Source organism: Streptomyces sp. O3 (genome assembly GCF_054788135.1).
In genome coordinates, this window is the sequence record NZ_JBTVYK010000031.1 from 1 (window position 1) to 81793 (window position 81793).

The following is an 81793-nucleotide window of genomic DNA, read 5'->3' on the forward strand; positions in this document are numbered from 1 at the left end:
GGGTCGGGGGGGCTGGTTTTTGTTTAAAACACCCCCCCGCCGCCGCGCCCGGGGCGGGCGCCCCCTTCGCGGCCCGCGCGCCGCAGCGGCTGCCCAGCGCCCGCGCCTGGGCCGCGGAGGCCGCCGCCGGGATGGACACCGGCGTACGGATCTCGCTGCGCCTGGACCTGTCAGGCACCGAGCTCTTCGACCGCGCCGACGACGGCCGCGCCGACGGCCGCGCGGCGGGCGCCGCGGTCGTCCAGGTGCACAGCCTGGCCGACCCCACCCTCGTCATCGACGCCGCCGCGCTCTGGGCGGGGGACGGCGACCCGGTTTTCGGACCGCGCGCCCAGGTGGACGCGGCGCTCGCCCTGCGCCGCGCCGCCCGCGTCTGGCCGCCGCTGGAACGACTCCTGGACCAGGACGTTCCCGCCGTACTGCCGCTGTCCGAACCGGAGCTGTACGAGCTGCTCGGCACGGCCGCGAGCAGGCTCGGCGCGTCCGGGGTGGCCGTGCACTGGCCGCGCGACCTGGCCCAGGACCTCTCCGCCGCCGCGGTCGTACGGCCCGCGCCCGGCTCCGCCACGGACGGCACGAGCTTCTTTGAAACCGGGCGGCTGCTGGAGTTCCGCTGGCAGCTGGCGCTCGGCGGGGACCCGCTCAGCGAGGCGGAGATGGACCAGCTCGCCGAGGCGCACCGCCCCGTCGTACGGCTCAAGGACCGCTGGGTCCTGGTCGACCCAGCCCTGGTCCGCAAGGCCCGCAAGCGCGAGCTCGGCCTCCTCGACCCGGTGGACGCGCTCTCCGCCGCCCTCACCGGCACCGCGGACGTGGACGGCGAGAGCGTCGAAGCGGTCCCGGTCGGCGCGCTCGCCGCGCTGCGCGACCGGCTCAACCAGGGCCTGCCCCCGGCCGACCCGCCGCCGGGCCTGCGGGCCCAGCTGCGCGACTACCAGCTGCGCGGGCTCGCCTGGCTCGACCAGATGACGTCACTCGGCCTCGGCGGCTGCCTCGCCGACGACATGGGCCTCGGCAAGACCGTCACCCTGATCGCCCTGCACCTGCGGCGCGCCCGCCCGGAGCCGACCCTGGTGGTCTGCCCCGCGTCCCTCCTCGGCAACTGGCAGCGGGAGATCGCCCGGTTCGCCCCCGGAGTCCCGGTGCGCCGCTACCACGGCACCGGCCGCACCCTGGAAGACCTCGACGGCGGCTTCGTCCTCACCACCTACGCCACGATGCGCGGCGCGGCGCAGCGGCTCGCCGGGCAGCGCTGGGGGCTGGTCGTCGCCGACGAGGCCCAGCACGTCAAGAACGCCTACTCGGCGACCGCGAAGGCGCTGCGCACCATCCAGGCACCCGCCCGCGTCGCGCTCACCGGCACCCCCGTGGAGAACAACCTCTCCGAGCTCTGGGCCCTGCTGGACTGGACCACACCCGGACTGCTCGGGCCGCTGAAGTCGTTCCGCGCGCGCCACGCGCGGGCCGTCGAAGGCGGCGCGGCCGACGGCCAGGACACCGAGGCGGCGGACCGGCTCGCCCGGCTGATCCGCCCCTTCCTGCTCCGCCGCAGGAAGTCGGATCCGGGCATCGTCCCCGAGCTGCCGCCCAAGACAGAGACGGATCACCCGGTGCCGCTGACGCGTGAACAGGCCGCGCTCTACGAGGCCGTGGTGCGCGAGTCGATGGCCGCGATCGAGGCCGCCGACGGGATCGCCCGCCGTGGTCTCGTCCTCAAGCTCATCGGCGCGCTGAAGCAGGTCTGCAACCACCCGGCGCAGTACCTGAAGGAGGGCCCCGCCGCCCGTCTCACCGGCCGCTCCGGCAAGCTCGCCCTGCTGGACGAGCTGCTGGACACCCTCATCGCCGAGGACGGCTCCGCGCTGGTCTTCACCCAGTACGTCGGCATGGCCCGGCTGATCGGCGAGCACCTCACCGCTCGGGCGATCCCCGCCGAGCTGCTGCACGGCGGCACACCGGTGACCGAGCGCGAACACCTGGTGGACCGCTTCCAGAGCGGGGCCACACCGGTCCTGGTCCTCTCGCTCAAGGCGGCGGGCACCGGCCTCAACCTCACCCGAGCGGGCCATGTCATCCACTTCGACCGCTGGTGGAACCCCGCGGTCGAGGAACAGGCGACCGACCGGGCGTATCGCATCGGCCAGACCCAGCCGGTCCAGGTCCACCGCCTGATCACCGAGGGCACGGTCGAGGACCGCGTCGCCGAGATGCTCACCGCCAAGCGCGCCCTGGCCGACGCCGTACTCGGCTCGGGCGAGGCGGCCCTCACCGAGCTCACGGACCGCGAGCTCGCCGACCTGATCTCGCTCCGGAGGTCCCCCGCATGACCCCGGCCCCAAGCCCCGCCGACCGCGCCCGCGCGGCTATCCGCGGGCGACCCGCCGCGAACGATCCGGGGCGCGCGCCCGACCCCCCGCTCAAGCCAGCCGACCGACACACGGGGGATACGGACACCCATCCGGCGGACGCGGCCAGGCGGGCGCTGCGTGACCGCATGGCGGAGCCGTCGCACAGCCCCGAAGGCGACGACGCGCCAGAAGAACGGGAGGCGGCCGCGCGTCCGACCGCATCCGGCGACGGGCCCGCGCGAGCGCCCGAGCCCTCCGGGCGGCGACCCGCGGACGTGGCACGGGAGGCCTTGCGCGTCGCACGCCAGGGCACGGCCAGCGAGGACCCACCACCCCGCACCGACACCGGAGCACACCCAGGGCGCGGCCCAGGGAGCGTCTCGGGGAGACGCTCCCCAGCCACCGGGCGACGCCGTGGCGGCGCCAAGGGGACAGCCGCCATATCTCGACAGGGCCCCGGCGCCGGACAGCGGCCCGCGAGTGCGGCCGGGGACGCGCGGCGTACCTTCCCCGCCCGCGGCGGAGGGCGGCGGGCGGCGGACGGCGCCCAGAGCTGGTGGGGCCGCGCCTGGGTCGCGGCGCTTGAGGACTCGGCCCTGGACGCGGCCCGGCTGGCCCGCGGCGACCGGTACGCGCGCCAGGGCCTGGTCGACGCGATCACCGTCACACCCGGCCAGGTCCAGGCGTATGTGCACGGCAGCCGCCCCCGCCCGTACCGCGCCCGGATCGAGCTGCCGACCCTGTCCGACACCGCGTGGGACCGACTGCTCGACACCGCCGCGCGAACCCCCGGCCATATCGCGGCGCTGCTCGACCAGGACCTGCCACCGTCACTCGGCCCCGACCTGCTGCCTGGACCCGGCGACCTCGAACCGTTCTGCTCCTGCCCGGACTCCGGCCGCCCCTGCGAGCACGCCGCCGCGCTCTGCTACGAGACGGCCCGGCTGCTCGACGAGGACCCGTTCGTCCTCCTGCTGCTGCGCGGCCGCGATGAGCCCCGGCTGCTGGGGCGTGTGTCGGAAGTCCCGCACTCCGGGCGGACGGAGGGACCTCCGACACACGCCCTAGACGAGCTCTCCCGCCGCAACGCCACCTTCGCGGCGCGCGCGGGCCAGGAGGGCGCACACCGCCCCCGCATACCCGGCGTCCGGGCGCGGGACGCGCTCGCCCCGCGCCCGCTCCCGCTGCTCCCCGCGCCCCCGCCGCCCCTCGCGCACCCCGAGCAGCCTCCGGCCTACCCCGCCGCGCCCGGTGGCCCCGACCCGTTGGCCCTGGACCAGCTCGCCACCGACGCGGCCGCCCGCGCGCACGCCCTGCTGCGCACCGGCGAGGACCCGGTCGCGGGCCTGACCCTCTGGCAGGACGCCGTCCGGCTGGCGGCCGCCCGCCCCGGATCGGGCCTCACCGCGGCCACCCGGACCCTGTACGCGGCACTCGCGTCCGCCACCGGCCGCGGCACCAGAGACCTGGCCCGCGCGGTCGCCGCCTGGCGGCAGGGCGGTCGGCCGGGCCTCGCCGTACTTGAAGAGCCCTGGGATCCCCCGGCCGGTCCCTTCGACCAGGCCCGGCCCGCCCTGCTGGCCGCGGAGTTCCCGCCGTTCCGCCCCGCCCGCAACCGCCTCACCCACCCACGCGGCCACCTTCAGCTCCGCTTCGGCCGCGACGCCCGCTGGTACGCCTACGAGTCGGAACCCGGCCGCGAGGACTGGTGGCCGCGCGGCACCCCGGACCGGGACCCGGTGGGCGCACTGTCGGGACTGGCCTGACCCAGGTCTCTCACGAGGCGCAGCAGGAGAGTTCGGTGACGTCGCGGTCGAAGGCCTGGGCGGTCAGCTTCAGCGCCTCGGCCATGGTCAGGTAGGGAGACCAGGCGGCGGCCAGCTGCTGGACCGTCAGCTGTGCGTCGAGCGCGAGTACCGCGGTGGCGATCAGGTCCCCCGCGCCGTCGGCGACGGCGTGCGCGCCGAGCAGGCGGCCGGTGCCGCGCTCGGCGACCAGCTTGACCAGGCCCCGGTGCTGCCGGTCGGCCAGCGCCCTGGGCACGTACTCCAGCGGCAGCACCCGGCACTCGCGGGCGATCCCCGCCTGTCCGGCCTGGGCGTCGGTCAGGCCGACGGAGGCGATCGCGGGGGAGGTGAAGGTCACCCGAGGCAGCTGGCGGTAGTCGAGGGTGCGCCGCGCGCCGCCGAAGGCGTTGTCGGCGACTAGGGCGCCGTGCGCGCCCGCGACGTACACGAACTGCGGGTGGCCGGTGACGTCTCCCGCCGCCCAGATCCGCTCGTTGGCGGTGCGCAGATACGCGTCGACGACTACCTCGCCGCGCCCGCCGGTCCCGACCCCGACGGCGTCCAGGTTCAGTCCGGCGGTGACCGGGCGACGTCCCGTGGCCACCAGCAGCTGCCGCCCGCGTACGTCGACGCGCTGCCCGTCGGCGCGGGCGGCGGTGAGTGTGTACCCGGACGGATCGCGCCGGACCCGAGTGGCCGCGGCGGCCGTGTGCACGGCGATGCCCTCGTCGGCGAAGGCCGCCTCGATGGCCGCGGAGACCTCCGGTTCCTCGAAGGGGGCGAGCCGCTCCAAGGCCTCGACCACGGTCACGCGTGTGCCCAGCCGGGCGAAGAGCTGGGCCTGCTCAAGGCCGATGGCGTTGCCGCCGACGACGATGAGCGTCTCGGGCGGTTCGTCGAGTTCCATGGCGGTGGCCGACGTCAGGTGACCGGCCTGGGCGAGGCCGTCGACGGGCGGCGACCAGGGGGCGGACCCGGTGGCGATGAGGTAGTGCTCGGCCTCGATCCGCCGGGTGCCGCCGTCGGTCAACTTCACCCGCAGGGCCGGGCCCTCGGTGAAGGCGGCGGTGCCGGGCACGATCCGCCAGCCGTACTCGGCGGCCAGGTCGACGTACTTGTGGTCTCTGAGTTCCGTCACCAGCCGCCGCTTGCCGTCGATCAGGGCGGGAAAGTCCACGGCAGGAGCGGTGGCGGCGATGCCGGGGAAGCGGCCGGACAGCGCGGTGTGCCGGGCCTGTGCGGCGGCCAGCAGCGCCTTGGAGGGCACACACCCGGTGTTCACACACGTCCCGCCGACGGTGCCGCGTTCGACTGTCACCACGCTTCTGCCCTGACGGCGGGCACCGATCGCGGCGGCGAACGCGGCGCTCCCGGAGCCGATGACCGCCAGGTCGTAGCGCGTCTCGTAGCGCGTCTCGGATGGCTCATCGGCCACTGCACCGCTCCTCGCCATGCGCATTGCCGAATAACGGAACCCCAGCATACTATGCGGATAGGCGAATAGTTCGATCGGAGAGCTCACGGGATGAACCGGAGAGAGGCCGCATGAAACCCGCCGCAGTGTCCACCACTGCACCCACCGCCACCGCCACCGCCGGCACGCTCGGCGCGGCGGCGTCCGATGTGCCGTGCCTCCACCTGGACACCACGGCGCGGTTCTTCCGGGCCCTCGCGGACCCGACCCGGCTGAGCCTGCTGCGGTTCATCATCGGCGGCGAGCGGACGTCCGCCGAGTGCGTCGCGTACGCGGGGATCTCCCAGCCGCGGGTGTCGGTACACCTGTCCTGCCTGGTCGACTGCGGCTATGTGACCGCGCGCCGAGACGGCCGGAGACTGCGCTACTCGGTCGGCGACCCACGTGTGGTCGATCTGGTCGCCCTGGCCCGCGCGCTGGCCGCCGACAACGCGACGGCCCTGGACTGCTGCCCCCGCGTCCCCGGCGCGGAGTGAGCGCGATGACCTGCCCGGCCGACCGCCCCGACCGCCCAGGCGCCACTTCGGGAACCGGCCCGGCGGCGACCCCGGCGCTCGCCGGAGCGGCGGCCCGCGCGGCCCCCTGGCGGGAGTCGGCCTCGTACGGGTGATGAACGCCTGCTGCGCGGGGCCGCTGCTGCTGGCCAGCGGCGCGCTCGCCGGACTCGGCGGCGTACTGGTCAGCCCTGGCTGCTGGTCCCGGCCCGCCGTACTGCTCGCGGGCGGCGGCCTGCTCTGGCGGCGGCGTCCTTCTTCCGTGACGTCGTCGGCTGCGCCCACAGCGTCACGGCGCACCTCGTCGACCAGGACGGTCACCCCACCGCGCAGGCCCGGAACGAGATCGTCGCCTTCCTGGCCGAGCTGCTCGGGACCCGCCCGGAATGAGCCCTTGGCGCTCCGGCGTCCTGCGGCGCATCCCCCGGACTTTCTGGCCCTGCCAGTAGCTCCGCGGGTGACAGATGAGAGGGTCGGGCGGGTGAGTGAGACGTCGACGAACACCCTGCAATACCGCTTTGACGGGCCAGAAGACGCCCCGGTCCTGATCCTGGGTCCCTCACTGGGTACCACCTGGCACATGTGGGACCGGCAGATACCGGAGCTCTCGCGCACCTGGCGCGTGTTCCGCTTCGACCTGCCGGGCCACGGCGGCGCTCCCGCCCACCCCACGGACTCCGTCGCCGGACTCGCCGACCGGGTGCTGGCCACCCTCGACGCCCTGGGCGTCGACCGGTTCGGCTTCGCGGGCTGCGCGCTCGGCGGCGCGATCGGCGTCGACCTCGCGCTGCGTCACCCGCACCGGGTGGCCTCGCTGGCGCTGATCGCAACCTCGCCCCGGTTCGGCACGGCCGACGAGTTCCGCCAGCGCGGCGTCGTCGTGCGCACCCATGGCCTCGACCCGATGGCCCGCACCGCGCCGGAGCGCTGGTTCACCGCCGGGTTCGCGGCCAACCAGCCCGCGATCACCGAGTGGGCCGTGCAGATGGTGCGCACCACCGACCCCGGCTGCTATATCTCCGCCTGTGAGGCGCTCGCCGTCTTCGACGTCCGCTCGGAGCTCGGCCGGATCGCCGTCCCCACCCTGGTCCTGGTCGGCTCGGACGACCAGATCACCGGCCCCGCCCAGGCCCGTACGCTGGTCGCCGGGATCCCGGACGCCCGGCTCGCCGTGGTGCCGGGCGCTTCCCACCTCGCGCCCGTCGAACAGCCCGCCGCCGTCACCGAGCTGCTGGTACGCCACTTCTCCACCGCCTGGTCCGACGGCCAGCCGCCGCCCGTGACGCCGCCCGCCGGGCCCGCCCCCGCCGTCAGGGCCGCGGGCACGGGCGCGCTGCCCGGAGCGCGCGGCCCGGTCGCGGAGCTCGCCCCCGCGGCCGAGCCCGAACCGGCGGTGCGCCCCGACCCGTACGCGACCGGGCTGAAGGTACGCCGCGAGGTGCTGGGCGACGCGTACGTGGACGGCGCGCTGGCGGCGGCGGACGGCTTCGGCGCGGAGTTCGACCAGTTCCTCACCCGCTACGCCTGGGGCGAGGTCTGGGCCAGGCCGGGACTCGACCGGCGCACCCGAAGCTGCGTCGCCCTCACCGCGCTGGCCGCCGGCGGCCACCTGGACGACCTCGCCGCGCACAGCCGCGCCGCCCTGCGGGGCGGACTCACCCCCGACGAGATCAGGGAAGTGCTGCTGCAGACCGCCGTCCACTGCGGCGCACCGGCCGCCGAGGCGGCGTTCCGCGTCGCCCAGGAGGTCATCCGCCAGGAGACCACGCTCCAGGAGTAGCAGGATGGGCACGGACAGGGCCGCGACGGCCCACGAGGGACACGCAGACGGAGAGGCGCAGGGAACCGCCATGGCACTGGAACTCACGAAGAAGTCGCACGCCTGCGTGCGTCTGCGCAAAGACGGCCGCACCCTGGTCGTCGACCCCGGCGCCTTCAGCGAACCGGACGCCGCGGTCGGCGCCGACGCGGTCCTGGTCACCCACGAGCACCCGGACCACTTCGCCGAGGACCGCCTGCGGGCGGCTCTCGACGCCAACCCGGCCGCCGAGATCTGGACGCTGCGCGCCGTCGCCGAGCAGCTCTCGGCGGCGTTCCCCGGCCGGGTCCACACGGTCGGCCACGGCGATACGTTCACAGCCGCCGGGTTCGACGTCCAGGTGCACGGCGAACTGCACGCGGTGATCCACCCCGACCTGCCGCGGATCACCAACGTCGGCTTCCTGGTCGACGGTTCGGTGTTCCACCCCGGCGACGCCCTCACCGTCCCCGACCACCCGGTCGACACCCTCCTCGTCCCGGTGATGGCGCCCTGGAACAAGGTCGCCGAGGTCATCGAGTACGTCCGTGAGGTCAAGCCGCAGCGCGCCATCGACATCCACGACGCGCTGCTGACCGACCTCGCCCGTCCCATCTACGACACCCACATCGGCAACCTCGGCGGCGCCGACCACACCCGGCTGGCGTCCGGGGACGCCACCCGTGTGTAGCCACGGCCGCCCGGTTGTCAGACCCGCCCGGTAGGTTGTGAGACATGCGCATCGCCACCTGGAACGTGAACTCGATCACCGCCCGACTGCCCCGCCTGCTGGCCTGGCTGGAGAACACCGGCACGGACGTGCTGTGCGTCCAGGAGACCAAGTGCGCCGCCGAGCAGTTCCCGGCCGACGAGCTGCGCGAGCTCGGTTATGAGTCGGCGGTCAACGCCACCGGCCGGTGGAACGGCGTGGCGCTGGTCTCCAAGGTCGGTCTGGAGGACGTCGCGAAGGGCCTGCCGGGCGACCCCGGCTACGACGGCGAGGTGGAGCCCCGCGCCGTCTCGGCCGTCTGCGGCGGCGTCCGGGTCTGGTCGGTCTATGTGCCGAACGGCCGCGAGCCGGAGCACCCCCACTACGCCTACAAGCTCCAGTGGCTGGACGCCCTGCGGGCGGCCGTCACCGCCCAGGCGGCGGACCCCCGGCCCTTCGCGCTGCTCGGCGACTTCAATGTGGCGCCCACGGACTCCGACGTCTGGGACATCAGCCTCTTCGACGACTCCACCCACGTCACCCCGGCCGAGCGCGCCGCCCTCGACGCCCTGCGCGCTGAGGGCCTGTCCGAGGTGATGCCGCGCGCCCTCAAGTACGACGTCCCGTTCACTTTCTGGGACTACCGCAACCTCGGCTTCCCCAAGAACCGCGGCATGCGCATCGACCTGGTCTACGGCAACGCGCCCTTCACCAAGGCGGTGCGGGACGCCTATGTGGACCGCGAGGAGCGCAAGGGCAAGGGCGCGTCGGACCACGCCCCCGTGGTGGTGGACCTGGACATCTGATCCGGGACAGCTGTCCTGGGGCACGAGACAGCTGATCGGCCCCGACGCTCCGGCGGCCCCGCCGGGTCAGTCGGCCCGCAGCAGGCGCAGATCCACCGAATCCGCCAGCGCCGCGAGACCCGCGTCGCCGGGGTGCAGATGGTCGCCGCTGTCGTACGCGGGCAGCATGCGGGCGGGCCGCGCCGGGTCCCGCAGCACCGCGTCGAAGTCGAGCACGGCGTCGAAGACGTCGGCGCCGCGCAGATACGCGTTCACCGCCGCGCGCTCCGCGTCCACCGCCGCCGTGCAGCGCGGCTCGCCCGCGCAGGGCACGATCGTCGCCGCCACCACCCGCAGCCCCCGCGCGTGCGCCCGGTCGGCGATCTCCCGCAGCCCGGCGATCACCCGCTCCGCCGATGCGCCCCACCGCAGGTCGTTGACGCCCTCGAACACGATGACGGTACGTGCCGACGGCTGCGCCAGCACATCGCGCTCCAGCCGGTGCACGGCGCTCACCCCGCCGGTGCGCCGGGACACCCCGTCACCTGGATAGACGTCGGCGGCCACCCGGTTCGCGGAGATTCCGTGGTTGACGACCCCGTAGCGCGGAACCTCGTCCTGGGCGAGCAGCCGCCGCGCCAGCACGCCCGGCCAGCGTCGGGCGGCGTCCGGCGTCGACCCCACCCCGTCCGTGATCGAGTCGCCCAGCGTCACCACCGAACCCGGCCCGCCGCCCACATCGACCCCCGTGAGAAACGGCCAGACGGAGAGCGTCGAGGTGTACGCGTCCGGCGAGCCGTCCGCCGTGTGGTCGCCGGGCTCGCTGAGATACGAGCGCCGCAGCGCCCGGTGGTGCACGGGCGCCGCCGCCACGGCGCCCGGCAGATGGAAGCTGACCAGCAGGTCGCTGTCCGCGGGCACGTCGAAGCCCAGCGGATCGCTGACCACCTGGGCCCCGGCCGGGATGTCCGCGCCGGGGCCGCCCCCGAAGGAGAGCGGCACGGGCCGCCGCCGCGCGGCCGCCCCCGCCGCCCGCACCGCGACCGTGGCGCGCGCGACACGGACCGGGGAACCCGCGAAGGTGTTGGCCAGCCGGATCCGCACCCGCGGGCCGCCCACCGACGTACGCACGACCAGGCGCAGCGTCCGGTCGGTCCACGGCCCGACCGCCGCGTATCCGGAGGTGGACGCCGACCAGGTCCCGGTCCAGCCCCGCGCGGCCGCCCGCACGGCGAGCGCGAACACATGGAGGTCGGCCCCGGCCGGATCCTCGGGCAACGCGACCGAGGCGACCTGACGCCCCGCGGCCAGCGGCACGGACACCACATACAGCCGTGCCTGTTCGGCGCGTTGGCCGCCTGGGGTGTTGATGTGCGGCAGGGCCACCGCCTTGGCGGCCAGCGGGCCCGTGCGCCAGTCGGGCGCCGTGAGCCGGTAGCGGCTGACCGACCCGTCGCGGTAGCGCACGGTTCCCGTTCCGCTGGCCGTGCCGCCGGTCCCGGCGACCAGGAAGGACAACGCGGTGCCGCGCCCGCCGACGCGCACCAGCTGGCCGTCGGACCGTACGTTGTCGGGTTCGCCCGGATCCCAGTCCGGCAGGCGTAGCCGGGTCGCGTCGACGGACAGCCAGCGTCCGGGCGTCCAGCCCGCCGCGCTCAGGTCCCGCGCGGACAGGGACGCGCCCGAGCCGTCGAAGTCGGCCGCGCCGGGCCGGGCGTCGTCGCTCACTGCCCGGTTGTCGAACAGCAGCTCAAGGGGCAGCGCCCACGGCCCGGCCGCGCTCCCCGTACCGGCTCCGCTCCCCGTACCGGCCGCGGTGGGCGGCGCGGCCCCCGCCAGCAGCGCCAGCGCCGCCGCTCCACCCCAGACGCCCCTATGACCTCGCCGCACGCCCACTCCTTCCGGTGTCCTCCGGGCAAGTTAGAGCGATAACAGCACAGGAACGAGGAAAGATGGGACAATTCAGGGCTATCCGCCGCCTGCCGCCCGCCCGCACACGCCACCCTGTGAGGTCACCTATGCATATCCCGTTCCTGGATAAGTGGCGCAACCGGCAGACCGCGGACCGGGCCGAGGGGGACGAGGGGCTCGCGGGGGCGTTCATGGCGGACCCCGACGCGGTCGCCGAGCTGCTGTCCGAATGCGAGCTGCTGCGCTCCCAGGCCGCGGACGCGGGCCTGGAACTCGACGACAGCCCCGCCTCGTTGGAGGCGCTGGACCAGCTGCCGCCGCGCTGGCGCGACGATCCGGAGCTGCTGCCCTGGATCGGCAACGACGCGGGGCTCTACCTCGGCACGGTCGTGGTGCGCACGGTCCCCGGAGCCGCCTGGCATGTCTGGCCCGGCGGCCACCCCGTGGTCAGGCTCGCCTCGGGGCGCGAGATCCAGGTCGTGGAGGCCGGTCTCGACTGGGCGGTGGGCGGCGCGCCGGAGCTCTCCCAGGTCTACGCGGAGGCCTCCGAAGGCTGAGAAATACGGTTAATGGTCAATTAGTGCGTGTCGCCTGTTAAGTCCCATATGGGTACGGGACGCTGCTGCCGGGCGCGCAGTAGCTCAACAGGGGGCCAGGTCGGCCCGGCAGCAGCCGGTGATCACTTCTCGCGCAGCGGCACCGACACATACGACGGGTCGGTCGCGGGCGAGGAGAAGGTCAGCTGCGCGCCGGTCGGGTTGTGCTCGATGTAGAGCGGGTCGACCGTGTCGATCACCAGTGCCAGACGGTGCCCCGCCGGGACGTCGTAGGCCGTGGAGAACAAGTCCAGGTCCACACCGAACGGCTGGCCCGGCGTCTGGCCGTGGAAGGTGTACGGCGCGTTGCTGACCAGCTTGCCGAGGCCGAGCGGACCCACGTCGTAGAGGTATGCGACGAGGGTGCCGCTCTCCTTGGTGCTGGTGACCGTGGTGTGCAGCTTGGCCGTTCCGCGCACCCGCTGGGCGGTCGGGTACCGCTCGGACTTCCAGACGGCGGCGAAGCCGCGCGGCAGCAGCGGTACGTACGCCATCGGGGGCAGCTTGAGGAACTGGTCCAGGGTGTTGGACAGGAGCGTCACCCCGCCGTTCGCGCCCGAGTCGACGTTCGCCCAGACCTTCTGGGTCGAGCCCAGCGCGAACTTCTTCCGGTCGGCGCCGACCGACTTCCAGTCCGGGTAGCCCTCGTAGCCGCCTCGCGAGCGCGACGTGAGCTGGACCGGCTGCTCGCGGTCGATCCCGTTGTCCGCGCCCTTGAGGTAGTGGTCGAACCAGCGCTGGGAGTTGGTCCATACGTCGTTGGGCAGCCCGAGCAGCCCGGTCGCCTCGGCGGTGGCGTGGTCGCCGGGGCGGAACTCCAGGCGCTTGGGTCCGGTGAGCTTCTCGTAGAACGACGCGTACTGATTGGGCGGGAAGATGGTGTCGCCCCAGGCGTTGCCCAGCATCACCGCGGTGCCGTTGCGGTTGATCGCGTCGACGTAGGCCGCGGGGGAGCGCTTCTCGCCCCAGTCGATCATGTGCTGTTCCCTGGCCAAGTCAGAGCCGAGGAAGTCCTTCATGATCTGCTGGAGTTCGGCGCTCGGGCGGCCGGTCAGATACCCGGCGCCGGTGAGCAGGCCCGCGGCCTGGACGTGCTGGGTGCGCCCGCTGTAGATCGAGTCGACCAGATCGGCCCAGCCGCTCATCGCGACCACGGCCTTGATCCGCTTGTCGTGCGCGGCGGCCAGCAGACCGATGCCCGCCCCGTACGACACGCCCGCCATGCCGACCTTGTCGGGGTCGGCCGGGGTGTTCGCCAGCGCCCAGTCGATCACTTTGGAGGCGTCGGCGATGTCGGGCGGGCCCGCGACCTCGATCTCGCCGCCGGACTGCCAGAAGCCGCGGGAGTTGTAGCTGACCACCACATAGCCGGAGCCGGCCAGCTTCTTCGCCTGGGCGAGGTATTCGATCTGCGGCATAGCCCAGCTGGTGGGCAGGACGATCACCGGATGTCTGTCGCCCGCCGCCGCGCCCGCCGGAGTGAAGACGTTGGCCTTGAGCACGGTGCCGCCGTCGCCGGTGATGTCGACGAAGCGCACGTCCGCCGCGTCGGTGTACTGGGCTGCGGGTCGAGCGGCCGGGGCAGCGAGCGCGGTGGGGGCGAGGCTGAGGGCCGTCCCGGCGGCCAGGGCCGCCGAGACGGTGCCGATCGTGGTGGTACGCAGAGCCTTGCGCGGGTGTGCCACGGGTCACTCCTCACTCATGAGGTGAAAGTGACCCGACGGTAACCGGCACCCCTTACTGGAGGTAACCCGCCGGTAAGTTACGTACAGGTAACGAAAAGGGGATTCGCTGGCGGGCTCAGGCCAGGGCGCTCTTCGCCTGCCACTGGTCGTAGCTGAGGTTCCACGCGCCGTAGCCGTTGCCCGGCGCCGGAGCGCCCTTGTCCCCGCTGCCCTCGACCGTGAACGGGTCGCCGACCTGCACCTGGTCGTACACCCACGCGGCGTCCGCGTCGCTCATGCCGACGCAGCCCGAGCTGCGGTTGGCGTTGCCGAAGTAGGCGGCGTTCCAGGGCGCGGCGTGCGCGTACATCCCGGACCAGGTCAGCCGCATCGAGTAGTCGACCATCTTGTCGTACGCGTCGCCGAGTCCGACCGTCTCGGAGTTCATCCTGATCGTGCCCTCCTTGGCCATCAGGACGCTGGTGCCGCCCCAGGACGCCTTCTCGCCGCCGGGGGTGCCCGCCGACATGGGGACGGTCTTGACCTCCTGGCCGTCCCTGATCAGGGTGAGCTCCTTGGCGTCCAGGTTGACCCTGGCGCGCTGGTCCTTCCCGATCGTGAAGTGGGTGGCGTAGTCGCGGACGAAGAAGCCGCCGCCGTCGCCCGAGTTCACGCCGTTCAGGTCGGCGTTGAGCTTCACCTCGGTGCCGGGCTTCCAGTACTCCTTGGGCCGCCAGTCGACGCGGTCCTTGCCGGAGTAGTCCTCGATCCAGCCCCAGGAACCCTCGGTGTCGTTCGATGTGGTGACCTTCAGCTGCCTCTCCACGGCGGCCTTGTCCGTCACCGGGTTGTCGAAGACGATCGACAGCGGCTGGGCGACGCCGACGGTGGTGGCCTTGCCGGGTGCCAGTGTCAGCTTGTTGACCTGCCCGGCCTTCGCTGTCGTGAACGATGCCTTGGCGGTGCGACTCTGGTCGTCCCGCGCGGTCACCGTGTACCGGGTGCCGGGGGACGTGACGCGCTCCGAGGCCCAGGACGTTCCGTCGGCGGATATCCGGCCCGTCAGCTTCCCGCCGTCCGGGTCCGCGACCGTGACGTCCGCGAGCTTGCCGTCGGCGAGCGACACCTTCACCGGCTCACCGGCCTTCGCCTGGTCGCCCGTCAGGTTCACCGATATTCGCGCGCCCTTTTCGCCCTCATTGTTCGCTTTGCTCGCCGCCGATCCGGCATCCCCGGCCTTGCCCGAGCCGGAACCGCCGCCGCAGGCGGTGAGCGCGAACGCCAGGAGCGCGGTGCCCGCGACAGCGACGGTACGGCCCCGGCGGCGGGGCGTGGTGTGGCGGCGTATGCGGCTCAACTGGAGACCTCCCGTGACGAACTCTGTCCACACGGGATAGAGGGCGAAGAAGCCTCCCAGGTTGCGTGAAATAGGAAAATACTCCCGGCGTGCCCCGTCGCGTGCGCTCGCTGAGCGCTTCGCGCCCTTGTCGGGCGGGGGAGTTGGCGTCACCGTGGTGAGCCCACACCTCTCTCGGGACGGAGAAACCGTGGCACCCTTCACGCTTCCCCACACCCTGCTCGGCGACGGACCCCACCGGGTCTTCGCCGTACACGGCTGGCTCGCCGACCGCGGCGCCTACGCCGCCGTGCTGCCGGACCTCGACCTGGAGTCGTTCACGTACGCCGTCGTCGACCTGCGCGGATACGGCCAGGCCAGGGACGCCGTGGGCGACCACACCACCGGCGAGGGCGCCGCCGACCTGCTCGCGCTCGCCGACCACCTGGGCTGGGACCGGTTCTCGGTCATCGGGCACTCCATGGGCGGCGCGGTCGCCCAGCGGGTCGTGGCGGCCGCACCCCACCGGGTGCGGCGACTGGTCGGCGTCTCGCCCGTCCCGGCCTCCGGGCTTGAGCTGCCGCCCGAGCAGTGGGAGGTCTTCACCGCGGCGGCCGACCGGCCCGAGTACCGCCGCGCCATCCTCGACTCCACCACGGGCGGCAACCGTCCCGCCGCCTGGCTCGACCGCATGACGCGCCAGTCGCTCGACACCAGCGACCCCAAGGCCTTCCGCGCCTGGCTGGACTCCTGGGCGGGCGACGACTTCCACCCCGAGCTGGAAGGCTGCCGGGTTCCGGCGCTCGCCGTGACCGGGGCGCTGGACCCGGCGCTCAGCGCGGAGCTGATGCGGCAGACCTGGCTGCGCTGGTTCGTCCACGGCGAACTGGCGGACATCCCGAGCGCGGGACACTACGCGATGGACGAGACCCCGCTCGAACTGATCCGTACCGTGGAGGACTTCCTGCGCGCGGACGAAGAAGGCGGCGTGGTGGCCTGACCGTATGAGCGACGTACCGGACATCTTCGACCCGCGGATCTACGCCGCCGGAATCCCGCACCAGGCCTACCGGGAGCTGCGCGAGCGGCACCCGGTGTCCTGGCAGGAGGAGTACGAGGTGCTGGGCTGGCCCGCGGGCCCCGGCTTCTGGGCCGTCGCCCGGCACGAGGACGTCGTACGCGTCCTCAGGGACCCCGGCGCGTTCTCGTCGTACATCGGCGCCACCCAGATCCGCGACCCGGCCGCGGCCGACCTGCCCTTCATCCGCCGCACCATGCTCAACCAGGACCCACCCTGCCACGGCCGACTGCGCCGCCTGGTCAGCCGCGCCTTCACACCGGGGCGGATCGACCGCTTCGAGGACCGGGCACGCGCGCGTGCGGGCGAGCTGCTCGGCGCGGCCCGCGCGCGGGGCCCCGTCGTCGACCTGGTCGCCACGGTCACCGACGACTACGCGCTGCTCAACCTCGCCGATCTGCTGGGCGTGCCGAAGAGCGACCGCGCGCTGCTGCTGCGGTGGACGGAGCGGGTGATCGGCTACCAGGACCCGGACGAGGCCGACGCCGTGGTCCGCGGCGCGGACGGACGCCCCCGGAACCCGCGCTCGCCCGAGCTGCTCGGCGAGATGTTCGCCTACGCGCGCGACCTCGCGGCCTACAAGCGGCGTCACCCGAGCGACGACGTCATGACCGCGCTCGCGCACGCGACCGCCGACGACACCCGGCTGGCCCCCGAGGAGCTGGAGATGTTCTTCTTCCTGCTCACCGTCGCGGGCAACGACACCGTACGCGGCGCCGCGCCCGGCGGCCTGCTGGCGCTGGCCGAGCACCCGGCCGAACAGCGCGGGCTGCGCGACGGCCGGGTGGCCATGGCCGACGCCGTGGACGAACTCCTGCGCTGGCACCCGCCCGTCCTCACGTTCCGGCGCACCGCCGCCCGCGACACCGAGCTGGCGGGACAGCGGATCAGGGCGGGCGACAAGGTCGTGGTGCTGCACGCGTCGGCCAACCACGACGAACGCGTCTTCCGCGACCCCCACCGCCTGGACCTGGCCAGGACCCCGAACCCGCATGTCTCCTTCGGCGACGGCCCCCATGTCTGCCTCGGGGCGCACTTCGCCCGGCTCCAGCTGCGGGTGCTGTACGAGGAGGCGCTCCGGCTGCTGCCCGCCCTGGCCCCCGCGGGGCGGCCGCGCCGCCTGGTCTCCAACTTCATCAACGGAGTGAAGGCGCTCCCGTTGCGGGTGGAGGTGGAGGTGGAGGGCGAGGGCTGACCCGGTCAGCCCCCGGCCCGGTGTGAGGCGCGCGGCGTCGCGGCGGCGGGTATCGGGGTCTGCGCGGCGCGGGTGACGTCCGCGACCAGCTCGGCCACATCGGGGCCGTACGCCTGGGAGTTGACGACCTTGAGGAGCAGGACGAAGGAGTTGCCGCCGTACTTGCGGGCCAGCCGCGCGTGATGCCGTGCGAGATAGCGGGTCGCCGCCTGGTTGCAGATGGACCGCTGGCCGCAGAACAGGAACACCGGTCGCGTGCCGTGCGCCTGCCCCGCGGTCAGCCGGGCCAGCAGCACGTACTCGGTGCGGCCCGCCTCCATGCGGTAGCGCTCGCCGCCGACCTGGAAGGCGCCGCGGTCCGGCCCCGGCTCCGGGTCGACGTTGACCCGTATGCCGGGCAGCAGCGAGTGCAGATGCGCGGTCATCCGGCGGTTGGCGGCGGGCCCGCCCACACAGAACTCGGTGCGCTCGCCGAACCCCTGCTGGGCCGTGTCGTGCGTGATGATCTGGGCGTGCGCACCGCAGTCCTTGATCAGTGCGGCGAGTTCGAGGAGCGAGAACACGTCGTTGCGGGCGACCGAGTTCTCCGGGCCGCCCGGATCCCGGCTGACCACGAGGAGCGACTCGGAGTGGTGCGGCAGCCCGAGGAAGGCCTGCTTGCGGCGGAGCTTGCGCCTCCACAGATACGTACGGGTGAACCAGCCGAGCGAGGTGGTCACCCCGGCGGCGATCACCCCGAGGATGATGTTGCGCAGGTCTTCATTCATGGGCGCGCATGGTAGTGGCCGCCGCCGCGGAGAAGGTGCGGCCTGGCGGAGGTTCGGCGAGGGTGGTGTTCCCGAGCTCGTGATCGTCCTGCCCCGAGGTGCCTCATGCGCGCACTGGTCCCGGCCGCCGCCGCTGCCCTGTCCTCCGTCCTCCTCTACAACGCGGTGCCGTCCGGTACGGCGGACGGCTCCACGGCGGCGGCGCTGCTGGCCAAGACGCGGAGCTGCGCGCAGATCTCGTACGGCCTGTACCGCGCCGACTCCCAGGCGCCCGCCGAGATCCCGGTCTGCGCGCTGAACGGCGCGGTGTTCTTCACGGCCGACCTGGACGTCGACTGCGACGGTCGGCCCAGTCGGGCCTGCGACGCGCGGACCGACCCGCTCTACCAGCCGACCACCGCCTTCCAGCAGTCGGACGGACGGCAGCTGGACGCGGCGCGGCTGCCGTATGTGGTGGTGCCGGGGGCGAGCCGGATCTGGGACCACAGGGAGTCCGGGATCGAGGGCGGCGCGGTGGCCGCCGTCATCCACGAGGACCAGGTCCTGTACGCCGTGGTCGGCGACACCGGGCCCGAAGACCTCGTGGGGGAGGCGTCCTACGCCGCCGCCGACGCGCTGGGCATCGACCCGGACCCGGTGCGCGGCGGCACGGCGGCCGAGGTGACGTACATCCTGTTCCAGAACTCGCGGGCGAAGCCGATCGAGAGCCACGAGGCGGCGGTGACCGAGGGCAGGTCCCTGGCCCGCCGCCTGCTGCGTGAGAACTAGGTCCTGTCCGGAAAGGGCCGCCAGTGCGCGGCCCGCGTCAGGAGTAGTTCCAGCGCTGGCCGCTGGCGCGCTCCTTGCAGTAGATGATCCGCCCGTTGGCGTCGTGGGTCCGCATGCCGACGTGCTTGTTCGCGCAGAACTGTCCGGCCCGGTAGCAGTTGCCCGCCGGAGAGGTCAGCTCGCACTGCCCGTTCCATCCGCCGGTGCCGCCGGATCCACCGCTGCTCGCATCGCCGCCGCTGGTGCCGCTCCCGCTGGTGCCGCTCCCGCCGGTGCCGCTTCCTCCGCTCGTGGCGGTGCCGCCGCTCGTGGTGCCGCCGGAGGTGCTGTCCGCGGGCTTGGACGGTGGCGGGGGAGTGTAGGCGGGGTCGTTCGTCTTGTCCTTGTACGTGCCTTTCTCCGACGGGCAGGAGCCGCCCTCGACCAGGTCCAGCGCGGCCTTGGTGTCGGGTTTGACGTCGGCCCCGGGCTCGGGTGACTGGAAGCAGACCGTGTAGTCGGTCGGGCTGTCCGCCACGTCGGCGGGGGACACGGACAGGTCCTCGTACGCCGAGCCGATGCGGACGGCCTCCTCGTCCACACCCGCCTCGGTCAGCGTCGCGACGGCGCGGGCGTAGGTGTGGCCGGTGACGTCAGGGATGTCGGGCCAGGTGAGCGGGCCGCCGTCCTTGGCAGGGCAGAGCGCGCCCTCCTGGACGGCTCCGAAGTCGACGGCGCCGTCGCGGACGGTCTCGAAGCACACCTTCCAGGTACCCGACGGTGTGCCCGCACCCTCGCTGGCGTTGTGGGCGGAGGTCGTGTACCCGGCGGCCTCGGCGGTGTCCTGGGCCGCCCGGAGCGTGGCGCCCTTCTGGGAGTCCAGCTCGGCCAGGGTGACGGTCGGCGTCGGCTTCGCCGTGGCCGCTGTCCCGGCGCCCTTGTCGTCGGTGCTTCCGTCCGAGCACGCCCCGAGCAGAGCGACGCTGAGCGCCGCGGCGACCAGGCCCCAGGGCCTCGGCCGCCGGTGCGTCCGCCGGGTCCGCTGTGCCAGCGGTATCCGTGTGGTCCGTGGTTCCGTGTGAAGGTCTGTCATACCGCCCCTTGGCCGTGCCGTTCGTGGAGGGCAGGCTAGCGGGACAGGACAGCGAAAGTCGGATGATCCGCCAAATGGGCAGCCGGCGAGGTTGCGTGCGGGGCGCGCACGCCCCCGCGTCTCGGCGTGCGGTGCCGTGCGGCAGGGTCCACGCTGCGGACATGGCCCGACCACACGCCGTGCTCCGCCTCGCGCTCGCCGTCGCGCTCTGCGCGCCGCTGCTGACCGCGCTCGCGCCGCCGCCTCCCGGCCCGCCGGACTTCCGGCACCCCGGAGTGCTCAACAGCCGCGCCCAGCTGGACGCCGTGCGCGAGCGGGTGCGCGCCGGGGCCGAGCCCTGGGCGTCGGCGTACCAGGCCATGCGGCGCAGCCGGTACGCGGACCCCGGCTACCGGGCGCGCCCGCACAAGGTCGTGGCCTGCCCGCCGTACACCAAGCCCGTCGCCTGTACGGCCGAACGCGAGGACGCGATCGCCGCGTACACCCAGGGGCTGCTCTGGTACATCACCGGCGACCCGGCGCACGCCCGCAAGGCGGTGCGCATCATGGACGCCTGGTCCGCGGTGCTCACGGACCACACCGAGGGCAACGCGGGACTCCAGGCCGCCTGGTCGGGCTCGACCTGGGCGCGCGCCGCCGAGCTGGTGCGGCACACCTACGACGGCTGGGACCCCGCACGCGTACAGCGCTTCGGCGCGATGCTCGAACACGCCTACCTCGGCGAGTTCGCCGACGACGTGGCGGACTACAACGGCAACTGGGACCTGGCGTTCGCGGACGCCTCGCTCGCCATCGCGGTGTTCCTGGACGACCGCGAGGCCTTCGACCAGGCACTCGACCGCTTCCGCCAGCGGGTGCCCGCGTACTTCTACCTCAGCTCCGACGGGCCGCTGCCGCTGCCGCCGCCCGGCGGGACCGTCCGCGACCCCGAGGAGATCAGGGAGTACTGGTTCGGGCAGCGGACCTTCGTCGACGGGCTCGGCCAGGAGAGCTGCCGCAACTTCGAGCACGTCGGCTACGCGCTCGCCGCTGCCGCGCACATCGCCGAGACCGCCCACCACCAGGGCGTCGACCTCTACGGCGAGGTGAGCGAAAGGCTGCGCGCCGCCGTCGAGTGGCACGCCCGGCACCAGCTGGGCGAGCCGATGCCGCCCGACCTCTGCGGCGGGCAGCCGGAACTGACCCTGGGGCCCGATCTGGAGGTCGTACTCAACCACCTGTGCGACCGGCTCGGCCTGCCCGTACCGCAGACCCGGCGCCTGGCGCGACGGACGCGGCCCGCCGGTACGGACGACCTCTTCGTGGCCTGGGAGACGCTGACGCACGCGGGCAACCCCGGCTGACCGAGTGCGCCACCCGCTGTCCTGACCGCGCCCGCCGCGCGCCCGCTTCTCACCCGCTCGGGTGCGAAACATGATCGACTCAGCCGGTTCACGACGATGGTCTTGCCCAGCGCTGTGCCGGGGCTTACGTTCGTCCCTCAACGCCTTGACTCTACGGGCGTAGAGGCTCTCTGACGTCCCGTCGAAGGAGCAGCTCATGGCTGACGTCGTACGCGCCGCACTGGTTCAGGCGACCTGGACCGGCGACACCGAGTCAATGATCGCCAAGCACGAGGAACACGCCAGGGAGGCCGCCCGGCAGGGGGCGAAGGTCATCGGCTTCCAGGAGGTGTTCAACGCCCCGTACTTCTGCCAGGTGCAGGAGGCGGAGCACTACCGCTGGGCCGAGCCGGTCCCGGACGGCCCCACCGTCCGCCGGATGCGGGACCTGGCCCGCGAGACCGGCATGGTCATCGTGGTCCCGGTCTTCGAGGTCGAGCAGTCCGGCCTCTACTACAACACCGCGGCCGTGATCGACGCCGACGGCTCCTATCTCGGCAAGTACCGCAAGCACCACATCCCGCAGGTCAAGGGCTTCTGGGAGAAGTACTACTTCAAACCGGGCAACCTCGGCTGGCCCGTCTTCGACACCGCCGTCGGCAGGGTCGGCGTCTACATCTGCTACGACCGGCACTTCCCCGAGGGCTGGCGGCAACTCGGCCTGAACGGCGCCCAGCTGGTCTACAACCCCTCGGCGACCTCGCGCGGCCTCTCGGCCTACCTCTGGCAGCTGGAGCAGCCCGCGGCGGCCGTCGCCAACGAGTACTACATCGCCGCGATCAACCGCGTCGGCCAGGAGGAGTACGGCGACAACGACTTCTACGGCACCAGCTACTTCGTGGACCCGCGCGGGCAGTTCGTCGGCGAGACGGCGAGCGACAAGACCGAGGAACTCGTCGTCAGGGACCTGGACTTCGCCCTCATCGACGAAGTGCGCAACCAGTGGGCGTTCTACCGCGACCGCCGACCCGACGCCTACGAAGGGCTGGTGCGGCCGTGACCGACCTGTACGCCCGGCACCGGGCCGTCCTGCCGGACTGGCTGGCGCTCTACTACGAGAACCCCGTCGAACTCACCCACGGCGAAGGCCGCCACGTCTGGGCGGCCGACGGCACCAGGTACCTCGACTTCTTCGGCGGCATCCTCACCACCATGACCGCGCACGCGCTGCCCGAGGTCACCAAGGCCGTCGCCGAACAGGCGGGCCGGATCATCCACTCCTCCACGCTCTACCTGAACCGCCCCATGGTCGAGCTCGCCGAGCGGATCGCCGCCCTGTCCGGCATCCCCGACGCGCGCGTCTTCTTCACCACATCGGGCACCGAGGCCAACGACGCCGCCCTGCTGCTCGCGACCGAGTACCGCCGGTCGAACGCCGTCCTGGCGATGCGCAACAGCTACCACGGCCGCTCCTTCAGCACGGTCGGCGTCACCGGCAACCGCTCCTGGTCACCGACCGGCCTCTCCCCGCTGCAGACCCTGTACGTACAGGGCGGCGTGCGCACCCGCGGCCCGTACGCCGCCCTGTCCGACGCCGACTTCATCGCGGCCTGCGTCGCCGACCTGGAGGACCTGCTGGGCCACGGACGGCTCCCCGCGGCCCTGATCGCCGAACCCGTCCAGGGCGTCGGCGGCTTCACCTCGCCGCCCGACGGGCTGTACGCGGCGTTCCGCGAGGTGCTCGACCGGCACGGAATCCTGTGGATCTCGGACGAGGTGCAGACCGGCTGGGGCCGCACCGGCGACCACTTCTGGGGCTGGCAGGCACACGCGGCGAGCGGCCCGCCGGACATCCTCACCTTCGCCAAGGGCATCGGCAACGGCATGTCCATCGGCGGAGTCGTCGCCCGCGCCGAGGTGATGAACTGCCTGGACGCCAACTCCATCTCGACCTTCGGCGGCTCCCCGGTCACCATGGCCGCGGGCCTCGCCAACCTCGGATACCTCATCGAGCACGATCTGCCCGGCAACGCGCGCCGGGTCGGCGGGCTGCTCCTGGAGCGGATGCGGGCGATCGGCGCGGGCACGGACCGCGTACGCGAAGTACGCGGCCGCGGCCTGATGATCGGCGTCGAGCTGGTCCGTCCCGGAACCGACGAGCCCGCACCCGAACTGGCCTCAGCGGTGCTGGAGGCGGCCCGCGAAGGCGGCGTCCTGATCGGCAAGGGCGGCGGCCACCACACCAGCGTCCTGCGGATCGCGCCCCCGCTGTCGCTCACCGTCGCGGAGGCCGAGGAGGGCGCGACCGTGCTGGAGCGGGCCCTGCACAGCGTGTAGGCCCGCCCCGCCGGACAAGGCCATGGCTCCTCCGCACCGGCCCTAGTCCCCCCGCACCGGCTCTAGTTGCTACGAAAGGGAGCGCACCCCATGAGCACCCGCACCCTGATCCGCGGCGGACTCGTCATCACCGCCGCCGAGGAGACCCACGCCGACGTCCTGATCGAGGACGGCCGGATCGCGGCGCTCGCCGCCCACGGCACCGACGCCGCGGCCGCCTGGACCGCGGACCGGGTGATCGACGCGAGTGGCCGGTACGTCATCCCCGGCGGCGTCGACGCCCACACGCACATGGAGCTGCCGTTCGGCGGCACCTTCGCGTCCGACACCTTCGAGACCGGCACCCGCGCCGCCGCCTGGGGCGGCACCACCACCCTCGTGGACTTCGCGGTACAGAGCGTGGGCCACGCCCTGCGCGAGGGCCTGGACGCCTGGTACGCCAAGGCCGACGGCCGGTGCGCCATCGACTACGGCTTCCATATGATCCTCTCGGACGTCAACGAGTCGTCCCTGAAGGAAATGGACCTCCTGGTCGAGGAGGGGATCACCTCCTTCAAGCTGTTCATGGCGTATCCGGGCGTCTTCTACAGCGACGACGGCCAGGTGCTGCGCGCCATGCAGCGCTCGGCCGCCAACGGCGGGCTGATCATGATGCACGCCGAGAACGGCATCGCGATCGACGTCCTGGTCGCCCAGGCACTCGCCCGCGGCGAGACCGACCCCCGCTACCACGGCGAGGTCCGCAAGGTCCTCCTGGAAGCCGAGGCGACGCACCGCGCGATCCAGCTCGCGCGGGTCGCGGGCGCCCCGCTGTACGTCGTCCACGTCTCGGCCGAAGAAGCCGTCGCCGAACTCGCCGCCGCCCGCGACAAGGGGCTGCCCGTGTTCGGCGAGACCTGCCCGCAGTACCTGTTCCTGTCCACCGACAACCTCGCCGAGCCGGACTTCCAGGGTGCCAAGTACGTGTGCTCGACGCCGCTGCGCCCCAAGGAGCACCAGGCGGCGCTGTGGCGCGGGCTGCGCACCAACGACCTCCAGGTCGTCTCCACCGACCACTGCCCGTTCTGCTTCACCGGCCAGAAGGAGCTGGGCCGCGGCGACTTCTCGAAGATCCCCAACGGTCTGCCGGGCGTCGAGAACCGCATGGACCTCCTTCACCAGGCGGTGGTCGAGGGGCGCCTCACCCGCCGCCGCTGGATCGAGATCGCCTGCGCCGCCCCGGCCCGGATGTTCGGCCTCTACCCGAAGAAGGGCACCATCGCGCCGGGCGCCGACGCGGACGTGGTGATCTACGACCCGGCCGCCGAGCAGACCCTGTCGGCCGACACCCACCACATGAACGTCGACTACTCGGCGTACGAGGGCAAGCACGTCACCGGCCAGGTCCAGACGGTGCTCAGCCGAGGCGAACTGGTCATCGACGGCCGGGAGTTCACCGGCCGCGCCGGACACGGCGTCTATGTCCCCCGCGCCACCAGCCAGTACCTGAACTGAACCAGGAGGTCCCCACGTGGACTTCGGACTCGTCCTGCAGACCGACCCGCCCGCGTCCGCCGTCGTCGGACTGATGCGGCGCGCGGAGCGCAACGGCTTCCGCCATGGCTGGACCTTCGACTCCGCGGTGCTCTGGCAGGAGCCGTTCGTCATCTACAGCCGCATCCTGGAACACACCGACAAGCTCACCGTCGGCCCGATGGTCACCAACCCCGGCACCCGCACCTGGGAGGTCACCGCCTCCACCTTCGCCACCCTGAACGACATGTACGGCAACCGCACGATCTGCGGCATCGGCCGCGGCGACTCCGCCATGCGCGTCGCCGGACGCAAGCCGAACACCCTGGCCCGCCTGGGCGAGGCGATCGACGTCATCCGCGACCTGGCGGAGGGCAGGGAGGCGGACGTCGGCGGCCAGCCCCTGCGGCTGCCCTGGGTGCGCGACGGCAGACTGCCCGTCTGGATGGCGGCGTACGGCCCCAAGGCCCTCGCCCTGGCGGGCCAGCGGGCCGACGGCTTCATCCTCCAGCTCGCCGACCCCTTCCTCACCGAGTGGATGATCAGGGCGGTACGGGACGCGGCCGAGGCCGCCGGACGCGACCCGGCCGCGGTGAAGATCTGCGTCGCCGCGCCCGCCTACGTGAGCGACGACCTGGCCCACGCGCGCGAACAGTGCCGCTGGTTCGGCGGCATGGTCGGCAACCACGTCGCCGACCTGGTCGCCAAGTACGGCGAGCACTCCGATCTGGTGCCCGAAGCCCTCACCGACTACATCAAGGCCCGCAAGGGCTACGACTACAGCCATCACGGCCGCGCCGACAACCCCGACACCGCCTTCGTGCCCGACGACATCGTGGACCGCTTCTGTCTCGTCGGCCCGGTCTCGGCACACATCGAGAAGCTGCGGGCGCTGCGCGACCTCGGCGTGGACCAGTTCGCGGTGTACGCGATGCACGACGCGCGCGAGGCGGTCATCGACGCGTACGGCTCGGACATCATCCCCGCACTGAGCTGAACCCACTGTTCCCCGAACCGAGTTGGGCTGCCCATGACCGACCCCGCTCCTCCAGGACCCCCACCCGCCACCGGGATATCCCAGTCCACCGCCGCCGACGGCCGGGTCGAACTGCGGCCCGGCGCCTATCCGCCCGACAGCCGCTACGCCAACGCCGACCTGCACCCCGTACCGCTCGCCGAGCGCCGCTGGACGACGTACAACTTCGCCGCCCTGTGGATCGGCATGGCGGTCAACATCCCCTCCTGGACCCTCGCCGCAGGTCTGGTCGCCCTCGGCATGGACTGGAAGCAGGCCGTCCTCACCATCGCGCTCGGCAACGTCATCGTCCTGCTGCCGATGCTCCTCACCGGCCACGCGGGCCCGAAGTACGGCATCCCCTTCCCGGTCCTGGCCCGCGCCTCCTTCGGCATCGTCGGCGCCAACCTCCCGGCGCTGCTGCGCGGCCTCGTGGCCTGCGCCTGGTTCGGCATCCAGACCTGGATCGGCGGGGCGTCGATCTACTTCCTCGCCGGAAGGATCTTCGGGGCCGGAAGCTGGTGGACCGACGCCGACCGGATCGGCGGCTACCCGCTCACCCAGTGGCTGTGCTTCCTGCTCTTCTTCGCCATCGAGATCCTGGTGATCCTGCGTGGCATGGAGGCCGTACGCCGCCTGGAGAACTGGGCCGCGCCGCTGATGCTCGCGGGCGCGGTCGCCCTGCTGGTGTGGATCGCCGACAAGGCGGGCGGCTTCGGGCCGCTGCTCGACCAGCCGTCCGAGCTGGGCTGGGGCGCCGACTTCTGGAAGGTCTTCTTCCCGGCCTTGATGGGCATGATCGGCTTCTGGTCCACGCTGTCCCTCAACATCCCCGACTTCACGCGCTTCGGGGCTGGGCAGCGCGCGCAGGTTTGGGGCCAGAGCCTCGGGCTGCCCACCACCATGGCGGCCTTCGCGCTGCTCTCGGTGCTGGTGACCTCGGGTTCGCAGGCGGTGTACGGGGAGCCGGTCTGGGACCCGAGTGAACTGGCGGCCCGGATGGACAGCACGGCCGGGGTGATCTTCGCGCTCCTGGTGATCCTGCTGGCGACCCTCTCCACCAACATCGCCGCGAACCTGGTCAGCCCCGCCTACGACCTGTCCAACCTCGCTCCCAAGCTGATCGACTTCCGTACGGGCGCGCTGATCGCGTGCGTCATCGGCGTCGTGATCTTCCCTTGGAAGCTGATCGAGAACCCCGATGTCTACATCTTCACGTGGCTCGGCACCGTGGGCGGGCTGCTCGGCACGGTCGCGGGGATCCTGATCGCCGACTACTGGCTCCTGCGCCGCACCCGCCTGGACCTGGCCGACCTCTACACGCAGGGGGGCCGGTACTGGTACGCGTCCGGCTGGAACTGGCGGGCGCTGGTCGCGTTCGGCGTGGGCGCGGTGCTCGCGGTGGGCGGCTCGCACTCGGAACCTGGCAAGGGGCCGTTCCCGCGGGACGGGCTGATCCCGCCGCTCGAACCGCTGGCCGACTACGGCTGGGCCGTGGGTCTGGCGGCCTCGCTGACGGTCTACGCGGGCTTGATGCGGCTGGCGAAGGAGCGCACCGACTCCTGAGCCACGCGCAGCGCCCCCGTGCGGACGGCGTCCGCCTCCGGGGCTTTCCGGGACTCGAAGTTGCTTCCGTTGTGGGTGACGGTGATCAGCGCGTTCCGGGACCGTACGAGCACGACCGCCTCTCGGGTCTGCTGCTTGTCCTCGGTGGTCAGGGAGACCGCGACGGAGGCCTGGTCGCCGAGGCCGTCGGCGTCCTCGCCGGTGGCCAGCAGCCGCTTGCGGTAGGTGGCGCGGGCCGCCTCCGCGCTGTCCAGGACGTCGTACGACACGTCGAGCCACCGGTAGTCGAAGCCGTCCAGCGCACTCCAGGAGCAGGTCCTGCGCCGCTTCGGGTCGGTGAGGGCGAGTTCCCTGCCCGCGGCCTCGGCGCCGGGGACGACGTCCTTGACGGTGTCCGCCTCGACCGCGGCGCAGGGGTCGGGCGGCGGTCCGTACGCGGGCGCGGTCCGGGTCGGGCCGGGCTCGGGGCGCGGCGCGGCGGCGGGGCGCGGGTCCGGGGCGTACGGGCCCGTCGTCCAGGCCCAGCCCGCCGTGGCGAGCATCACGACCGGCAGGAGGCGCACGGTGAGCAAGAGCGGCAGCGGACGCACGGCGCGCACCTCCTGCGGATGGCGAGTGGCAGGTGAGGGACGAGAGTGTCACACAGGGCCCGCCCGGCGACAGGCTTGAGGCCTGGGGCGTCGCCCCAGGCCCCGGAGAACAGCCCGTGCGGGTCAGCCTTCGACCACCAGCGCGGGTGTTTCCTGGGTGAGCACGTCGCCGCGGAAGAACGCCGGGCTGCGGCGCTGCATCACGATCATCAGGACCACGCCGAGGAGCAGCAGCCCGACGCCGATCACGAAGACCGAGCCGATGCCGAAGACCGACGAGCCGCTGCCGTACGCCGGGTCCCACATGTCGAACATGGTCTGGACGAAGACCGCGGCGAGCATCACGCCGCCGAGGCCCGGCAGGACGCCCTTGACCAGCAGGTCGCGCCCGGAGCGGCGCAGTTCCCCGCGGAAGAACCAGACGCAGGCGAACGCGGTGATCGCGTAGTAGAAGCAGATCATCAGGCCGAGCGCGTAGATGGTGTCCAGCAGGACGTTCTCGCTGAGCAGGGTCATCACGGTGTAGAAGACGCCGGTGGCGACGCCCGCCGCGACGGTGGCGCGGCCGGGGGTCTTGAAGCGCGGGTGCACCTCGGCGAAGGAGGCGGGGAACGCCTGGTAGGTGCCCATCGCGAGGGCGGTGCGGGCGACCGGGATGAAGGTGGTCTGCAGGCTCGCGGCGGCGGAGGCGAGGACCGCGACGAAGAGCAGGACGCCGAGGCCGCCGCCCATGACGGGCTCCGCGAGTACGGCGAAGACGTTGTCCGCGGTGTCCGGGTTGCCGAGCCCGGTGCCCTCCTCGCCGATGCCCGCGTACATCTGCGAGGCGATCGCGACGAGCAGGTACGAGGCGACGATCACGACGATGGCGAGCAGGGCGGCCCGGCCCGGAGTCCTGGCGCTGCCGACGCTCTCCTCGTTGACGGACAGGCAGGTGTCCCAGCCCCAGTAGATGAAGATCGACAGAGACAGGCCCGCGGTGAAGGCCGCGAAGGACTCGACCGCGAAGGGGTTCATCCAGGACCAGGAGAAGTCCAGCGAGCCCGCGACCTGGTCGGCCTTGCCGATCGCCATCACGACGAAGACGACGAGCACGGCGAGTTGGAGGCCGACCAGCGCGTACTGGACCCACTTGGTGGCGGTGATGCCGCGGTAGCTGACCGCGGTGGCGATGGCGACGAAGGCGAGGGTGGTGAGGATGTGCACGGCCTTGTCGCCGTCCAGCGCGGCGACCGAGTCGCTGCCGGTCACCTCGCCGGCGAGCAGCCAGAAGAAGGAGGTGGCGACGCCCGCGAGGTTGGACAGGACCACGACGGTGGCCACCAGCAGGCCCCAGCCGCACATCCAGCCGACGCGGGGGCCGAAGGCCTTGACCGACCAGGTGAAGGAGGTGCCGCAGTCCGGCACGGCCTTGTTCAGCTCGCGGTACGCGAACGCGACGAGCAGCATCGGCAGAAACCCGGCGAGGAAGATCGCGGGCATCTGCAGGCCGACCTCGCTGACGGTCGGGCCCAGCGTGGCGGTCAGGCAGTACACCGGCGCCACGGTGGAGACGCCGATCGTGGCGCTGCCGAGCAGCCCGAGTGAGTTGCTGTTGAGGCCCTTGCCGCGGGTTCCGCCGTCAGCGGAGACGCCCTCGGCGAGGGCGTCCCTGTCCTGGCCTCCGGAGGGAGGTCGCGTGTCCACCTGAGTCATGAGGACGACGGTAAGTCCTACGGTTTCCATATCCGGAGGATCAGGCTCCGGACGCTCGACCTTAGGAGATGCTGGTCAGAGCGGCCATTGACCTTTGGTTCATAGTTGATTCTGAAACTATGAGACGCGATCGCTGGCGCTGGATCCCATCTTCCGCATTGCGGGAACCGCAGCTGTGCCTGTTTTGCCCCTTTTGAAATTTTCCCGTGGGCGCATGGCGCACGGCAATTCATCACGATTCCATCCGGCGTACCCGGCCCCGGTAGGGATTGTCAGTGGCGCATGCTCTGATGGACACATGATCGAAGAGTTCCAAGACTTCCTCGTGACCGGTCAGGCCGACGTCGAGGAGGCGATCCGCAAGGCCGCCGCCGCCGAGATCATGCCCCGCTTCCGGCAGCTCGCCGCACACGAGATCGTCGAGAAGAACGGCCCGCACGACCTGGTGACCGTCGCCGACCGGCTCGCCGAGGAGCACCTCACCGCCTCGCTCACCAAGCTGCTGCCCGGCTCGGCGGTGGTAGGCGAGGAGGCCGTGCACGCTGACGCGTCGGTCTACGACCGGCTCGGCGGCGACGCCCCGGTGTGGATCGTCGACCCGGTGGACGGCACCCGCCAGTTCGTCCACGGCGACCCCGGCTTCTGCACCCTGGTCGCCCTCGCCCAGGGCGGCGAGCTGCTCGCCTCCTGGACCTACGCCCCCGCGCTCGACGAGCTCGCCGTGGCCATACGCGGCCAGGGAGCCAGACTGGGCGGCCGGGTGCTGGACTCCGGCTCCCCGGAGCCCGGCCAGGTGCTCGAAGTGGCCACATCCCACCCGGACTTCACCACCCCCGACCAGAAGCGCGCCCTGCTCGGGCTGCGCACGGAAGGCGTGCAGCCCAGGCCGTGCGGCTCGGCGGGGCTGGAATACCTGGCCATCGCCAAGGGCGAGTTGGACGCGCTCGCCTTCTCCTGGGAGAACGCCTGGGACCACGCGGCGGGCCTGCTCCTGGTGTCCGAGGCGGGCGGCGCGCACCGCACCGTCGCGGGGGAGCGGTTCCGCCTCGCGGGCGGGAACGCGCTGCCGTTCGCGGCCGCGCGCGACGAGGCCACGCTCGACCGGGTGGTACGGCTGCTGTCAGGGGCCGCCGCCTAGCCGGGGCGGGGGCCGTCGGCGGCCCGGCTTATCCTGGGCGGCACAGGCCGTCGGCTGACAAAGGAGTCCGAAGGTGCCGTCGATGCTCGATGCCGTCGTCGTGGGGGCGGGACCCAACGGACTGACCGCCGCCGCCGAGCTGGCCAGGCGCGGCCTGTCGGTGGCCGTCTTCGAAGCCAAGGACACCGTGGGCGGAGGCGCCCGCACCGAAGAACTCACCCTGCCGGGCTTCCGGCACGACCCCTGCGCGGCCGCCCACCCGCTCGGCATCGGCTCGCCCGCCTTCCGGGACCTGCCACTGGACCGGTACGGCCTGGAATGGCTGCACGCCGAACTGCCCATGGCGCACCCCTTCCCGGACGGCACCGCCGCGGTCCTGTCCCGTTCCGTGGCCGAGACGGCGGCCTCGTTCGGGCCGCGGGACGCGGGCGCGTACCGCAGGCTGGTCGCGCCCTTCGTCGGCAAGTGGGACACCCTCGCGCGGGACTTCATGTCGCTGCCGCTGACGGCGCTGCCGCGCGATCCGGTCACGCTCGCCCGGTTCGGACTCACGGGGCTGCCGCCGTCCAGCTGGCTGCTGCGCCAGCGCTTCCGCGACGAACGGGCCCGCACCCTGTTCGCCGGGCTCGTCGCCCATGTCATCGCTCCGCTCGGCGGCCTCGCCACCAGCGCCGTAGGGCTGGTCTTCGCCCTCGCCGCACACGCGAACGGCTGGCCCGTCGCGCGCGGCGGTTCCCAGGCGATCTCGGACGCGCTCGCCGCGTACCTGCGGGACCTCGGCGCGGCCCTGCACACGGACTACGAGGTCAAGCGTCTGGACGACCTGCCGCCCGCCCGCGCCTATGTCTTCGACACCTCGCCCACCGCGCTCGCCCGCATCGCGGACCTGGGCCGCGCTTACGACCACTACCGGTACGGCGCGAGCGTCTTCAAGGTCGACTACGCTCTGGACGGCCCGGTGCCCTGGACCGCCGACGCACCCCACCGGGCCACCACCGTCCAGGTCGCCGCGGACAGTCGCGAGGTCGGCGAGGCCCTGCGGCTCGCGTCCCGCACCGGCCGCGCCCCCGACCGGCCCTTCCTGATCACGGTCCAGCCGAGCCTGGCGGACCCCACCCGCGCCCCCGCGGGCAAACACGTCTTCTGGGCGTACGGCCACGTACCCCACGGCTGGGACGGCGACCTCACGGACGCGATCGAACGGCAGCTGGAGCGGTTCGCCCCCGGCTTCCGCGACCGCGTTCTGGCCCGCGCCACCGCAGGCCCCCCGGAACTCGCCGCCCGCAACGCCAATTACGTCGGCGGCGACATCGCCTGCGGCGCCGCGTCCGGACTGCAACTCCTGCTCCGCCCCAGACTCACCGCGCACCCCTACCGCACCCCGCACCCCGCGATCTTCCTCTGCTCGTCGGCGACCCCGCCGGGCCCCGGCGTCCACGGCATGTCCGGGCACAACGCCGCCAAGGCCGTATGGAGACGACTGCGCGCGTCATGACGACCCGCGCGCCAGCGGGCGGCGGCCGACGCGTGTCGCGCCGACCGCCGCCCGTGCCGCTCCGCCGTCAGACCTTCTGGACCGCCCGGATGACGTGCGGCAGGACATCCACGGCCACGTTGAAGGCGTCCGAGAGGAATCCCTTCTGCTCGGCCTCGGACATGCCCTGCGGCAGGTCCAGGTCAAGGGTTCCGGTCGGCGCCTGGCCGTCGGGCTGGAAGTCCTTGGTGACCGCGTCGATGATCATCGGCGCGGCGATGCTCGCCAGGGTCCCCACCAGGGACAGGAACTTGTCGTCCCCCATCCGGTGCGCGGGGACCCGCTCCTCGATCTGCTTCCGCAGCGCGGCGGGGTCGGGCGGCTTCGCCTCGCCGAAGTCGCCGCTCTTGGTGAGCGCCTGGAGCACGACGGGCCCGACCGTTCTGGCGATGCTGATCGCGGAGCTCCAGAAGCCCTTGTCCATCAGCAGCGTCGGATCCGCCAGCGACCGGTCGACCGCGTAGCCCTTGGCGCCGCCGCCCTGCGACATGGCCGCCAGGACCGCGGGCGCGACACCGGCACAGCACCGCTGGATGTCCCCGAACGGGGTGACGGGACCGCCCCACACCTTCGTGCCGCCCGCCGACTTGACGCCCGCGAGTATCTCCTGGGTGGCCTTGCTCACCGACTTCTCGAGTTCGACTGTCGTCATGTCCTTCACCTTCGTCGAGTGGTCTGGTCCGTGCGTCGTGCTGGCGCCGACGGTCTTGTCGGCGGTTGTTCCTCCCGCCGCGACCTGCCGCAGCAGCTCCTCAAGCTGCTCGATCGTGCCGCGGATACCGGAGGAGGCCTTGGCGAGGAACGGCTCGGCGAGACGGTCCTCCTGTTCGGACGGTGCGAAGAGACAGGGGGTCTGGCTCATCCCCAGCGCGTCCAGCCGCGCCACCACCCGGTCGTGGACGAAGGCGACGGGAGCCGTCGCATCCAGCTCCTTCGCCAGGGCGTAGGTGAAGGCCGACAGTCCGTCCGTCGACGGGCTCCCCGCCGCGGCGGTCTGGTCCGGCCGGGACGCGGTCAGCAGAACGCCGTTCAGCTCGACCTCGACACCGCCGGGGCCTTTCGCCGCCGCCGCCATATTGGACGAAAGGCTCATCCCCTTCGACAGGGAGTTCTCGTCACGCAGCGCCCGGCGCCCGAACGGTTTCATTCCCGTGATGCGCTCCACGGATTTCGTCTGCTCCAGCAGCTTCTCGCGCGGCGGGATGAACACCTTAGTGCGTACCGCCCGCGCCATTCCGCCGGGGGTGAACTCCTTCTCCATTCCGCCCGAATGGCACGAGTCGATCGCCACGGTCAGCACACCGGGCGGCAGACCCCTCGTACGGGCGACGAGTTCGGTGTCCTCCAGGAACGCGTCGTAGCAGCACAGCACCTCCGTCATCACGCCGTCTTTGTCGTACCGGTAGCCGTGAGAGGACTGGAAGAAGACCCTGCGGTCTCCCTGCTGGGCGCCGTCCACCAGCCACTCCAGGCCCTGCCGCGCCGCCGCGAGGGTGGCGTCGGCGTCAAGGAGCACCCGGATGCCGGACGTGTCGAACCCGGCCTCGACGAGGATGTCCCGCATCGCCCTGGTGTCGGCGACACAGCTGTTGAGGTTGTTCACCGGATCCGGGTACACGTCGATTCCCACGAGTAGCGCGCGATCTGTCATCACCTGTCCACTCCTAGTCGGTCACCGCCGCGAAAGCCGTTCCGCTCCCTACCGTGCAACCGGTAGAACGTGAGCGGCGTCGGTAGCGGATGGGAGGCGCGGCTGCGCTTCTCCATTTCATCGTTTTACCGGCCCAGATGGACTGCAACTGCGGGAAATCACCTATCGCTTACTTAGCGATAGCCTCGGCGTGCGGGAGGATCAGCGATGCCACGGTCTGGCCAGACGGGGAAACCGGCCGCTTTCCGGCTGCCGGAGCGCCTCGCGGTCGCCGTGCTGCTGAAAGCCTTTCCGCCCGCCCTGGTGGACGAGGTGGTGGCCGAGTGCGGCTGCGCCGAGCGGCGCAGGCGGCTGCTGCCCGCGCGCCGGACCCTCTACTTCGTCCTGGCCATGTGTCTGTTCTCGCACCTGAGTTACCAGCAGGTCGCCGACATCCTGGGCGACGGCCTCGACTGGGCCCGGCGGGCCCCCGCCGCGAAGAACCGCCCGACGGCGGCGGCGATCTGCCGCGCCCGGGTCCGGCTCGGTTCGCGGCCGCTGGCCCGGCTGTTCGCCCTGGTGCACCCGGCCGCCGCACGCCCGGCGCGGCACCTGAACCGCTGGCGGGCGCTGTCCGTGGACGGCGCCGTGTTCGGCATTCCGGGCAGCCCGGAGAACCGCGCGTGGTCCGCGCCGTCGCGCCCTTCAGCGTCGCCTCAGGCCTGCGTGGTGGCCCTGGGCGAATCCGGCGGCCCGGAGATCACCCGCGCGGAACTCGGCCCTCCTCTGGGGGCGAATCGCCCCCGCCTCGCCGCGCTGCTCACCGGCCTCGGCCGGGACGACCTGCTGCTGGCGGACCAGGAGACCGCTGGCCCTGAGCTTTTCTCGCTGGCCGGGACACTGGGCGTGGACGTGGTGTGGCGGACCGAGCCCCGCCCGGCGCTGCCCGTGCACGCCGAGCTGCCGGACGGCTCCTACCTGAGCGCGCTGGCGCGGGGGACCGCCGAGGTGCGGGTCGTCGAGGGTCCGCTGTGCCGCCCCACCCGTCTCATCACGACCGTCCTGGACCCCGTCGCCGCTCCCGCGAACCGTCTGATCGAGCTGCACGAGAACCGGTGGCGGCTGCGCGGCTCGCTCGCCGCGTTCGGCGCCCTGCGGGGCGATGCCTCGTATGTGCTGCGCTCCCGCTGGCCGGACGGCGTCGAGCAGGAACTCTGGGGGCACCTTCTGGTGCACCGTGCCGTGACACCGCTCCTCCAGCCCGCGTAACTCAACACCGGCGGAAAGAGCAGGCGAGCCCGCTTTCTTCCGGGCGGGCGGCAGCGGATGCGCACGGCTGGTCGCTGTGATCAGCTGGAATCCCCGGAAGGTAAAGCCATGGCCAAGCATCTGATCGTCTGCTGCGATGGCACGTGGAACCACGCCGACCAGCGCAGCAGAACGAACGTCAGCAAGATCGCCCTGTCCCTCCGCTCGCGGGCGGCCGGTTGCGAACAGCGCGTGTACTACCACCGAGGCGTCGGCAACCGCCGTTGGACGCGCCTGCGCGGCGGCGCGTTCGGCATGGGGCTGTCCCGCCATGTCCTGGACGCCTACCGTTTCCTCGTCGACGCCTACGAGCCCGGCGACAAGCTGTACCTCTTCGGCTTCAGCCGGGGCGCGTACACGGCCCGCAGCCTGGCGGGGATGGTGCGCAACTGCGGCATCCTGCGCCAGGAGCACTCCGACATGGTCAAGAAGGCGTGGGCCCTGTACCGCGACCGGAAGGAGAAGCCGTCCGGCTGCGCCGCCGTCCTGTTCCGCCGGGCGTACGCGCACGAGACGGACGTCCACTTCATCGGCGTGTGGGACACCGTCGGCGCCCTCGGTATTCCGGGGCCCCGCCTGCTGAGGCGCCGGTGGGAGTTTCACGACACCAAGCTGAGCGGCAAGGTGCGGGGAGCCTTCCACGCGCTGGCCATCGACGAGCAGCGCGGATTCTTCGAGCCCACGCTGTGGTGCCCGCAGCCAGGCGACGCCGAGAAGGGCCAGGAAGTCCGGCAGGTGTGGTTCGCCGGGGTCCACACCGACGTCGGCGGCGGCTCCCCGAAGCCGTGTCTGTCCGACGTCACCCTGCTGTGGATGGCTCACCAAGCCCACCGATACGGGCTGGAGTTCGACCCTGAGGCCTTCAGCGAGACCGGGCCGAGCGGCGGCATGAACTCGGAGTGCGACGCCGAGCTCGGGGCGCGGCCCAAGCCCACGGCCGAGCTGCACCGGTCACGCGGGGGCCTGTATGTGCTGTTCCCGCGGCTGCACCGGCGCATCGGAGCGGCCGCGGACGACAAGGACTGCCCGGATGGGCGCGAGTACGTCGCACAGACCGCCAAGGACCGCTACGACGATGACGCGTCCTACCGGCCGCCTGGCCTCCACGACTATCTCACCCAAGCCGAGGTCCGCCTGGAACCGGTGTCCTTGGCCGCACCCGGCATGCCCTCAGGGCGGCCGAACACGCCTGGCCGCTCCGAGGACCGGCAGGAGCCGCAGGCTCCAGGTTGATGTCGTATTCTCGCCAGCCGTCGCGCTGAGCATGGGTGAGGCTGGGGGCATGTACACCGACACCGAGCACTGCGTACGGGCCGTCCAGTCCAGGGACGCCCGCTTCGACGGCTGGTTCTTCACGGCGGTGGTGACCACCGGGATCTACTGCCGCCCCAGCTGCCCGGTCGTGCCGCCGAAGCCCGAGAACATGCGGTTCCACCCGAGTGCGGCCGCCTGCCAGCAAGCCGGATTCCGGGCCTGCAAGCGGTGCCGCCCCGACACCGCGCCCGGCTCCCCGGAATGGAACCACCGCGCCGATCTCGTGGCACGCGCCATGCGGCTGATCGCCGACGGGGTCGTGGACCGCGACGGGGTACCGGGCCTCGCCGCCCGGCTCGGCTACAGCACCCGCCAGATCGAACGCCAGCTGCGCGCCGAACTGGGCGCGGGCCCGCTCGCACTGGCCCGTGCCCAGCGCGCCCAGACCGCCCGCGTACTGATCGAGACCACCGAACTGCCCATGGCCGACGTCGCCTTCGCGGCCGGATTCGCCTCGATCCGCACCTTCAACGACACGGTCCGCGAGGTCTTCGGCCTCACCCCCGGCGAACTGCGCACCCGCGCGGGCGGCAGGCGTCCGGACACCACACCGGGCGTCATCACGCTGCGCCTGCCGTTCCGCGCCCCGCTCAACCCCGACAACCTCTTCGGCCATCTCGCCGCGACCGCCGTACCGGGCGTCGAGGAGTGGCGTGACGGCGGCTACCGCCGCACCCTGCGGCTGCCGTACGGACACGGCGTCGTCGCCCTCACCCCCACCCCCGACCACATCGGCTGCCGCCTGGCCCTCACCGATCAGCGGGACCTCACGGTGGCGATCAGCCGGTGCCGCCGCATGCTCGACCTGGACGCCGACCCGGTCGCCGTCGACGACCAGCTGCGCGCCGACCCGCTGCTCGCCCCGCTCGTCGACAAGGCTCCGGGCCGCCGGGTGCCGCGTACCGTCGACGAGGCGGAGTTCGCGGTACGGGCCGTCCTGGGGCAGCAGGTGTCCACCGCCGCCGCCCGCACCCACGCGGCCCGCCTGGTCACCGCGCACGGCGAGCCCGTCGACGACCCCGAGGGCGGCCTCACCCACCTGTTCCCGTCCCCCGACGCCCTGGCCGGACTCGACCCCGAGACCCTCGCCCTGCCCCGCGGCCGCCGCACCACACTCACCACCCTGGTGCGCCGACTCGCCGACGGCGACCTCCACTTGGGCGTCGAGAGCGACTGGCACGAGACCCGCGCACGGCTCGCCGCCCTGTCCGGCTTCGGCCCGTGGACCGTCGAGGTCATCGCGATGCGCGCGCTCGGCGACCCGGACGCCTTCCTCCCCACCGACCTCGGAGTGCGCCGCGCGGCGGCCGCCCTGGGCCTGCCGTCCACCCCCGCCGCGCTCACCGCGCGGGCGGCCGCCTGGCGCCCCTGGCGCGCCTACGCGGTCCAGTACCTCTGGGCGACCGATGACCACCCCGTCAACTCCCTGCCGGAACCCACCGCCTGACGACGTGCGCGGCGAACCCCGCGTCCCGCCGCCGTCGTTCCGGTCAGGCGGACGGCGGGAGCTGTGCGCGCACCCACTTCGGGTCGGGGTTGGTGTGCGACTGGCCCGCGACGACGACCGTGGGCACGGTCTCATCGCCGCCGTTGGCGGCCCGCACCGCCGCCGCGCCGGCGGGGTCACGCCAGATGTTCACCCAGTACAATCGGCGGGCGTCGCGCCCCAGTCGGATCCGCAGTCGCAGACAGTACGCGCACCCCGGCCGCCAGAAGACGACCGGCCGGCCGTCCGCCGCGCTGCGGCGCCCCGCCTCCACAGCGCCGGTCGGCCTCGGAAAGACCAGCGGCGAGTTCACGCCCGCGAGCATCAGGAACACCGACAGGAGTACGACGCCCTCGCCAGGACTGCCCCCGACGACCAGCCAGGTCGCGACCACGAAGCCGCTGAGGGCCCACATTATCGGCAAGAACCACACGCGCCTCATGACGCCGCAGGCTACCAACGGCGCGAAGACCCGCCATCACCTCACCGCGTAAGGACGTCAGCCATGAGCCAACGGCAGCACACCGTGCTGGACAGCCCCTATGGCCCGCTCACGCTCGTCGCCACCGACGGCGTGCTGTCCGGGCTCTATATGACGGACCAGCGGCACCGGCCGCCCGAGGAGAGCTTCGGGAGCCCCGACGACACGCCGTTCGGCGCGGTCGCCGAGCAGCTCCGGGCGTATTTCGCGCGGGAACTCAAGGAGTTCGACCTGCCGTTGCGCCTGGACGGCACCCCGTTCCAGCGCCGCGTCTGGGCCGGGCTGCTGGAGATCCCGTACGGCGAGATCCGCTCGTACGGCGAGCTCGCCGAAGCGCTCGGCAGGCCGGGCGCGGCCCGCGCCGTCGGGCTCGCCAACGGCAAGAACCCGATCAGCATCATCGTGCCCTGCCACCGGGTGGTCGGCGCGAACGGCAGCCTGACCGGGTACGGCGGCGGCCTGGAGCGCAAGCGGCGGCTCCTGGAGTTCGAAGGGGGCACCGCCCTGTTCTGACCGGTGGTGAGCGTCCTCAGCGGTGGCTGAGGACATTCACCACGAGGCCGCCCGGATCGCGTACGAAGAAGCGGCGCACACCCCACTCCTCATCCGTCAAGGGGTGGACGATCTCCGCACCGGTGGCCCGTACGACAGCGTAGACCGCGTCCACGTCGTCGACCTCGACGCTCAGGTCGGGCGGCACGGGCGCGGTCTTGTCCTCGCGGATGAAACTGATCTGAGCTGACGGGTTCTCCGGCGCGGCGAGCGTGGTGATCCAGCCGAGGTCCATCACCTCGGCGAACCCCAGCAGGCCGTAGAACTCGGCGCTCTCGCGCGGCGCGTCGGACCGCACGTTGGGCACGATCCGGCGGGCGGTCATCGTGCCACCGCCGGCTGGCCGTTCTCCAGCTCCACCGGGGCCGTGCCGTCCGCGAGCGCGGTCAGCACCGTGGTGAGCCGACGGGCGAACCACGGCGGGTCGTACGCCTTCAGCTCCTCGGGGCTGACCAGCCGCCAGGAGTCCAGCTCCTCGTCCTGGAGCACGATCGCGTTCAGCTGCTCCGGGGTGAGTACGCCGCCGTCGTAGAGGTACGAGGCGATGGGCGGCCGGTCGGGACCGGGCGACCAGTCGATCGCGAGGAGCCGGCCGGGCTCCACATCGAGCCCGATCTCCTCGGCGGTCTCGCGGCGCGCGGCCTGCCGCGGGGTCTCACCCCGGTCCGACTCGACCGTCCCGCCGGGCAGCGTCCAGCCTTCGCGGTAGTTGGGCTCCACGATCAGCACCCGGCCGTCGGCGTCCCGCAGCAGCATGGCGGAACCGGCGAGGATCTTGGGGAGGCTGGCGATGTACGTGGTGTAGTCGACTGTCACCCTCCCGAGGGTAGAGGGGGCGACGGCGCGACACGCGCGAGAAGGACGCCGGGCGGGCTCTGGCCGCGAAGCCCGCCCGCCGCCCGCGTATCACGGTCAGCCCTCGTCCTGGTCCTGGCCGCGGGACTTCGCGGCCCGCCGCCGTAGCCGGTGGTGGCGGTCCGGCGGCGGCTGGTGTTCGGTGATCGCGTCGCCCACCATCGCCTTGACCGCGTCCCGCAGGCCGTGCAGCGCGTGGTGGCGCGGTGGGCCCGCGCCCGGATCCTCGCGCAGCTCCCGCCACAGCGAATAGCACAGCAGCAGCATGACCAGGACGAACGGCAGCGCGACCAGGATGGTCGCCGTCTTCAGCGAGTCCAGGCCGCCCGCCACGAGCAGCACCGCGGCGACCGTCCCCATCAGCACACCCCAGGAGACGACCAGCCAGGTCCGAGGATGCAGGGCGCCGCGGCTGGTGAGCGAGCCCATCACCAGCGACGCCGAGTCGGCGCTGGTCACGAAGTACGTCATGACCAGGAGCATCGCGATCCAGGAGGTGAGCGTGGACAGCGGCAGCCCGTCCAGCATGCCGAACAGGGACGCCTCCACGCCCTGCTCCAGCTTGGCGTCCATGTCGACCTCGCCGGTCTCGTCCAGCCGGATCCCGGTGCCGCCCATGGCGCAGAACCAGATGACCGTGGCGCAGCTGGGCACCAGCAGCACGCCGATCAGGAACTCCCGGATCGTCCGGCCACGGGAGATCCTGGCGATGAAGGTCCCGACGAACGGCGCCCAGGACAGCCACCACGCCCAGTAGAAGACCGTCCAGGCGCCCAGCCACTCGCTGGCGCCGAACGACCCTGCGCGGGTCGCCATCGGGACGAACCAGTGCAGGAAGCCGCCGACGCTCTCCGGGATCGCGTCCAGGATGAACACGGTCGGGCCGATGACGAACACGAACGTCATCAGGCAGGCGGCCAGCACGATGTTGATCGTGCTGAGCCACTTCACGCCCCGGTGCAGTCCGGAGAAGGCCGAGGCCACGAAGGCGGCGCCGAGCGAGACGATGATGATCAGCTGCATCCGGGTGGTGTCCTCGGCGCCCGCCGTGAGGTGCAGCCCCTTGGAGACCTGGAGCGCGCCCAGGCCCAGGCTGGTCGCGGTGCCGAAGACCGTCGCGAACACGGCCAGCAGATCGATGATCCGGCCTGGCCAGCCGGCCGCCCTGCGCTCCCCGAGGATCGGTACGAACGCCGAGCTCAGCCGGTTGCCGCGGCCCTTGCGGAACCCGGCGTAGGCGAGTGCCAGGCCCGCGACGCCGTAGATCGCCCAGGGGACCAGCGTCCAGTGGAAGAAGGAGTACTGCAGCGCGATGTTGGCCGCGCTGCCGGTGTGCCCGGTGGCCCCGGTCATCGGGGGCGGGTCGAGATAGTGGGTCAGCGGCTCGCCGACCCCGTAGAACATCAGGCCGATGCCCATGCCCGCGCTGAACATCATCGCGATCCAGGCGAGGTTGTCGAACTCCGGCTCGGAATCGTCGCGGCCGAGTCTGATCCGGCCGAAGCGGCTGACCGCGATCACGACGCAGAGGACCAGGAAGACATCGGCGGCGATCACGAACAGCCAGGCGAAGTTGTCCAGCACCCAGCCCAGCGCCGTGTCCGACGCGCTGCTGAAGGAGTCCTTGCCGAGCGCGGCCCAGCCGACGACCGCCAGCACGACGGCCACGCCGATGCCGACCACCACGTAGTCAGGGGGCGGGCTGTGGTGCGGATCGGACGGTCCCGCGGAGCCGGGCGGCCTGGGAGGTTCGCTCGGGCGGGGCTGATCGAGGGCATCCGTACTCATGCCGCACCACTATGGTGGGGAATCAGGTGTTTTTTCCGGGTGGCGCGCCGTCTCACCGTGAGGGCGGCCATGGGCAGCGGGCGGCGCCGGAGGTTAAGGTCGCAGCGGCGCGACTGCCTTGACGCGAGCAAGGCCCGAAGAGCAAGGGGATTCCAAGGTGGCGGACGCTGCAGCGGCGAAGGGAAGCACCGGGACACGGCGGGTGCTGATCGCCGCGGACAAGTTCAAGGGCTCGCTGACGGCCGTGCAGGTCGCCGAGCGGGTGACGGCCGGACTGCGCCGGGCGGCGCCGGAGGTCCGGGTCGAGGCGCTGCCCGTGGCGGACGGCGGCGACGGCACGGTGGCGGCCGCGGTCGCGGGCGGCTTCGAGCGCCGCGAGGTACGGGTCACCGGGCCGCTCGGGACCGAGGTCACCGCGGCGTACGCGCTGCGCGGGGACACCGCGGTGGTGGAGATGGCCGAGGCCTCCGGCCTCCAGCTGCTGCCCGACGGCGTCTTCGCGCCGCTCACGTCCACCACCTACGGCTCCGGCGAGCTGCTGCTCGCGGCCCTGGAGGCCGGGGCCCGCACCCTCGTCTTCGGTGTCGGCGGCAGCGCCACCACCGACGGCGGCGCGGGCATGCTGGCCGCGCTCGGCGCGCGCTTCCTGGACGCGGACGGCGCGCCGGTCGCGCCCGGCGGCGGGCCGCTGCGCGACCTGGCCACCGCCGACCTGTCCGGGCTCGACCCGAGGCTGGCCGACGTCGACCTGATCCTGGCCAGCGATGTCGACAATCCGCTGACCGGGCCGAAGGGCGCGCCCGCGGTGTACGGCCCGCAGAAGGGGGCCAGCCCGGACGACGTGCGCGCGCTGGACGCCGCGCTGGCGCACTTCGCGGTCGTCCTGGAGAAGGCCGTCGGCCCCAAGGCGGCCGCCTGCGCCCAGGCGCCGGGCGCGGGCGCGGCGGGCGGCATCGGGTACGGCGCGCTGGTCGGGCTCGACGCGCGGTTCCGTCCCGGCATCGACGTGATGCTCGACGTGCTGGGCTTCGCGCCCGCGCTGGAGCGGGCCGACCTGGTGATCACCGGTGAGGGCTCGCTCGATGAGCAGACCCTGCACGGGAAGGCGCCCGCGGGGGTCGCGGCGGCGGCGCGCGCGGCGGGGGTCCCGGTGGTCGCGGTCTGCGGCCGTCTGGCGCTGACCGCGGAGGCGCTCACGGCGGCGGGGATCCAGCGGGCCTACCCGCTCACCGAGGTCGAGCCGGACGTCGAGCGGTGCATCGCGGAGGCGGGCCCGATCCTGGAGCGGGTCGCGGAGCGCATCGCGGGGGACCGCCTGTCGTCTTGACGGAGGGCGGGGCGGGTGCGGGTGGGCCGTGGCGTGCGCCAGAGATTAAGTCACCCCGGTGACAACCGGTGTGCGTCTAGTGCGAGGGTCATCTCCGTCAGGTCGCGTGGGCGGGACAGGGCACGGCCTGTGAGCTGTTCCAGCCGCCGCAGGCGGTTGAAGACCGTGTTGCGGTGGCAGTAGAGCCGCCCGGCCGCCCGCCCCGCGGAGCCCTCGCAGTCCAGCCACGCGTCCAGCGTCTCCAGCAGCACCGCCCGGTCCGCGGGGTCGAGCTCCAGCAGCGCGCCGAACACGTCCGACACCAGCCGCCCCGCCAGGTCCGGCTGGCTGACCACCAGCGCGGTGGGCATTCGCCGGTCCAGACGGGCGAACTCCGTCGCGTCCGGCGGGCAGGTGCGCAGCGCGAGTTCCGCGAGCCGCCGCGCCCGCCCCAGCTCGGCAAGACCCTCCACGACCGGGCTGATGCCGCCAGGTCCGGGACAGCCCACCGCGAGCAGATCGGCCACCGCGTCAAGACCGGTGTCCGCGCCCATCGCGACGACTCCCAGCTCGCAGTCCGCCCGCATCCGCCACACGAACCGCATCCCCGTGCCCTGGATCAGCCGGTGGAAGGGCTCCCGCCCGTCCCGCCGCTCCAGGCGCAGCACCACCACCGCGTACCGGCCGTGCTCGGGCAGATCCAGGCCCGCCGCCGCCCGTGAGGTGAGCTCGGGGCCCTGGCGGCCCTCAAGCAGGGCGTCCAGCAGCGCCTGGAGCCGCTCGTCGGTGCGCCGCCGCAGTTCCAGCTCGGTCGCGCGGTACGCCTCCGACACCGTGTCCGCCTGCTCGTCGACCGCCGACCACACCATCGTCGCCGACTGCATCAGCACCGCGAGCCGCTCCGGCTGCCGCGCCGACGTGGCCTCCAGGAGCGCGTCCCACACCAGGCGGCCCGCCTGCCGGTACGCGTGCACCAGCAGGTCGAGCGGCAGCCCCTGCTGGGCCCGGTGCCGCCCGAGCCACTCGGCGTGCTCCAGGTCCCGCCGCGGCGACGCCCGAGGCGCGCCGATCGCCGACACCCCGATCCGGATCGCCTCCTCGGCCTCCCGCCAGTGCTGGTCGTACGGGATGACCCGCCCGTACGTCGGCGAGTGCTCGGCCAGCCGCCGCAGATAGTCGTCCACCAGATCCGGAAGGCCCTCAAGGAGCGCGTCGCACGCCTCAGCGAGCACCTTCCACTCGTGCCCCGTACGGGGCCTGCGCCCACCCATGGTCCGGAGCATGCCAGCTGTCCGCCGCAGGCGGCAGACCCCCGGCACCGAGGGTTGTGCGCGTGCACAACCCCCCGCCGTACCCGCTGGTCACCGGCAGCGTCTCCGCCACGGGACGTAGACGTACCGACTGGTCGGTGCTGGTCTGTGCGCCACCGAACGGGTCGAGGAGACCACACGGGGACGAGGGAAGGGGAGTCATGCGAGGTGCCGCACTCGAGGTACGGGACCTGGTGGTGGGCTACGGCCCGGTACGGGCCCTGCGCTCGGTGTCGCTGGAGGTACCCGAAGGCAGCGTGGTCACGGTGCTCGGCGGCAACGGCGCGGGAAAGTCGACCCTGCTGCGGGCCGTCTCGCGGGCGCTGTCGTTCCACGGCGGGTCCGTCACCGGCGGGTCCGTGCGCTTCGGCGGCAGGCCGCTGCACACCCTGTCAGCGGACCGGGTGGTCGCCGCCGGGGTGTCCCAGGTGCCCGAAGGCCGCCAGGTGTTCGCCCGGATGACCGTCGAGGACAACCTGCGCGCCGGAGCGCTCGGCTCCAGCGGAGACCGGGCGGCGAAGGCGGCGGCCCTGCGCCGGGTCCACGAGCTGTTCCCGGTGCTCGCCGAGCGCTCCCGGCAGCGCGCCGGACTGCTCTCCGGCGGCGAGCAGCAGATGCTCGCGGTCGGCCGCGCCCTGATGGCGTCGCCGAAGCTGCTGCTGCTCGACGAGCCCTCGCTCGGCCTGGCCCCGCTGATGGCCGCGCGGATCGCCGACACCATCAGGGAGATCAACGCCCAGGGCACCTCCGTGCTGCTCGTCGAACAGAACGCCGCGCTCGCCCTGCGCCTGGCCTCCTACGCGTACGTCCTGGAGGTCGGCGAGATCACCCTGGCCGGGCCGTCCGGCGAGCTCGCCGCCTCCGACGAGGTACGCCGCCGCTACCTCGGCGTCGGCGACGGGACCGCGGCCGACGACGCGTCCCGCGCCCAGGCCGCGCACCCCGTCCTGTCCCGCTGGGAGGCCCGATGAGTACCGCCGTACCCCTGCGGGTGCGGGGGGTGACGGTGCGGTTCGCCGGACTCACCGCCCTCGACCGGGTGACCTTCACCGTCGAGCCCGGCACCGTGCACGCCGTGATCGGCCCCAACGGCGCCGGGAAGTCCACCTGCTTCAACGTGCTGTCCGGCGTCTACCGGGCTGCATCCGGCAGCGTGCGGTTCGGCGAGCACGAGCTGACCGGGCTGCCCCCGCACCGCATCGCCGGACTCGGGATCGCCCGCACCTTCCAGAACCTCGCCCTGCCGCCGCGCGCCACGGTCGCCGACAGCCTGCTGCTCGGCCGCCACCGGCTCACCCGCACCGGATTCCTCGCGGCCGGGCTGCGCCTGCCGTCCGCCGCGCGCGAGGAGGCGCACCACCGGGCACGCGTCCGCGAGATCGCCGCGTTCGTCGGCCTGGAAGACCAGCTGGAGCGCCCGGCCGGTTCGCTGCCGTACGGGCAGCAGAAGCTCGCCGAGCTGGGCCGCGCCCTGTGCATGGAGCCCGAACTGCTGCTCCTGGACGAGCCGGTGGCCGGGATGACCGCCGACGAGCGGCGGCGCACGGCGGCCGTCATCGCCGGGGTCCGCGACAGCCTCGGCATCTCGATCGTCCTGGTCGAGCACGACATGGGCATGGTGATGCGGCTCGCGGACGCGGTGACCGTGCTCGACTTCGGCCGCGAGATCGCGAGCGGCGCCCCCGCCGACGTCCAGAACGACCCCGCGGTCGTCCGCGCCTACCTAGGCCAGGACGAGTCCGAGGGCGAGCCGGAAGGCGAGCCGGAGGGCGAGCCGGAGGGCGAGCCGGAGCGGCACGGGGAGGCCGCATCATGACGATCTTCATCGAACTGCTCCTGAACGGCGTCTCGCTGGGCTCCGTGTACGCGCTGATCGCCCTCGGCTTCGTGGTGATCTTCCGGGCCACCGAGGTGGTCAACTTCGCGCACGCCTCGCTGCTGCTCGCGGGCGGCTACCTCACCGCCGTGCTCAGCGACGACATCGGCTTCTGGCCCGCGCTGCTCGCGGGCGTCGCGGGCGCGGCGCTGGTCGGCGCGGCCATCGAGTTCCTGGTGATGCGCCGCTACCGGGGCTCGGACCACAGCGTCCTGGCGATCGTCACCATCGGCGTCGACATCGTGCTGGTCGCCGACATCGGCCGCCGCCTGGGCACCGACATCCTCAGCGTCGGCGACCCCTGGGGCGACCGGGTGCTGAGCGTCGGCTCGGTCTCCATCGCCCAGACCAGGGTGGCGGCCCTGCTCGCCGCCGGGCTCCTGATCACCGCGTTCCTGCTGGCCTTCCGCTACACCTCCTGGGGCGTGGCGATGCGGGCCGCGGCCGAGAACGCCGGGACGGCGGCCCTGATGGGCATCCGGCTCGGCCGGGTCTCGCTCGGCGCCTGGGCCGTCGCGGGCGGACTCGCCGCCGTGGCCGCCCTGTTCCTGACCGTCTTCCCGACCCCCGGCCTGGAGAAGTCCACCGCGCAGGTGGCGATGAAGGCCTTCCCGGCCGCGATACTCGGCGGGCTCGACTCCACCACCGGCGCGCTCGTCGGCGGGCTGATCGTCGGCGTCACCGAGTCGCTCGCCACCGGCTACCAGTCGGACCTGACCTTCCTCGGCCGGGGCCTCGGGGAGCTCGCGCCCTATCTGGTGATGGTCGCGATCCTGCTCGTACGGCCCGCCGGTCTGTTCGGCACGAAGGAGCTGGCCCGTGTCTGACGTCTCCCTCAAGCGGCCGGACGGCGCTCTCAAGCGGCCGGACAGCCCGCTCAGGCAGCCGGGCGGATACCGCCGCGGCATCGGCTGGCTCGCGGGCGCGCTGGTGCTGCTCGCACTGCCCTTCTACCTGGACGCCTACTGGCTCCAGGCGGGGCTGTTCGCGATGGCCGCCGCGATCGGCGCGATCGGCCTCAACCTGCTGACCGGCTCCACCGGCCAGCTCTCCATGGGGCATGCCTTCTTCCTCGCCGTCGGCGCGTACGGCTACAGCGCCCTGGCGGGCGAGAGCGACGGCCGCTATACCGGCCTGGGCCTGCCCAGCTGGCTCGCCGCGCTGTTCGCGGTGCTGCTGACCGGCCTCGCGGGCGGCCTGTTCAGCCCGATCGCCGGACGGCTGCGCGGCGCCTACCTGGGCATCGCCACACTGGCCCTGATCGTCATCGGCCTGCATGTCATCGACAACGCCACCGATCTGACCGGCGGCGCGCTGGGCCGCGAGGTCCCGGCTCTGAACCTGTTCGGGTTCTCCTTCGACCGCGCCGAAGTCGTCGTCGCCTCAGTGCCGTTCGGCTCGGCCGAGAAGCTCTGGTACCTCGGGCTCGCCCTGCTGCTGGGCTGCGCCCTGTTCGCTCGCGGTGTGCTCAGAGGCCGACCGGGCCGCGCCATGAACGCCATCCGCGACCACCGGATCGCCGCGGGCGTGATGGGGGTGCCGGTCGCCCGCTACCGGGCCGCCGTGTTCGTCCTGTCCTCGATGTACGCGGGCCTCGCGGGCGTGCTGCTCGCGCTGGTCTTCCAGAGCGTCACGCCCTCCCAGTTCGGCATGGTCGTCTCGCTCCAGTACCTCGCCATGATCGTCATCGGGGGGCTCGGCTCGGTCGGGGGAGCGGTCGTGGGCGCCGCCTTCGTCTCGCTGCTCCCGCAGGTCCTCACCCGCTACAGCGACTCCCTGCCGCTGGTCTCCGCCCCCGGAACGGGCGGGGTCACTCCGGGCGAGGCCTCCGCGTACCTGTACGGCGCCGCCGTCGTGGCGGTGGTGCTCTTCCTGCCGGGCGGCCTGATCAGGCTCGTCGCCCGGCGCACCGCGACGTCAACCCCAGGAGAGAAACGATGAGTGTGCAGCTTCCGCGTACCCAGCCCCGGAACACCAGGACCAGGGCGAGTGCCGCCGCGCTCGCGACGCTGCTCGCCCTGGCCGGTTCCGCGGCCTGCAGTTCCAAGGCGAGCGACGGCGAAGACGGCGCCAAGGACGACGCCCGAGGAGTGAAGACCGGCGTCGGCGTGAGCGAGGAGACGATCAACCTGGCCGCGCTCACCGACATGTCCGGCGTCTACGCGACGCTCGGCAAGAGCGTCACCCAGGCCCAGCAGCTGTATGTGAAGCAGACCAACGAGGCGGGCGGCATCTGCGGCCGTCAGCTGAAGCTGACCGTACGCGACCACGGATACGAGCCGCAGAAGGCCGTCTCCGCCTACACCGAGCTGGAACCGAAGGTGCTCGGCTACGCGCAGTTCATCGGCTCGCCGTTCGTCGCCGCGGTCAAGCAGCGCAACGAGGACAGCAAGGCGCTGATCGTGCCGCAGGCGTGGTCGGCGGCGCTGCTCGGCAGCGAGTACATCCGGGTCGTCGGCTCCACGTACGACATCGAGACGATCAACGCGATCGACTTCCTGATGAAGGAGAAGGGCGTCAAGGAGGGCGACAAGATCGGTCATGTCTACTTCGAGGGCGACTACGGCGAGAACGCGCTCGAAGGCTCCCGGCACATGGCGAAGCAGTCCGGGCTCACGGTCGTCGAGCAGAAGATCAAGCCCACCGACAGCGATATGTCCGCGCAGGTGGCGGCGCTGAAGCAGGCCGGGGTGAAGGGGATCGTGCTGAGCGCGGGACCGGCGCAGGCGGCGTCCCTGGTCGGCGTCGCGGCCGCGAGCGGCCTGAACGTCCCGATCATCGGCAACAACTCGGCGTTCGCGCCGCAGCTGCTCGCCACCCAGGCGGGCCCGGCCCTGGAGAAGATGTACTACGTCGCCTCGCCGTCACTGCCGATCGGCGACGCCGCCTCGGGGCCGAGCAAGCTGGCGGCCGACTACACGAAGGCCTACCCGAAGGACGCCCTCGACAACGGCGTCGTGGCGGGCTGGACGGCCGCGGCGACGTTCGGCGAGGCGCTGCGGACGGCGTGCGAGAACAAGGACCTCACGCGTGAGGGGGTCGCCGCGGCGCTGCGCACGATGACCGCGTACGACTCCGGCTTCGGCGTCCAGGACTACTCCGACCCGAAGGCGCCGTCGTCCCTGGAGAGCGTGATCCTCCAGCCAGCCAAGGCCGCCAAGGGCGGCTCCAAGGCGGTCCGCGGCGCCGAGGCGTCGAAGGCGGCCCAGTCCTTCACTTCGGACTGACCCGTACGCGGACCGGCCCGTACGCGGACCGATCCGCCACGGCAACGCCGAGGGGCCCGAACCACGTGGTTCGGGCCCCTCGGCGTACGCGCGGAAGGCTACGGCAGCTGCGCCGCCCGTGCCTCGCGTCGGTTGTCACGGAAGTTGTTCACCCGGCGGGCCGTGGCGAACAGGGGGATCACCGCACCGAGCACCAGCTGGAGCGCGCACCCCGTCTGCAGCAGCAGCTGACCGCCGGGCGCGTCGAACGCCCAGGCCGCGAGGAGACCCATCGCGGACACGATCCACGCCAGCATCGCCACCGCGAGCGGCCCCCGCGGCTTCGGGTACTCGACCCGGCTCACCATCAGCCACGCGGTGCCGATGATCGCCAGCAGGGTGGCGATGAACGGCAGCTCAAGCAACACGATCGAGACCACCGTGAGCGCCCCGAACGGGCTGGGCATGCCCTGGAAGGTGCCGTCCTTCACCGTGACCACGGAGAATCTCGCGAGCCGCAGCACCACCGCGAGCAGCACCACGATCGCGCCCACCGCCGCGACCCGCTGATGCGCGTCGTTCGCGACCATGCCGTACACGAGGACGAAGTACGCCGGGGCGAGCCCGAAGCTGATCAGGTCCGAGAGGTTGTCCAGCTCGGCGCCCATCGGCGAGCTGCGCAGCTTGCGCGCCACGAGACCGTCGAAGAGATCGAACACGGCCGCGCAGAGCATCAGGATCACCGCGGTCGCGGCCGACTGCCGCGCCATCCCGGTCACGTCGGACGAGCCGGTGAGGTGCGGGATCAGGATGCCGGTGGTGGTGAAGTACACCGCCATGAAGCCGCAGGTCGCGTTACCGAGAGTGAGGGTGTCCGCTATCGACAGCCGCAGTGACAGCGGCATGTCCTCGGTGCGGTCGTCGCTCTCGGTCTCGGACTCCGGGACCCAGCCGGCCTGTGTGTCCGGATCAACCACGCTCAATGCGAGTCACCCCTGCCACGGTCTTCTGACCGACCTCGACCGCGACCTCGACCCCCTCCGGGAGGTAGAGGTCGACCCGCGAGCCGAAGCGGATCAGGCCGATGCGCTCGCCCTGCTCCACCTTGGTGCCCTGCGGCACGTACGGGACGATGCGCCGGGCGACCGCTCCCGCGATCTGCACCATCTCGATGTCGCCGAGCTCGGTGTCGAAGTGCCAGACAACGCGCTCGTTGTTCTCGCTCTCCTTGTTGAACGCCGGGACGAACCCGCCGGGGATGTGCTCCACGGACGTCACGGTGCCCGCCAGGGGCGCGCGGTTGACGTGGACGTTCAGCGGGCTCATGAAGATCGCGACGCGGGTGCGCCCGTCCTTCCACGGCATGATGCTCTGCACCACTCCGTCGGCCGGGGAGATGATCTGACCCTGGGCGATCTCGCGCTCGGGGTCGCGGAAGAACCACAGCATGCCCGCCGCGAGCGCCGTGGCGGGCACGGCCACGGCCGCGGCGGCCGCCGAACGAGGAGTACGGCGCGCGCGGGCGAGGCTCAGCGCTGCGGTGGCGACGGTCGGCAGGAGCCACGGCGATGCTCCGCGCGCCAGGCGAACCTTGGGGAGGCCTTCGCGGGGGGCAGAGGTTTGGCTGTGGGGCATGGATGACCTTCGTAGCGGATGATGCCGCGCTTCAGAGGGGGGACGGCGGCGGCTTTCCCGGATGGTATCGGTTGCGTGCCACAACTGGGCAAGCCACGAAGCCGAGTCGGCCGCCTGGAAGCGTTGACAGGGTGTGATCTTCGTCCCGACGAAAGCCACCAAAAGGGACTTTCATCCCTGGAATCGGTACTCCTCGAGCAGTCGGCGTCCAATGATCATTTTCTGGATCTCGGCGGTACCTTCACCGATCAGCAGCATCGGGGCCTCCCGGTAGAGGCGCTCGATCTCGTACTCCTTCGAGAAGCCGTAGCCGCCATGGATCCGGAAGGCGTCTTCCACCACCTCCTTGCAGTACTCGGACGCGAGGTACTTCGCCATCCCTGCTTCGAGGTCGTTTCGCTCCCCGGAGTCCTTTTTGCGTGCCGCGTTTACCATCATCGCATGCGCGGCCTCGACCTTGGTCGCCATCTCGGCCAGCTTGAACTGGATCGCCTGGTGCTGGGCGATCGGCTTGCCGAAGGTGTGCCGCTGCTGGGCGTAGGAGACGCCCAGTTCGAAGGCACGCTGCGCGACGCCGCAGCCACGCGCGGCGACGTTGACGCGGCCGACCTCGACGCCGTCCATCATCTGGTAAAACCCCCGGCCGGTGGTCCCGCCGAGCACCCGATCAGCCGGAACCCGCAGGCCATCCATGATCAACTCGGTGGTGTCGACGCCCTTGTACCCCATCTTGTCGATCTTTCCGGGGATGGTGAGGCCGGGGCGGACCTCTCCGAAGCCGGGTTCCTTCTCGACCAGGAAGGTGGTCATCGACTTGTGCGGCGCGCTGCCCTCGGGGTGTCCTTCGTCACTTCGGCACAGCACCGCCACCAGCGTCGAGGAGCCGCCGTTGGTCAGCCACATCTTCTGGCCGTTCAGGACGTACTCGTCGCCGTCCTGTACGCCCTTGGACGTGATCGCCGACACATCGGAGCCGAGCGCCGGTTCCGACATCGAGAACGCGCCGCGCACCTCGCCCAGCGCCATCCGCGGCAGGAAAGTGTCCTTCTGCTCCTGGGTGCCGTGCTGCTTGAGCATGTACGCCACGATGAAGTGCGTGTTGATGATCCCGGACACGCTCATCCAGCCGCGCGCGATCTCCTCCACGCACAGCGCGTAGGTGAGCAGCGACTCGCCCAGCCCCCCGTACTCCTCGGGGATCATCAGCCCGAACAGGCCGAGTTCCTTGAGGCCTTCGACGATCTGCGTGGGGTACTCGTCGCGGTGCTCCAGCTCGGTGGCGACCGGGATGATCTCCTTGTCGACGAAGTCCCGCACCGTGGACAGGATTTCCTGCTGGACGTCGGTGAGACCGTGGGTCTGGGCGAGTCGCGTCATGGTTACTTCTTCTCCTGTGCCTTGGGCTCAGGGCGGCCGGGCTGCTCGCCGCCGCGCTCCTTGATGTACGTCTCGGTGGGGACCATCACCTTGCGGCGGAACACGCAGACCAGCGTGCCGTCCTGCTTGTAGCCCCTGGTCTCCACATAGACGATCCCGCGGTCGTTCTTGGACTTCGACGGCGTCTTGTCCAGGACGGTCGTCTCGCCGTAGACCGTGTCGCCGTGGAAGGTCGGCGCCACATGCTTCAGCGACTCGATCTCCAGGTTGGCGATCGCCTTGCCCGAGACGTCCGGGACCGACATGCCGAGCAGCAGCGAGTAGATGTAGTTGCCCACGACGACGTTCTTGCCGAAGTCGGTCGTCCGCTCCGCGTAGTTGGCGTCCATGTGGAGCGGGTGGTGGTTCATGGTGAGCAGGCAGAAGAGGTGGTCGTCGTACTCGGTGACCGTCTTTCCCGGCCAGTGCTTGTAGACGTCCCCGACGGTGAACTCTTCGTAGGTGCGGCCGAACTGCATGGTGTCTTACGCCTCCGGGGCCTCGAACGTGGATGTGCGCCGCATACCGGCGGCCCGGCCCTTGCCCGAGATGACCAGGGCCATCTTGCGGCTGGCCTCGTCGATCATCTCGTCGCCGAGCATCGCGGAGCCCTTCTTGCCGCCCTCCTCGGAGGTGAAGTACTCGTAAGCGTCCAGGATCAGCTCGGCGTGGTCGTAGTCCTCCTGGGAGGGCGAGAAGACCTCGTTGGCCGCGTCGACCTGGCCGGGGTGCAGCACCCACTTGCCGTCGAAGCCGAGGGCCGCCGCGCGCCCGGCGACCTCCCGGTAGCCGTCGATGTTCTTGATCTGGAGGTACGGGCCGTCGATGGCCTGCAGGTTGTGGGTGCGGGCGGCCATCAGGATGCGCATCAGGATGTAGTGGTACGCGTCCGCCGGGTAGCCGGGCGGCTGCTCGCCGACGACCAGCGACTTCATGTTGATGGACGCCATGAAGTCGGCCGGGCCGAAGATGATGGTCTCCACGCGCGGCGAGGCGGCCGCGATCGCGTCGACGTTCACCAGGCCCTTGGCGTTCTCGATCTGCGCCTCGATGCCGATCTTGCCGACCTCGAAGCCCATGGTCTTCTCGATCTGCGTGAGCAGCAGGTCCAGGGCGACGATCTGCTGGGCGTCCTGGACCTTCGGCAGCATGATGCAGTCGAGGTTCGGGCCCGCGCCCTCGACGACGGTCACCACGTCGCGGTACGTCCAGTGGGTCGTCCAGTCGTTGACCCGCACCACGCGGGTCTTGCCCGTCCAGTCGCCCTCGTTGAGGAACTTGACGATGGTGTGCCGGGCGTCCGGCTTGGCCAGCGGCGCGCAGGCGTCCTCCAGGTCCAGGAAGACCTGGTCGGCGGGCAGGCCCTGGGCCTTCTCCAGGAAGCGCGGGTTGGAGCCGGGGACCGCGAGGCAGGAGCGGCGCGGGCGGAGCCGGTTCACCTGCGGGGACTCGGGCTGCGGCTGGGGCTGGGTCATGCGGGGACCTCCAGGGGGTCGAGCTTGTTCGCTTTCCGGATCTCGTCGACGATACGGCCGATGATCTCCGTGATTCCGAAGTCCTTCGGGGTGAAGACGGCGGCCACACCCGCGCGCTTCAGTTCTTCGGCGTCGGCGTTCGGGATGATCCCGCCGACGATGACCGGGATGTCGGCGGCGCCCGCCTCGCGGAGCCGCTCCAGCACGTCCGGCACCAGTTCGGCGTGCGAGCCGGAGAGGATCGACAGGCCCACGCAGTGCACGTCCTCGGCGAGCGCGGCGGAGACGATCTGCTCGGGGGTGAGCCTGATGCCCTGGTAGACCACCTCGAAACCGGCGTCACGCGCGCGTACCGCGATCTGCTCGGCGCCGTTGGAGTGCCCGTCCAGGCCGGGCTTGCCGACCAGCAGCCGCAGCCGCCCGGAGCCCATCTCGGTGGCGGTCCTGGCGACCTTGTCGCGGACGACGGCCAGCGGCGTGCCCTCCTCGGCGGCGACCGCGACCGGAGCCGACGAGACGCCCGTAGGCGCCCGGAACTCGCCGAACACCTCCCGCAGGGCCCCGGCCCACTCGCCGGTCGTCACACCGGCGCGTGCGCACTCCAGGGTGGCCTCCATGAGGTTCGCGTCGGTGGCCGCGGCCTCCTTCAGCTTCTCCAGGGCCTTGCAGGGCCGCGGGTGGTTGAACGGCGGCTGGTAGCGGGTGTCCCGCCAGGCGCGCAGCGCCGCCGTGACGCGGCCCTCCACGGCCGGGTCCACGGACATGATCGAGCCGTCCAGGTCCGCGGTGAGCGGGTTCGGCTCGGTGGACTCGAAGCAGTTGACGCCGACGATCTTCTCGTCGCCCGCCTCGATCCTGGCCCGCCGCTCGGCGTGCGAGGACACCAGCTGGGACTTCAGATAGCCGGACTCGACGGCCGCCATCGCGCCGCCCATCTCCTGGATACGGTCCATCTCGGCCAGCGAGTCGGCCACCAGGGCGTCCACCTTGGCCTCGATCACATGCGACCCGGCGAAGATGTCCTCGTACTCCAGCAGATCCGACTCATGGGCCAGCACCTGCTGGATGCGCAGCGACCACTGCTGGTCCCAGGGGCGCGGCAGCCCCAGCGCCTCGTTCCAGGCCGGGAGCTGCACGGCACGCGCGCGTGCGTCCTTGGAGAGAGTGACGGCCAGCATCTCCAGGACGATCCGCTGGACGTTGTTCTCCGGCTGCGCCTCGGTCAGGCCGAGCGAGTTGACCTGCACGCCGTAGCGGAAGCGGCGCTGCTTGGCGTTCTCGATGCCGTACCGCTCGCGGGTGACCTGGTCCCAGATGCGGCCGAACGCCCGCATCTTGCACATCTCCTCGACGAAGCGGACGCCCGCGTTCACGAAGAACGAGATACGGGCGACCACGTCCCCGAACTTCTCCGGCGGCACCTGGCCCGAGTCCCGCACGGCGTCGAGCACGGCGACCGCCGTGGACATCGCGTACGCGATCTCCTGCACCGGCGTGGCCCCGGCCTCCTGCAGGTGGTAACTGCAGATGTTGATCGGGTTCCACTTGGGGATGTGGCTGACCGTGTACGCGATCATGTCCGTGGTCAGCCGGAGGCTCGGCCCCGGCGGGAAGACATGCGTCCCGCGCGAGAGGTACTCCTTGACGATGTCGTTCTGCGTCGTCCCCTGCAACTGGCTGATGTCGGCGCCCTGTTCCTCGGCGACGACCTGATAGAGCGCCAGCAGCCACATGGCCGTGGCGTTGATCGTCATCGAGGTGTTCATCTGCTCCAGGGGGATGTCCTGGAACAGCCGCCGCATGTCACCGACATGGGAGACCGGGACGCCGACCCGGCCGACCTCGCCGCGGGCGAGGATGTGGTCGGCGTCGTAGCCGGTCTGCGTCGGCAGGTCGAACGCGACCGACAGGCCGGTCTGGCCCTTGGCGAGATTGCGCCGGTACAGCTCGTTGGACGCCTCGGCCGTGGAGTGACCGGCGTAGGTGCGCATCAGCCACGGCCGGTCCTTCTGGCGCTCTGTCATCGGGAGACCTCAGACGTTCCGGAAGCGGTTGATGGCGTCGATGTGCTGGGCGCGCTTCTCCTCGTCGCGCACACCGAGTCCCTCACGGGGGGCCAGCCCCAGCACGCCGACCTTGCCCTGGTGGAGGTTGCGGTGCACGTCGTACGCGGCCTGCCCGGTGTCCTCCAGCGAGTACACCTTCGACAGGGTGGGGTGGATCTTGCCCTTGGCGATCAGGCGGTTGGCCTCCCAGGCCTCGCGGTAGTTGGCGAAGTGCGAGCCGATGATCCGCTTCAGCGACATCCACAGGTAGCGGTTGTCGTACTCGTGCATGTAGCCCGAGGTCGAGGCGCAGGTGGTGATGGTGCCGCCCTTGCGGGTGACGTACACGCTCGCGCCGAAGGTCTCGCGGCCGGGGTGCTCGAAGACGATGTCGATGTCCTCGCCGCCGGTGAACTCGCGGATGCGCTTGCCGAAGCGCTTCCACTCCTTCGGGTCCTGGGTGCGCTCGTCCTTCCAGAACTTGTAGCCCTCGGCGTTGCGGTCGATGATCGCCTCGGCGCCCATCTTCCGGCAGATCTCGGCCTTCTCGGGCGAGGAGACGACACAGACCGGGTTGGCGCCGCCCGCGAGCGCGAACTGCGTGGCGTAGGAGCCGAGTCCGCCGCTCGCGCCCCAGATGAGGACGTTGTCGCCCTGCTTCATCCCGGCGCCGTTGCGGGACACCAGCTGGCGGTACGCGGTGGAGTTGACCAGGCCGGGAGCCGCGGCCTCCTCCCAGCTGAGGTGGTCCGGCTTGGGCATCAGCTGGTTGGACTTGACCAGCGCGAGCTCCGCGAGGCCGCCGAAGTTGGTCTCGAAGCCCCAGATGCGCTGCTCGGGGTCGAGCATCGTGTCGTTGTGGCCGTCGGACGACTCCAGCTCGACGGACAGGCAGTGCGCCACGACCTCGTCGCCGGGGTTCCAGGCGTTCACGCCGGGCCCGGTGCGCAGCACCACGCCCGCCAGGTCCGAGCCGATGACGTGGTACGGCAGGTCGTGCCGCTTGGTGAGCTCGCTGAGGCGGCCGTAGCGCTCCAGGAAGCCGAAGGTGGCCATCGGCTCGAAGATCGAGGTCCACACGGAGTTGTAGTTCACGGACGAGGCCATGACGGCCACGAGGGCCTCGCCCGGACCGAGTTCGGGGACCGGCACCTCGTCGAGGTGCAGCGACTTGCGGGGGTCCTTGTCGCGACTCTCCAGGCCCTCGAACATCCCGGTCTCGTCCTTGTGCACGGTGATCGCGCGGTAGGACTCGGGGATGGGCAGGGCCGCGAAGTCGGCGGCGGAGGCCGCGGCGGAGTCGCTGTTCGATGCGGTGCGCGATTGGATCGCGTCGAGGATTTCCTTCACGGTGTGCCTCCGGCGAAGCTGTCTGAGGGGACGCTTGAGGGGAACGTCGGGGTGGTGCTGTGGAGGTGTGCCGTCGGTTCGGCGGAGGTGGTGCTGCGGCAGCGCCTTGGTGCGGCGCGAGAGGTGCCTGTGACGCAGGCGTCCGGGCGGTTGAGGGGACAGCCGGCGTACGGATGTTCGCTGCACGCCGGCCGCCCGGACGACATCAACGTATGACACCGGGTGCCAGTGGGCAAGACACTGAGTGCCAGGAATTTCTCTCAGTTGTCACTTGAGGGCGACATCTGAGCGATGATCGATCATCGCAGGTCAGAGAGGGTGCGAAAGCCACGAGCCCACGGTAGGCACAAACACCGGGCGGGCCCGGTGGGGCCCGCCCGGTGTCGCTCGATGCGGTGGACTGCTTACGCCCGCTCGCGCAGGGCGTTCTCGCTACGCCCGCTCGCGCAAGGCGTTCTCGATCGTGCGCATGACCTCGTCCAGGGGCGCGTCCGTACGGGCCACGGTCACCAGGACCTCGCCCCGCGCCCGCACCGCCGCCGCGGACTGCGCGTCCGCCGATGAGCGCCCCGCGCCGATCCCGGTGCCGAAGGTCTTCCGTACGATCGCGAAGGCCCGGTCCAGCTGGGCCTCCACATCGCCCTGGCCGCCCGCCCGCAGCCAGCGCCGCAGCACGTGGTTGTGCGCGGTGACCACGGCGGACGCGGCGACCTCGGCGAGCAGCGGGTCGTCGTTGCCGTCGTGGTGCGCGTGCTCGTCGAAGTGGCCGAGCAGATAGCGCGTGAACAGCCGCTCGTACCGGGCCACGGAGGCGATCTCGCGCTCGCGCAGGGTCGGCACCTCACGGGTGAGCCGGTAGCGCTCGACGGACACCGTCGGCGCGGCCGCGTACATCTTCATGACTTCCTTGATGCCGCGGCACACCGTGTCCAGCGGGTGCTCGTGCGGCGGTGCCGCGTTCAGCACCGCCTCCGCGCGGATCAGGGTGTCGTCGTGGTCGGGGAAGATCGCCTCTTCTTTGGAGCGGAAGTGCCGGAAGAAGGTCCGGCGCGCGACCCCGGCGGTGGCGGCGATCTCGTCGACGGTCGTCGCCTCGTAGCCCTTGGTCGCGAACAGTTCCATGGCCGCGGCGGCCAGCTCCCGGCGCATCTTGAGCCGTTGGGCGGCGGCACGGCTGCCCGCGGGGTTCTCCGGAGCGGCGTCGGGCGGGGCGGGCGTACGCGAAGGCCGTTGGCCAGGGTCTGTGGGCTGGGGCATGCACCGAACGTACTGCATGTACGCGGCCGGGGGCGGACTCGGGACGGTACTGCCCGCGGGGGCGCCCGAAGGCCCGAGCAGCCCGCCCCAGTCCGCGTGCGGCTCAGCCTCGGGCATATTCGCGGAAGCCGCGCCCCGTCTTCCGCCCCAGGCACCCAGCGGCCACCAGGTGCTCGAGCAGCGGCGCCGGGGCCAGGCCCGGCTCGCGGAACTCGCGGTGCAGCACCTGCTCGATGGCGAGCGAGACGTCGAGGCCGACGACGTCCAGGAGCTCGAAGGGCCCCATCGGGTAGCCGCCGCCGAGCTTCATCGCGGCGTCGATGTCGTCGAGCGTCGCGTAGTGCTCCTGCACCATCTTGATCGCGTTGTTGAGGTACGGGAACAGCAGCGCGTTCACGATGAACCCGGCGCGGTCGCCGCAGTCCACCGGGTGCTTACGGACCTTGGCGCACACCTCGCGGACGGTCGCGTGGACGTCGTCCGAGGTCAGCACGGTGCGGACCACCTCGACCAGCTTCATCGCCGGGGCCGGGTTGAAGAAGTGCATCCCGATCACGTCCTGCGGGCGCGAGGTGGCGCGGGCGCAGGCGACGACCGGCAGCGACGAGGTGGTGGTCGCGAGCACAGCGCCCGGCTTGCACACCTTGTCCAGCGTGGCGAACAGCTGCTGCTTGACGGCCAGGTCCTCGGCCACCGCCTCGACGGCCAGATCGACGTCGGCGAAGGCGTCCAGCGAGCCCGCCGGGGTGATCCTGGCCAGCACCTCGTCGGCGGCCTCCTGCGTCATCCGGCCCTTCTTGACCGAACGCGAAAGCGACGTGGCGATCCGGGACTTGGCGGTCTCCGCCTTCTCCAGGCTGCGGGCCGCGAGCACCGTGGCGTACCCGGCCTTGGCGAACACCTCGGCGATGCCGGACGCCATGGTGCCGGAGCCCGCGACGCCGACCGCGTCGACCGCGCGGCCCGGCGCGGCCGACGCGTCGGCCAGCGGCGTCAGCGCGTCCCGCACCACGGTGGCGCTGCCCGGCTCCTCGTACGTGTAGAAGCCGCGGCCCGCCTTGCGGCCGGTCAGCCCCGCCTCGCTGAGCTGCCCCAGGATCGGGGCGGGCGCGTGCAGCCGGTCGCGGGAGTCGGCGTACATCGCCTCCAGGACCGTGCGCGCGGTGTCGACGCCGATCAGGTCGAGCAGGGCGAGCGGGCCCATCGGCAGCCCGCAGCCCAGCTTCATGGCGGCGTCGATGTCCTCACGGGACGCGTACTTCGCCTCGTACATGGCGGCGGCCTGGTTGAGGTAGCCGAACAGCAGCCCGTCCGCGACGAATCCGGGCCGGTCGCCGACCGCCACCGGCTCCTTGCCGAGGTCGAGCGCGAGCGAGGTCACGGCCTCGACCGCGCGGGGGTCGGTGAGCACCGACGAGACCACCTCGACCAGCTTCATCGCCGGGGCCGGGTTGAAGAAGTGCAGCCCGAGCACCCGCTCGGGACGCGCCGAGTCGGCGGCGAGCCGGGTCACGGACAGGGCGTTGGTGCCGGTGGCGAGGATGGCGTCCGGGCGGACGATCGCGTCGAGCTCGCCGAGCACCTCGTGCTTGGCCTCGTACGACTCCGGGACGACCTCGATCACCAGATCGGCGTCGGCCGCGGCGTGCAGGTCGCAGAAGGTGCGGAACCGGGCCAGGGCGGCCTGCCGCTCCTCGTCGGTGAGCTGCTCGCGGCGCACGGCGCGGGCGGTCGAGGCCTCGACCGAGGTCACCGCCTGGGCGGCGGCCGCCTCGCTGACGTCGATGCCGATGACCTCGCGGCCGGCGCGGGCCAGCACCTCGGCGATTCCGGTGCCCATGGTGCCGAGGCCGACGACGGCCACGGTCTGCAGGGAGGGACGGTCCATCGCGGACTCCAGGAATGAGTGAGTGACGACTGAGAGGGCGCACACGGCCGGGCGGGGGCACGGCGCCGCGCGGCGGCTGCCGGGCGCGCCGGGTACGCCAAGGCGCGTACCGCGTGCGGGAGTTGCGTGTCGTGGTGCCGGGCGCGGAGGGCGCGCCCGTAAGGAGTCGACGGGCTCTGTCCCCGAGCCGCGTCGTACAGGTGGTGCTGAGTGCCGAACCGACAGAGCACTCACGGCGGCTGCGTCACCAGGCCGCCGAGAGGTGCGGGGGTAACCCGCTCGTATGAGCTTAACCGGCGGGTAACGAGCGCGCCAGCCCTGGGATCGCCCCGATGTTGTGAGCTGGATCGCTCGCTGGGGACAGCCCTAGGGTGGCGGGCATGGACGAGGAGTCGCGTGCGGTCATCGAGCGGTTACGGATGGAGGCCGCGGCGGCCTCCCCGGTCGAGGGCGCGAGCGCGCCCCTCAAGGCGTACGAGCGGCTGTGCGCCACCCGTGATCCAGGGGAACTCGCCCAGGTGCTCACCGAGCCGGGGCAGCCCCTGTGGGCACGCGAGCTGGCCGCCTTCCGGCTCGGCCGCGCGGGCGACCGGCGGGCCTTCGAGACGCTGGTCCTGCTGCTCAACCACCGCGACCCCGAGCGCTGCGCCGCCGCCGCGCACGCGCTGGCCCGGCTCGGCGACCCGCGCACCGCGCGGGCGGCGGCCGCGCTGGCCACCAACGAACTGCGCGTCGCCTACGCGCTGCACCCGGTGCGGCTGCTCACCGCGTTGCGCGCCGCCGAGTCGGTGCCCGCGCTGATCACGGTCCTGGAGCGCCGCATGGGCTCCCCGCGTGATCCGTACTGGCGGGTGGCGCTCGCCTGTGTCGAGGGCCTCGGCGCGCTGGGCGACGGGCGCGCGACGCCCGTGCTCACGGCGGCCCGCGCCCATCCGCGGCTCGCGGCGGCGGCCACGGCGGCGCTGGCGCGGGTGGGCGACGACTGACACCGCGCCGTCAGAGTGGCGGCTCCCCGCGTAGCGCACCTCGGACTCGCGGTACGGGCCGTGGCAGGCCCAGCCGACGACGGCGCCCGCGCGCTCGGCGACCAGATGGACGGCCGTGCCGCCCGCCGCGAGCCGCCGCCGTAGCTCCGCGTCATCGGCGACGCTGAGCGGGTCCTGGTGCATGGGCGCACCCTAGAAGAGGAGGGGCGGCGGTCAGTCCTCGCTGATCACCGCGAGCGCCTCGATCTCCAGGAGGAACTCGGGCGCGACCAGTCCGGCGACCTGGACCGCTGACGCGGCGGGGAGTCGCTCGGGGTCGATGAACTCGTCCCGCGCGGCCCGGACGGCTGGCATGAACGCGGTGTCCGTGACGAAGTACGTCAGCTTCACCACGTCGTCGAAGTCCGCGCCCGCCGCCGCCAGGCAGCGGCGCAGGTTCCGGAACACCTGCCGGGCCTGCGCCGCCGGGTCGCCCGGACCGACCAGTTCGCCCGCCGCGTCCAGGGCGAGTTGGCCGGAGACCGCGACGAACCGGCCGGCGCCCAGCACCACATGGGTGTAGGCGGTGGCCGGGAAGACGCCGTCAGGGTCGGGTATGCGGGTGAGTCGGCTCATGGGCTCATCTTCGCCCATGAGCCGACTCGGGCCGGACCGGCGTCGGTCAGGGGCGGAAGCCCAGCAGACCGTGCAGCGCGGCCCCGCCCGTGCCGTTGCCCGTGGCGCTGCCCACGCCCGCCGCCTTGGCCGCGGCGTCGGCCTCGAACGGCTCGGGGTCGGGCAGCGCCGCGCAGACCGCGTCCGCGTCGCCGCCGTCGCCGCGCGGGACCGTGCCGTCGGTCAGGTACGCGGCCAGGTGGGCGTCCAGGCAGCCGTTGCCGCTGAGGCTGATGCCGTGGTTCCCGCCGCCCTGCTCGACCACCAGGCTGGAACCGCGCAGCTTGCGCTTCATCGCCACCGCGCCCTGGTACGGCGTGGCCGCGTCGTCCGTCGCCTGGAAAAGCAGCACCGGCGGCAGCTGGGAGTTGGCGACGTCCGGCGGAGTCAGCGACTTCGTGGGCCAGAACGCGCACGCCGCGTTGTACCAGGCGTTGTTCCAGGTCATAAAGGGCGCCTGGATATACGTCTTCCAGGTGGTGTAGCGCCACTGGTTCCAGTCGCGCGGCCACGCGGCGTCCCGGCACTCCACGGCGGCGTAGACCGAGTAGCCGTTGTCGCCGCCGGAGTCGACCGCGGCGAAGTTCTCGTACGCCGTGACGAGCGGCTCGGCGTCCCGGTCGTTGACGTACGCCGCGAACGCCTCGGCCAGATACGGCCAGTAGCCGGTGTAATAGCCGCCGGGCAGGAAGGTGTCCTCGACCTCGGCCGCGCCGACCTTGCCGCCCGCGGGCCGCTTGGCGAGGGAGCGCTGCATCTTGTACCAGAGCGCCTCGACCCTGGCCGGGTTCGTGCCGAGCCCGTAGGCCGCGTCGTGCTTCGCGACCCAGGCCGCGAACGCCTTGTGCCGGTCGTCGAAGGCGAGGTCCTGGTTGAGGTTGACCTGCTCCCAGACGCCGGTCGGGTCGACCACCGAGTCCAGGACGGCCCGGCGCACCCGCTCGGGGAACAGCTTCGCGTACACCGCGCCGAGATACGTTCCGTACGAGTAACCGAAGTAGTTGATCTTCTCCGCGCCGAGCGCCCGGCGGATGACGTCCATGTCCGTGGCCGAGCTGACCGTGTCGATGTACTTGAGCAGGTGGCCGTACTTCTTACCGCAGGACTCGGCGAAGGCCTTCGCCCGCGCGAGGTTGGCCCGCTCGATCGTGAACGTCTTGGGCACCGACGCGGGCCGCACCGGAGCGAAGTGGTCCGGGCGGCAGTCCAGCGCGGGCTCGCTGGCCCCGACGCCCCTCGGGTCAAAACCGATCACGTCGTACTGTGCCGCGACCTTCTCGGGCAGTGACTTGGCCACGAAACCGGCCAGATTACGACCGCTGCCGCCGGGGCCGCCGGGGTTGACCAGCAGCGGGCCCTGGTAGGTCGCCGAGGTGTGCGGTACTCGGGACAGCGCGATCTTGATCTTCTCGCCGTACGGGTTCGCGTGGTCGAGCGGGACCTCGACCGAGGAACACTGCAGGGTCGGATAGTTCGCCGTGGCGCAGTCGGTCCACTTCAAGGCGGTGCGCGGTGCCGCGGCGTCGCCGGTGCTGGCCGCGGACGGAACGGCCGAGACCATTCCGCCGACCACCACGGCGACGCCGAGCAGCGCCAGTGCGTTTCTTCTCATCTGGCCTCCCGAAATCGGGGAAACGGACTGTGCATGCCACAGCCCCTGGCGCATCGTGCCCGAAACCCACCGCGGAGGGGCGTGTTCTGCCGATATTTGACCAGAGTGAGGGGGTGTCATGTGGCGGGTGGCCCACCGGAGTCGGTCCGCCCGGCTGACTTCGCGTGCGTATGCTGCGGTTTCACCTGCAACGCCGACAGCGACTCGGCACACAACGCACCAGTGGAGGAAGTGCCATGGCACAGGTCGAGGCCGTGACCGAGCGGACCATCGCGGCAAAGCCGGACGACGTCTTCGACGCGCTGGCCGACTACAGCGGCGCGCGCGCGAAGCTGCTGCCCGAGCACTTCAGCGAGTACGAGGTGCGCGAGGGCGGCGACGGCGAGGGCACCCTCGTGCACTGGAAGCTCCAGGCCACCAGCAAGCGCGTCCGTGACTGTCTGCTCGAGGTGGCCGAGCCGACCGACGGGCAGCTGGTCGAGAAGGACCGCAACTCCTCGATGGTCACCACCTGGACCGTGACCCCGGCGGGCGAGGGCAAGGCGCGCGTGGTCGTCACTGCCGTCTGGAACGGCGCGGGCGGCATCGGCGGCTTCTTCGAGAAGACCTTCGCGCCGAAGGGGCTCGCCCGGATCTACGACGAGGTGCTCGCCAAGCTGGCGGCCGAAACGGAGAAGTAGACCCGCGCCTCAGAGCCGCCGGGAGCCGCCCGGAGCCGCCCGGAGCCTCCGGCGGCTCCGGCGCACTCACCGGTTCGGGTGGTTCTCGTCCCTGGGGCGTTAGCTCGTCCCAGGGTCTCCCACCGGCGATGACACCCTCTCAGGCCCCGTTCCTGCCCGCTCGTCGCGCTTGCTCCCAGTTGTCGCGCAATGCGAGAAAAGGGCGGCGCATGGCGCATTGGGCGGTGGGCGGTCGCGACGATGGGGAGCTGACGTGGGTGGGACGACGCTGGTGCCGGGCCGGGCCGAGCAGGCCGACGACCGGGCCGGGGCCGAGGACCGGGCCGGACAGGTCGCGGTATCCGGCGAGCTCCCGCCCCCGGCCGGACCCACGGCCGGGCCGACGCGGGCGGCGGCCCAGCCGCTGAGCCCGCGCCGGGTGCGGCTGGTGTTCGCCGGGCTGCTGCTCGCGCTGTTGCTCGCGGCCCTGGAACAGATGATCGTCGCCACCGCGCTGCCGAAGATCGTGGGGGAGCTGCACGGCCTGGACCAGATGTCCTGGGCGATCACCGCGTACCTGCTGACCTCCACCGTGGCCCTGCCCGTCTACGGCAAGCTGGGCGATCTCTTCGGGCGCAAGGGCGTCTTCCAGTTCGCCATCGTGGTGTTCGTCATCGGCTCGGCGCTGGCCGGATGGTCCCGCTCCATGGAGGAGCTGATCGCCTTCCGGGCGCTCCAGGGCGTCGGCGCGGGCGGACTGTTCATCGGCGTACAGGCGATCATCGCCGACATCGTGCCGCCCCGGCAGCGCGGCCGCTACATGGGGGTCATCGGAGCCGCCTTCGGCCTCGCGTCGGTGGCGGGCCCGCTGCTCGGCGGCTTCTTCACCGACCACGTCTCCTGGCGCTGGTGCTTCTACTTCAACGTCCCCTTCGGGCTGCTGACCCTGGCCGTCGTCTCCGTCGTGCTGAAGCTGCCCAAGCCGACCGTCAAGCCCCGCCTGGACGTACTGGGCGCGCTGCTGCTGGCCGCCGCGTCAACCTGCCTGGTGCTGCTCACCAGTTGGGGCGGTACGCAGTACGCCTGGGGCGACCGGGTGATCCTCGGGCTCGCCGGGGGCGCCGTCGCCGCCACCGTGCTCTTCCTGGTCGCCGAGCGCTTCGCCGCGCAGCCGCTCATCCCGCTGCGGCTGTTCCGCGACCCGACCTTCACGCTCACCGGCCTGATCGGGGCGGTCGTCGGGGTCGCGCTGTTCGGCGCGGCCAGCTACCTGCCGACCTTCCTGCAGATGGTCGACGGTGCGAGCGCCACCGAGTCCGGGCTGCTGATGCTCCCCATGATGGGCGGGATCGTCGGCGCCTCCATCGTCACCGGCCAGATCATCAGCCACACCGGGCGCTACCGGGTTTTCCCGATCACCGGTGGCGCTGTCTCGGTCGTCGGCATGTGGCTGCTCTCCCAGCTGGCGGCGGACACCCCGCGACCGCACTACAGCATCTGGATGGCCGTCCTGGGCGTCGGCATCGGCCTGGTGATGCCGGTCCTGATCACCGCCGTGCAGAACGCCGTGCCGCCCGCCGACCTCGGCGTCGCCACCAGCGCCAACAACTACTTCCGGCAGATCGGCGGCAGCGTCGGCGCCGCCGTGTTCGGCACGCTCTTCGCGGACCGGCTGGCCGACGCGCTCGGAGCACGGCTCCCGGCGGACGCCGACCTGCCCGACCCCGAGTCGCTCACACCGACGCTGGTCCACCAGCTGCCCGACGCCCTGCGCGACGGCTACATCCTGGCGTACGCGGACGCGATGCCCCGGATCTTCCTCTACCTCGTGCCGGTGCTCCTGCTCGGCCTGCTGATCGCCTTCTTCCTCAAGGAGACCCCCCTGTTGTCCAGCGCAGCGCAGCACTCCGCGTCCGACGCCGAGCCCACCGCCATCCCCCGAGCCCGTACGGCGCAGACCGCGGGGGTACCCGTGTGCGGTGCCGTCCAGCACTCCGACGGCAGCAGTGTGCCCCGAGCGGCGCTCACCCTCATCGACGTCACGGGACAGCAGATCGGCCGGGGCGCCAGCGGCGATGACGGCCGCTACGCCCTGTCGACTCCGGGGTCCGGCAGCTACGTCCTGATCGCGGCCGCGGGCGGCCACCAGCCGCAGGCCGTGTCCGTCACCGTCGGCGAACGCCCGGTCGAGCTGGACGTGGTGCTGGGCGGCGCGGGCCGCCTCGCGGGCCAGGTGGTCACGGCGGACGGCTCGCCGGTCAGGGGCGCGGCGGTGACCCTCACCGACGTACGCGGCGAGGTGGTCGCCAGCACCCGCAGCGGACGCGAAGGGGGATATGTGATCTCCGACCTGGTGGCCGGTGAGTACACCCTGGCCGGGAGCGCGCCCGCGTTCCGCCCGGCCGCGCTGCCGGTGAGCGTCCAGGCGTCCCGCGAGACCCGCCAGGACGTGGAACTCGCGGGCGGCGCGGTGCTGCGCGGCACCGTACGGGCCGGTGGCGGCCGCGCCGTGGAGGACGCGCGCGTGACGCTCCTGGACGCCGCGGGCAATGTGGTGGACACCCTCACCACCGGACCCGACGGCACCTTCCGCTTCGTCGATCTGTCCTCCGGCGAGTACACGGTGATCGCGGCCGGATACCCGCCGGTGGCGACGGTGCTCCAGGTCGCCGGAGGCGGGCGCACCGAGCGGGATCTGCAACTGGGCCACGAGGACTGAGCCGAGGGGTGCCACCGCGGCGCGATCGGGGGGCGCTCCAGGGGCGCTCCGGGGGCGTTCGGCGGCGCACGCGCGAGCGCCAATTGGCGCGTTGCCGCACATGCCGACCCCCGCTGGCCGTACCGTGGTCGTGGCAGTGCGGATCTTGCGCCGCCGTGGGAAGGAGCCCAGTCCGATGGAGCGTGGCACTCCACAGGGGCCGGTGCCGTCGGCGGCGCTGGCCGGCCGGATTCCGCTGGCCGTGGTCGTGGTGGACGGCGCGGGTCTGGTGTCGCACTGGAGCGCCGGCGCGCGCCGGCTCTTCGGCCCCGCGCGAGAGGAGGCCGTGGGGCGTGCGGCCGCCGATCTGCTGCCGGTCTTCGGCGCGCTGCCCGACGACGACGCCGACGAACCCGTGGCCGCGTACGGGGAGTACGGCGCGTACGGCGGGCGTCACGCGTCCGGCGGCGTCGGGGGCCTGGAGCTTGAGGCGTCGCTGGACGGCCAGTCGCCCTGTCCGGCCGCCGGACGGGCCCGTATCCCGGTGCCGGAGCGCGGCCGGGCCGACGTCCTGTGGTGGGCCTATCCGCTGATCGGTCCGGGCCCTGCGCGCCTCCTGGTCCTCGCGGCGGACGCGGCGGGCGTGGACGACCCGGACGCCCCGTACGACGACGAGGCCGACCCCGGCGCCAGGGCGCGGGAGCGCATCGCGCCCGGCTTCGCGCTGCACACCGAGTTCCCCGGCGCCGACGACCTGGCGCACAGGCTGCCCGAGATCCTGCCCAGCATGAGCGTCGGCGAAAGCTCCCGGATCGTCTCCCAGGTACTCGAACTGGGGTATCCGGTCCTGGAGTTCAGCCACCACGACCGGGTGCCGGTGACCCCGGACTGGGGTGTGCCGCGCCGCGCCGGGCACCTGGCGCGACGACAGCGCGCGGCACGGCCCGCGACCGCCGGACCGGACGGCGGGGCCGCCGACGGCACCGAACACGCCGAGGCCGCTGAGGACGCCGAGGACCTCGAGTACGCCGCCGTGCGCGAGCGCCTGGAGTTCCTGAACGAGGTCAGCGGGCGGATCGGCTCCTCGCTGGACCTGTCCCAGACGATCGTCGAGGTCAGCCGGGCCGTCGTGCCGCGCTTCACCGACGTCGCCGGGACGTATCTGCGCGAACAGGTCGTCGCGGGCGAGGGCTTCCCCGAAGGCCCGCCGGACGCCACGACACTGTGGCACCGGGTCGCCGTGGAGCACACCGACGAGCCGGGCCGCTGGGACGACGTCGTCCCGGTCGGCGAGTCCATGCCGTTCCCAGTGCACACCCCGTTCTTCCAGTGCATGACCACGGGTGAGCCGGTGCTCGTACCGCGGATCAGCGAGGAGACGGGCACCGCGATCGCCGCGCAGTTCGAGAAGCGCGACATCCGGCCGCTGATCAACAACCGCTCGATGCTGGTCGTACCGCTGAAGGCGCGCAATGTCGTGCTCGGCTTCATGATCCTGCTACGGCACCCGGAGCGGCGCCTGTTCAACGACATGGACCGCGTCACCGGCGCCGAACTCGCCGCCCGCGCCGGGCTCGTGCTGGACAACGCACGCATGTACACCTACCAGGAGAACGTCGCCGAGACCCTCCAGGACTCCATGCTGCCGCACATCGCGCCCAGGATGGCGGGGTGCGACATCGCCACCCGCTATCTGCCGGGCACCCTGCTCGGCCGGATCGGCGGCGACTGGTTCGACTCCGTCAAACTGCCCGGATCACGGACCGCCCTGGTCGTCGGCGACGTCATGGGCCACGGACTCAACTCCGCCGCGATGATGGGCCAGTTGCGTACGTCTGTGCAGACCATGGCGGCCCTGGACCTGCCGCCCGCGCAACTGCTGCGGAACCTGGACGACCTGGCCCAGCGGCTCGGCGAACAGTACCTGGCGACCTGCCTCTACGCGGTGTACGACCCGATCGCCGGTGAACTGGAGATCGCCAACGCCGGGCACATCCCGCCCGTCGTGGTCCGCGCCGACGACGGGCGCAGCGAACTCCTGGACCTGCCGACGGGCGCGCCCATAGGAGTGGGCGGTGTGCCCTTCGAGTCCGTGCGGATCCCGGTCGCACCCGGTGACCGGCTGGTGATGTGCACCGACGGTCTCGTCGAGGTGCGCGGCACGGACATCGGCGTGGGTCTGGCCGCACTGTGCGAGTCGGCGGCCCACCCCGCGGCCTCCATGGACGACGCCTGCGACACCATCATCCGTGCCCTGGCCGCGACGTTCTCGGTGTCGGGACACGGCGACCGCAAGGACGACGTCGCCCTGCTGATGGCCCGGCTGAACGGCATCCCGCCCCAGAACGTGGCGAGTCGGCCGCTGACGACCGATCCGGGACAGGTCCGCGCGGCGCGCACCTGGGTCGGTGAACAGCTGCGGACCTGGGAGCTGCCCGACGACCTGGCGCACACCGCGCGGCTGCTCGCCTCAGAGCTGGTCGCCAACGCCGTACGGCACGCCCGAAGCCGCTGGATCCACCTGCGCCTGGTGCGCACCGACGTGCTGCTCTGCGAGGTGGAGGACGAGGACCACACCCTGCCGACGCTGCGCGCCGCCGCCCCCACCGACGACGCCGGGCGCGGGCTGCGCGTGGTGAGCGGCCTCGCCGGTCAGTGGGGGACCAGCCGCACCGACACGGGCAAGTCGGTGTGGTTCGAGTTGCCGCTGCCCAGGGGGAGTTGACACCCAGGGGGCGCGCGGCGGCGGCCGTGTGCCGAACGCTCGGTGAAGGTATGCCGCACCGCTTGTCCGGACAACCCAGGCAGGGTAGACCGATCTCTACGATCACAACCTGGGGAGCTGGTCATGAGCGCGACGCGTCGGTACAGGGACGCCTGGGAAGCCTTCTGGAGCGAGGCGTCCGACGAACAGGGAGCCGTCTTCTGGGACTCCGAACCCGCCCTCACCGTGGGCCTCCACCTCGCGCTCTTCGAGCCGCACCTGACGGCCGGGGACCTTCCGATGATCGACCTCGGCTGCGGCAACGGCACCCAGACCCGCTTTCTCGCCGACCGCTTCCGGCATGTCGTGGGCGCCGACCTGTCGGCCGGTGCGCTGGCGCACGCGCGCGCCGCCGACCCGGCCGGGCAGGCTGAGTACCGGCAGCTGGACGCCACCGACAAGGGCGAGACCGAGCAGCTGCACGCGGAGCTGGGCGACGCCAACGTCTATATGCGCGGCGTACTCCACCAGTGCGAGTCCGACGGCCGCCAGGCGCTCGCCGAGGACATCGCGACCCTGGTGGGTGAGCGTGGCCGGGCCTGCGTGGTCGAGCCGTGCCAGGCCGCGGGCCCGCTGCTGATGGGGCTCGCGCAGGGAGCGGCCGGCCCGCCGCCGAAGATGGCGCCGGTGCTGCGGCACGGCATCGCGCCCCTGGAAGTGACGGACGCGGAGGTACTCGACGTGTTCCAGAGCGCGGGCCTGACCGTCCTGGCGAGCGGCGAGCTGCCGCTGACCACCACCGACTGCCTGCCCGACGGCACCCGCATCGAGCTGCCCTCGCGCTGGCTGGTCGTAGGCCGTCCAGGGTAAAGGGCGGGCCGCAGATCTGGTCTACTCCGGTGAGGGTTATCCACAGGCCTGGTTCCGTTGTTCGGTGACGCGTACGGTTTCCTTCCATGAAGATCCTCATCAGCGCCGACATGGAGGGCGCGACCGGTGTGACCTGGCCCGCCGACGTGCTCCCCGGCACCCCGCAGTGGGAGCGCTGCCGCCCGATGTTCACCTCCGACGTGAACGCGGCGGTGCGCGGCTTCTTCGACGGCGGCGCCGATGAGGTGCTCATCAACGAAGCGCACTGGACCATGCGCAATCTGCTGCTTGAGCACCTCGACGAACGGGCCGAGATGCTCACCGGACGGCACAAGTCCCTGAGCATGGTCGAAGGCGTCCAGTACGGGGACGTGGACGGCATCGCCTTCGTCGGCTACCACGCGGGCGCGGGCATGGAGGGAGTGCTCGCGCACACCTACCTCGCCAACTCCATCACCGGCGTCTGGATCAACGACGTCCGGGCCAGCGAAGGCCTGCTCAACGCCCATGTGGCCGCCGAGTACGGTGTACCGGTGCTTCTGGTCACCGGCGACGACCTCGCCTGCGAGGACGCGCTCGGGTACGCGCCCGAGGCGCGCAAGGTCGCGGTCAAGGACCACGTCTCACGGTACGCGGCCGTCTGCCGCACCCCCGCGCGCACCGCCGCCGACATCCGGGCCGCGGCCAAGGAGGCCGCCTCGCTGGCCGTGCGGTACGAACCGGTGCGCGGCGGGCCGTTCACGGTGGCGCTCGAGTTCGACGCCGAACACCTGTCCCTGGCGGCCACGGTCGTGCCGGGCGTGGCGCGCATCGGGGAGCGCAAGGTCGCGTACACCAGCGAGACGATGTACGAGGGCATTCGCACGTTCAAGGCGGTCACCACGCTCGTGTCCGCCGCGGTGGAGGAGCAGTATGGCTGACGGACAGGCACTGGACGAGGTCGTCCGGTTCACCTCGGACCTGATCCGGATCGACACGACCAACCGCGGCGGCGGCGACTGCCGGGAGCGGCCCGCCGCGGAGTACGCCGCCGAGCAGCTGGCCGGAGCAGGACTCAGCCCCGCCCTCCTGGAACGCACCGCGGGACGCACGAACGTGGTCGCGCGCATCGAGGGCACCGACCCGTCGGCCGACGCGCTGCTGGTGCACGGCCACCTGGACGTGGTACCCGCCGAGGCCGCCGACTGGCAGGTCGACCCCTTCTCCGGGGAGGTGCGCGACGGCGTGGTCTGGGGGCGCGGCGCCGTCGACATGAAGAACATGGACGCGATGATCCTCGCGGTCGTACGGTCCTGGGCGCGGCAGGGCGTGCGCCCCAGACGCGATGTGGTGATCGCGTTCACCGCGGACGAGGAGGCCAGCGCCGAAGACGGCTCCGGCTTCCTCGCCGACCGGCATCCGGGCCTCTTCGACGGCTGCACCGAAGGCATCAGCGAGTCCGGGGCCTTCACCTTCCACGCGGGCCCCGGCATGGCGCTCTATCCGATCGCGGCGGGCGAGCGCGGCACCGGCTGGCTCAAGCTCACCGCCCGCGGCCGGGCCGGGCACGGCTCCAAGCCCAACCGGGCCAACGCGGTCAGCAGACTGGCCGGGGCGATCGCGCGGATCGGCGAGCACGAGTGGCCGGTGCGGCTGACCCCGACCGTCAAGGCGGCGCTGCGCGAACTCGCCGCACTGCACGGCCTCGACGCGGCGGTCGACGCCCCGGACTTCGACGTGGACGCCCTGATCGGCAAGCTGGGCCGGGCGGCAGCGCTGGTCGAGCCGACCGTGCGCAACAGCGCCAACCCCACGATGCTGACAGCCGGCTACAAGATCAATGTGATTCCGGGCGAAGCGGTGGCGTATGTCGACGGCCGCTATCTTCCGGGCGGCGAGCAGGAGTTCGCCGACACCCTCGACCGGCTCACCGGACCCGATGTGGAGTGGGAGTTCCAGCACCGCGAGGTCGCGCTCCAGTCGCCGGTCGGCACGGACACCTACGCCAAGATGCGGGCGGCCGTCGAGGAGTTCGCGCCGGAGGGGCACGTCGTGCCGTTCTGCATGGCGGGCGGCACCGACGCCAAGCAGTTCTCCCGGCTCGGCATCACCGGCTATGGCTTCTCGCCGCTGAAGCTGCCCGAGGGCTTCGACTACTGGGCCCTGTTCCACGGCGTCGACGAGCGGGTGCCCGTGGAGGCACTGCACTTCGGCACCAAGGTGCTCGACCGCTATCTGCGCACGGCCTAGGGGAGTGGGGGACATGGTACGGACGCTGCCGTACGGAGCCTGGACGTCACCGATCGACGCGGCCCTGGCCGCGTCGCGCGACGGACGCCCCGAGTATGTGGGCTTCGTCGGCGACGAGGTGTGGTGGACCGAGCCGCGCCCCGCGGAGGGCGGGCGGCGGGCCCTGGTGCGCGGAACCGGACACGGCGAGCGGTCGGTGCTGCCCGCCCCGTGGAACGTCCGCAGCAGAGTCATCGAGTACGGCGGCCAGCCGTGGGCCGGGGCGGCGCGGCCCGAGGGTCCGCTGGTGGTGTTCGTCGACTTCGCCGACCAGCGGCTGTACGCCTACGAGCCGGACCGCCCCGAGGCCGGGCCCCGGCCGCTCACCCCCGTGTCGCCGGTCGGCGACGGACTGCGCTGGGCCGACCCGCGGATCCATCTCGACCGCGGCGAAGTGTGGTGCGTCCTGGAGGAGTTCACCGGCAGCGGGCCCAGTGACGTACGCCGCGTGCTGGCGGCCGTGCCGCTGGACGGCTCCGCCGCCGACGACCGCGCGGCGGTACGGGAACTGTCCGACGGACGGCACCGGTTCGTCACAGGCGCCAGGCTCTCGCCGGACGGACGGCGCGCCGCCTGGATCGCCTGGGACCACCCGCGAATGCCGTGGGACGGCACCGAGCTGATCCTCGCCGACGTCGGCGAGGACGGCCTGCTGCGCCAGGCGCGGGCCTGCGCCGGAGGCGAGGACGAGTCGATCGTCCAGGTCGAGTGGGCGTCGGACGGCGCCCTGCTGTTCGCCTCCGACCGCAGCGGCTGGTGGAACCTGTACCGCGCCGACCCGCACCGGGGCGCCGTCGCGCTCTGCCCGCGCGAGGAGGAGTTCGCCGGGCCGCTGTGGAAGATCGGCCAGCGCTGGTTCACGCCACTGGCGAACGGACTGATCGCCGTGGTGCACGGCGTCGGCGCCACCGCGCTCGGCATCCTGGACCCGGACAGCGGCGAGGTCGTCGACACGGCGGGACCCTGGACGGAGTGGGCCCCGACCCTGGCCGCGCACGGCTCACGGGTCGTCGGCGTCGCGGCGAGCCCGCGCAGCGCGTACGAGGTGGTGGAGCTGGACACCGCGACCGGCCGCGCTCGGGTGATCGGCGCCGCGCACGACGACCCGGTGGACCCCGCGTACTACCCGGAACCGCAGATCCGCACCTTCGTGGGCCCCGCGGGACGCGAGATCCACGCGCATATCTACCCGCCGCACAATCCGGGACACCGCGCGCCCGACGCCGAACTGCCGCCCTATGTGGTCTGGGCGCACGGCGGGCCCACCGGGCACGCGCCGCTCGTCCTCGACCTGGAGATCGCCTACTTCACCTCACGCGGCATCGGAGTCGCCGAGGTCAACTACGGCGGCTCGACCGGATACGGCCGCGCCTACCGGGACCGGCTGCGGGAGCAGTGGGGCGTCGTCGACGTCGAAGACTGCGCGGCCGTCGCCACGGCGCTGGCCGACGAGGGCACCGCCGACCGGTCCCGGCTCGCCATCCGCGGCGGCAGCGCCGGGGGCTGGACCGCCGCCGCCTCGCTCGCCACCACCGATGTGTACGCCTGCGGCACCGTGCAGTACCCGATCCTCGACCTCACCAGCTGGGGGACCGGCGAGACCCATGACTTCGAGTCGCGGTATCTGCACTCGCTGATCGGCCCGGCCGACGAGGTGCCGGGACGCTACCGCGAGCGCTCGCCCCTCACGCACGCCGAGCGGGTCACCGCGCCCTTCCTGCTGCTCCAGGGCCTGGAGGACGTCATCTGCCCGCCCGCCCAGTGCGAGCGGTTCCTCGCCAGGATGGCCGGGCGCCGGGTGCCGCACGCCTATATCGCCTTCGAGGGCGAGAGCCATGGCTTCAGGCGCGCGGACACCGTGATCCGCTGTCTGGAGTCCGAACTCTCGCTGTACGCGCAGACCTTCGGCATCAACCCGCCCGGCATCCCCACCCTGGAGCTCAGCAAGTGACCCCGGCCCAGTCGCCGCGGCCGCCGCGGCTGTCGTTCGTGCGGCCGCTCACCCGCCCCCGGCGGCTGGCCGCGGGCGACCGGGTCGCCGTCGTCGCCCCCTGCGGCCCGGTGCGCGAAGACCGGCTGCAGGCGGGGCTCGACGTGCTGCGCGGCTGGGACCTGGAACCCATACTCGCGCCCCATGTCCTCGACGCGCACCCGGAGTTCGACTACCTGGCGGGCGCCGACGCCGACCGCGCCCGCGATCTGCGGGACGCCTGGTGCGACCCCGACGTGGCCGCCGTGTTCTGCGCCCGCGGCGGGTACGGCGGCCAGCGCATGGCCGACCTGCTCGACTGGGACGCGCTCCGCGCCGCGGGCCCCAAGGTCTTCCTCGGCTTCAGCGACGTGACCGCCCTGCACGAGGCGTTCGCGGCGCGCCTGGGGCTGGCCACGCTGCACGGCCCGGTGGTGGCGGGCGCGGACTTCGGCAAGGAGGCCCGCTCCCTGGAGCACCTTCGCGCCACGCTCTTCGCGCCCGAGACCGTATCGGTCATCGAAGGCGGCGGGACGCTGGTTCCCGGCCGGGCGTCGGGCGTCACCTTCGGCGGCTGCCTGTCGCTGCTGGCCGCCGAGCGCGGCACCCCGCACGCCAGGCCGTCGGGGCGCGGCGGCCTGCTCTGTCTGGAGGACGTCGGCGAGGAGCCCTATCGCCTCGACCGCGCGCTCACCCAGCTGCTGCGCTCCGGCCTGCTGGACGGCGTCGCCGGGGTCGTGCTGGGCTCCTGGGCGGGGTGCGGACCGTATCCGCGGGTGCGGGCGGTGCTCCTGGACCGGCTCGGCGGGCTGGGGGTGCCGGTGGTGGAGGAGCTCGGGTTCGGGCACCGCGAGGCGGCGCTCACCGTCCCGCTCGGGATACCCGCGACCCTGGACGCGGACCGCAGCACACTCACCCTGGAGGCGCCGGCGCTGTGCTAGGGCGTGTCCGTCACCCGTACGGCCGTCCGTCGTGCGGGAAGCGGCCGTGGCCGCCCATGCTGGTCACAGGGGGACGCCGTACCTCCTCGGAAAGGTGGCCACATGAGCGCGGCCAAAGGCTCGTCCAGCGGCGGAGGCGGCAAGGGCCCGTCCACGCGAGGCGGCAGAGTGCGCGAGCTGATGACTCCCGGACGGCTCACCGTGGCGGGTCTCGGCATCCTCGGCCTCGTCTTCATCTTCGAGAACACCGACAGGACCAAGATCCGGCTGTTGATCCCCGAGGTGACCCTGCCGCTGTGGATGGCCCTGTTGGCCACGGCGCTGATCGGAGCCCTGTGCGGGGCCTACTTCGTCAGGCGCCGCCGCTAACGCGACGTACCGTACGGGCATGATCCACGACGCCGCTTACCTCGCCGAAGGGCCCCGCGTCGGCATACGGGCGCTGGCCCGCGCCGACCGCGACGCGTTCACCGCGCGTGCCCGTGAGAGCCGGGAGCTGCACCGGCCCTGGCTCTCCCCGCCGCTGACCGACGAGGAGTTCGCGGCCTACGCGGACCGGCTGATCGGAAACGAGATCAGGGCGGGGTTCGTCGTCTGCGCACGGGACACCGGAGAGCTGGCGGGGTTCGTCAACATCGGCAACATCGTGCGCGGCGCGTTCCTGAGCGGCACCCTCGGCTACGGCGCCTTCGCGCACGCGGCGGGCCGCGGTCTGATGACCGAGGGGCTCGCGCTGCTCATCCGGTACGCCTTCGGCCCGCCGCTCGGCCTGCACCGGCTGGAGATCAACGTCCAGCCGGGCAACGCCCCGTCCATCGCGCTCGCCCGCCGCTGCGGCTTCCGCCTCGAAGGCTTCTCGCCGGACTTCCTCTTCGTCGACGGGGTCTGGCGCGACCACGAACGCTGGGCGCTGACCCGAGAGACGGCGGACCGCCTCCCCCTGCCGTGAGGCCGACCCCGGCAGGCCGTCAGGCAGCGGCCTGCCGGTCCGCGTACTCGAACACCGAGCCGTCCGGATGGACCGCGATCAGGTTCCGGCCCACCGGGGTCGGCACCGGCCCCGCGATGATCCGCGCCCCGCACGCGCTGAGCACGGCGTGCGCCTCGTCGACGTCCTGGACCGCGATGGTCGCCGAGACCTTGCGGAGCACGTCGAGTTCGGCCGCGGGACCGCTCATCAGCAGGAAGCAGCCGACGGCGGCCACCGACACGCCGCCGCGTTCGAAGCGCAGCGCCGTGCTGCCCGCGAGCCGTTCGTAGAACGCGACCGAGGTGTCCAGGTCATCGACGCACACGCGCAGCGTGGTCCCCAGGATCTCCATACGGGCCAGCCTAGTTGGCGGCGCAGCGGGGTGTGATCGTTTCACGCTATACGCGGCAGAGGATCTCGCCGTGCAGCACCGAGAACCAGCCGTCCTCCTGCCTCCCCCACTCCCGCCACGCCTCGGCGATCTCGGCCAGTCGCCGCGCGGTCGCGTGCCCGCCGTCCACCGCGAGGCCCGCGTACGACGACCGTGTCGTACGGTCCGCCCACAGACCGCTCCACCAGGCGCGCTCGTCCTCGGTGCTGAAGGTCCAGGTCGCCGAGGTGGCGGTGATGTCGGAGAAACCGGCCCGCAGCGCCCAGGACTTGAGGCGGCGCCCGGCGTCCGGCTCGCCACCGCTCGCGCGGGCGACCCGCTCGTACAGCTCGAGCCAGGAGTCCAGGCCGCTGGAGCGCGGATACCAGGTCATCGCCGCGTAGTCCGAGTCACGGGCCGCGACCAGGCCGCCGGGCGCCGTCACCCGGCGCATCTCCCGCAGGACCCGCACCGGATCGCCCACGTGCTGGAGCACCTGGTGCGCGTGCACCACGTCGAACGAGCCGTCCGGGAAGTCCAGAGCGTGCGCGTCGGCCACGGCGAACTCCACCTGCTCCAGGCCGCGTTCGGCGGCCGTCGCGCGGGCCTGGGCCAGGACGTCGGCCGCCGCGTCCACGCCCGTGACCCGCCCGCCCGGCACCAGCTCCGCCAGGTCGGCGGTGATGGTGCCGGGGCCGCAGCCGATGTCCAGGACCCGCATGCCGGGCTTCAGTTCACCGATGAGGTACGCCGCCGAGTTGGCCGCGGTGCGCCATGTATGGGAGCGCAGCACGGACTCGTGATGTCCGTGGGTGTAGACGGCGGTCTCCTGTGCGGTCTCCTGTGCGGTCTCCGGTGCGGGGTTCTCGGGCATGACGGGACTCCTTCCGCGGGGCGTCGAGCCTGCGCTCGACGCGAGAGGAACACCGTACGCCGCGATGTCGAAATGTGAGACTGACGTCTTGCTATGTGGTCAGAGCTGGGTTGTGTCGCGCGGCCTGCCGAAACCCGTTTGCCGTACCGCCGCCGCGCCGCTGACAATGCGTGACCATGGGACATCTGGAAGCCGCGCATCTCGAGTACTGCCTGCCCGACGGGAGGGAGCTGCTCGGTGATGTCTCCTTCCGGGTCGGCGAGGGCGCCGTCGTCGCCCTGGTCGGCCCGAACGGCGCGGGCAAGACCACCCTGCTGCGGCTGCTCTCCGGCGAGCTGCAACCGCACGGCGGCGCGGTCACGGTCAGCGGCGGGCTCGGCGTGATGCCCCAGTTCGTCGGGTCCGTACGGGACGAGACCACCGTCCGCGACCTGCTGGTGTCGGTCGCGGGCCCGCGCATCCGGGAAGCCGCGGCGGCCGTCGACGCCGCCGAGTACGCGGTCATGACCGTCGACGACGAGGCCGCGCAGCTGCGCTACGCCCAGGCGCTGGCCGACTGGGCCGAGGCGCGGGGCTACGAGGCCGAGACCCTCTGGGACATCTGCACCACCGCCGCGCTCGGCATCCCGTACGACAAGGCTCAGTTCCGCGAGGTGCGCACGCTCAGCGGCGGCGAGCAGAAACGCCTCGTCCTGGAGTCACTGCTGCGCGGAACCGACGAGGTGCTGCTGCTCGACGAGCCGGACAACTACCTGGACGTGCCGGGCAAGCGGTGGCTGGAGGAGCGGCTCAAGGAGACCCGCAAGACCGTCCTGTTCGTCTCGCACGACCGGGAGCTGCTCGCCCGCGCCGCCGAGAAGATCGTCAGCGTCGAGCCGGGCCCGGCGGGCGCCGACGCCTGGGTGCACGGAGGCGGCTTCGGCACATACCACCAGGCCCGCAAGGAGCGCTTCGCGCGCTTCGAGGAGCTGCGGCGGCGCTGGGACGAGAAGCACGAGCAGCTGAAGAAGGTGGTCCGCAACCTGCGGCAGGCCGCCGAGAACAGCCACGAGCTGGCCTCGCGCTACCACGCCGCGCAGACCAGGCTGCGCAAGTTCGAGGAGGCGGGCCCGCCGCCGGAGCCGCCGCGCGAGCAGGACATCACGATGCGGCTGCACGGGGGTCGCACCGGCGTACGTTCCGTGACCTGCGAGGGTCTGGAGCTCACCGGCCTGATGAAGCCCTTCGACCTGGAGGTCTTCTACGGGGAGCGGGTCGCCGTGCTCGGTTCCAACGGCTCCGGAAAGTCGCACTTCCTGCGGCTGCTCGCGGGCGAGGCGGTCGCGCACACCGGCGTCTGGAAGCTCGGCGCGCGGGTCGTGCCCGGACACTTCGCGCAGACCCACGCGCACCCCGAGCTGTTCGGCCGCACCCTGCTCGACATCCTGTGGCGCGAGCACGCCCAGGACCGCGGGGCTGCCATGTCCCGGCTGCGGCGGTACGAGCTGACCGGGCAGGCCGAACAGCGCTTCGAGCGGCTCTCGGGTGGGCAGCAGGCGCGGTTCCAGATCCTGCTTCTGGAACTCGAGGGCGTGACCGCGCTGCTTCTGGACGAGCCGACGGACAACCTCGACCTGGAGTCGGCCGAGGCGCTCCAGGAGGGCCTGGAGGCGTTCCAGGGCACGGTGCTCGCGGTCACCCACGACCGCTGGTTCGCCCGCTCGTTCGACCGCTTCCTGGTCTTCGGCAGCGACGGCCGGGTGCGTGAGACGGCGGAGCCGGTGTGGGACGAGCGCAGGGTCGAGCGCGTGCGCTGAGACCCGCCGCGAGTACGGCCAGGCCGCGCGCGGTGACGGCCGGACCCGTCGCGAGTACGGGGCCGGACCCGTCGCGCGGACGGCCAGGCCTGTCGCGGGGGACAAGCGGGCCGCTCGCGGGGACAATGGGAGGCATGCCGCACACCAGACTGCTTGCCCGGCACGCCAAGGCGATCGAGCTGTTCACGGACCGGGTGCACCGGGTCGGCGCCGACCAGTGGGGCGATCCGACGCCCTGCACCGACTGGACCGTGCGGGATCTCGTCAACCACCTGGTGGTGGAGCAGCTGTGGGTCCCGCCGCTGGTCCAGGACGGCGAGACCGTCGCCTCGGTCGGCGACGCCTTCGACGGCGACCGGCTCGGCGCCGACCCGGTCGCCGCCTGGGACGACGCGGCGAGCGCCGCGCACCACGCCTTCCGTGCGCCGGGCGCGCTCGACCGCACCGTCAGCCTCTCCTACGGCGACAGCTCCGCCGCCCACTACTGCGGGCAGCTGGTGACCGACCTGGTGGTGCACGCCTGGGACCTGTCGCGCGCGATCGGGGCCGACGAGCGGCTGCCGGACGACCTCGTCCGCTCCGCCGTGCGCGAGGTCTCGCCGTACGCCGCCGACTTGGCCAAGAGCGGGCTCTTCGCCCCGCCGGTGGAGCCGCCGTCCGGCGCGGACGTGCAGACGAAGTTCCTGTGCCTGCTCGGCCGCCGCCCCTAGGCCCTGTCGTCAAACTCCCGCCTGCCGGGCGACGCCACGATGACATCAGCCGCTGGCGCGGCGGGCGCACTCTCGCCGCACCGGGCGCAGACCCGAGTACGTCCAGTACGAGGGCCCGCACCCGGCACGCCGAGAGCACGCACCTGCCGCCGCCCGGCCCGCCCTCCGGGCGGACGGCGGGAGTTTGACGACAGGGCCTAGGTTCCTCACTCGTGTGGCGGTGCGCTTACCGCCAATGGTCTGCCGTCCCGCGCGCTGTGGTGGAATGTCGGGTTTGGATGGGCTTGTGGCGTGGAACTCCGCGCCTGCTCGCTCGCCGCCAGAAGGAGCCCTCCGCCCATGCGCATCGCCCGTATGATCGCCGCCACCGCACTGGCATCGGCCGCTGTCGGGCTGGCCGCGCCCGCCGCGTACGCGAACTCGGCCCAGGTCAGCCCGCGTACCGTCGCGCCCGGTGGCACGGTCACCGTATCCGTCGCCTGTGACACCCCCAGTGACAGCCCACCGGCGATCATCAACGCCAACTCCCAGGCCTTCGAGCAGGGCACGGTCCAGCTGGCCCTGGTGCCGGGCAACGACAACTCGGTCTCCGGGACCGCCTACAACGGCACCGCCAAGATCGCCTCGGCCGCGCACTTCCCCGGCAGCGGTCCCAACGCGGTCGGGGAGACCTCGGACTGGGCCGTCGACGGCACCTGCCCGGACGGCAGCCAGTGGAAGACGACCTTCACCGTCCACCGCACGGCGGCGACGTCGACACCGACGCCCGCGCCGACGGCGACCGCCACCAGGGGCGTACGCGGCGGCCTCGGCGGCAGCTTCACCGACTCCGGCACGGCCATGGTCATCGGGGGCGTGCTGGTGGCCGCCGGGGTCGGCGCCACCGCCTACGTCATGCGCCGCCGACAGGCCAGGACGCGAGGCTGAGTGCCCGCGCACGGCCCACTGCGGTACGGCCCGCCCGCCGACGCGCCGTGTGTGGTGATCCAGCTGCCTACGCGGCGGCGGATCTGGGCGGCGGTGAGGCCGGTGCGGTCCTGGAG

The 81793-nt window shown here is 72.3% G+C and carries 70 protein-coding genes; 43 read left to right on the top strand and 27 right to left on the bottom strand.

Annotated elements, in window-relative coordinates; translation table 11 throughout:
• Both ACX6XY_RS17175 and ACX6XY_RS17180 read left to right on the top strand, forming a co-directional pair.
• A partial coding sequence (locus tag ACX6XY_RS17175) for a DEAD/DEAH box helicase (protein ID WP_460331395.1) occupies positions 1-2327 on the top strand: 2327 nt, incomplete at its 5' end.
• A 167-nt stretch (positions 2328-2494) separates the two neighbouring features.
• The gene (locus ACX6XY_RS17180) at positions 2495-4114 is read left to right on the top strand and encodes an SWIM zinc finger family protein (RefSeq protein WP_460331397.1); all 1620 of its coding nucleotides are present in this window, start codon (positions 2495-2497) and stop codon (positions 4112-4114) included.
• Between the two features lie 10 nt (positions 4115-4124).
• Here the strand turns inward: ACX6XY_RS17180 and merA are convergent, their stop codons facing one another.
• On the bottom strand, positions 4125-5570 hold the full coding sequence (gene merA, locus ACX6XY_RS17185) for a mercury(II) reductase (RefSeq protein WP_460331399.1): 1446 nt from the start codon (positions 5568-5570) through the stop codon (positions 4125-4127).
• Positions 5571-5680: 110 nt separating this feature from the next.
• Between merA and ACX6XY_RS17190 the strand changes: the two genes are divergently transcribed.
• From ACX6XY_RS17190 to ACX6XY_RS17210, 5 genes are all read left to right on the top strand, one after another.
• Entirely contained in the window at positions 5681-6085 is a 405-nt protein-coding gene (locus ACX6XY_RS17190) for an ArsR/SmtB family transcription factor (protein WP_460331401.1), read from the top strand.
• Between the two features lie 5 nt (positions 6086-6090).
• A complete protein-coding gene (locus ACX6XY_RS17195; RefSeq protein ID WP_460331403.1) occupies positions 6091-6219 on the top strand; it encodes a hypothetical protein in 129 nt (42 codons plus the stop codon).
• A gap of 365 nt (positions 6220-6584) precedes the next feature.
• Positions 6585-7883, top strand: a complete 1299-nt coding sequence (gene pcaDC, locus ACX6XY_RS17200) for a bifunctional 3-oxoadipate enol-lactonase/4-carboxymuconolactone decarboxylase PcaDC (RefSeq protein ID WP_460331405.1) — start codon at positions 6585-6587, stop codon at positions 7881-7883.
• Positions 7884-7953: 70 nt separating this feature from the next.
• Positions 7954-8592 (top strand): MBL fold metallo-hydrolase, encoded by a 639-nt coding sequence (locus ACX6XY_RS17205; protein WP_460331407.1) that lies wholly within the window; start codon positions 7954-7956, stop codon positions 8590-8592.
• A 44-nt stretch (positions 8593-8636) separates the two neighbouring features.
• Positions 8637-9416 carry an exodeoxyribonuclease III gene (locus ACX6XY_RS17210; protein ID WP_460331409.1) on the top strand — a complete coding sequence of 260 codons (780 nt, stop codon included), beginning with the start codon at positions 8637-8639 and terminating at the stop codon, positions 9414-9416.
• A gap of 66 nt (positions 9417-9482) precedes the next feature.
• On the opposite strand, the gene ACX6XY_RS17215 is transcribed toward ACX6XY_RS17210, so the two are convergent.
• Positions 9483-11285, bottom strand: coding sequence for an SGNH/GDSL hydrolase family protein (locus tag ACX6XY_RS17215; RefSeq protein WP_460331411.1), 1803 nt, complete (start codon positions 11283-11285; stop codon positions 9483-9485).
• Positions 11286-11413: 128 nt separating this feature from the next.
• Here ACX6XY_RS17215 and ACX6XY_RS17220 point away from each other — a divergent pair, with 128 nt between their 5' ends.
• Positions 11414-11863, top strand: coding sequence for a DUF6278 family protein (locus ACX6XY_RS17220; RefSeq protein WP_460331413.1), 450 nt, complete (start codon positions 11414-11416; stop codon positions 11861-11863).
• A 122-nt stretch (positions 11864-11985) separates the two neighbouring features.
• Here the strand turns inward: ACX6XY_RS17220 and ACX6XY_RS17225 are convergent, their stop codons facing one another.
• Together ACX6XY_RS17225 and ACX6XY_RS17230 are read right to left on the bottom strand one after the other, a co-directional pair.
• Positions 11986-13587: a CocE/NonD family hydrolase gene (locus ACX6XY_RS17225; protein WP_460331415.1), complete on the bottom strand. Its 1602-nt coding sequence runs from the start codon at positions 13585-13587 to the stop codon at positions 11986-11988.
• A 115-nt stretch (positions 13588-13702) separates the two neighbouring features.
• Positions 13703-14923, bottom strand: a complete 1221-nt coding sequence (locus ACX6XY_RS17230; protein ID WP_460331418.1) for a L,D-transpeptidase — start codon at positions 14921-14923, stop codon at positions 13703-13705.
• A gap of 190 nt (positions 14924-15113) precedes the next feature.
• Here ACX6XY_RS17230 and ACX6XY_RS17235 point away from each other — a divergent pair, with 190 nt between their 5' ends.
• Positions 15114-15902: an alpha/beta fold hydrolase gene (locus tag ACX6XY_RS17235; RefSeq protein WP_460331420.1), complete on the top strand. Its 789-nt coding sequence runs from the start codon at positions 15114-15116 to the stop codon at positions 15900-15902.
• Positions 15903-15906: 4 nt separating this feature from the next.
• Positions 15907-17175: a cytochrome P450 gene (locus tag ACX6XY_RS17240; protein ID WP_460331422.1), complete on the top strand. Its 1269-nt coding sequence runs from the start codon at positions 15907-15909 to the stop codon at positions 17173-17175.
• A 5-nt stretch (positions 17176-17180) separates the two neighbouring features.
• Here ACX6XY_RS17240 and ACX6XY_RS17245 read toward each other — a convergent pair whose 3' ends face one another.
• Positions 17181-17942 (bottom strand): hypothetical protein, encoded by a 762-nt coding sequence (locus tag ACX6XY_RS17245; RefSeq protein WP_460331424.1) that lies wholly within the window; start codon positions 17940-17942, stop codon positions 17181-17183.
• A 105-nt stretch (positions 17943-18047) separates the two neighbouring features.
• Here ACX6XY_RS17245 and ACX6XY_RS17250 point away from each other — a divergent pair, with 105 nt between their 5' ends.
• On the top strand, positions 18048-18710 hold the full coding sequence (locus tag ACX6XY_RS17250) for a glycoside hydrolase family 75 protein (protein WP_460331426.1): 663 nt from the start codon (positions 18048-18050) through the stop codon (positions 18708-18710).
• Positions 18711-18747: 37 nt separating this feature from the next.
• Here the strand turns inward: ACX6XY_RS17250 and ACX6XY_RS17255 are convergent, their stop codons facing one another.
• Positions 18748-19782, bottom strand: coding sequence for a PASTA domain-containing protein (locus ACX6XY_RS17255; protein WP_460331428.1), 1035 nt, complete (start codon positions 19780-19782; stop codon positions 18748-18750).
• Positions 19783-19943: 161 nt separating this feature from the next.
• Here ACX6XY_RS17255 and ACX6XY_RS17260 point away from each other — a divergent pair, with 161 nt between their 5' ends.
• The 6 genes from ACX6XY_RS17260 to ACX6XY_RS17285 all read left to right on the top strand — a co-directional run bounded on the left by ACX6XY_RS17260 (position 19944) and on the right by ACX6XY_RS17285 (position 27534).
• On the top strand, positions 19944-21125 hold the full coding sequence (locus ACX6XY_RS17260; RefSeq protein WP_460331430.1) for an alginate lyase family protein: 1182 nt from the start codon (positions 19944-19946) through the stop codon (positions 21123-21125).
• Positions 21126-21321: 196 nt separating this feature from the next.
• Positions 21322-22164: a nitrilase-related carbon-nitrogen hydrolase gene (locus tag ACX6XY_RS17265; protein ID WP_460331432.1), complete on the top strand. Its 843-nt coding sequence runs from the start codon at positions 21322-21324 to the stop codon at positions 22162-22164.
• Complete coding sequence (locus ACX6XY_RS17270) at positions 22161-23441, top strand: aspartate aminotransferase family protein (RefSeq protein ID WP_460331434.1); 1281 nt, start codon at positions 22161-22163, stop codon at positions 23439-23441. Before ACX6XY_RS17265 ends, ACX6XY_RS17270 begins: the two co-directional genes overlap by 4 nt.
• Positions 23442-23531: 90 nt before the next feature.
• The gene (hydA, locus tag ACX6XY_RS17275) at positions 23532-24935 is read left to right on the top strand and encodes a dihydropyrimidinase (RefSeq protein ID WP_460331436.1); all 1404 of its coding nucleotides are present in this window, start codon (positions 23532-23534) and stop codon (positions 24933-24935) included.
• 16 nt (positions 24936-24951) lie between these two features.
• Entirely contained in the window at positions 24952-25950 is a 999-nt protein-coding gene (locus tag ACX6XY_RS17280) for a TIGR03842 family LLM class F420-dependent oxidoreductase (protein ID WP_460331438.1), read from the top strand.
• Positions 25951-25983: 33 nt separating this feature from the next.
• Entirely contained in the window at positions 25984-27534 is a 1551-nt protein-coding gene (locus ACX6XY_RS17285) for an NCS1 family nucleobase:cation symporter-1 (RefSeq protein ID WP_460331440.1), read from the top strand.
• On the opposite strand, the gene ACX6XY_RS17290 is transcribed toward ACX6XY_RS17285, so the two are convergent.
• A complete protein-coding gene (locus ACX6XY_RS17290; protein WP_460331442.1) occupies positions 27489-28124 on the bottom strand; it encodes a hypothetical protein in 636 nt (211 codons plus the stop codon). The two genes, ACX6XY_RS17285 and ACX6XY_RS17290, sit on opposite strands and share 46 nt — an antisense overlap.
• A 123-nt stretch (positions 28125-28247) precedes the next feature.
• Positions 28248-29819 carry an APC family permease gene (locus tag ACX6XY_RS17295; protein ID WP_460331444.1) on the bottom strand — a complete coding sequence of 524 codons (1572 nt, stop codon included), beginning with the start codon at positions 29817-29819 and terminating at the stop codon, positions 28248-28250.
• Between the two features lie 298 nt (positions 29820-30117).
• Here ACX6XY_RS17295 and ACX6XY_RS17300 point away from each other — a divergent pair, with 298 nt between their 5' ends.
• Both ACX6XY_RS17300 and ACX6XY_RS17305 read left to right on the top strand, forming a co-directional pair.
• Positions 30118-30957 (top strand): inositol monophosphatase family protein, encoded by an 840-nt coding sequence (locus tag ACX6XY_RS17300; RefSeq protein WP_460331446.1) that lies wholly within the window; start codon positions 30118-30120, stop codon positions 30955-30957.
• 82 nt (positions 30958-31039) lie between these two features.
• The gene (locus ACX6XY_RS17305) at positions 31040-32452 is read left to right on the top strand and encodes a phytoene desaturase family protein (protein ID WP_460331448.1); all 1413 of its coding nucleotides are present in this window, start codon (positions 31040-31042) and stop codon (positions 32450-32452) included.
• Positions 32453-32519: 67 nt separating this feature from the next.
• Here the strand turns inward: ACX6XY_RS17305 and ACX6XY_RS17310 are convergent, their stop codons facing one another.
• Positions 32520-34142 carry a caspase family protein gene (locus tag ACX6XY_RS17310; RefSeq protein WP_460331450.1) on the bottom strand — a complete coding sequence of 541 codons (1623 nt, stop codon included), beginning with the start codon at positions 34140-34142 and terminating at the stop codon, positions 32520-32522.
• A 207-nt stretch (positions 34143-34349) separates the two neighbouring features.
• On the opposite strand from ACX6XY_RS17310, the gene ACX6XY_RS17315 reads away from it, so the two are divergent.
• The 3 genes from ACX6XY_RS17315 to ACX6XY_RS17325 all read left to right on the top strand — a co-directional run bounded on the left by ACX6XY_RS17315 (position 34350) and on the right by ACX6XY_RS17325 (position 38190).
• On the top strand, positions 34350-35390 hold the full coding sequence (locus ACX6XY_RS17315) for a transposase domain-containing protein (protein ID WP_460331452.1): 1041 nt from the start codon (positions 34350-34352) through the stop codon (positions 35388-35390).
• Between the two features lie 108 nt (positions 35391-35498).
• Positions 35499-36662 (top strand): DUF2235 domain-containing protein, encoded by a 1164-nt coding sequence (locus ACX6XY_RS17320; protein WP_460331453.1) that lies wholly within the window; start codon positions 35499-35501, stop codon positions 36660-36662.
• A gap of 49 nt (positions 36663-36711) precedes the next feature.
• A complete protein-coding gene (locus ACX6XY_RS17325) occupies positions 36712-38190 on the top strand; it encodes an AlkA N-terminal domain-containing protein (RefSeq protein ID WP_460331455.1) in 1479 nt (492 codons plus the stop codon).
• Between the two features lie 43 nt (positions 38191-38233).
• On the opposite strand, the gene ACX6XY_RS17330 is transcribed toward ACX6XY_RS17325, so the two are convergent.
• Positions 38234-38671 (bottom strand): glutaredoxin domain-containing protein, encoded by a 438-nt coding sequence (locus tag ACX6XY_RS17330; protein ID WP_460331457.1) that lies wholly within the window; start codon positions 38669-38671, stop codon positions 38234-38236.
• 63 nt (positions 38672-38734) lie between these two features.
• Here ACX6XY_RS17330 and ACX6XY_RS17335 point away from each other — a divergent pair, with 63 nt between their 5' ends.
• The gene (locus tag ACX6XY_RS17335; protein ID WP_460331459.1) at positions 38735-39223 is read left to right on the top strand and encodes a methylated-DNA--[protein]-cysteine S-methyltransferase; all 489 of its coding nucleotides are present in this window, start codon (positions 38735-38737) and stop codon (positions 39221-39223) included.
• A gap of 16 nt (positions 39224-39239) precedes the next feature.
• On the opposite strand, the gene ACX6XY_RS17340 is transcribed toward ACX6XY_RS17335, so the two are convergent.
• From ACX6XY_RS17340 to ACX6XY_RS17350, 3 genes are all read right to left on the bottom strand, one after another.
• Positions 39240-39587 carry a VOC family protein gene (locus tag ACX6XY_RS17340; protein WP_460331461.1) on the bottom strand — a complete coding sequence of 116 codons (348 nt, stop codon included), beginning with the start codon at positions 39585-39587 and terminating at the stop codon, positions 39240-39242.
• A complete protein-coding gene (locus ACX6XY_RS17345; protein ID WP_460331526.1) occupies positions 39584-40018 on the bottom strand; it encodes an NUDIX domain-containing protein in 435 nt (144 codons plus the stop codon). The genes ACX6XY_RS17340 and ACX6XY_RS17345 overlap by 4 nt, the downstream gene beginning before the upstream one ends.
• 156 nt (positions 40019-40174) lie before the next feature.
• Complete coding sequence (locus ACX6XY_RS17350; protein ID WP_460331463.1) at positions 40175-41905, bottom strand: BCCT family transporter; 1731 nt, start codon at positions 41903-41905, stop codon at positions 40175-40177.
• Positions 41906-42062: 157 nt separating this feature from the next.
• Here ACX6XY_RS17350 and ACX6XY_RS17355 point away from each other — a divergent pair, with 157 nt between their 5' ends.
• The gene (locus ACX6XY_RS17355; protein WP_460331465.1) at positions 42063-43232 is read left to right on the top strand and encodes a glycerate kinase; all 1170 of its coding nucleotides are present in this window, start codon (positions 42063-42065) and stop codon (positions 43230-43232) included.
• A gap of 50 nt (positions 43233-43282) precedes the next feature.
• Here ACX6XY_RS17355 and ACX6XY_RS17360 read toward each other — a convergent pair whose 3' ends face one another.
• The gene (locus ACX6XY_RS17360) at positions 43283-44482 is read right to left on the bottom strand and encodes a PucR family transcriptional regulator (RefSeq protein ID WP_460331467.1); all 1200 of its coding nucleotides are present in this window, start codon (positions 44480-44482) and stop codon (positions 43283-43285) included.
• A 200-nt stretch (positions 44483-44682) separates the two neighbouring features.
• Between ACX6XY_RS17360 and ACX6XY_RS17365 the strand changes: the two genes are divergently transcribed.
• Genes ACX6XY_RS17365 through ACX6XY_RS17385 form a run of 5 tightly spaced genes read left to right on the top strand, consistent with a single transcriptional unit; the run spans position 44683 to position 49624 of the window.
• Positions 44683-45492, top strand: coding sequence for an ABC transporter ATP-binding protein (locus tag ACX6XY_RS17365; protein WP_460331469.1), 810 nt, complete (start codon positions 44683-44685; stop codon positions 45490-45492).
• The gene (locus tag ACX6XY_RS17370; RefSeq protein WP_460331471.1) at positions 45489-46337 is read left to right on the top strand and encodes an ABC transporter ATP-binding protein; all 849 of its coding nucleotides are present in this window, start codon (positions 45489-45491) and stop codon (positions 46335-46337) included. The genes ACX6XY_RS17365 and ACX6XY_RS17370 overlap by 4 nt, the downstream gene beginning before the upstream one ends.
• A complete protein-coding gene (locus ACX6XY_RS17375) occupies positions 46334-47224 on the top strand; it encodes a branched-chain amino acid ABC transporter permease (protein WP_460331473.1) in 891 nt (296 codons plus the stop codon). Before ACX6XY_RS17370 ends, ACX6XY_RS17375 begins: the two co-directional genes overlap by 4 nt.
• Positions 47217-48338: a branched-chain amino acid ABC transporter permease gene (locus ACX6XY_RS17380; protein WP_460331475.1), complete on the top strand. Its 1122-nt coding sequence runs from the start codon at positions 47217-47219 to the stop codon at positions 48336-48338. The genes ACX6XY_RS17375 and ACX6XY_RS17380 overlap by 8 nt, the downstream gene beginning before the upstream one ends.
• Entirely contained in the window at positions 48335-49624 is a 1290-nt protein-coding gene (locus tag ACX6XY_RS17385; protein WP_460331477.1) for an ABC transporter substrate-binding protein, read from the top strand. Before ACX6XY_RS17380 ends, ACX6XY_RS17385 begins: the two co-directional genes overlap by 4 nt.
• Positions 49625-49722: 98 nt before the next feature.
• Here the strand turns inward: ACX6XY_RS17385 and pssA are convergent, their stop codons facing one another.
• The 9 genes from pssA to ACX6XY_RS17430 form a co-directional block, all read right to left on the bottom strand.
• Positions 49723-50586, bottom strand: a complete 864-nt coding sequence (gene pssA / locus ACX6XY_RS17390; protein ID WP_460331478.1) for a CDP-diacylglycerol--serine O-phosphatidyltransferase — start codon at positions 50584-50586, stop codon at positions 49723-49725.
• Positions 50573-51238: a phosphatidylserine decarboxylase gene (locus ACX6XY_RS17395; protein ID WP_460331480.1), complete on the bottom strand. Its 666-nt coding sequence runs from the start codon at positions 51236-51238 to the stop codon at positions 50573-50575. Before ACX6XY_RS17395 ends, pssA begins: the two co-directional genes overlap by 14 nt.
• A gap of 171 nt (positions 51239-51409) precedes the next feature.
• Complete coding sequence (locus ACX6XY_RS17400) at positions 51410-52615, bottom strand: acyl-CoA dehydrogenase family protein (RefSeq protein ID WP_460331482.1); 1206 nt, start codon at positions 52613-52615, stop codon at positions 51410-51412.
• Positions 52616-52617: 2 nt separating this feature from the next.
• On the bottom strand, positions 52618-53133 hold the full coding sequence (locus tag ACX6XY_RS17405) for a MaoC family dehydratase (protein WP_460331484.1): 516 nt from the start codon (positions 53131-53133) through the stop codon (positions 52618-52620).
• Between the two features lie 6 nt (positions 53134-53139).
• Entirely contained in the window at positions 53140-54129 is a 990-nt protein-coding gene (locus tag ACX6XY_RS17410; protein WP_460331486.1) for an HpcH/HpaI aldolase/citrate lyase family protein, read from the bottom strand.
• Positions 54126-56153 (bottom strand): protein meaA, encoded by a 2028-nt coding sequence (locus ACX6XY_RS17415; protein ID WP_460331488.1) that lies wholly within the window; start codon positions 56151-56153, stop codon positions 54126-54128. Before ACX6XY_RS17415 ends, ACX6XY_RS17410 begins: the two co-directional genes overlap by 4 nt.
• A gap of 9 nt (positions 56154-56162) precedes the next feature.
• A complete protein-coding gene (gene ccrA / locus ACX6XY_RS17420) occupies positions 56163-57524 on the bottom strand; it encodes a crotonyl-CoA carboxylase/reductase (protein WP_460331490.1) in 1362 nt (453 codons plus the stop codon).
• A gap of 432 nt (positions 57525-57956) precedes the next feature.
• Positions 57957-58799, bottom strand: a complete 843-nt coding sequence (locus ACX6XY_RS17425) for a TetR family transcriptional regulator (protein ID WP_460331528.1) — start codon at positions 58797-58799, stop codon at positions 57957-57959.
• Between the two features lie 85 nt (positions 58800-58884).
• The gene (locus tag ACX6XY_RS17430; RefSeq protein ID WP_460331492.1) at positions 58885-60669 is read right to left on the bottom strand and encodes a 3-hydroxyacyl-CoA dehydrogenase family protein; all 1785 of its coding nucleotides are present in this window, start codon (positions 60667-60669) and stop codon (positions 58885-58887) included.
• A gap of 380 nt (positions 60670-61049) precedes the next feature.
• Between ACX6XY_RS17430 and ACX6XY_RS17435 the strand changes: the two genes are divergently transcribed.
• The gene (locus ACX6XY_RS17435) at positions 61050-61655 is read left to right on the top strand and encodes a HEAT repeat domain-containing protein (protein ID WP_460331494.1); all 606 of its coding nucleotides are present in this window, start codon (positions 61050-61052) and stop codon (positions 61653-61655) included.
• A gap of 213 nt (positions 61656-61868) precedes the next feature.
• Here the strand turns inward: ACX6XY_RS17435 and ACX6XY_RS17440 are convergent, their stop codons facing one another.
• Positions 61869-62270, bottom strand: coding sequence for a RidA family protein (locus tag ACX6XY_RS17440; RefSeq protein ID WP_460331496.1), 402 nt, complete (start codon positions 62268-62270; stop codon positions 61869-61871).
• A gap of 46 nt (positions 62271-62316) precedes the next feature.
• Positions 62317-63921 carry an alpha/beta hydrolase gene (locus ACX6XY_RS17445; RefSeq protein ID WP_460331498.1) on the bottom strand — a complete coding sequence of 535 codons (1605 nt, stop codon included), beginning with the start codon at positions 63919-63921 and terminating at the stop codon, positions 62317-62319.
• A gap of 236 nt (positions 63922-64157) precedes the next feature.
• Here ACX6XY_RS17445 and ACX6XY_RS17450 point away from each other — a divergent pair, with 236 nt between their 5' ends.
• The 10 genes from ACX6XY_RS17450 (at position 64158) to ACX6XY_RS17495 (ending at position 76979) form a co-directional block, all read left to right on the top strand.
• The gene (locus ACX6XY_RS17450; RefSeq protein ID WP_460331500.1) at positions 64158-64601 is read left to right on the top strand and encodes an SRPBCC family protein; all 444 of its coding nucleotides are present in this window, start codon (positions 64158-64160) and stop codon (positions 64599-64601) included.
• Between the two features lie 253 nt (positions 64602-64854).
• Complete coding sequence (locus tag ACX6XY_RS17455; protein WP_460331502.1) at positions 64855-67299, top strand: MFS transporter; 2445 nt, start codon at positions 64855-64857, stop codon at positions 67297-67299.
• A gap of 175 nt (positions 67300-67474) precedes the next feature.
• Positions 67475-70003, top strand: a complete 2529-nt coding sequence (locus ACX6XY_RS17460) for a SpoIIE family protein phosphatase (RefSeq protein WP_460331504.1) — start codon at positions 67475-67477, stop codon at positions 70001-70003.
• Positions 70004-70126: 123 nt separating this feature from the next.
• On the top strand, positions 70127-70852 hold the full coding sequence (locus ACX6XY_RS17465; protein ID WP_460331506.1) for a methyltransferase domain-containing protein: 726 nt from the start codon (positions 70127-70129) through the stop codon (positions 70850-70852).
• 86 nt (positions 70853-70938) lie between these two features.
• Positions 70939-71772, top strand: a complete 834-nt coding sequence (locus tag ACX6XY_RS17470) for a M55 family metallopeptidase (protein ID WP_460331508.1) — start codon at positions 70939-70941, stop codon at positions 71770-71772.
• On the top strand, positions 71765-73081 hold the full coding sequence (locus ACX6XY_RS17475) for a M20/M25/M40 family metallo-hydrolase (RefSeq protein WP_460331510.1): 1317 nt from the start codon (positions 71765-71767) through the stop codon (positions 73079-73081). Before ACX6XY_RS17470 ends, ACX6XY_RS17475 begins: the two co-directional genes overlap by 8 nt.
• A 13-nt stretch (positions 73082-73094) precedes the next feature.
• Entirely contained in the window at positions 73095-75071 is a 1977-nt protein-coding gene (locus ACX6XY_RS17480) for an LpqB family beta-propeller domain-containing protein (protein ID WP_460331512.1), read from the top strand.
• A gap of 29 nt (positions 75072-75100) precedes the next feature.
• Positions 75101-76030 (top strand): S66 peptidase family protein, encoded by a 930-nt coding sequence (locus tag ACX6XY_RS17485; protein ID WP_460331530.1) that lies wholly within the window; start codon positions 75101-75103, stop codon positions 76028-76030.
• A 102-nt stretch (positions 76031-76132) separates the two neighbouring features.
• Positions 76133-76399: a LapA family protein gene (locus tag ACX6XY_RS17490; protein ID WP_460331514.1), complete on the top strand. Its 267-nt coding sequence runs from the start codon at positions 76133-76135 to the stop codon at positions 76397-76399.
• Positions 76400-76418: 19 nt separating this feature from the next.
• Complete coding sequence (locus tag ACX6XY_RS17495) at positions 76419-76979, top strand: GNAT family N-acetyltransferase (protein ID WP_460331516.1); 561 nt, start codon at positions 76419-76421, stop codon at positions 76977-76979.
• Positions 76980-76998: 19 nt separating this feature from the next.
• On the opposite strand, the gene ACX6XY_RS17500 is transcribed toward ACX6XY_RS17495, so the two are convergent.
• Positions 76999-77352: a VOC family protein gene (locus ACX6XY_RS17500; protein WP_460331518.1), complete on the bottom strand. Its 354-nt coding sequence runs from the start codon at positions 77350-77352 to the stop codon at positions 76999-77001.
• 46 nt (positions 77353-77398) lie between these two features.
• Complete coding sequence (locus ACX6XY_RS17505; protein ID WP_460331520.1) at positions 77399-78244, bottom strand: class I SAM-dependent methyltransferase; 846 nt, start codon at positions 78242-78244, stop codon at positions 77399-77401.
• A gap of 176 nt (positions 78245-78420) precedes the next feature.
• On the opposite strand from ACX6XY_RS17505, the gene ACX6XY_RS17510 reads away from it, so the two are divergent.
• From ACX6XY_RS17510 to ACX6XY_RS17520, 3 genes are all read left to right on the top strand, one after another.
• The gene (locus ACX6XY_RS17510; protein ID WP_460331522.1) at positions 78421-80040 is read left to right on the top strand and encodes an ABC-F family ATP-binding cassette domain-containing protein; all 1620 of its coding nucleotides are present in this window, start codon (positions 78421-78423) and stop codon (positions 80038-80040) included.
• A gap of 134 nt (positions 80041-80174) precedes the next feature.
• Positions 80175-80750 carry a TIGR03086 family metal-binding protein gene (locus ACX6XY_RS17515; RefSeq protein ID WP_460331523.1) on the top strand — a complete coding sequence of 192 codons (576 nt, stop codon included), beginning with the start codon at positions 80175-80177 and terminating at the stop codon, positions 80748-80750.
• A 339-nt stretch (positions 80751-81089) separates the two neighbouring features.
• Positions 81090-81677 carry a hypothetical protein gene (locus tag ACX6XY_RS17520; RefSeq protein ID WP_460331524.1) on the top strand — a complete coding sequence of 196 codons (588 nt, stop codon included), beginning with the start codon at positions 81090-81092 and terminating at the stop codon, positions 81675-81677.
• Positions 81678-81793 lie beyond the last annotated feature (116 nt).

Coding starts and splice junctions, on each gene's coding strand:
- ACX6XY_RS17400 (WP_460331482.1), bottom strand. CDS start 52,615: ATGACGCGACTCGCCCAGACCCACGGTCTCACCGACGTCCAGCAGGAA.
- ACX6XY_RS17190 (WP_460331401.1), top strand. CDS start 5,681: ATGAAACCCGCCGCAGTGTCCACCACTGCACCCACCGCCACCGCCACC.
- ACX6XY_RS17370 (WP_460331471.1), top strand. CDS start 45,489: ATGAGTACCGCCGTACCCCTGCGGGTGCGGGGGGTGACGGTGCGGTTC.
- ACX6XY_RS17295 (WP_460331444.1), bottom strand. CDS start 29,819: ATGACTCAGGTGGACACGCGACCTCCCTCCGGAGGCCAGGACAGGGAC.
- ACX6XY_RS17330 (WP_460331457.1), bottom strand. CDS start 38,671: ATGAGGCGCGTGTGGTTCTTGCCGATAATGTGGGCCCTCAGCGGCTTC.
- ACX6XY_RS17470 (WP_460331508.1), top strand. CDS start 70,939: ATGAAGATCCTCATCAGCGCCGACATGGAGGGCGCGACCGGTGTGACC.
- ACX6XY_RS17510 (WP_460331522.1), top strand. CDS start 78,421: ATGGGACATCTGGAAGCCGCGCATCTCGAGTACTGCCTGCCCGACGGG.
- ACX6XY_RS17310 (WP_460331450.1), bottom strand. CDS start 34,142: ATGACAGATCGCGCGCTACTCGTGGGAATCGACGTGTACCCGGATCCG.
- ACX6XY_RS17210 (WP_460331409.1), top strand. CDS start 8,637: ATGCGCATCGCCACCTGGAACGTGAACTCGATCACCGCCCGACTGCCC.
- ACX6XY_RS17465 (WP_460331506.1), top strand. CDS start 70,127: ATGAGCGCGACGCGTCGGTACAGGGACGCCTGGGAAGCCTTCTGGAGC.
- ACX6XY_RS17220 (WP_460331413.1), top strand. CDS start 11,414: ATGCATATCCCGTTCCTGGATAAGTGGCGCAACCGGCAGACCGCGGAC.
- ACX6XY_RS17410 (WP_460331486.1), bottom strand. CDS start 54,129: ATGACCCAGCCCCAGCCGCAGCCCGAGTCCCCGCAGGTGAACCGGCTC.
- ACX6XY_RS17515 (WP_460331523.1), top strand. CDS start 80,175: ATGCCGCACACCAGACTGCTTGCCCGGCACGCCAAGGCGATCGAGCTG.
- ACX6XY_RS17425 (WP_460331528.1), bottom strand. CDS start 58,799: ATGCAGTACGTTCGGTGCATGCCCCAGCCCACAGACCCTGGCCAACGG.
- ACX6XY_RS17180 (WP_460331397.1), top strand. CDS start 2,495: ATGGCGGAGCCGTCGCACAGCCCCGAAGGCGACGACGCGCCAGAAGAA.
- ACX6XY_RS17240 (WP_460331422.1), top strand. CDS start 15,907: ATGAGCGACGTACCGGACATCTTCGACCCGCGGATCTACGCCGCCGGA.
- ACX6XY_RS17255 (WP_460331428.1), bottom strand. CDS start 19,782: ATGACAGACCTTCACACGGAACCACGGACCACACGGATACCGCTGGCA.
- ACX6XY_RS17385 (WP_460331477.1), top strand. CDS start 48,335: ATGAGTGTGCAGCTTCCGCGTACCCAGCCCCGGAACACCAGGACCAGG.
- ACX6XY_RS17205 (WP_460331407.1), top strand. CDS start 7,954: ATGGCACTGGAACTCACGAAGAAGTCGCACGCCTGCGTGCGTCTGCGC.
- ACX6XY_RS17300 (WP_460331446.1), top strand. CDS start 30,118: ATGATCGAAGAGTTCCAAGACTTCCTCGTGACCGGTCAGGCCGACGTC.
- ACX6XY_RS17435 (WP_460331494.1), top strand. CDS start 61,050: ATGGACGAGGAGTCGCGTGCGGTCATCGAGCGGTTACGGATGGAGGCC.
- ACX6XY_RS17360 (WP_460331467.1), bottom strand. CDS start 44,482: ATGGGTGGGCGCAGGCCCCGTACGGGGCACGAGTGGAAGGTGCTCGCT.
- ACX6XY_RS17245 (WP_460331424.1), bottom strand. CDS start 17,942: ATGAATGAAGACCTGCGCAACATCATCCTCGGGGTGATCGCCGCCGGG.
- ACX6XY_RS17260 (WP_460331430.1), top strand. CDS start 19,944: ATGGCCCGACCACACGCCGTGCTCCGCCTCGCGCTCGCCGTCGCGCTC.
- ACX6XY_RS17365 (WP_460331469.1), top strand. CDS start 44,683: ATGCGAGGTGCCGCACTCGAGGTACGGGACCTGGTGGTGGGCTACGGC.
- ACX6XY_RS17500 (WP_460331518.1), bottom strand. CDS start 77,352: ATGGAGATCCTGGGGACCACGCTGCGCGTGTGCGTCGATGACCTGGAC.
- ACX6XY_RS17335 (WP_460331459.1), top strand. CDS start 38,735: ATGAGCCAACGGCAGCACACCGTGCTGGACAGCCCCTATGGCCCGCTC.
- ACX6XY_RS17445 (WP_460331498.1), bottom strand. CDS start 63,921: ATGAGAAGAAACGCACTGGCGCTGCTCGGCGTCGCCGTGGTGGTCGGC.
- ACX6XY_RS17315 (WP_460331452.1), top strand. CDS start 34,350: ATGCCACGGTCTGGCCAGACGGGGAAACCGGCCGCTTTCCGGCTGCCG.
- ACX6XY_RS17475 (WP_460331510.1), top strand. CDS start 71,765: ATGGCTGACGGACAGGCACTGGACGAGGTCGTCCGGTTCACCTCGGAC.
- ACX6XY_RS17490 (WP_460331514.1), top strand. CDS start 76,133: ATGAGCGCGGCCAAAGGCTCGTCCAGCGGCGGAGGCGGCAAGGGCCCG.
- ACX6XY_RS17430 (WP_460331492.1), bottom strand. CDS start 60,669: ATGGACCGTCCCTCCCTGCAGACCGTGGCCGTCGTCGGCCTCGGCACC.
- ACX6XY_RS17340 (WP_460331461.1), bottom strand. CDS start 39,587: ATGACCGCCCGCCGGATCGTGCCCAACGTGCGGTCCGACGCGCCGCGC.
- ACX6XY_RS17325 (WP_460331455.1), top strand. CDS start 36,712: ATGTACACCGACACCGAGCACTGCGTACGGGCCGTCCAGTCCAGGGAC.
- ACX6XY_RS17195 (WP_460331403.1), top strand. CDS start 6,091: ATGACCTGCCCGGCCGACCGCCCCGACCGCCCAGGCGCCACTTCGGGA.
- ACX6XY_RS17375 (WP_460331473.1), top strand. CDS start 46,334: ATGACGATCTTCATCGAACTGCTCCTGAACGGCGTCTCGCTGGGCTCC.
- ACX6XY_RS17440 (WP_460331496.1), bottom strand. CDS start 62,270: ATGAGCCGACTCACCCGCATACCCGACCCTGACGGCGTCTTCCCGGCC.
- ACX6XY_RS17305 (WP_460331448.1), top strand. CDS start 31,040: ATGCTCGATGCCGTCGTCGTGGGGGCGGGACCCAACGGACTGACCGCC.
- ACX6XY_RS17250 (WP_460331426.1), top strand. CDS start 18,048: ATGCGCGCACTGGTCCCGGCCGCCGCCGCTGCCCTGTCCTCCGTCCTC.
- ACX6XY_RS17460 (WP_460331504.1), top strand. CDS start 67,475: ATGGAGCGTGGCACTCCACAGGGGCCGGTGCCGTCGGCGGCGCTGGCC.
- ACX6XY_RS17450 (WP_460331500.1), top strand. CDS start 64,158: ATGGCACAGGTCGAGGCCGTGACCGAGCGGACCATCGCGGCAAAGCCG.
- ACX6XY_RS17285 (WP_460331440.1), top strand. CDS start 25,984: ATGACCGACCCCGCTCCTCCAGGACCCCCACCCGCCACCGGGATATCC.
- ACX6XY_RS17415 (WP_460331488.1), bottom strand. CDS start 56,153: ATGACAGAGCGCCAGAAGGACCGGCCGTGGCTGATGCGCACCTACGCC.
- ACX6XY_RS17345 (WP_460331526.1), bottom strand. CDS start 40,018: ATGCTGCTGCGGGACGCCGACGGCCGGGTGCTGATCGTGGAGCCCAAC.
- ACX6XY_RS17495 (WP_460331516.1), top strand. CDS start 76,419: ATGATCCACGACGCCGCTTACCTCGCCGAAGGGCCCCGCGTCGGCATA.
- ACX6XY_RS17405 (WP_460331484.1), bottom strand. CDS start 53,133: ATGCAGTTCGGCCGCACCTACGAAGAGTTCACCGTCGGGGACGTCTAC.
- ACX6XY_RS17350 (WP_460331463.1), bottom strand. CDS start 41,905: ATGAGTACGGATGCCCTCGATCAGCCCCGCCCGAGCGAACCTCCCAGG.
- ACX6XY_RS17320 (WP_460331453.1), top strand. CDS start 35,499: ATGGCCAAGCATCTGATCGTCTGCTGCGATGGCACGTGGAACCACGCC.
- ACX6XY_RS17505 (WP_460331520.1), bottom strand. CDS start 78,244: ATGCCCGAGAACCCCGCACCGGAGACCGCACAGGAGACCGCACAGGAG.
- ACX6XY_RS17395 (WP_460331480.1), bottom strand. CDS start 51,238: ATGCCCCACAGCCAAACCTCTGCCCCCCGCGAAGGCCTCCCCAAGGTT.
- ACX6XY_RS17520 (WP_460331524.1), top strand. CDS start 81,090: ATGCGCATCGCCCGTATGATCGCCGCCACCGCACTGGCATCGGCCGCT.
- ACX6XY_RS17480 (WP_460331512.1), top strand. CDS start 73,095: ATGGTACGGACGCTGCCGTACGGAGCCTGGACGTCACCGATCGACGCG.
- ACX6XY_RS17265 (WP_460331432.1), top strand. CDS start 21,322: ATGGCTGACGTCGTACGCGCCGCACTGGTTCAGGCGACCTGGACCGGC.
- hydA (WP_460331436.1), top strand. CDS start 23,532: ATGAGCACCCGCACCCTGATCCGCGGCGGACTCGTCATCACCGCCGCC.